This window comes from Sorangium sp. So ce1504 (assembly GCF_051521635.1).
GTDB classification, from domain to species: domain Bacteria; phylum Myxococcota_A; class Polyangia; order Polyangiales; family Polyangiaceae; genus Sorangium; species Sorangium cellulosum_B.
Genome location: NZ_CP150365.1, coordinates 4,905,412 through 5,020,754, shown reverse-complemented (window position 1 = coordinate 5,020,754; position 115,343 = coordinate 4,905,412). Strand labels below are relative to the sequence as shown.

The 115,343-nt window shown below is 70.6% G+C and carries 85 protein-coding genes and 1 pseudogene (2 of these 86 only partly in view); 43 read left to right on the top strand and 43 right to left on the bottom strand.

Going from position 1 to position 115,343, the window contains the following annotated elements:
* On the top strand, positions 1–332 hold the end of the coding sequence (locus tag WMF39_RS18850; RefSeq protein WP_437746876.1) for an aliphatic sulfonate ABC transporter substrate-binding protein. 709 nt of this gene lie to the left of the window's left edge; only the last 332 of its 1,041 coding nucleotides appear in the window; the start codon falls outside the window, past its left edge; its stop codon occupies positions 330–332.
* Positions 329–784: a nucleoside deaminase gene (locus WMF39_RS18845; RefSeq protein WP_437746875.1), complete on the top strand. Its 456-nt coding sequence runs from the start codon at positions 329–331 to the stop codon at positions 782–784. The genes WMF39_RS18850 and WMF39_RS18845 overlap by 4 nt, the downstream gene beginning before the upstream one ends.
* A 280-nt stretch (positions 785–1,064) precedes the next feature.
* Here the strand turns inward: WMF39_RS18845 and WMF39_RS18840 are convergent, their stop codons facing one another.
* The 8 genes from WMF39_RS18840 to WMF39_RS18805 all read right to left on the bottom strand — a co-directional run bounded on the left by WMF39_RS18840 (position 1,065) and on the right by WMF39_RS18805 (position 21,664).
* Positions 1,065–3,041, bottom strand: a complete 1,977-nt coding sequence (locus WMF39_RS18840) for a hypothetical protein (RefSeq protein ID WP_437746874.1) — start codon at positions 3,039–3,041, stop codon at positions 1,065–1,067.
* Between the two features lie 29 nt (positions 3,042–3,070).
* Entirely contained in the window at positions 3,071–6,130 is a 3,060-nt protein-coding gene (locus tag WMF39_RS18835; RefSeq protein ID WP_437746873.1) for a DUF6603 domain-containing protein, read from the bottom strand.
* Positions 6,131–6,158: 28 nt separating this feature from the next.
* On the bottom strand, positions 6,159–8,135 hold the full coding sequence (locus WMF39_RS18830; protein WP_437746872.1) for a phage tail protein: 1,977 nt from the start codon (positions 8,133–8,135) through the stop codon (positions 6,159–6,161).
* A 51-nt stretch (positions 8,136–8,186) separates the two neighbouring features.
* The gene (locus WMF39_RS18825) at positions 8,187–9,902 is read right to left on the bottom strand and encodes a phage tail protein (protein WP_437746871.1); all 1,716 of its coding nucleotides are present in this window, start codon (positions 9,900–9,902) and stop codon (positions 8,187–8,189) included.
* 31 nt (positions 9,903–9,933) lie between these two features.
* Positions 9,934–13,890, bottom strand: coding sequence for a hypothetical protein (locus tag WMF39_RS18820; protein ID WP_437746870.1), 3,957 nt, complete (start codon positions 13,888–13,890; stop codon positions 9,934–9,936).
* A 776-nt stretch (positions 13,891–14,666) separates the two neighbouring features.
* Complete coding sequence (locus WMF39_RS18815; RefSeq protein WP_437746869.1) at positions 14,667–18,704, bottom strand: ATP-binding protein; 4,038 nt, start codon at positions 18,702–18,704, stop codon at positions 14,667–14,669.
* A gap of 88 nt (positions 18,705–18,792) precedes the next feature.
* A complete protein-coding gene (locus WMF39_RS18810; protein WP_437746868.1) occupies positions 18,793–20,358 on the bottom strand; it encodes a carboxylesterase/lipase family protein in 1,566 nt (521 codons plus the stop codon).
* A gap of 115 nt (positions 20,359–20,473) precedes the next feature.
* Positions 20,474–21,664, bottom strand: coding sequence for a lipase family protein (locus WMF39_RS18805; RefSeq protein WP_437746867.1), 1,191 nt, complete (start codon positions 21,662–21,664; stop codon positions 20,474–20,476).
* Between the two features lie 1,071 nt (positions 21,665–22,735).
* Here WMF39_RS18805 and WMF39_RS18800 point away from each other — a divergent pair.
* Positions 22,736–23,347 (top strand): hypothetical protein, encoded by a 612-nt coding sequence (locus tag WMF39_RS18800; protein ID WP_437746866.1) that lies wholly within the window; start codon positions 22,736–22,738, stop codon positions 23,345–23,347.
* A 175-nt stretch (positions 23,348–23,522) separates the two neighbouring features.
* On the opposite strand, the gene WMF39_RS18795 is transcribed toward WMF39_RS18800, so the two are convergent.
* A complete protein-coding gene (locus WMF39_RS18795) occupies positions 23,523–24,143 on the bottom strand; it encodes a response regulator transcription factor (RefSeq protein WP_437746865.1) in 621 nt (206 codons plus the stop codon).
* 29 nt (positions 24,144–24,172) lie between these two features.
* On the opposite strand from WMF39_RS18795, the gene WMF39_RS18790 reads away from it, so the two are divergent.
* The 4 genes from WMF39_RS18790 to WMF39_RS18775 all read left to right on the top strand — a co-directional run bounded on the left by WMF39_RS18790 (position 24,173) and on the right by WMF39_RS18775 (position 28,893).
* Positions 24,173–25,018 (top strand): response regulator, encoded by an 846-nt coding sequence (locus WMF39_RS18790; RefSeq protein ID WP_437746864.1) that lies wholly within the window; start codon positions 24,173–24,175, stop codon positions 25,016–25,018.
* A gap of 34 nt (positions 25,019–25,052) precedes the next feature.
* On the top strand, positions 25,053–26,348 hold the full coding sequence (locus tag WMF39_RS18785) for a hybrid sensor histidine kinase/response regulator (RefSeq protein WP_437746863.1): 1,296 nt from the start codon (positions 25,053–25,055) through the stop codon (positions 26,346–26,348).
* A 100-nt stretch (positions 26,349–26,448) separates the two neighbouring features.
* The gene (locus tag WMF39_RS18780) at positions 26,449–27,819 is read left to right on the top strand and encodes a hybrid sensor histidine kinase/response regulator (protein ID WP_437746862.1); all 1,371 of its coding nucleotides are present in this window, start codon (positions 26,449–26,451) and stop codon (positions 27,817–27,819) included.
* 192 nt (positions 27,820–28,011) lie between these two features.
* Positions 28,012–28,893: an ABC transporter substrate-binding protein gene (locus WMF39_RS18775; RefSeq protein WP_437746861.1), complete on the top strand. Its 882-nt coding sequence runs from the start codon at positions 28,012–28,014 to the stop codon at positions 28,891–28,893.
* Between the two features lie 70 nt (positions 28,894–28,963).
* Here the strand turns inward: WMF39_RS18775 and WMF39_RS18770 are convergent, their stop codons facing one another.
* Complete coding sequence (locus WMF39_RS18770; protein WP_437746860.1) at positions 28,964–30,595, bottom strand: matrixin family metalloprotease; 1,632 nt, start codon at positions 30,593–30,595, stop codon at positions 28,964–28,966.
* A gap of 995 nt (positions 30,596–31,590) precedes the next feature.
* Here WMF39_RS18770 and WMF39_RS18765 point away from each other — a divergent pair.
* Entirely contained in the window at positions 31,591–33,198 is a 1,608-nt protein-coding gene (locus tag WMF39_RS18765) for an amidohydrolase family protein (protein WP_437746859.1), read from the top strand.
* Here WMF39_RS18765 and WMF39_RS18760 read toward each other — a convergent pair.
* The 4 genes from WMF39_RS18760 to WMF39_RS18745 form a co-directional block, all read right to left on the bottom strand.
* Positions 33,166–34,149, bottom strand: a complete 984-nt coding sequence (locus tag WMF39_RS18760; RefSeq protein ID WP_437746858.1) for an asparaginase — start codon at positions 34,147–34,149, stop codon at positions 33,166–33,168. The genes WMF39_RS18765 and WMF39_RS18760 overlap by 33 nt on opposite strands.
* A 41-nt stretch (positions 34,150–34,190) precedes the next feature.
* Complete coding sequence (locus WMF39_RS18755; RefSeq protein WP_437746857.1) at positions 34,191–39,020, bottom strand: AAA family ATPase; 4,830 nt, start codon at positions 39,018–39,020, stop codon at positions 34,191–34,193.
* Positions 39,021–39,290: 270 nt separating this feature from the next.
* Entirely contained in the window at positions 39,291–40,253 is a 963-nt protein-coding gene (locus WMF39_RS18750) for an SMP-30/gluconolactonase/LRE family protein (protein ID WP_437746856.1), read from the bottom strand.
* A 129-nt stretch (positions 40,254–40,382) separates the two neighbouring features.
* A complete protein-coding gene (locus WMF39_RS18745) occupies positions 40,383–42,005 on the bottom strand; it encodes a DUF1552 domain-containing protein (protein WP_437746855.1) in 1,623 nt (540 codons plus the stop codon).
* Between the two features lie 513 nt (positions 42,006–42,518).
* Here WMF39_RS18745 and WMF39_RS18740 point away from each other — a divergent pair.
* Both WMF39_RS18740 and WMF39_RS18735 read left to right on the top strand, forming a co-directional pair.
* Positions 42,519–45,554: an SNF2-related protein gene (locus WMF39_RS18740; RefSeq protein ID WP_437746854.1), complete on the top strand. Its 3,036-nt coding sequence runs from the start codon at positions 42,519–42,521 to the stop codon at positions 45,552–45,554.
* Positions 45,551–46,474 carry an SWIM zinc finger family protein gene (locus tag WMF39_RS18735; protein ID WP_437746853.1) on the top strand — a complete coding sequence of 308 codons (924 nt, stop codon included), beginning with the start codon at positions 45,551–45,553 and terminating at the stop codon, positions 46,472–46,474. The genes WMF39_RS18740 and WMF39_RS18735 overlap by 4 nt, the downstream gene beginning before the upstream one ends.
* 8 nt (positions 46,475–46,482) lie before the next feature.
* Here WMF39_RS18735 and minE read toward each other — a convergent pair whose 3' ends face one another.
* Positions 46,483–46,797 carry a cell division topological specificity factor MinE gene (minE, locus tag WMF39_RS18730; RefSeq protein ID WP_437746852.1) on the bottom strand — a complete coding sequence of 105 codons (315 nt, stop codon included), beginning with the start codon at positions 46,795–46,797 and terminating at the stop codon, positions 46,483–46,485.
* Positions 46,798–46,809: 12 nt separating this feature from the next.
* Positions 46,810–47,637: a septum site-determining protein MinD gene (minD, locus tag WMF39_RS18725; protein WP_437746851.1), complete on the bottom strand. Its 828-nt coding sequence runs from the start codon at positions 47,635–47,637 to the stop codon at positions 46,810–46,812.
* Between the two features lie 762 nt (positions 47,638–48,399).
* On the opposite strand from minD, the gene WMF39_RS18720 reads away from it, so the two are divergent.
* The 6 genes from WMF39_RS18720 to WMF39_RS18695 all read left to right on the top strand — a co-directional run bounded on the left by WMF39_RS18720 (position 48,400) and on the right by WMF39_RS18695 (position 56,306).
* On the top strand, positions 48,400–49,194 hold the full coding sequence (locus tag WMF39_RS18720) for an NAD(P)/FAD-dependent oxidoreductase (RefSeq protein ID WP_437746850.1): 795 nt from the start codon (positions 48,400–48,402) through the stop codon (positions 49,192–49,194).
* 132 nt (positions 49,195–49,326) lie between these two features.
* On the top strand, positions 49,327–50,964 hold the full coding sequence (locus WMF39_RS18715) for a DUF1592 domain-containing protein (RefSeq protein WP_437746849.1): 1,638 nt from the start codon (positions 49,327–49,329) through the stop codon (positions 50,962–50,964).
* The gene (locus WMF39_RS18710) at positions 50,964–52,406 is read left to right on the top strand and encodes a DUF1552 domain-containing protein (protein ID WP_437746848.1); all 1,443 of its coding nucleotides are present in this window, start codon (positions 50,964–50,966) and stop codon (positions 52,404–52,406) included. The genes WMF39_RS18715 and WMF39_RS18710 overlap by 1 nt, the downstream gene beginning before the upstream one ends.
* Before the next feature lie 370 nt (positions 52,407–52,776).
* Positions 52,777–53,952: a substrate-binding domain-containing protein gene (locus WMF39_RS18705; protein ID WP_437746847.1), complete on the top strand. Its 1,176-nt coding sequence runs from the start codon at positions 52,777–52,779 to the stop codon at positions 53,950–53,952.
* Positions 53,953–54,028: 76 nt separating this feature from the next.
* Complete coding sequence (locus tag WMF39_RS18700) at positions 54,029–54,466, top strand: NADAR family protein (RefSeq protein ID WP_437746846.1); 438 nt, start codon at positions 54,029–54,031, stop codon at positions 54,464–54,466.
* Positions 54,467–54,665: 199 nt separating this feature from the next.
* Positions 54,666–56,306: a hypothetical protein gene (locus WMF39_RS18695; protein ID WP_437746845.1), complete on the top strand. Its 1,641-nt coding sequence runs from the start codon at positions 54,666–54,668 to the stop codon at positions 56,304–56,306.
* An 84-nt stretch (positions 56,307–56,390) separates the two neighbouring features.
* Here WMF39_RS18695 and WMF39_RS18690 read toward each other — a convergent pair whose 3' ends face one another.
* Positions 56,391–57,098, bottom strand: a complete 708-nt coding sequence (locus WMF39_RS18690; RefSeq protein ID WP_437746844.1) for a hypothetical protein — start codon at positions 57,096–57,098, stop codon at positions 56,391–56,393.
* A gap of 109 nt (positions 57,099–57,207) precedes the next feature.
* On the opposite strand from WMF39_RS18690, the gene WMF39_RS18685 reads away from it, so the two are divergent.
* Positions 57,208–58,173 (top strand): DUF4423 domain-containing protein, encoded by a 966-nt coding sequence (locus WMF39_RS18685; protein WP_437746843.1) that lies wholly within the window; start codon positions 57,208–57,210, stop codon positions 58,171–58,173.
* Positions 58,174–58,256: 83 nt separating this feature from the next.
* Here the strand turns inward: WMF39_RS18685 and WMF39_RS18680 are convergent, their stop codons facing one another.
* Positions 58,257–58,928: a cyclase family protein gene (locus WMF39_RS18680; protein WP_437746842.1), complete on the bottom strand. Its 672-nt coding sequence runs from the start codon at positions 58,926–58,928 to the stop codon at positions 58,257–58,259.
* Positions 58,929–59,248: 320 nt separating this feature from the next.
* On the opposite strand from WMF39_RS18680, the gene WMF39_RS18675 reads away from it, so the two are divergent.
* Positions 59,249–60,991, top strand: a complete 1,743-nt coding sequence (locus WMF39_RS18675; protein WP_437747997.1) for an ABC transporter substrate-binding protein — start codon at positions 59,249–59,251, stop codon at positions 60,989–60,991.
* Positions 60,992–60,997: 6 nt separating this feature from the next.
* On the opposite strand, the gene minC is transcribed toward WMF39_RS18675, so the two are convergent.
* The gene (gene minC, locus WMF39_RS18670; RefSeq protein ID WP_437746841.1) at positions 60,998–61,843 is read right to left on the bottom strand and encodes a septum site-determining protein MinC; all 846 of its coding nucleotides are present in this window, start codon (positions 61,841–61,843) and stop codon (positions 60,998–61,000) included.
* A gap of 180 nt (positions 61,844–62,023) precedes the next feature.
* Between minC and WMF39_RS18665 the strand changes: the two genes are divergently transcribed.
* A complete protein-coding gene (locus WMF39_RS18665; RefSeq protein ID WP_437746840.1) occupies positions 62,024–62,812 on the top strand; it encodes a hypothetical protein in 789 nt (262 codons plus the stop codon).
* A gap of 147 nt (positions 62,813–62,959) precedes the next feature.
* Here WMF39_RS18665 and WMF39_RS18660 read toward each other — a convergent pair whose 3' ends face one another.
* Positions 62,960–63,991, bottom strand: a complete 1,032-nt coding sequence (locus tag WMF39_RS18660) for an SDR family NAD(P)-dependent oxidoreductase (RefSeq protein ID WP_437746839.1) — start codon at positions 63,989–63,991, stop codon at positions 62,960–62,962.
* On the bottom strand, positions 63,988–64,677 hold the full coding sequence (locus tag WMF39_RS18655) for a TetR/AcrR family transcriptional regulator (RefSeq protein ID WP_437746838.1): 690 nt from the start codon (positions 64,675–64,677) through the stop codon (positions 63,988–63,990). Before WMF39_RS18655 ends, WMF39_RS18660 begins: the two co-directional genes overlap by 4 nt.
* A 467-nt stretch (positions 64,678–65,144) precedes the next feature.
* Here WMF39_RS18655 and WMF39_RS18650 point away from each other — a divergent pair, with 467 nt between their 5' ends.
* Positions 65,145–65,540 (top strand): four-helix bundle copper-binding protein, encoded by a 396-nt coding sequence (locus WMF39_RS18650; protein WP_437746837.1) that lies wholly within the window; start codon positions 65,145–65,147, stop codon positions 65,538–65,540.
* On the opposite strand, the gene WMF39_RS18645 is transcribed toward WMF39_RS18650, so the two are convergent.
* Positions 65,477–65,926 (bottom strand): hypothetical protein, encoded by a 450-nt coding sequence (locus WMF39_RS18645; RefSeq protein WP_437746836.1) that lies wholly within the window; start codon positions 65,924–65,926, stop codon positions 65,477–65,479. The genes WMF39_RS18650 and WMF39_RS18645 overlap by 64 nt on opposite strands.
* 282 nt (positions 65,927–66,208) lie before the next feature.
* Entirely contained in the window at positions 66,209–66,847 is a 639-nt protein-coding gene (locus tag WMF39_RS18640) for a DUF305 domain-containing protein (protein ID WP_437746835.1), read from the bottom strand.
* Between the two features lie 453 nt (positions 66,848–67,300).
* Here WMF39_RS18640 and WMF39_RS18635 point away from each other — a divergent pair, with 453 nt between their 5' ends.
* The 4 genes from WMF39_RS18635 (at position 67,301) to WMF39_RS18620 (ending at position 72,749) form a co-directional block, all read left to right on the top strand.
* On the top strand, positions 67,301–68,566 hold the full coding sequence (locus WMF39_RS18635; protein WP_437746834.1) for an FG-GAP repeat domain-containing protein: 1,266 nt from the start codon (positions 67,301–67,303) through the stop codon (positions 68,564–68,566).
* Positions 68,567–69,159: 593 nt separating this feature from the next.
* A complete protein-coding gene (locus WMF39_RS18630; protein WP_437746833.1) occupies positions 69,160–69,963 on the top strand; it encodes a hypothetical protein in 804 nt (267 codons plus the stop codon).
* A gap of 448 nt (positions 69,964–70,411) precedes the next feature.
* Positions 70,412–71,449: a cysteine synthase family protein gene (locus WMF39_RS18625; protein ID WP_437746832.1), complete on the top strand. Its 1,038-nt coding sequence runs from the start codon at positions 70,412–70,414 to the stop codon at positions 71,447–71,449.
* Positions 71,436–72,749 carry a hypothetical protein gene (locus WMF39_RS18620; protein WP_437746831.1) on the top strand — a complete coding sequence of 438 codons (1,314 nt, stop codon included), beginning with the start codon at positions 71,436–71,438 and terminating at the stop codon, positions 72,747–72,749. The genes WMF39_RS18625 and WMF39_RS18620 overlap by 14 nt, the downstream gene beginning before the upstream one ends.
* Positions 72,750–72,850: 101 nt before the next feature.
* On the opposite strand, the gene WMF39_RS18615 is transcribed toward WMF39_RS18620, so the two are convergent.
* The 6 genes and pseudogenes from WMF39_RS18615 to WMF39_RS18590 all read right to left on the bottom strand — a co-directional run bounded on the left by WMF39_RS18615 (position 72,851) and on the right by WMF39_RS18590 (position 78,144).
* On the bottom strand, positions 72,851–74,065 hold the full coding sequence (locus WMF39_RS18615; protein ID WP_437746830.1) for an aminotransferase class V-fold PLP-dependent enzyme: 1,215 nt from the start codon (positions 74,063–74,065) through the stop codon (positions 72,851–72,853).
* Between the two features lie 359 nt (positions 74,066–74,424).
* Positions 74,425–75,054, bottom strand: coding sequence for a substrate binding domain-containing protein (locus tag WMF39_RS18610; protein ID WP_437747996.1), 630 nt, complete (start codon positions 75,052–75,054; stop codon positions 74,425–74,427).
* 87 nt (positions 75,055–75,141) lie between these two features.
* Positions 75,142–75,246: pseudogene (locus WMF39_RS18605) on the bottom strand (LysR family transcriptional regulator); the annotation flags it as partial.
* Between the two features lie 84 nt (positions 75,247–75,330).
* Positions 75,331–76,698 (bottom strand): multicopper oxidase family protein, encoded by a 1,368-nt coding sequence (locus WMF39_RS18600; RefSeq protein WP_437746829.1) that lies wholly within the window; start codon positions 76,696–76,698, stop codon positions 75,331–75,333.
* A gap of 32 nt (positions 76,699–76,730) precedes the next feature.
* A complete protein-coding gene (locus WMF39_RS18595) occupies positions 76,731–77,207 on the bottom strand; it encodes a hypothetical protein (protein WP_437746828.1) in 477 nt (158 codons plus the stop codon).
* Positions 77,208–77,457: 250 nt separating this feature from the next.
* Positions 77,458–78,144, bottom strand: coding sequence for a TetR/AcrR family transcriptional regulator (locus WMF39_RS18590; protein WP_437746827.1), 687 nt, complete (start codon positions 78,142–78,144; stop codon positions 77,458–77,460).
* Between the two features lie 30 nt (positions 78,145–78,174).
* On the opposite strand from WMF39_RS18590, the gene WMF39_RS18585 reads away from it, so the two are divergent.
* Entirely contained in the window at positions 78,175–79,077 is a 903-nt protein-coding gene (locus WMF39_RS18585; RefSeq protein WP_437746826.1) for a sterol desaturase family protein, read from the top strand.
* Between the two features lie 17 nt (positions 79,078–79,094).
* On the opposite strand, the gene WMF39_RS18580 is transcribed toward WMF39_RS18585, so the two are convergent.
* From WMF39_RS18580 to WMF39_RS18570, 3 genes are all read right to left on the bottom strand, one after another.
* A complete protein-coding gene (locus tag WMF39_RS18580; RefSeq protein ID WP_437746825.1) occupies positions 79,095–81,344 on the bottom strand; it encodes a copper-transporting P-type ATPase in 2,250 nt (749 codons plus the stop codon).
* Between the two features lie 200 nt (positions 81,345–81,544).
* Positions 81,545–82,960: a sigma-54-dependent transcriptional regulator gene (locus WMF39_RS18575; RefSeq protein ID WP_437746824.1), complete on the bottom strand. Its 1,416-nt coding sequence runs from the start codon at positions 82,958–82,960 to the stop codon at positions 81,545–81,547.
* A complete protein-coding gene (locus WMF39_RS18570) occupies positions 82,957–84,453 on the bottom strand; it encodes a sensor histidine kinase (protein ID WP_437746823.1) in 1,497 nt (498 codons plus the stop codon). The genes WMF39_RS18575 and WMF39_RS18570 overlap by 4 nt, the downstream gene beginning before the upstream one ends.
* Positions 84,454–84,926: 473 nt before the next feature.
* Between WMF39_RS18570 and WMF39_RS18565 the strand changes: the two genes are divergently transcribed.
* The 5 genes from WMF39_RS18565 to WMF39_RS18545 are packed head-to-tail and all read left to right on the top strand — an operon-like array spanning position 84,927 to position 92,052.
* Positions 84,927–85,643: a hypothetical protein gene (locus WMF39_RS18565; RefSeq protein WP_437746822.1), complete on the top strand. Its 717-nt coding sequence runs from the start codon at positions 84,927–84,929 to the stop codon at positions 85,641–85,643.
* A gap of 1 nt (position 85,644) precedes the next feature.
* Positions 85,645–86,949 (top strand): TolC family protein, encoded by a 1,305-nt coding sequence (locus WMF39_RS18560; protein ID WP_437746821.1) that lies wholly within the window; start codon positions 85,645–85,647, stop codon positions 86,947–86,949.
* Positions 86,946–87,590 carry a hypothetical protein gene (locus WMF39_RS18555; protein WP_437746820.1) on the top strand — a complete coding sequence of 215 codons (645 nt, stop codon included), beginning with the start codon at positions 86,946–86,948 and terminating at the stop codon, positions 87,588–87,590. The genes WMF39_RS18560 and WMF39_RS18555 overlap by 4 nt, the downstream gene beginning before the upstream one ends.
* Positions 87,587–88,765 (top strand): efflux RND transporter periplasmic adaptor subunit, encoded by a 1,179-nt coding sequence (locus WMF39_RS18550; protein ID WP_437746819.1) that lies wholly within the window; start codon positions 87,587–87,589, stop codon positions 88,763–88,765. Before WMF39_RS18555 ends, WMF39_RS18550 begins: the two co-directional genes overlap by 4 nt.
* Before the next feature lie 8 nt (positions 88,766–88,773).
* A complete protein-coding gene (locus WMF39_RS18545; protein WP_437746818.1) occupies positions 88,774–92,052 on the top strand; it encodes an efflux RND transporter permease subunit in 3,279 nt (1,092 codons plus the stop codon).
* On the opposite strand, the gene WMF39_RS18540 is transcribed toward WMF39_RS18545, so the two are convergent.
* The 4 genes from WMF39_RS18540 to WMF39_RS18525 all read right to left on the bottom strand — a co-directional run bounded on the left by WMF39_RS18540 (position 91,946) and on the right by WMF39_RS18525 (position 95,288).
* On the bottom strand, positions 91,946–92,266 hold the full coding sequence (locus WMF39_RS18540; protein WP_437746817.1) for an STAS domain-containing protein: 321 nt from the start codon (positions 92,264–92,266) through the stop codon (positions 91,946–91,948). The two genes, WMF39_RS18545 and WMF39_RS18540, sit on opposite strands and share 107 nt — an antisense overlap.
* 177 nt (positions 92,267–92,443) lie before the next feature.
* Positions 92,444–93,016 (bottom strand): hypothetical protein, encoded by a 573-nt coding sequence (locus tag WMF39_RS18535; protein ID WP_437746816.1) that lies wholly within the window; start codon positions 93,014–93,016, stop codon positions 92,444–92,446.
* Between the two features lie 2 nt (positions 93,017–93,018).
* A complete protein-coding gene (locus WMF39_RS18530) occupies positions 93,019–94,368 on the bottom strand; it encodes a hypothetical protein (RefSeq protein WP_437747995.1) in 1,350 nt (449 codons plus the stop codon).
* A gap of 5 nt (positions 94,369–94,373) precedes the next feature.
* The gene (locus tag WMF39_RS18525; protein ID WP_437746815.1) at positions 94,374–95,288 is read right to left on the bottom strand and encodes a hypothetical protein; all 915 of its coding nucleotides are present in this window, start codon (positions 95,286–95,288) and stop codon (positions 94,374–94,376) included.
* Between the two features lie 159 nt (positions 95,289–95,447).
* On the opposite strand from WMF39_RS18525, the gene WMF39_RS18520 reads away from it, so the two are divergent.
* Entirely contained in the window at positions 95,448–96,299 is an 852-nt protein-coding gene (locus WMF39_RS18520) for a DUF350 domain-containing protein (protein ID WP_437746814.1), read from the top strand.
* The gene (locus WMF39_RS18515; RefSeq protein WP_437746813.1) at positions 96,296–97,540 is read left to right on the top strand and encodes a glutathionylspermidine synthase family protein; all 1,245 of its coding nucleotides are present in this window, start codon (positions 96,296–96,298) and stop codon (positions 97,538–97,540) included. The genes WMF39_RS18520 and WMF39_RS18515 overlap by 4 nt, the downstream gene beginning before the upstream one ends.
* 33 nt (positions 97,541–97,573) lie before the next feature.
* Here the strand turns inward: WMF39_RS18515 and WMF39_RS18510 are convergent, their stop codons facing one another.
* Positions 97,574–98,143, bottom strand: coding sequence for an SgcJ/EcaC family oxidoreductase (locus WMF39_RS18510; protein ID WP_437746812.1), 570 nt, complete (start codon positions 98,141–98,143; stop codon positions 97,574–97,576).
* A 353-nt stretch (positions 98,144–98,496) separates the two neighbouring features.
* Here WMF39_RS18510 and WMF39_RS18505 point away from each other — a divergent pair, with 353 nt between their 5' ends.
* The gene (locus WMF39_RS18505; protein ID WP_437746811.1) at positions 98,497–99,237 is read left to right on the top strand and encodes a hypothetical protein; all 741 of its coding nucleotides are present in this window, start codon (positions 98,497–98,499) and stop codon (positions 99,235–99,237) included.
* On the opposite strand, the gene WMF39_RS18500 is transcribed toward WMF39_RS18505, so the two are convergent.
* Positions 99,238–100,902 (bottom strand): NTP transferase domain-containing protein, encoded by a 1,665-nt coding sequence (locus WMF39_RS18500; protein WP_437746810.1) that lies wholly within the window; start codon positions 100,900–100,902, stop codon positions 99,238–99,240.
* Positions 100,903–101,133: 231 nt separating this feature from the next.
* On the opposite strand from WMF39_RS18500, the gene WMF39_RS18495 reads away from it, so the two are divergent.
* From WMF39_RS18495 to WMF39_RS18480, 4 genes are read left to right on the top strand one after another with little or no spacing between them, the layout of a single operon-like run.
* Positions 101,134–101,595, top strand: coding sequence for a (2Fe-2S)-binding protein (locus tag WMF39_RS18495; RefSeq protein ID WP_437746809.1), 462 nt, complete (start codon positions 101,134–101,136; stop codon positions 101,593–101,595).
* Complete coding sequence (locus WMF39_RS18490) at positions 101,592–103,727, top strand: molybdopterin cofactor-binding domain-containing protein (protein ID WP_437746808.1); 2,136 nt, start codon at positions 101,592–101,594, stop codon at positions 103,725–103,727. The genes WMF39_RS18495 and WMF39_RS18490 overlap by 4 nt, the downstream gene beginning before the upstream one ends.
* 9 nt (positions 103,728–103,736) lie before the next feature.
* The gene (locus WMF39_RS18485) at positions 103,737–104,330 is read left to right on the top strand and encodes a hypothetical protein (RefSeq protein WP_437746807.1); all 594 of its coding nucleotides are present in this window, start codon (positions 103,737–103,739) and stop codon (positions 104,328–104,330) included.
* Between the two features lie 52 nt (positions 104,331–104,382).
* Entirely contained in the window at positions 104,383–105,156 is a 774-nt protein-coding gene (locus tag WMF39_RS18480; RefSeq protein ID WP_437746806.1) for a hypothetical protein, read from the top strand.
* 128 nt (positions 105,157–105,284) lie between these two features.
* On the opposite strand, the gene WMF39_RS18475 is transcribed toward WMF39_RS18480, so the two are convergent.
* Entirely contained in the window at positions 105,285–105,920 is a 636-nt protein-coding gene (locus tag WMF39_RS18475) for a hypothetical protein (protein WP_437746805.1), read from the bottom strand.
* A 192-nt stretch (positions 105,921–106,112) separates the two neighbouring features.
* The gene (locus WMF39_RS18470) at positions 106,113–106,877 is read right to left on the bottom strand and encodes a zinc-dependent peptidase (RefSeq protein WP_437746804.1); all 765 of its coding nucleotides are present in this window, start codon (positions 106,875–106,877) and stop codon (positions 106,113–106,115) included.
* Positions 106,878–107,211: 334 nt separating this feature from the next.
* On the opposite strand from WMF39_RS18470, the gene WMF39_RS18465 reads away from it, so the two are divergent.
* From WMF39_RS18465 to WMF39_RS18450, 4 genes are all read left to right on the top strand, one after another.
* Positions 107,212–108,252 carry an AraC family transcriptional regulator gene (locus WMF39_RS18465; protein WP_437746803.1) on the top strand — a complete coding sequence of 347 codons (1,041 nt, stop codon included), beginning with the start codon at positions 107,212–107,214 and terminating at the stop codon, positions 108,250–108,252.
* Between the two features lie 243 nt (positions 108,253–108,495).
* Complete coding sequence (locus WMF39_RS18460) at positions 108,496–109,146, top strand: DUF47 domain-containing protein (protein WP_437746802.1); 651 nt, start codon at positions 108,496–108,498, stop codon at positions 109,144–109,146.
* A 10-nt stretch (positions 109,147–109,156) separates the two neighbouring features.
* The gene (locus WMF39_RS18455) at positions 109,157–110,167 is read left to right on the top strand and encodes an anion permease (RefSeq protein WP_437746801.1); all 1,011 of its coding nucleotides are present in this window, start codon (positions 109,157–109,159) and stop codon (positions 110,165–110,167) included.
* Between the two features lie 73 nt (positions 110,168–110,240).
* Positions 110,241–110,825 (top strand): hypothetical protein, encoded by a 585-nt coding sequence (locus tag WMF39_RS18450; RefSeq protein WP_437746800.1) that lies wholly within the window; start codon positions 110,241–110,243, stop codon positions 110,823–110,825.
* A gap of 16 nt (positions 110,826–110,841) precedes the next feature.
* Here WMF39_RS18450 and WMF39_RS18445 read toward each other — a convergent pair whose 3' ends face one another.
* The gene (locus WMF39_RS18445) at positions 110,842–111,795 is read right to left on the bottom strand and encodes a hypothetical protein (RefSeq protein ID WP_437746799.1); all 954 of its coding nucleotides are present in this window, start codon (positions 111,793–111,795) and stop codon (positions 110,842–110,844) included.
* A 43-nt stretch (positions 111,796–111,838) separates the two neighbouring features.
* Positions 111,839–112,828: a cupin domain-containing protein gene (locus WMF39_RS18440; RefSeq protein WP_437746798.1), complete on the bottom strand. Its 990-nt coding sequence runs from the start codon at positions 112,826–112,828 to the stop codon at positions 111,839–111,841.
* A gap of 259 nt (positions 112,829–113,087) precedes the next feature.
* On the opposite strand from WMF39_RS18440, the gene WMF39_RS18435 reads away from it, so the two are divergent.
* The gene (locus WMF39_RS18435; RefSeq protein ID WP_437746797.1) at positions 113,088–113,501 is read left to right on the top strand and encodes a DUF4345 domain-containing protein; all 414 of its coding nucleotides are present in this window, start codon (positions 113,088–113,090) and stop codon (positions 113,499–113,501) included.
* 92 nt (positions 113,502–113,593) lie between these two features.
* Here the strand turns inward: WMF39_RS18435 and WMF39_RS18430 are convergent, their stop codons facing one another.
* Positions 113,594–114,724, bottom strand: coding sequence for a hypothetical protein (locus WMF39_RS18430; protein WP_437746796.1), 1,131 nt, complete (start codon positions 114,722–114,724; stop codon positions 113,594–113,596).
* A gap of 398 nt (positions 114,725–115,122) precedes the next feature.
* Between WMF39_RS18430 and WMF39_RS18425 the strand changes: the two genes are divergently transcribed.
* On the top strand, positions 115,123–115,343 hold the beginning of the coding sequence (locus WMF39_RS18425) for a phytanoyl-CoA dioxygenase family protein (protein ID WP_437746795.1). It continues 586 nt past the right edge of the window; only the first 221 of its 807 coding nucleotides appear in the window; its start codon is at positions 115,123–115,125; its stop codon lies beyond the right edge, outside the window.

Sequence of the window (115,343 nt, the reverse complement as noted above, 5' to 3'; positions counted from 1 at the left end):
TGCGCCGATCGCGGCTCGCCGAGTCCGGTGACGCCTGCTCGAGGTTCATCGGCGCCATCGATCAGGGGGTGCGCGTCCTGCGCAGCGAGCCCGACAAGGCGATTCCCATCGTCGGCAAGTACTTGAGCGCTCCGCCCGAGGACGTGAAGGGCATGCTGAGCGGCGACAAGATCTACGACCTGGCCGACAACAAGCAGCTCTTCGGCACGGCGGAGAAGGCCGGCCCCGTGTACGCCTCGATGAAGGCGGTTGTCGACTTCGCGGTCGAGTCCAAGCTCGTCAAGAAGGCGCCGGCGCCCGAGTCGCTGCTCGACCCGAGGCTCGTCCGATGAGCCGCGACGAGGCGCGCATGGCGCGCGCGCTGGAGCTCGCGCGCGGCGCGCAGCGCGCGGGCGAGCCGCCGTTCGGCGCCCTGGTGGCCGCCCCCGACGGCACCGTCGTGGCCGAGGCGACCGACGAGGTGAACGCCCAGCGCGACTTCACGTGGCACGCCGAGGTCGGCGCCGTCCGCCGCGCCTGCGCGGCCGCCGGGCCGGACCTCACCGGCTACACGCTGTACACCACCGTGGAGCCCTGCCCGATGTGCTTCACCGCGGCCTGGCTCGCCCGGGTGAGCCGCGTCGTCTTCGGCTGCACGATGCAGGAGGTCACGGCGGCGACCGGGGGCGCGCAGCGCGAGCTGGCCGTCCCCGCGCGGTGGATGAACGAGAGCTCCGGCGCGCCCGTCGATCTCGTCGGCGGCGTGCTCGCCGATCGGTGCCTCGCGCTCTTCAACCCGGCGTGACGCGCTCGCCGACGTCGAGTCCCGGCGAGTGGACGCGAGGCTCGCGTGGCGGGTCGACACGACCGGGTTGACGACCCGACCCACGTTGGATGCGCTCCGGGCGCTGAGGTCCACGCGACTGGTCCGCCTTGCCAGTGGCGGCGATCGCGGTGAGCGCGGGCAGCGCGACCGACCAGACGGCGCTCGTGGCGCGCTGCGCGCTGCAGATCCGCGCGCAGCTCGCGGGCGCGCGTTGCCGGAGACGGTGCTGGGCATCCCGGGGGACCTCCAGCGCAGACGCTCAGCCCTCGGAGAGGAACCGCACCTTCTGCACCCCCTCGATCATCTGCAGCGCGAACTGCGCCGCGGTGAAGGAATCCCACCCGAGCTTCTCCTTCATCTGCGCCGCGAGCGCCGGGATGTCGAGTATCCCCTTGCGCTCATCACTCCAGGGGACGCGCTCGATCAACAGCTCCTCCTCGCCGGTCCCGTCGCGGGTCCGCAGGTTCTTGCTGTACGGGTCCGCCGGGTCATCTCTCGCGTCGAGCCCGAAGTGCATGGCCTCCGGCTTCTGGTGCACATCCAGCGTCTTGATCTCTCCCTCGAACAGGCAGATGAGCACATCGTCGGCGAGCCGGTCGAACCGCAACAGCTTCAGCGTATCCCCGCGGTCGGGGATGAAGCCGGCGTCGTCCACCCGCTCGGGGTAGCCCTCCACGAGCAGATCGGGCCAGCCCGAGACCACGCTCGAGCGTATCAAGAACCCGGTCACCGCGGGCCCGCCCTGCCGCAGGGCCATGCGCGCGCGCAGGCGGCGGTCGTGCACCACGTCTGCCTCCGTCACCCGGCCCACGCTGAGCGCGCCGTCCGTCAGGCAGTCGACCCACACCGGGTCGAGCCAGAAGAAGCGCAGCGACTCCGCGGGCAAGAGCCGCTCCTCTGGCACCAGGTAGGAGAAGGGCAGCCCGACCAGGCGCGTGAGGCCCTGGAACCACTCCGCCACGCGCTGCGGCTTCGCGCTCGACACCTCCGCCCGCTGCCGCCCGCGCGGCAGGCGCCTCACCGAGCGCTGCCGCAGCGTATGCTCCTGATGCGCGGTCTGCCGCTTCCAGTTGAACAGCTCGAGCGCCACGCGGGTGTTGTCCAGCGTCAAGAGCCGGCCGAGCTCCCACGCGGCCGCATAGGACACGTCGAGCAGGCCCGAGTCCGGGTGGTAGCGCAAGAGCTGGTCAGCACACTGCACGTCCTCCAGGGAGACCGTGTCCGGGTTCGGGCCGGGCAGCAGGGGCCCGCGATAGAACGAGACCGTCCTGTTGCCCTGACGCATCCGGTGCACCACCGGGACGTGGCCCTGCTCGATCCAGGCCGCTGCCTCGGTCGTCATCTCCTCCATGACCGGCGCCCGGAGCACGCCCGGCTCCCTGTCGAGCTTCTCGAGCAAGGCGCTGAAGCTCTGCGCCGGATCCACGCAGTGGAACGTCCAGCGCGCGAGGCTCACCAGCCGGATCAGGTCCGTCGGGCCGGCCTCCTGGAAATCGAAGGTGAAATCAAAGGTTCCATCGGCCTTGTAGCGCCTCTCCACCGACACCAGGTGGACGGTGCTCTTGCCCCCTGGCTCGGGCAGCCGCTTGCAGAGCACCGTCGCCTCGGCCTCGCTCTCCACGGCGTTGTTCTGCGTCACGCGCTGCCGCGCGTGCGCGAGCCAGGCGAGCTCCGCGGCGCTCGGCAACAGCGGCTCGAGGATCCTCCGCGGCACGTCGATCACGGTGACCAGATCGTCGTCCTGCTGGCCGTGCTCCTTCAGCAGCTCAGGGAAGTACGCCGTTTCCGGCTGCGTGGCGAGCAGCTCACGCACCGTGATGCTCTTCGGCTCGGGCTCCTTCTCCCCTTCGCCGAAGTCGGACGCGCGGAGCAGGAGCAGCACGAGCCACGAGAGGTTCTCGTCCTTTCCCTCCTGCCCCGGGAAGCGCTCCCAGGGCAACGTGCTGCGCCGGAGGGTGATGTGCGGCAGCACATTGGCGTGCTCACCCACGCTGTCGGGAGGAGGGAACACGGCGGCGATGTCCGTCGGGCTGAGCGGGCCGAAGCGCTCTCCGGTGACCTCGAAGGTGAGGCGCTGCGGGAACTCCTCCTGGATTGTCTCCTGGGGGTTGCTGGCGGGCGCGCCCCTGAGGGTCTGCTTGACCTCGACCTCGTACGTCCCGCTCTCCAGCGCGGGCTGCTGGAACTCCAGGAACTCGATCTGCGCACCCGGGCTCGGAATGTTGAGAAGCTGCATGGGGGTATACCTCGCTGTTCCTTGGGGCTTCATGCGCTCGCCTGCGCGCTCTCGCCGGCTTCCTTCACCTGCGGCGGGATCACGAAGGCTGCCGCGATCTCCTCGGTGAGGACCACATCCTCGGCCGGGTCGAAGCCCAGCGACGAGAGCAGCGCGTCCCGCTGCGTGTTCCTGAGGATCGTCGTCCGGATGGTCTCGCGTCGCCCGGCGTCCTCGTCCCCGCTCTCGTGGAACGCGGGCAACGTCCCGAAGGCGTAGCCGCCGGCGGCTTCTTCCACCTCGAACTGCAGCCGCGCGACCGGCAGCCTGTCGGTGATACCGCCCTTCGGCGGCACCGCGGGCCTCACCTGCAGGCCGGAGAGGGCGCCCTCCACGAAGGAGCGCCCGTTGACGTCGGGGAAGCGCAGCCGGTCGCCCACGATCTGCGGCTCCCCCCACATCGCGCTGGGCACCCTTCGGAGCACGGGGGTGAAAGTGAACTTGTCCGGCTCCACGTCCGTCCTGCTCCGCTGGATGGTGACGTGGAAGTCGATCGAGAGGTCCGCTGACCTCACGGCCACGGGGGCCACGCCGAACGCCTGGTTGCCCCCACCCGTCACCGGCGTGTCGGGCGAGCCCGGGTGGAAGGCCTGCTTGCTCGGGATCACCGAGCCGATCGACAGGGCGAACTCCTTCGGGTTGACCACCCACAAGGGCTCGCCGTCCCTGGGCTTGATCTGCCGCATCAGCCCCTCGGCGACGGCGACGCTGCAGACGTCTTCGCTCGCGGGCAGGAACGAGGTGCGGAAATCATCCCAGAGGATGGGTCTGGGCGCGGGCCCGGACTGATTGCCGAACTTGACCTTGACCGAGAAGAGGAAGAAATCGAGCTTGGCGTAGCCGCCGAACTCCGGGCCCCATACCTTCAGGCTCGCGCCCATGCTGCCCGAGAGGCAGCCGAGCCCGGCCTTGAAGTGCTGGTAGAGGCTCGCCTCGTAGGCGAACGGCTTCCAGCAGATGAGGAAGTCGGCGCCGATGGTGAAGGACGCCCAGGCGCTGCCGGCGCTGAAGCTGGCCTCGAGCCGCCCGCCCGCCATGGCCGCGTGGGCGCACAGCGCGAAATAGGCCTCTCCCCGGACGGAGATGTTGCCATCCACCCGCCAGTCGAAGCCGATCCGCGGCACGACGGGGTAGTGGCCGGGCACCTTGAAGCTCGGGTGATACCCGCCCAGCGTGACCACGAAGTCGCCGGCGCGGTCGCCCGCGAACCACGTCGAGAAGGCGAACCCTCCGGTGAGCCGACACGACCTGCCCAGCAAATACGAGGCGGGCGTGAGCTGCCCGCGCACCGTCACCAGCCCCTCGGACGGGGCGAAGCGCGCGAGCAGCGCCATCTCCAGGAAGACGAGCGGGTTGTCCGTCTTGAAGGGCACCTGCAGCCGGGCGAGGCCCAGGAGGTCGAGCTCGAAGGTCTTCCCGAGCATCACCGTCATCAGGGCGAACCCATCGAGCAGCTTGAACGAGGTGAACTTGACGCCGAGCGCCAGGAAGCCCTGGTCCGGCGCGACCTGGATATAGCGGACGAGCTGCGAGAGCTGCCCCGACACGACCTCGCCGGGGCTGTCCGTGCTCGGGTCGCCGGAGCCGCCCACCGCCTGCGCCACCAGGGGGAAGCTCGTGACCTCTTCCAGGGTAGGCGACGTGAGCGAGCGGTTGTACCCGAAGCCCGCCGACAGCCCGGTGACGAAGAAGAACGGCGGGCCGCCGAGCGGATAGCTGAGCGTGGCATACAGGAACAAGGACGGCTGGCCGTCGACGTAGGCATAGGCGCCGATGGCCCCGAGGCCGATCGTCTGGCCCTTCACGCCGAGCTGGAGCGCGGCCATGCCGGCGTACTCCTCGCATCCACCGCGCGTGCTGCGCAGGAACGCGCCCGTGACCCGCAGGGCGTCGTTCTCGTACTCGAGCCCGAACCCGTCGGCGCGGAGCTCCACCTCGCCGCTGGGGACCGGGAGGCGCACGGACACCCCGTCGAGGATGAGCCGGAGATCACCCACGGAGAGCACGATCTCGGGGACGAAGTGGATGCCGCCGGCCTTGTAGGTGAGGCCGAGCTTCTCGATGTACACCGGGCCCACGGCGCGCTGCACGGCGAGCCAGGCACCGTTCAGCCCGAGGGTGAGCGGGCTGTCGTCCCCCGAGCTCCGGGCGACCTGCCGCGTCGAGCGCGCCTCGAAGGGGTTCTGGGATCGGGTGCGCTGGATCGGCGTGTACCAGGTGCGCGTCAGCTCCCCGAGGGCGAGGTAGCTGACGAGGTGGGCCCCGCGCCCGAGCCCCTGCTGGCCAGCGCTGGACGGCCGGATCTTGAGCGGCGAGTCCAGCTCCGTCAGCGCGCCGTTGATGACCTTGAGCTCCGCATGCGAGAACTCGTGGGACGCGACGAGCAGCTCCACCGTAAAGGCGGCGGACGTCTGCTCCTCCTTGAAGTAGAGGCCCACGAGCGGCAGCTCGCCCAGGTTGACCCCGGCGTTGAAGCCCACGCCCACGATGAGCCGCTTGCCGAAGCCGCTGCCGACGCGCCCGGAGAGGACCAGGAGGAGGTTCTGCCGGAGGGGGATCGGGAGCTCCTCCGGGATCAGCACACCGAGGGCGGGCGCGACGCCGCCGAGCAGCGCGTGGAGGGGCAGGGACTGCTCCTCGGTGAAGTTGCACTGGGCGACGAGCGTGTCTCCCAGCTTGCGGTTGATGATCCCCTGGAAGGTCAGGTGGGTGAGCCCGCTGTCCGGGATGGGGACCTCGACCTTGGCCCCGAACTCGGTGGCGCGCTTTCCGCCGCTCACCGGATCCGGCGCCACGCTGATGCTCAGCCCGATGCCCAGGTGCTGGGCCTCGCCCTCGTTGTCCTCGCCGACCTTGACCCCGAACTCCACGGAGAGCTCGTACTTGTTCTTCGAGGGGTTGAACGCGAACGTCGCGTTCCGCAGCGGCAAGGTCTCGTTGAGGTCGATGAGGAACTGGGGGACGAAGTCGGCGGCAAAGGTGTTGTCCAGCACGTTGAGGAGCACCCCCATGCTGGTGAGCGTGTTCGGATCGAGCTCGATGGTTCCCATGGCTTATGTGCCCTCGCGCCGGCTGGGGTCAATGCTTGATGATGTAATTGAGGACCAGGTACGGCTGCATGTTGTTGTGGGGCTGCCCTCCGCCAGCCCTGTTGATCGAGATGCCCGTCGTGGCCGTTTCAGTCACCGGGGTTTTCTTGTTGGTGAGGCACGAGTAATAGGGCCCCCAATGTTCGTCTGGGTCCTTGTCCTGGTATGCAGTTATGTCATGCTGATGCCCGGGATCGTCCACTCCATGTGTGTGGGACGGCATCTCCGCCTCGGTCAGGGTGACCCTGGCCTCACCCCCGGTCTTCCCCAGCGAGTAGTCCGCGCCGGCCCCCACCGGCACCCGCGTTTGCAGGTTGGGCACCGTGAAGTCGGTCGTGTTGGATGGGTCGTACGTGGTGCCGATGGCCGCGAACAGCTCCGGGTAGGTCGTGCGCGACACCGTTTGCCCGTGGCACAGCAGCCATCCCTCGGGGGCCTCGGCGCCGGCGTAGGCGACGATGGTGCCCACCGGGACCAGGAAGCCGGTCTTGTCCTTGACGCGGCCCTCCGGGGTGATGAGCGCCGAGTCCTGGAGAGAACCGCCCTTCTGGGTACGGATCCGTAGCCCGAGGTCGCCGCTGCTCGTGCGGTTGTCCGCCTCGATCACGGCCGCCGGTGCCTGCTCGGCCGGGGGGCTCTTCAGGGAGAGCTTACCAGAAGGATGCAAGTCACCCGTGCTGGTGAGCTCCAGCAGAACGTCCGTCTCGTCTTTCTTGAAGAACTGCGCTGCGACGTCCTCTGAGCTCCCGTCCACATCGGACCGGAAGACGAGTGTTCCGACGTTCTGGACTTCCTTGCTGTGGAGCAGCAGATCTCCATCCAGGGAGAGCCCGGTGCCCGGTAGGCCGCGCCTGATCCCGACGTTGCCGCGGTGGTCGTGCGTCGCGTCGACCCGGCGGCCGAACACCAGCGGCGCCTTCTCGATCGGGCAGACGATCTCCCCGTCCCAGTAGTCGGGCACCGCGCTGTAGCGGAGCACGAGGTGCGTCGGCCCGTCCGGGTGGCTCGTCACGAGCTTGCTCAGCGAGAGCTCGAGGAACGCCTGGGGCGCGAGCTCCACGCCCTCCCTCGTGGGCGTGAACGTCCACTCCATCAGGGTGCCGTCGGCGCTCGGCTCGGGCCCGGAGCGCGCAAAGCCGTCGAGCTCCCCGGGCAGCACGTCCTCGACCTGATCCGCCGTGCCCAGCGCCCACGGATGCGTGTCCGTCGGTCCGACGGGCAGCGCCACCACGAGCTTCGAGGAGAGACCTGGCTCGTTCGCGTCGTAGTGGAAGCGCACGGCCCCGCCCGTGAGCCCCTCCCGGGCGGCGTTGGCCAGGCGAAGGAGCAGCGAGCTCTCCTGATCATTGACGTTGAGCACGCGGTTGTCCCCCACGAAGCCCACCCGCAGCGGGATGTGCGGGTTGCCGACCCGGCTCCGCACCCCGAGCTCGAGCTTCGCCTCGAGCTCGTACTCCGAGGGCGGCTTCCCGGCGGGAGCGATGATGCCCATCGGGCCCCTGAACAGCGGGTCGGTGACGGGCGCCTTCCAGGAGAGGCCCAAGGTGACCTCCGCGCCCGCCTCGGGCGTCGGGGACACGCCCTGCAGCGCCAGCGTCAGGTGCTCTCTCGGGCCGATCGTGACATCCTCGCTGACCCACGCCACGTACAGGTACGCGCCGTCGCCGGTGTCGTCGCGAAGGACGGACCAGTCCCCTCCCACCACGTCGATCGTCCGATCGTCCAGGATCCCCGGCGCGAACCGCAGCTTGAAGTGATATTTGCTCTTGCTCGGCTTCGGCTCCTTCCGCAGGGTGATCGTCTCTTTCTCCTCGGCCAGGATGTTGACGACCTGGAGCATGAGCGGCTGGCTCGCGCCGGGGTTCTCGCGGAGGAGCACGTTCCGCAGGCGCTCCCCGGAGGGGGTGAACAGATCGTAGGTGGTCTCGAACGCGAAAGGCTTCTTCTTCGGTGTCTCATCCGACATGGTCGTTCCCTGTTCCTTCCAGAGGGCTCGTGCGCCTCGCGCCGGCTTCACTCAGTACTTGATGATGGAGTTCGCGGCCACGTCGGGCGGCCCGGGGACGCAGAACTCATCGTCCGCGGGAGATGTCGATCCGTTGTACTTGGTGCCGATGACCTCGAACAGGTCGCTGTATTCAGGGGCAGCGCGCTTGTACGCGCCCCGATCACACAGCAGCCACCCCTCGGGAGCGGCATCGCCGGCGTAGGCGACGATGGTGCCCACCGGGACCAGGAAGCCGGACTTGTCCTTGACCCGGCCTTCCGGCGTGAGGCGCAGCGCAATCTGGTGATCACCGTTCTTCTGGGTGCCGATCAGCAGACCGACGTCCTTGTCGCCACCGGTCAGCTTCGCCAGGATCACGGCGTTCTCGGCCTGATCCTGGGCGAGGGGGGGCCGCAGGACGAGCGTGCCACTGGGGTGCAATTCGCCGGTCTTGGTCACTTTCAGCGCGGGCTCGCGAGCTCCCCACGGATGGTAGAAATGCGCCACATCTCCAAGTGTGTTGTTGTCGACGTCGGCCCGGAAGATGAGCGTCCCCGTGTTCTGGATCTCCTTGCCGTCCGGCATCCACAGATGTCCGTCCAGGGAGAGCCCGGCGTCCGGTGAGCTGCGCCCGATCCCGACGTTGCCGCGGTGATCGTGCGTCGCATCGACCTTGTGGCCGAACACGAGCGGCGCCTTCTCGATGGGGCAGACGAGCTCCCCGTCCCAGTAGCCGGGCACGGCGCTGTAACGGAGCACGAGGTGCGTCGGCCCGTCCGGGTGGCTCGTCACGAGCTTGCTCAGCGAGAGCTCGAGGAACGCCTGGGGCGCGAGGTCCACGTCGCTCGTGGGCGTGAACGTCCACTCCTGCAGCGTCCCGTCCGCGCTCGCCGCGGGCCCGGACATCGTCCAGCTCTCGACGGCCCCGAGCTGCACCTTCGTGATCTGCTCCGTCGTGCCCAGCGCCCACGGGTGCGTCTCCTGCGGTCCCACGGGCAGCGCCACGACGAGCTTCGAGGAGAGCTCCGCCGTCGCGCCCTTGTGGAAGCGCACCGTCGCCGCCGCGCTCCCCGCCGGGGTGGTGTTGGCCAGGCGGAGGAACAGCGTGTTCTCCTGGTCCTTCACGTTGAGCACGCGGTTGGTCCCCACGAAGCCGGCCCGCAGCGGGATGTCCGGCTTGCCGCGCCGGCTCCGCACCCCGAGATCGAGCGTCGCGGAGAGCTCGTAGTCCGAGCCCGCCCCCTCGCCGGCAGGGTTCGTGATGCACAACGCGCCGATGTATTCCGATTTGACGACGGGCTCGCTCCAGGAGAGGCCCAGCGTGATCGGCAGGCCTGCCCCGGGCGCCGCGGACACGCCCTCCAGCGCCAGCATCAAGCGCTCGCCAGGACCGATGGTGACGTCCTCGCTGATCCAGGACACGTACAGGCTCGCGGCGCCATCGTCGCCGTCCACGCGCTCGACGGACCAGCTCGCCCCCACCGCGCTGATCGCCTGGCTCACCAGGACCCCGGGGGCGAACTGCAGCCTGAAGTGGTGCTCGCGCTCGCTCGCCTCCGGCAGCGTTCGCAGGGTGATCGTCTCGTTCTCCTGGACCAGCGCGTTTTCGATCCCGAGCACGAGCGGCTGGCCCACGCCGAGGTTCTCGCGGAGGAGCACGTCCCGCACGCGCGCCCCCGTGGGGGTGAACAGCTCGTAGGTGATCTCGAACGCGAACGGCTTCTTCTTCGGTGTCTCGTCTGACATGGTCCTTGCCTGTTCCTTTCCGGGGGAAAACTCAGTTGTCCTGGCCCGCCGAGCGCCGGAGCATCAGCCAGCCCTCGCGCACCTCCTGCGGGGCGGAGAACGCGGCGCGGGGGTTCACCGGCGCGAGCGCGCTCGTCTCGGCCCAGTCGCCGGTCGGCTCCTGCGTCGTCCACGACCACGTGTGCCCCGCTTCCTCGGGCACGGGCAGCCGGAGCGCCCCCCGATCGGTCAAGATCGGCGCCGTCAAGAAGCTCACCTCCATGGCCGCGAGGGCCTTGCTGTAGTGCTCCGGCGAGAGGCGGAGCTGCTCGCTCGGGAGCACCCCTGTCGTGGCGTGCACCTGACCGCGCGGGTCGAGCAGCATCGTCACATGCTGCGCCGGATCCGCGGCCGTCCGGAGCATGTACATGGATCCATCGTTGTTGCCGTAGGTGCGGATGAGGGCGTGGCCGACGTCGCGCTCCTGCGGCGAATAGAACACGCCATCTCCGTACGTGTAGCTCCGTTGCCCGGCGGGCTCCTCGCGGAAGTAGCCCACCAGGCCATCGTCGAGCTGGCTGAACTCCCCGAGGCGCACGGGGATCTTCAGCGCCTCGATCCCGCGGCTCGTGTCCTCGTCGTCGACGAGCGTGGTCGGATCGAGGGCAGGAGGCCCCTTGAGCTCCAGCGTCAGCGCGGCCCGCACCACCGCCACCGGCCGGGCCATGAGCAGCGCCCGGCTGGGGTTCTCGGCGTACGCCTCGGGGTCGATCGTCTCCAGCGCTGTCCGCTGCGTGGAGAGGAAGCGCTTCAAGAACTCCGCGTCCTGCTGGAGGACGTGCTCCACCACCCGCTGGAGGTGAACGTTGTAGAGCTGCGGCATGCCGCGCGCGCCCATCCGCACCCGGCCGCCGCTCCCGGGTGCCGTGCGCCAGGTGTTGGTGCGGTCGATGCTGCCCAGCGCGCGCCCTGCCTTGTCGTACACCGCGAGCGCGCCGTCCAGGTTGTTCACCAGCAGGAAGCCGCACACCGGGTTCGTCTCCGGGTGATCGTTCGTGCGCTGGGCGACGGCCGAGTCCGCGGGCAGCCACTCGAAGCGCAGGCGGGCCGGCTGCGAGAGGCGGGGCGAGAGCAGGACCTGGTGATAGACACCCGCGGGCGGCGTCTGATCGACGGTGGTGATGACGTCGATGTCGCCCGGCGTCTCGATGTCCACCACCTCCTTGACCTGCCCGAAGGTGTCCACCAGCCAGAGGCCCGTGATCGACATGGCGCCCGAGCGCAGCGCGTTGAAGCGGTCCAGCGTGAGCGGCCGCCGCTGGAAGCCGCCGCCCATGGCGTTGCGCACGGTGTCGGCATAGAAAGCGTCCCAGTCGTCCGGGTCCTCGATCGGGGCCAGGGGGTCGCTGATCTTGAGCTGCATCACGGGCTCACGGAGGAGCAGCACGTCGTTGAAATTGCCGAGCGCCTGCGCCAGGCACGGCGTCTTCTGGAGCTCTCCGTAGGCCCACAGCGCGGTGAACACGGGGTCTTCGGTGCCAGGCTCTGGCGTGCTCTGGGACAGGTACCAGGCCTGGATCTCCGCGAAGTGCGCCGCGAGGTAGCCTTGGTTCTGCTCCTCTGCGGGGACGCCGTGCGCCGCGAAGTACGCCGGCAAGAGCTCGTGCTGGAGGTAGAGGCTGATCCGCTCCTCGACCTCCCGGCTCGCCGACGGCGTGAGCAGGCTGATGCCGCTGTAGATGTTGTCGTCCGCGGCGAAGCTGCTCTCGTGCCCCGGCCTGAGCGCCTGGTCGACGGCCTGCGTCTCCAGCGTGTAGTGCTCGAGCAGCTGACCCGGGTCGTAATCGCCGTTGCCCTCACGGCCCGAGGGCGCGAACTTGAAGTACCAGTGCATCGTGAAGGGGCTCCACGGCGGCTCCTTCCAGGTGCTCCCCACCTCCGGGCCGAGCCCGGCGAGGTGGCTCGCCAGGGCCGTGACCGTGGCCTCCGGCAGCGCCTGCAGGTCGAGCGCGGCGTCGAGGAAGCTGCACGCGAGCAGATCGCCGTCCGCGGCGCTGCCCGCGCGGTCCTGCGCGAGGTCGTTCCGGGCCGCCTCGCCCGTGAGGAGCAGCACGGGGTTCGCGGCCTCCCAGTAGGGCGTCGCGGGCATCCGGCGGAGGACGTACGGCGCGGCCGCGCCCGCGGGGGTCGCGTTGTACGCGCTGATGGCGTCCTGCAGCGCCATGAGGGCGCTGGCGAGCTTGCCAGCGAGCGAGTCGTCCGAGGCGGGGATCTCCAGGGAGAGCCCCTCGGCGAGGGCGCGCACCGTGTAGGTGATCCCTTCGTTGTGGATCTCCCATCGCTCGTCCGGCGTCACCACCTTGACCTCGTGTGACTCGGACAGCGTGAGTTCGCAGCAATTGCGGAACTCAATGACCCACGTCCAGTTCGACTGGTCGTCCTCGTCCTCCAGGTTGAAGGGCTCGCCCCAGCCCAAGACCTCGACGTACGTGTCGTACTGGCCGCACTGGCGCGAGACGATCTCGAACGAGATGGGCTCGGCGCGGGCGCGGAAGACGAGGGACGGCTCCTGCTCCAGGTGCAGCCGGCCTGTCCTGGTGAGCTGATGGCGTACGGGGACGACGTGAGCCTGGAAGAAGGGTTCTTCGATCACCTCTTCCTGGTTCGCGGCGATATGCCAGCGGGCGTACATGCGCTGGCGGAGGGCCTCGATCTCCTCGAGGCCGCGCTGGTGCGCCTCCTCGGCCAGGTTGAGCGCCTCGAGCAGCTCCGCCCACGCCGGCGGCGGCGAGGCCGAGGTGCGCCCCGCGCGCCGCTTCAGCGAGGAGAAGAGGTCTGTCGCGGTGTTGGACAGCGGCTGGATGGACCAGCGAATCCCGGCCGACCGGGCGGCGAACCCCCGCTCGTGGCGGGCCTCGAAGAGGCGCGCGTCGAGGTCGAGCTGGTGCCCTTCGATCCGCTCGGTGAGCTGCAGCGCCTCGAGCTGGTCCTCCACGAGCCGGCGCTCTGCCAGCGCCGCGTCGTTGTCGTCCGGGGCGCGGCGGTAGGCCAGAAGGGCGGCCAGGGCCTCGGTCTCGGTCTGCCCCACGGCGAGGGTGGGCCTGGGCAACTCGCGGACGCGATCGCGCGCCGCGCGCGCGCCCGGCGCGAAGGCGAGCCGCGCGTGGAAGAGGGTCGCCTGCGGCAGCGCGCCTCCGGCGTCGAGCGCCCACTGCATCTTCTCTTCGAGCAGCGCCTTGAGCGCCGCCGGGCTGTTCGCCTCGGCGAGCAGCGGGGCCAGGCAGTCGCGCGCCGGGTCGCTGTACCAGCCGATCACGTCGTACCGCAGCCCCTGGGGTGGCGTGCGGGTCGGGAAGTCCGGGTCATGGAAGCCGAAGACGGTGCGGCAGTTGGGGTAGAAGGACGCGAACGAGGCGCGCACCGGATCCAGGGCCGGCACCTCGGTCTCGGAGCCCACGGCCGTGAGCGCGGCGAGGGATTCATGGCCGCCCGCCTCCTGCGCTTTCCTCCACGCGTCGAGCGTCAGGGCCCGCCCGAGGAAGCGGAACCGGTATTGGCGCGCCGGCGCCGGGTCGGGCACGACCATGACGTTGACCGGCGCCTCGGCCTCGCCCCCGATGTCGTCTCCGTGGCCTTCCGGGTGGAGGTAGTCGCTCTCCACCACCCACTGACGCTCGGGTTGGCCGCCGCCGCTGCGCAGGATGAGGAAGCGGCTCGGCACCTCGGGGAAGCGCGTGACGTGTTGTTCTTGCTCGCCCTGGGTCAGGGCGGACGGCAAGAACCAGTGGAGGTGGATTCCCGGGGGGAGCGGCAGGCCCTTCGTGAACGGCGGCGAGAGGATCTTCTCGCTGAGGTTCGGGGTGCCGCCGTTGTAGGTCTGACCTCCGGCGATGAAGGGCAGCTTCCGGTAATCTGCCATCGCCCGGACTACATCCTGCTCGGCGTCGAGGCACATGGCCTGCAGACGGAGAGGAACCCAGAGAAAGCCCTGCGCGCTCTTGCTTGCCATATGCCTGCCCGGCTCCGCGATCCGTGGGATCGGCGTTGATCGTTGGGTGTCCGCTGGTGGGCCCCGTGGACTTCGCGCAGGGCGGCGGCGCCGCGGCGTCCGCGCGTCGTCGAGGGCGCGGAAGGTCTAGAACACGTGCGCCGGGGGCGTCGATTGGACCTTGGTCCCATGGCGGCCCGCCGGGAGCTGGTGTAGCGCGCCGCGCATCGCAACGAAGCCCGCCCGGAGATCCGTGCCGGGCGAGTCGAACGGCTGGGGAAGACCTCGCTTCCCTACTTCAGCAAGAGTGCGGGAGAGCCATTTTTACTGACGCTCTACAGGGTCCAGCGAACGGCAGTCAGGTCACGGTGTCACGTGAGACCCGGCGTCCTGTCGGTCGCACGCTACATCACACTTTAATGCGGTCGCCCTCGCCTGGAGCCGACTCTTGTACTCTGATTTGACGCTCTTTGAGGCTGAGCGGGGAATGAAGGCTTCGCTCTGGCAGGTTCATGGTTCCGTGCTTTTGTGGGCGCATGAGCTCGCGGCGCTGGTACGAGCTCGCGTGCGGACTTGTCCGCGCGCGGAGCCACGTCCTGGAAGCGTGTTTTCAGATGAACAAGCAGACCGGTGCCACCTGCGCGCGATTGCACGGCTGCACCCCTGCCGGAAGCCGGCGACGCGGCAGCGCCGGCTGCTGCGGGCGATAACGCGCGCACCCTCGACGAGGTCGTCGCCGAATAGGCGTCGTCCAGGAACCTTGCAGCCGCATTCGGCCGACCGCTGATCGTCAGGGATCAGGGGCCAGGGTCGCCAGCGCCGGTGATCCGGCTTCCGCCGGCCGGCGCCTGTTCTCCGCGCTCGGCCGCGACCAGCCGCGCGCCGAGCTCGCGGACCCGGAACTCCTCGGCCAGACCGCGCACCTCCCGGATCCACGGCGCGAGCCGCGGATCCTCCGCCTCGAGCGCGGCGAGCCGCTGCAGGAGATCCTGGAGGCGACCCCGCTCGACGAGATCGGCGAGGCGCGCGAGCTCCTCCGGCGAGGGCACCGCGCCGTGCAGCGACGCCCCGTCGCCGGCGGCGCCGGCGCCGCCAGCGACGCCGTCCACGCCGCGTGCGCGCTCGGGCGCCGCGCGCACCCAGGTGAGCGCAAGGCGGCGCTCGAGCTGCTCGAGCAAGGCGCCGAGATCGATCGGCTTCGGAAGGAAGCCGTCGCAGCCGGCGGCCTCGCTGCGCGCGCGCTCGGGCGCCTCCACGCTGGCCGACGTGGCCACGATGGGCAGGCCGGCGAGCCCCGGGATCCGGCGGATCCTGCGCGCCGCCTCGTCGCCGCCGAGATCGGGCATGCGCAGGTCCATCAGCGCGAGGTCCGGCCGGCGCTCCGCCGCGAGCGCGACGGCCGCCTCGCCGCCCGCGGCCTCGACGACCTCGAAGCCGAGCGGCACCAGCACGTCCCGCAGGAAGGCGCGGTTGTCCTCGTGGTCGTCGACCACGAGGATCGCCCGGCGCGCGCCCTCGTAGCCCGTGATCGCCCCGTCCCCACGCCGCTCGCCGGCCGGCGCCGCGCCGGCGAGCACGGGCAGGTCGAGCGCCACGGTGAAGGTGCTGCCCTCGCCGGGCGCGCTCTCCACGTCGATGCGGCCGCCCATCTGGTCGACGATGTGGCGGGTGATCGCGAGCCCGAGGCCCGCGCCCTCCACGCGCGCGCGAAGGTCGCCGGCCTGCTCGAACGGCTCGAAGATGCGGGCGAGATCCGCCGCCGCGATGCCGGGGCCGGTGTCCTCGACGCGGAAGAGCACGCCGCCGGGCGCCTGTCCGTCGCGCGGCGCGACCCGGAAGGTCACCCGCCCCTCGCGGGTGAACTTGATCGCGTTGCCGAGCAGGTTGAGCAGCACTTGCGTGAGCCGCTTCTCGTCGGCGCGCACCCACGCCGGCGTGCCGTCCGCGATCTCGAGCACGAACGCGAGCCCCTTCGCCGCCGCGCGCACCTTGCACAGCTCCGCGACCGTGCGCGCAAGCGACGGCAGGTGGACGTCGCCCGGCGCGAGATCCAGCCGCCCTGCCTCGATGCGGGCGAGGTCGAGGACATCGTCGATCAGGGTGAGCAGGTGCTCGCCCGACCGGCGCACCACGTCGACGCCGGGTCGATCCTCCGGGGCGAGCCGCGCGGAGCGCTGGAGCAGCTGCGCGTAACCGAGGATGCCGTTGAGCGGCGTGCGCAGCTCGTGGCTCATGCTGGCGAGGAAGGTGGTCTTCGCCTGGTTCGCGGCGTCGGCGGCGTCCCTGGCGGCCCTGAGCTCGGCGGTGCGCTGCTCCACGAGCGACTCCAGCTCGCGCGTCCGCCGCCGCAGCGCCCGGAGCCGCAGGCGCATGCCGGCGTAGGCGAGCCCGGAGAGCGCCGCGGCGTAGCCGAGGTACGCCCAGGTCGTGCGCCACGGCGCGGGCCGGACCTGGAAGGCGACGCTCGCCGGGCCGGCGACGTTGCCGGCGTGATCGCGGCCCCACAGCTGGAAGGTGTACCGGCCGGGCGCGAGGTTCGTGTAGCGCGCGCTCGCCTCCGCGGTCCACGCGCTCGGCGCCGCGTCGAAGCCGACGAGCTGGGTGCGGTAGCGCGTGCTGCGCTCGTGGAAGAGGCTCAGCAGCGTGTACGCGAACGAGACGGTGTTCTCGTCCCATGCGAGCGACGCGCCGGGGGAGAGGGCGAGCGCGCCGCCCGCCGCGCGCGCCTCGAGCGCGAGCGGCTTCGGCGCGGCGTTCGGGATCTCCTCGGCCGGATCGAGCACCGCCACGCCGCCGGTCGTGCTCGCCCAGACGCGGCCCCGGCTGTCTACGAGCGAGCCGTTCTGGTTGCACTCGTTGCTCGGCAGCCCGTCGTCGGTGGTGAAGGTGTAGGCGGCGAGCTCGGCGGGATCGTCGGGCGTGGGTGCGCGCGGGGTGAAGCGGGTGACGCCCTGGTCGGTGAAGGCGTAGACCCGGCCCTGCGCGTCCGAGCGCACGCCGTAGACGATGCCGTCCGGCAGCGCCGGCCGGGACGGTTCGTTCAGCGGATCGAGCCACGCCTCCGCGTCGAGGTCGTAGCGCGAGATCCCGCCCTGGGCGCCGATCCAGAGCACCCGCGCGCCGCGCGTGTCCCTGAGCTCGGCGAGCGCGCCGATGGCGTCCGAGGCGAGCGGCGCGCTCGCCGCGGTGTAGCTCCGCCACTGCCCGTCTTCGAGCCGCGAGAGCCCCTTCATGGTGCCGAACCAGGTGGAGACCTTCCCGCCCGCGCCCGCGGTCTCGAGGATGCTGGTCACGTGGTCGTCCGCGAGGGGCACCTGCGCCTTCGTGAAGACCTGCCACGCGCCGTCCACATCGAGGCGCGCGGCCCCGCCGACCGTCCCGATCCAGAGCGCGCGCCCGTCGCGGGACTCGGACAGCCACCAGATGCCGTTGTGAGGGAGCGGCGAGCTCTGCATCGTGTACGTGGTGAGCTGCGCGCCGGTCCAGCGGTGGAGCCCGGTGGTGTCGCTGCCGATCCAGACCACCCCGGGCTCGCGCGAAGAGGGCAGGAGGAAGCTCACGAGGTCGCCGAGCTTGCCGGCGAGCTCGGGGGCGTCGAGCGGCGAGAAGCCTTGCCCCGAGGACCGCGCCACGGTGTTGTTCAGGGCCACCCAGAGCTCGGGAGGGCCGCCCTGGGCTCCCGGCGCGCGCACCTCGGCGAGGGACGTGATGCTGCCCGACAGGCCCGCGCTCCGCTGCGTGAACCCGACCCACCCGTCGTGCCGCAGGCGCGCGAGGCCGCCGGCGTTGGTGCCGATCCAGAGCGTACGCCCGCCGTGCGCCTCGGAGGTCGCCGCGAGCGCCATCACGTGGTCGTCCGGCAGGGTCGAGTTCGTCTTCGTGAGCGACGTCCACGTCCCGCCCGTGAGCCGCGCGAGGCCGCCGCCGTACGTGGCGGCCCAGAGCGTGCGCGCGCCCGTGCCGCTCACCGTCTCGGCGAGCGCCCGCACAGGCTGCGCCAGGGCCGGCACGCTCGCCGGGGTGACGCTCTCCCACCGCCCGCCCGCGAGCCGGGCGACGCCTGCGCGCGTGCCTGCCCAGAGCACGCGGCCGCCCGCTTCCCCGGCGGTCTCGAGCAGGCTCACGACCGTGTCGTTGGGCAGCCCCTCCGCGGTCGTGGCAAAGCGGGCGCAGCCGCGGTCGCCGCAGCGGAAGAGGCCCGCGCCCGTGCCGGCCCAGAGCGCCGGCTCCCCGCCGGGGAGCGCCGTCGGGTGCAGCGCGCGCACGTCGGGGTGCTCGAAGCCGGGGCCGAGGTCGATGCGCGTGAACCGCTCGCCGTCGAGCCGGTAGAGGCCGTCCGTCGTCCCGGCGAAGAGCGCGCGCCCTCGGCCCGTGGGCGCCTCGAGGAGCGTCCGGATCGGCCTCTCGGACGCGAGCCCCTCGGCGGCCCCGAAGCGCGTGAAGCGCCCCTCGGCGTAGCGGAGGATCTGGCCGGTCATCATCCCGAACCAGACGGCGCCGTCCTGCCCCGTGGCGACCGCCTGCACCCAGCTCGACCCCCCGCCGGTCGGCAGCGGAAGCGGCGTGAAGCGGCGCCCGTCGTAGGACGCCGCGCCGCCCTGGGTGCCGATCCAGAGGCGGCCGCCGGGCTCGAAGGCGATGGAGTTGATGGTGATCTGGGGGATGCCGTCCTCCGCGTCGAAGACGCGCATCCACGGCACGCCGCGCGCCCGGAGGTCGCCCGCGGCGGGCGCGGGCGCGCCGCCGGCGGCGAGCGCGGGTGACGACGCGACGGCCATGCCGAGCCCGAGCGCGGCGAGCAGGCGCCCACGTGATGAGGGAGACCGGCCAGCCATGTGGCCGCATACTAGGATTTTCGCATAGGACCAAGATCCCCGGTAGCTCGGCAGCCTGGTGAAGGAAGCGCCGCTGGCCGACAGGAGGCTACATCTCTGCCAGCGCCGCCTCGAGCTGCGGGTACATCGCGATGAACGCGTCGAGGCGCATCTTCCTGAAGTCGTTCGCGACCACGATCTGCTCGCCGAGCTTCAGGGTCTTGTCCTGCCGGAGCCCCCCTCCCGTCGTGTGCTTGGGCCACGCGACCTCGCCCGCGGGCGTGCCGTTCTCCGCGAAGGAGAACCAGTATCCGCTGACCTTCTCGGACATCGCCCGATCGGCCGCGGTGAACCTGTCCCTGATCCCCCCGAACGGGAACAGGATCTCGCCGCCGTGCGGGACGCCGAAGGGCTGGTCGGCGCGGTCGATCTCGGGGACGTAGCTGAAGTAGTACCACCGGCTGTCGGCCACGCCGGAGTGTTTGTCCGCGATCCACCGGGCCTGCATGGTGAACAGCATGTCGCGCAGCACCAGGCCCGCGAAGCGGCTCGGGTCCTCGAGGTCCTCGTCGGTCACCTCGGGGTCGCTGCGGTAGAGGCTCTTCAGGTACGCCAGGGCCTTCTCGGCGTCCTCCCCTCCCTTCTCGAGGATGGCCGCCATGATCGCCGCCGGATCCATGTTGAACGCGTCGAGCACGCTCGTCTCATGGCTGTTGCTGCCGATGACGAGCGGCCGGCGCGCCTGCTCGCCGGCCTCGAACGTGGCCCTGATCCCCGTCGGCAGCACCACGTCGCCGTGCACGGGGCTCGGCCCTAGGAACGGCACCTGGCCCCGCGGGTTGTCCGGGGTCGGCATGAACTTCGCGGAGAACTTCTCCGCCGGCACCGCCCGCAGCTCCTCTGCCGTCGCATGCTCGCCGTTCAGCTTGAATAGCCCCCTGGCGATCTTGACCCCGAGCTCGTTCGCCTTCTCCCGGCTCTGCTCCGGGATCGCATAGGGGCTCTGCGCGATGCCCTTGTGAAACAGGGCCGGCTCCCTGTTCCTCGTGAGGGGCGAGGCGAACAGGGCGAGGACGCTCTCGCCCCCCGCCGACTGGCCGAAGATCGTGACGTTGCCAGGATCGCCGCCGAACGCCGCGATGTTGCGCTGCACCCACTCCAGCGCGGCGATCTGATCGAGGATGCCGAAGTTGACCGGCCCCAGGCGACGCTCCTTCTCCAGGCCCGGATGGGCGAAGAACCCGAGGAGGCCCACGCGGTAGTTGAAGGTCACCACCACGGCGCCCTTCCTGGCCAGGGCAGCCCCGCGGAACATCTTGTCGCTGCCGACGCCGATCTTGAAGGCGCCGCCGTGGATCCACACCATCACGGGCTTGAGCGCGCCGGGCTCCACGCCGCTCGTCCAGACGTTCAGGTACAGGCAGTCCTCGCTCTGCGGCCCCACGGAGCCCGCGCCATCCATGGAGGGATACGTGGGCTGGAGGCAGGCCTTGCCGAAGGTGTCGGCCTTGCGGGTCTCCTTCCAGGGCTCGACCGGCTGGGGCTCCTTCCAGCGCAGGGGGCCCACCGGCGGCGCGGCGTAGGGGATGCCCTTGAACACGAGGATTTCGCTCTCGACGACGCCCTGGACCGGGCCCTCTGTCGTGGTGATGACCGGCGTGCTGTTGGTTGTCATGGATTCGTCTCCTTTGGTCTTCTTGATGCTCGTCTGGCGCGCCGGAGCGCGCCCCGGGAAAAGCTGAAGAGAGATGGCGCGATGAGATCGGCGCCCCGCGGCCCGCGCCGCGCGCTCATCGGGGACTGGCTGTCTGCTCCTCCTCGACGTCCTTGAACCGCTCCTCCAGCCACGTGGTCAGGCTCGGGAGGTCCGTGTCCATCAGGCCGAAGTGGAACCCGAGCTCGACGGGATCGTGCGTCGACGAGACCTCCTCGTACTCCTTGTAGGTCACGTTGGCGGGGCCGTTCAGCGCGGCGAGCTGGTGGTGGAGCGTCCTCGTGAAGTCCGCCCGGATGCGGGGATCCTTCGCGCCCTGGGAGATCCGGATGGGGGCGAGGATCCGGAGGGCCGGGTTCATGAGCTCGAGCTGGTCGAAGAACGCCTTCTTGCTGGGGTTCGGGCCTGGGTTCAGCTGCTCGGTCCCCTTGAGCCCGCCCCAGGAGTCCTCCTTGGCCAGCTCGATCCGCGCCTTCTCGTGGATGTGGGGCCACACGCTGTAGGCCTTCACGGTGAGGAGCTCCTCCGGGTTGATGTTCGGGTTGCCGGCGATGGCGCCCGCCAGGAACAGCGCGGTGAAGGCGAAGCCCGGCTGCGCGTAGTTCAGGGTGGTGCCGGCGGCGACGAGGAGGTGGACCCCCGAGGCGGGGGCCATCGCCGCGACGCCACGCAGGTCGAGCTCGGGAGTCCAGATGGGCGCGTGGTACCCGCCGAACAGCGCCGCCTGGCCGCCCTGGGAGTGGCCCACGATCGCGAGCTTCTTCGAGAGCTCCGCCGGGTAGAGCCGCCGCGCGGCGCGCGCGATGTCGAGGATGCCGTGCGCCTCGGACTCGCCGAGCAGGTACGGGTGCAGCCCGCCTGTGCCGAGCCCCTCGTAGTCGGTCATCACCACGGCCCAGCCCCTGTCCAGGAACGCGGTGAGCAGCCCGTGCGGGTGCTCGTTGAAGGGGTGCGCCGGCGACGTGATCGTGTCGCGCGACGGCGCGCACGTGTCCGCGCAGCCGACCGTCCCGTGCGCCCAGCTCACGATCGGATAGCCGCCCTCCGGCGGAGCCTTGTGAGGCAGCGCGATGATGCCGGAGACCGCGATCGCCTTGCCGTGGACGTCTCTGGAGCGGTAGAGCACGAGCTGATTGACCCGCGCCTTGGCGAGCGCCGCCGGGCCCGTGAGCGGCCGCGACCAGATCACCTCGCCGTGCTCGCCTTCGAGCGGCAGATCCGGACGGTAAAATGTGTCGTCGTCGGGGACGGTCACGCTGGACGTCATGGCTTCTCTCTTTGCAAGTGGATTGTTGATGCCTCCGCGCATCGCCGCGAGGCCCGCCGGTTGTAACCCCGGGTCATGGCCCTCGCTATGGGACCTTGGTCCCATGGCCCCCGCAGCCCGCATGGCAAGAAGTAGGACCAAGGTCCCATAGGCAGCGCCGACGCGCTGTTGTAATCCGTCCACCTCGGCTCGCCGCAGGGCTCCGGTCTTCGTTCCGGGAGCGACGCCGGAAGGTTCGACGCCCTGCGAGGCCGATCCCAGGCGCCGACCTCTACGTCATTCACATCGCGTTTTCCTTTTCAAAGGCATCGGAGGACCCGTATGCATAACCGACACCTCGTTCCACTCCTCTTAGGCCTTCTTCTCGGCGTCGCCGCCTGCGATGGCGTTCGAAGCGTCCGTCGTGAACCGATGACGTGCGTCTGAGGCGCCGCCGCCCGGGCCCACGTCGGGAAGAGTGCACAGGGATCGAACCGCATCATGGATGGGTGACGATGAGGAAGGCGCCGAGTTTGGGAGAAGAATTGCAGACGCCCATCGTGGGGAAGGGTCCTGAGACCGAATCCGTATCGTGCTCGACACGAGCCGGGATTCACGCCGTTTGGGTCCGCGGGAGGGCTCTGCGACGCCCAATGCCAGGCCGGTGAAGCTGGGCTCACGCGATGACGCCCCCGAGGTCGGGCGCCGGACCACGAAGGACGCGCTCTTGTTCGATAGTGGGGACACAAGCCTGGAAGGCTACGCTCTAGAACGGCAAACATGCTAAAAAATTGTTTAATCGCTATGCCCCGCGGGACACATAGCGCGCTGCGAGAGCGCGGGCATGGTCGCACCGAGGCAGCCGAGCATCATCTCAACTTGATTTACAGTTTGGGGAGCAATCATCTTGACGCCTCCCAGGAGTGGAACTAAAGAAGGTCACGAGTCGGGCCGCTCGACCGACGTGCGAGGCGAGCCAAGCATCGACTCACCCAGGCGCGTGACGGCGGCACGGATTTGCCCCGTCCGTATTGAAGTACCGCCGGCCGGCGCCGGCGGCTGCGATATCTCTATCCAGGCAGAGAGGTAAGTATGGCAAAAGGTGCACTTGGTTATTCGAGTCAGTTCGACAACGCGAAGATCATCGGTCCGCCGGACAGTGTGCCATTGAAGTTTCCCGGTGACCCGCTGACGGCGCGTGTCTGGGGAGTGGTCGTCAATGGCACAGACAGGGTCGTGCGGCTCTATCCTTACGATGGCTACCCCGACAGGCAATGGGACAGCGACACCGATGTCGTCTATCCGGGCCAGGAAGTACGTGTGAAGCCGTTCCGCAGTTTCTGGTTCGAGCCCGATACCAACCTCGCCTTCACCTACACCGACGCAAAGGGGGTGCGGCAGACCGTGGCAGGTACCCCTCCATCAGGTAGGATCCAGGTGACAGCCGCGCCGGCTCGGCCCCCTTTCGAGAATCGCACCGGCTACACCGTGCGTCTCTACGCACCGTACAGCTACGAGATTCCGACGAGCCAGCAAGAGCAAGAACGGAATCCGAGCTTTGGCAGGGGCTCGGGAGAGGCCTGGTGGGACATTGCGCCTGGAGGGTCCTACACCTCGAATTTTCCCGTAGCCAGCTTCGAATTCCTTCGCGTGGACCTACAGGTTTCTGGTCAGGTTGTCGAAGCGATCAAAGTCGAGCGGTAGCCGTAAGCCGAACAGCGCCCTCACGCGTGTCAACCGTTTCATGAGCGCCTGTTCCTGCCGCGACAGCTCCACCGGCGGCGTCGCCGGCCGAGAGGCGCTCCTGCGCCGCGTCCAGCAGCCGGCGTTCCTCCATGAACGCGTCCTCCCGCTCGCCGGCCGGCGGCGCCGCGCGAGATCAGGGATCAGGGCCCTCGAGCCGGTCCACGAGCCGCACGAGCTCCGCCACCGACGCCACGCCGAGCTTCTCCATCACCCGACCGCGATGCACCTTGATCGTCTTCTCCGCCGCGCCGAGCTCCTCGGCGATCTGCTTGTTCATGAGGCCCCGCGCCACGCGCAGGCAGACCTCGCGCTCGCGCTGGGTGAGCGCATCGAAGCGCGTCCGGAGCGACTGCTGCTCACCCCGCGCCGCGCGCACCGCGGCGTCGCGAGCGATGGCGCGCTCGACGGCCGCGAGCAGGACGGTGTCGTCGCAGGGCTTGGTGAGGAAGTCGATCGCGCCCGTCTTCATCGCCCGCACCGAGCTCGACACGTCGCCGTGGCCGGTCAGGAACACGATCGGGAGGAGACATCCCCGGCGCACCAGCGCTTCCTGCAGCTCCAGCCCGCTCAAGCCAGGCATGCGCAGATCGACCACCACGCAGCCCGGCCGCTCCGAGGGCGCGCCCTCCAGGAACGCGGCGGGCGACGCGTGCGCCTCCACCGCATAGCCCGCCGCGCGCAGCAGCCGGTCCATGGCGCGCAGCACCGAGGCATCATCGTCCACCACAAACACCGTGGGTTCGGTCGCGATCATGGCAGCGATCGTATCCCATGCACGGTCCCATGAGGGCGTCCGCGGCAGGCGGGCATGACGCAGGCGAAGAGCATGACGCCTCCGACGGCGCGCTGTCCTCTGCTCCCGCCAAGGCCCTGGACCGCCCCGCGCTCCTCTTGCTCGTGGACGACGACCCCGGCAGCATCGGGCTGCTCTCGGAAGCCCTCGCGGGTCAGCCACTCTCCATCGCGGTGGCGATCGATGGAGAGATGGCGCTCCGGCAGGTCCGATGCGAGGTGCCGGATCTCGTCCTGCTCGACGCGGTGATGCCGGGCCTGGACGGGTTCGAGGTCTGCCGGCGCCTGAAGGCGGAGCCGGCGACGCGCGAGGTCCCGATCCTCTTGATGACCCTGCTCGCCGACACGGCGAGCAGGGAGCGCGGGCTCGGGCTGGGCGCGGTCGATTGCGTGACCAAGCCGTTCGTCCGTGAGGAGCTCGTGGCCCGCGTGCGGACGCAGCTCTTGATGCGCGCAGCAACGAGCGCGCTCTCCGCCGCGGAGAGCGCGCTCTCAGAGAAGAACGACGAGCTCACGCGCGCCCGGGCCTCGATGGATCTCGCGGCCTCGCTCGCGCACGAGCTGAACCAGCCGCTCACCGCCGTCCTGAGCAACGCGCAAGCGGCGCAGCGGCTGCTCTCGCGCACCCCGTCGAATCTCGCCGAGGTGCGCGCCGCGCTCGAGGATATCGTGGCGGACGATCGCCGCGCCGGGATGCTCGTCCATCGGATGCGCACGATGCTCCGCAGGCGTCACGTCAGCGCGGCTGCGCTGGACGTCTGCGAGCTCGTCCGCGAGGTGATCCCAAGCCGGCGGGGACGTCAACAGCGGACAGGCGGACGGCACCGAGCCGCTTGACGCGCCGCGCGTCGCGCACTCCCCTGTTCTGACCATGGCGCCGGCCCGCCCCGCGCTCGTCCTGCTCGTGGACGACGACCCCGCCAGCCTGAAGCTCCTCTCGGAAGCCCTCGCGGGCCTGCCGCTCACCCTGGCGGTGGCGACCGACGGGGACATGGCGCTGCGGCAGATCCGGCGCGAGCTGCCCGATCTCGTCCTGCTCGACGCCTTGATGCCGGGCCTCGACGGCTTCGAGGTCTGCCGCCGGTTGAAGGCGGCCCCGGAGACGTGTGACGTGCCGGTCCTCTTCATGACCGTGCTCGCGGACACGGCGAGCCGGGTGCGCGGCCTGGAGCTCGGCGCGGTCGATTACGTGACCAAGCCGTTCGTCCGCGAGGAGCTCGTGGCCCGCGTGCGGACGCAGTTGTCGATCCGCGCGGCGGCCAGCGAGCTCTCCGCGGCGGTGCGGGCGCTCTCGGAGAAGAACGAGGAGCTCGCGTGCGCCCGGGCGTCGCTGGAGATCGAGGTGGCGCGGCGGACGGAGGAGCTGCGCGCGCAGAGCCGGCGCCTCGAGCGCGAGCTCGAGCTGAACCGAGCCGCCGAGCTCAAGGTGCAGAGGGCCCACGACCAGCTCGCGCACCTGAACCGGGTCTCGGCCGTGAGCGAGCTCGCGGCCTCGCTCGCGCACGAGCTGAACCAGCCGCTCGCCGCCATCCTGAGCAACGCGCAGGCCGCGGAGCGGCTGCTCGCGCAGACCCCGCCGGGCATCGCCGACGCGCGCGCGGCGCTCGACGATATCGTGGCGGACGATCGCCGGGCCGGGCAGGTCATCCAGCGGATCCGCGCGATGCTCCGCAAGGGCGAGCTCAGCGTGGCCGCGATGGACCTGAGCGAGCTCGCCCGCGAGGTGGTCCGGCTCGTGGCCAGCGCCGCGCTCCTCGCGGGCACGACCGTGCGGCTCGATCTCGCGTCGGGCCTGCCCCACGTGCATGGTGACGGGATCCAGGTCCAGCAGGTGCTGCTGAACCTGCTCGTCAACGCGCTCGACGCGGTCTCCCGCCGTCCCCCCGAAGCGCGCCTCGTGGTGGTGCGCACCCGCCCGGCCGACGGAAGGCACGTCGAGCTGTCCGTCGCGGACTCCGGCGATGGCGTCGCGCCCGAGGATCTCGAGCGCATCTTCGAGCCCTTCGTCACGTCGAAGCCCCACGGGCTCGGCGTGGGCCTCGCCATCAGCCGCTCGATCATCGAGGCGCACGGTGGGCGGCTGTGGGCGGAGTGCAGGCCCGGCGAGGGGGCGACGTTCCGCTGCGCGCTCCCGGCCTGGGATCAGGGCGCGCGCCCCGCGGGGTAGTCCTGAGCCTGAGGGGAGCGGGACGTCTCGCTGTGGGACCATGGTCCCATTGCAGGCGGCGGGGGCTGCTGTCACAGATCCAACGAGGCTCGGTTCCGCCATGGCAGCACGACCATCCCACGCTCAGATCGGTGAGCGGAGCGACGGCGGCGGCGCGATGGATGCGCCCGCGAACCCGCTGGCCTCCGGCGCCAGGCTGGCGGCGGCCCGCCCCGCGCTCGTCCTGCTCGTGGCCGACGACCCCGGCAGCCTCGAGCTGCTCTCGGAGGCCCTCGCGGGCCAGCCGTTCGACATCGCGGTGGCCGGCGACGGGGAGGCGGCGCTCGCGCAGATCCGGGGCGAGGTGCCTGATCTGGTCCTGCTCGACGCGGAGATGCCGGGCCTGGATGGCCTCGAGGTCTGCCGCCGGCTGAAGGCGGATCCGGCGACGCACGAGATCCCCGTCCTCGTCATGACCGCGCTTGCAGATACGGCGAGCCGGGCGCGCGGGCTGGAGCTCGGCGCGGTCGATTGCGTGACCAGGCCGTACCTGCGCGAGGAGCTCGTGGCCCGCGTGCGGACGCAGCTCGCCCTGCGCGCGGCGGCGCGGGCGCTCTCGGCGATGGGCGAGGAGATCGCGCGGGTCCAGTCCTCGCTGGAGAGCGAGGTGACGCGGCGGACCGAGGCGCTGCGCGCGGAGTGCCGGCGCCTCGAGCGCAAGCTCGAGCTGAACCGGGCCGCCGAGCTCGAGGCGCAACGGGCCCAGGACGAGCTCGCGCACCTCAACCGGGTGTCGGCGATGAGCGCGCTCGCGGCCTCGCTCGCGCACGAGCTGAACCAGCCGCTCGCGGCCATCCTGAGCAACGCGCAGGCGGCGCTGCGGCTGCTCGCGCAGACCCCGCCCGACATTGCCGAGACGCGCGCCGCGCTCGACGATATCGTGGCGGACGACCGGCGCGCCGCGAAGGTCATCCAGCGGATGCACGCGGTGCTCCGCGAGGGCGAGCTCAGCGTGGCCGCGCTGGACCTGAGCGAGCTCGCCCGCGAGGTGATCCGGCTCGTGGCCAGCGCCGCGCGCCGCGCGGGCGCGACCGTGCGGCTCGAGCTCGCGCCGGGCTTGCCGCGCGCCCGGGGGGACGGGGCCCAGCTCCAGCAGGTGCTCCTGCACCTGCTCGTCAACGCGCTCGACGCGGTGTCCCGCCGCCCGCCCGGCGCGCGCGTCGTGGTGGTGCGGGCGCAGTCGGGCGGAGCGGGCTGCCTGGAGCTCTCCGTGGCGGACTCCGGCGAGGGCATCCCGCCCGAGGACATCGAGCGGGTCTTCGAGCCGTTCTTCACGTCGAAGGCGCAGGGGCTCGGCGTGGGCCTCGCCATCAGCCGCTCGATCATCGAGGCGCACGGAGGCCGCCTGTGGGCGGAGTGCAGGCCCGGCGAGGGGGCGACGTTCCGCTGCTTGCTGCCGGCCTGGGACGAGGACGCGCCTCCCGCAGGGTGAGCCCGGCGGGCCGCGTCGGCGCCCTGGCGACGGCGGGCCGGGAGTTCAAACACCCCCGGCCCGCCGGACGTGACCACGACCTACCTTTCCAGCGTCACCACGGCGCGTGGTCGGGCGCGGCTCCTCACGGGAGCGCCACGATCCAGTCGTTCCACACGACGCGGGTCGCCTGGCAACAGCGAGACGGACGTCGTGGCCATCGCCCTCGTCGACAGCTCGAACGGCGCGGACGCCGTGGTGGCCAAGGGGAACATCGCGTGCATGGCCGATCTCAAGGGCAAGACGGTCGCCCTCACGCTGGGCGAGGTCAACCACATGCTGTTCCTGTTCGGCCTCGAGAAGACCGGGGTCAGCCCGGCCGACGTGAAGATCACGAGCATGAGCGCCGACGACGCCGGCGCCGCGTTCGTCGCCGGGAAGGTCGACGCCGCGGTCACCTGGGAGCCCTGGATCACCAAGGCGACCAAGAACGGCGGTCACGTGATCTTCAGCAGCGCCAGCGTGCCCGACACGATCACGAACTCGGTGGCCGTGCACAGATCGAAGCTCGCCTCGGGGAGCGACGCCTACGGGAAGTTCATCGCCGCCATCGATCAGGGGGTCCGGACGCTGCGGAGCGAGCCCGAGAAGGCTTATCCCATCATCGGAAAGTACTTGAATGCTTCGCCCGAGGACGTGAAGGGCATGCTGGGCGGCGACAAGATCTACGACCTCGCCGACAACAAGCAGCTCTTCGGCACGGCGGAGAAGGCGGGCCCGGCGTTCGCCTCGATGAAGTCCGTCGTCGACTTCACCGTCCGCCGCGCCTGCGCGGCCGCCGGGCCGGACCTCACCGGCTACACGCTGTACACCACCGTGGAGCCCTGCCCGATGTGCTTCACCGCGGCCTGGCTCGCCCGGGTGAGCCGCGTCGTCTTCGGCTGCACGATGCAGGAGGTCACGGCGGCGACCGGGGGCGCGCAGCGCGAGCTGGCCGTCCCCGCGCGGTGGATGAACGAGAGCTCCGGCGCGCCCGTCGATCTCGTCGGCGGCGTCCTCGCCGATCGGTGCCTCGCGCTCTTCAGCCCGGCGTGACGCGCTCGCCGGCCCTCCGCCGGGAACGCTGGTAGCGTGTGTCAGGATGGGCAGGGGGACAGGGGCCGGGCTACGGCTTACCCACGAAGTTCCACGTCGAGATGCCGTCGAAAGCCCAGATGTCTTCGGCGTTGGGCGCCGTGGCGAACAATCTGAACTGGCCGTACAGACGTGCCGCTGCGTCGCCCACCTGGAGCCAGCCCGCGGCGGGTCCGCTGGACAAATAGCGGTAGATTGCGCCGGAGTTGGGCGCGAGGGCATAGAGCGCCACCCCCGCTCCTGCGTGCCACTGCCTGCCGGGGCCTCCGATCGTCGTCCACGTCGTCCCGGAGCCGCTGTACTTTTGCAGCGACTGCCGGTCCTGCGTCAAACCGTACATCGCCGTTTGGGAGCCGATCAGATCCGCGAACGTACCGCCGACGTCGGTCCACGACGTCCCGGAGCCGTTGTATCGAAAGACATCGTTCTGGTTGGGGGTCAGGCCGAAGAGATCGCTGCCCGCCGTCGCGAACTTGGCGCCGGGATCGCCGATCTTCGACCAGGTGTTGGTGCCATCGAAGTATCTGAAAACCTCGCCGTTGGTGTTGGTCGCGCACACGAAGCCGCCGCACAGGAAGATCTGGTTCGACGACCCCCCGACCGTCGTCCACGTCGTCCCGGAACCGCTGTACTTGATCACGTTGCCGAAGTTCGACTGCAGCGCGTAGACGTCGTTCCCGTGGGTGAGGAACGCCTGGACGGGTCCGCTGACCTTCGTCCATGTCGATCCGCTCTTCTTGTAGATGTCACCAGTGGATTGCTTGCGGGCATAGACGACACCCATGCCCGTGCTATCGACGTTCGTAGGCGCCTCGTAGAGCGCCTGCGCTCCCTCGATGTCGCGCTGTGTCAGGAAAAAATTCCCGGTCGTATTGGTGCTGCCGTCGCAATGCAGATAGTGCATGATGGAGAGCGAATCGTACCCGGTCACCAGCTGCGAAGTTGACGTGGGATCCTCGCACCACGAGCCGGGCACATGGATGTGCTCGTGGTCGAACCCGAGCACGTGTCCCAGCTCGTGCATGATGACGCCGATGGGCACGCGCGGGTTCGTGGACCAGTCGGGATCCCAGGTGAGCGCGAGTTCGCGTTCGTTGCGCGGCCAGTCCGGATAGAACGCAGAGCCGTCGAGCCGCGCAGGTGAGGTGACGTTGAACTTCACGTTGTTGTTGGCGTTGGTGCAGTTCGTGTCCTCGGCGACCACGTGGACGAAGCGGACGTTGGCGGCGTTCTCCCACCCCGCGGCCGCCTGGTGCATGGCGTCCACGACCCTGTTGTAGTCGGCGCCGAACGCGGACGGCGATATGCAATAGGTCAGGTTCAGCCGGTCGGCCCGGCTCCAGATGTTGTTGGAGCTGCCGATCCGAGTGACGGTCAGGGCGCCGGAGGGGGAGTAATGATCCTCGTAGAACTTCCGGATCCTCTCCTCGCTGCGGAGCGGTATGTCGCCCTCTGCGACCCAGAACCCCTCCGACGGCGCCCAGACCAGCGTCTTGCGGAACTCTTCGTACGACACGAGCGGGCGCGGCCCCGCCGTCGCGACGACTTCGTCCGGGACCGTGTCCCCCTCCTCCGCCTCCGCGGCGTAGCAGCCAGCGAGCGAGAGGCATGTGAGCAGCAGACCAACAGCAATCTCAGGACGTGAGCGCGCGGTGAGCGGCATGGTTCGAAGCTCCAAGGAATGATGGGTCACGGATGCGTCGCGCTCGCCGCCGGCGATCCGGCTGGTCGAGCCTCGACGTCGATGGACGAAGCGCCGTCTCCGGCGGCGCTCGGCGTCCGGGTGTCCGTAGAGCAACGGCCATACCACCGCGTGATTCGACGCCTCTCTTGCCTGGCAGGGCACCAGAAGGCGACTTCGACGCACGGAACATGCGACGATCCCGGCCGAGGCGCGCTCTCGACCGGCTGCACACGCACCGGCACGCCCGCGGCACGACCGGTTGCGCATGGGACATGTCACGGCTTCAGCGCGTGACATGTCACGGCTTCAGCGCGTGACATGTCACGCTCCAGCCGGCCCGCGTCCCGCACGCGAATGTGCTCGAGCAGGAACCGCGGGGAGCCTGCACATGACATGTGCGAGCATCCCCGCGAGCGACGTCAAGTGCTGGGCGAGCGACTTCGCTGGCAAGCTCGGCATCGGCAGCATGGCCGCCATCGGCGCCAGTGCCGGCGAGATGGCCCGTCTTTGTCCTGGCCTCACCTCCGGCAGCGCGACGGCGGCGGACGCGCTCGGCGCGGCACACAACCGCGGGGTATGGTGGAGGCGCCCCTCGCGGCGCTCGGGCCCGAGGCGCGGCGGCAACTGCGGGCGGCGAGCATCGTCGGAGAGGTCGCCTGGGTGCGCGGCTTGCCCGCGCACGGCTGGGGGAAGATCCCTGCGCGGCTCGGCGCCTGCCCTCGTAGGGCTCCAGCGCGGGCGAACAGCGTCGGTCCCGTCGGAGTGTTGCTGAGGAAGCAGCCGCGCTGAATCGGTGCTCGATTCCGAGCAACGCGCGGGCAGTGCGCGCCGGAGAGACGCCGAGATCAGCGGGCAAGGAGCGACATCGGGGCAACGACGTCAGGGCACGCAGGTTGCAGAGTGCCGCGCGCCAGCACGGCCATCGATCTCACACCGGCGACATCGGCGCGCCCAACCCCTTTCCGGAGTCTTTCATGACTGACCGTATCGCTCGTCTCAAGGCCTCGCCCTCCGTGGCTGTCAAGGAGAAGCTCGATTACCCCGTCATCGACACGGACATCCACACCAACGATTACTCGCCGGCGCTGGAGGATTTCGTCGCCACGTACGGAGGCGCCAAGCTCGTCGACGACCTGCGCAAGGCGCTGAGCTCCCGCCGCCGCAACGCCGAGAACAGCAGCGGCAAGGACTGGTACAGCCAGACACCCGAGGAGCGGCAGCACTACCGCACCGTCAGGTCGCCGTGGTGGGCGCGGGTGACGCGCAACACGCTGGACGTGGCCACGTACCACCTGCCGGAGCTGCTCGCCGAGCGCCTGGAGGAGCAAGGGTCCGACTTCTCGGTCCTGTTCCCGAACAACACCCTCGCGCCGCTCGCCGTGAAGGACCCGGGCGCGCGGCAGGCGCTCCAGCGCGCGATCAACCACTACCACGCGGAGCTGTTTCGCAAGTACAGCGACCGCCTCACCCCGGTCGCCGGCATCCCGCTGAACACGCCCGAGGAGGGGATCGAAGAGCTGGAGTTCGCCGTCAAGAAGCTGGGGCTCAAGGCGATCAACATCGCCGGCGGCGTGCGCCGCCCCATCAAGGCGATCGCGGAGAAGTACCCGCCGGCGCACCACCCGGAGATCGCGAAGTACGCGACGTACATCGACTTCTACGGCATCGACAGCGAGTACAACTACGATCCTTTCTGGGCGAAGGTGGTCGAGCTCGGCGTGCCTGTCCTCACCCACTACGGGAGCCAGGGCTGGACAGGGCGCTCGTCGATCAGCAACTACATGAACAACCACGTCGGCCACTTCGCCGACGGCTCGGAGGCGTTCGCCAAGGCGCTGTTCTTCGGCGGCGTCACCCGCCGCTTCCCCGGGCTGCGCATCGGCATGCTCGAGGGCGGGGCGGACTGGGGCGCGCGGGTCTACATCCACCTGGTCGACAGGTTCCAGAAGCGCGGCCCGGAGGGCCTCGAGCACTACGACCCCGCGGCGACCGACCGCGCCCTCTTCACCGAGCTCTTCCGGCGCTACGGCGCGGATCTCGCAAAGCTCGCAAACGGGCGCTCCATCGAGGGCGAGCAGCTGATCGCCGACACGCTGGGCGCCGGGTACACGAGCGACGCCCGCCAGCCCGCGCCGGAGTACCGCAACGACTTCGCGGCCGCGGGCATCGAGAAGATCGAGGACATCCGCGACCGCTGGGTGAACAACTTCTTCTTCGGATCCGAGTCGGACGACCGCACCATCGCGTCTGCGTTCAACGCCAAGGCGAACCCGCTCGGCGTGAAGATCAACGCAATCTACTCCTCCGACGTCGGCCACTGGGACGTCCCCGACCTGACCGAGGCGCTTGCGGAGAGCTTTCGCCTCGTGGAGGAGGGCGTCCTCAGCGCCGAGGACTTCAAGGCGTATGTGTTCGAGAACCCGTACAAGCTCTACACCGAGGCCAACGCGAGCTTCTTCAAGGGCACGCGGGTCGAGGAGAAGCTGAAGCGGAAGGCGGGCGCCGGCGACGAGCGGCGCGGCCCGCAACCGGGCGCGAAGAGCGAGGGTCTACCCGGCAAGCCGGTCGAAATACGCGCGTAGCGCCGCTCCGTCGAGCCCCGCCCCGAGCGCGAACATCAGCGCGAGCCTCGCCTTGGGCCCCGAGAGCGCGCCCGCGGCGATCACCCCGAGATCCCGGAGCCGCCGCCCGCCGCCGGGCGCGCCGTACGTCGGCGTGACCCGCCCGCCGGGGCAGCGCGAGCTCAGCACCACCGGCGTGCCCGCCTGCACCAGCGCGCCGATCGCCCCCTCCCAGCTCCCGCAGACGTTCCCCGCGCCCGAGCCCTCGATCACCACCCCGCGCGCCCCGGCCTCGAGGATCGCGCGCAGGAGGAGATCGTCCATTCCTGACGCCATCTTGACGAGGTAGACCCGCGGCTCGGGCGGCGCGAGCGGCAGCGTCGGCGTCCTCGCGGGGCGCGCGTGGACGCGGACGCCCTCGCCGTCGACCCAGCCGAGCGGCCCCACGCCCGGCGAGGCGAACGTGCCGAGCGCGGTCGTGTGGGTCTTCATCACGCACCGGGCCGCGTGGAGCTCGTCGTTCAGCGCGACGAGCACGCCGAGCCCCCGCGCCGAGGGCTCCACCGCGATCCGCGCGGCCGAGACGAGGTTGCGGGGGCCATCGGTCCCCGCGGTGCTCGCGTCCCGCATCGCGCCGGTGAGCACCACCGGCGTGTCCCCGTCGAGCAGCAGATCCAGCGCGAACGCCGTCTCCTCGAGGGTGTCCGTGCCGTGGGTGACGACGACGCCGGTCACCTCGGGGTCGCCCTGAAGATCGCGCACGGCGCGCGCGAGCGCCGCGATCCTGTCCGGGCCGAGGTTCCAGCTGCTCTCGAGGCAGAACTCGGTGACCGCGATCTCCGCGATGCGACCGAGCGCGGGCACGTCGGCGACGAGCTCCTCCGCGCGGACGGCGGGCACGGCGGCGCCCGTCTTCGGGTCGACGCGGCTCGCGATGGTGCCGCCGGTGGTGACGAGGTGAACACGAGGCATGGGGTGGCTCCGTGGCTGGACGTGGCTCCGTGGCTGGGAGATCAGCCCCGCGATCCGACGGAGCGCAAGCCCGACCGATAGCAGCGCGCGAGCGCCGCCTGGACGTCGCGCACCGTACAGACGCCTGACAGATCCACGCCGAGCGACACGAGCGACGTCGCCACCCGCGGCGGGACGCCGGCCAGGATGGCCTCGGCGCCGAGGAGACCGGCCGCGCGGACGAGGCGCACGAGGTGGCTGGCGGTGCTCGTGTCCATCCTCGAGACGCCGGTGACGTCGAGGATCACGTGGGCGGCGTTCCCTGCGGAGATCGCGGACAGGACGCGATCCATGATGGATTCCGCGCGCGCGTCGTCGACGCCCCCGATGAGCGGAGCCATGAGCACCCGGTCGCCGAGCTTGATGAGCGGCGTGGACAGCTCGTCCGCGAGCTGGGAGAGCAGCAGCTTGCTGCGCTCGAGCTCGTCGTTCCTCTCGCGCAGCTCGGCGGTGCGCTCCTCGACCTTGCGCTCGAGCGTCGCATAAAGCAGCGCGTTGTTGATCGACAGCGCTGCCTGCGCCCCGAGGAGGCTCGTGACGTGCAGCCGATCCGGGGTGAACGCGCCGGTCGTGAGGTTGTTCTCGAGGTACACGAGCCCGACGAGCTCGCCCCGGTCGAGGAGCGGCGCGCAGAGGAGCGAGCGCGGGCCGGCGGCCGCGCCGAACGTGCCGGCGAAGCGCGGATCCGCGGCGGCGTCGTCCACGACCAGCGGCTCGCGGGTGCGCTCCACGTAGCTCGCCACCGCGGCGGAGTACCCGAGGGCCGGATCGCCCTCGCCGACCCGGAGCGACGCGGCCACCGCGAGCTCGCCCCCCCGCGGCAAGAGGAGCAGGCCGCGCTCCGCCCCGGTGTTCTCGAGGAGCACCCGCATGAGCTGATCGAGCAGGCGATCGAGGACGATCTCGCTCCCGATGGCGCGGGCCGCCTTCAGGATGGAGCCGACGTCGAGCTTCGGCGACAGCGGCTCCGTGGTGACGTTGCCCGCCGTCGCCGGGCCCGGCGCGGCGCTCGGGGGCACGACGCTCGTCGAGCGCCGCCGCAGCAACGACGCGTACGTCGCCTGGAGCTGCTGGACCTTGGCGCGCGCGCCCCAGCGGCGATATCCGTGGAGCGCCTCGATGAGGTACGGCTGCGCGAGCCGCGCCTTGCCCAGCGCGAGGAGGTGCCGCCCCGCGAGCTCGCAGGCGAGCGCCCCCTCCGGGATCTGCCCGCTCGCCCCGGCCCTCTCGATGCTCCGGTCATACAGATCGAGCGCCGCCCAGTGCTCCCCGGAGAGCCGCAAGCGCTCCGCCTCGACGAGGTCGTGACGGTGGCCAAAGCTCTCGGCGGCGTTCGCGGCCCAGGCGCCGAGCTGCCCCTGGCTTTCCGCGACGCGCTCGAGCCACGCGGGCCGCTCCGCCGCGTCCGCCGCCTCGGCCCTGCGCAGAAAGGCGAGCGAAGCATACGTGTTCGCCGTGACGACCGGCAGGAAGCCGGTGATGAACGGGGCGAGCTCGGTCGCGCGCTCCGCGTGGCGACAGGCATCTTCCTGGGCGTCCAGGAGATAGCAGAGGACGAGCTTGTAGATATGATAGTAGGCGAGCGCCATGTGGTTCTGGCCGATCTGCGCCAGATACGCTCGCTCCGAGAAGCCGTCTCCGTCGAAGGAGGCGACGCACCCGTCGGGCCTCCCGAGCGCCGCGACGAGCCGGGCGAAGACGACGAACGCGCCGAACGCATGGCGATTGTTCGTCTTCTGCACGAAGGCGAGCGCCCGCTCCGCCTCCTCCTGGACGTCAGTGAGCCGGGCGCCGCTCTCGTAGGTCGCGCCCAGCGTGCTGAAGAACGTGTAGCCCGCCATCTGGACGTTCCCGCTCTCGAGCAGCGAGGAGAACGCCTGCCGCGCCACGGGCAACGCGTCCGAGAGGGGGCGAGACCAGTGGCTCGTGAACAGCGCGTAGATATGGGCGCAATTGCCTTGATCCAGCCCATCGGAGAGCCGCGCGGCGAGATCCATCCCGAAGCGCGCCGACAGATCCCCGTTGCGGTAGTCGTTCCGCAGGAGATAGTACATGAGCGTCGTCGTCGCGATCGGGAAGCCGAGGCCGCGGCATGGGCCCGCGTCGAGGACGATGTTCCACGCCAGGAGGCCGAGGACGCCGTTGTACAGCGGGTCCACGAAGAAGCCGGTCGGGCACATGGCTCCGCAGATCGTCGCCGCCTTGCGGATGCGCTCGTCCTCCACGGCCGGTGCGTCGAGCAGCGCCTGGAGATCGCGGCCCCGGAGCCGCTCCTCGAGCCGCCCGAGATCCCGCTCGAGCTCCGCGGCGGTGACCGACTCGGGCAGATCGAACCCGAGCGCGCCGAGGATCGTCCGCCCGGCGACGAGCGCGTCGACGTACCGGCCCTGCATCGTCCGCTGCATGATGTGCAGGTAGTAGGCGTCCGCGAGGGCGACCGGCGAGGGCTCGCGCGCGAGCAGAAGCGAGAAGATCGCGTCGGCGCGCTCGAAGCGCGCCGTCAGGAACTCCGCCTCCATCAGCGCGCGGTGCAGCGCGGAGGCGAGCTCCGGGAGCGCCGTCCAGGCGTCCGCGGGGAGCAGCGCGGCGCCGCTCGATAGAAAGACGCGCGCCTGCTCCGGGGCGCCGGCGTGCAAGGCGCGCTGCCCGGCGGCGAGCTCGATCCGCGCGACGAGGAGGCGCTCCTCGGGAGCGTCGATGAGGTCGATCGCCCGTCCGAGGTGGTCGGCGGCGTCGAAGCTCGCCGGTTCACCCCTGTCACCCCGCGTGTCTGCGAGCAGCAGCCGCCCGAGCCTGAGGTGCCACCTTCGCTGCTCCTCCTCGGCGAGCAGGCAGCGGGCGGCCTGCTGGATGCGGTCGTGGGCGAAGCGCACCTCGCCCGAGCCTGCGCGCAGGAGCCCCTCGCGCTCCGCGGCGCAGAGCGCCTCGTCGATCTCGGCGGCGGAGCACGACAGCGCCGCCCCGAGGAGCGGCAGCGGCGCCCGATCCCCGACGCACGCCGCGACGGCCAGGACCTCGCGCGCTCGGGCGGGGAGCTCCGCGAGCTTGCGGGCCAGGAGCTCGAGCACGCTCTCCGTCACGGCGAGCCGATCGAGCGCCGCCGCCTCCCACGTCCACCCGCCGCCGCTGGACGAGAAGCGGATGCACCCCGCGCTCATGAGGTCCCGGAGCGCGCAGCGCACATGGAACGGGTTGCCCTGGGTCCTCCGGTGGAGCTCCGCGGCGAGCTGCTCGACGTCGGCGCCGGCCGCCCACGGCGCGAAGGTGTCGGCGAGGAGCGCGCGGACGTGCGCGGGGTCGAGGTCGCGGAGCGCCACGGTCCGTACCGGGACGCCGCGCCGCTCGAGGTCGTCCAGGGCGACGCGGAGCGGGTGGGATGCATCGACCTCGTTGTCGCGGTAGGCGCAGAGCAGCATGAGCCCCGGCGGTCGGTCCTCGCCGAGCACGTGCTTCAGCAGCCCGAGCGACGCGGCGTCGATCCACTGGAGATCATCCAGGAACAGGACGAGCGGCCGATCGGGGCTGAGCAGCGCCCCTAGCAGGCGGGAGAAGAGGAGGTTGAAGCGGTTCTGGGCCTCCTGACCGGACAGCACCGGCGCGCCCTTCGGCTCCCCGAGCAGCGGCGCGAGGCCTGGCATCACGGCGAGCAGCACCTGCCCCAGATCCCCCACCGCGGCCCGCGCGGCCTCCTGCGTTCGCGCGTACTCCTGCGCGGGCAGGCCGAGAGCGCGCGCGGAGATCGCCGCCATGGCCCGGACGAAGATGCCGTAGGGCGTGGCGCGCGCGTACTGCTCGCACTTGCCCGTGACCAGCGCGCCGCCGGCCGCCGTGACCTCCTCGCGCAGCTGCTCCACGAGCGCGGTCTTTCCGATGCCGGAGTGGCCGGCGATCAGCACGACCTCGGCCGAGGCAGCGCTCTGTTCGAAGGCGGCGCGGAGCGCCGAGAGCTCCTCGTCGCGCCCGTACAGCCGCGGCGGGGCGCTCAGCGCGAGCGCGGGATCGGCGCGGCGCAGCGGGAACGGCGCGATCGCGGAGCACGCCTCGAGCTGCTCCAGGCAGCGGCTCAGATCGTGAACGACGCCCTCGGCCGACTGGTACCGCGCGTCCGGATCCTTCTCGATCAGCGCCATCACGAGCTCGCTGAGCGGCGCTGGCAAGGAGGGATCGCGCTGCGCAGGCGGCGGCGGGCGCTCGGCGAGGTGTCGGTGGATGAGATCGAGCGGATCCTCCGACACGAAGGGCGGCTCACCCACGAACAGCTCGTAGAGCAGGATGCCGAGCGAGTAGAGATCCGCGCGGTGATCGAGCCTGTGCCTGGTGCGCCCGGATTGCTCGGGGGCCATGTACTCCAGCGTCCCGCCCGGCTCGACGAGGCTGCCTTCGAGCGCCGCGCCGCGCACGCCCAGGCCGAGATCGATGACGCAGATCTGCCGGGTGTCCGGCGCGACGAGGACGTTTGCGCCGCTCAGATCCCGGTGGATGATGCCTGCCTCGTGCAGCCCGGCCAGCGCGCGCGCGATCGACGCCGCGATCTCGACGCGCTCGCGGAGCGCCGGGCGGCGCTCGGCGACGAAGCGCCTGAGCGTGAGGCCGTCGAAGAGCTCCAGGTACAGGACCGGCTTGCCATCGACGATACCGCGCCCGTACACCCTGCGGATCCCGGGCACGGAGAGCCCGCGCAGGAGCTCGAACTCGTTGTCGAGCGCCGCCTCCTGGCGCTCGGTGACGACCTCGCCGGCCGGCTGCTTGACCGCCACCTGCGCGCCGAAGGGGGTGCCGCTCGCAGCGTGCACCGTGAAGCCTGCCCCCAGATGAAGGACCGTTGATTCCATGTCAGATCCCCCGGCAGAACGCCCGCGCGGCGCGAACTTCCGTGTTCGCGGGAGCAGTCGTGTGCAGCGACATCGCACATCCGGTCGCTTCCTGGCGGATGCTTCCAGCGTCGCACCGGCGTCACGCCTGGAGCAAGATATTTCTAGGCGCGGTGGCGGCCTGCGACTGAGCCCCTCGGCTCGGCCGCGGCGCGCTGCCCCTCCGCGGGAACCCGGTGGTGGGCGACGAGGTCTACTCACCCACAGAGAGAGCCTTTTGCATGAACCCGATCACCGCATGTGCGCGAGCGGGAGCCCCGCGACGGGCGCGCGGAACGTGAGGAGGTGGGGCATCGCCAGCGACCCCATGTAGCACGTGCGGAGATCGGGGCCGCCGAACGCGATGCTCGTGGGCAGCTGCAGCGTGTTTCCCGCGCATGCGCCGAGATCGGCCGGCTCGATGGTGCCGTTCCTCTGCTTCAGGGTCATCGTCTCGAGGACCGCAGGGCGCGGATCCTCGAAGACGGTCTGGTAGCTGCCGTCGGGGAAGATCACCCCGAGGCCGTTGCGACAGACGGCCACCACCCAGATGTTGCCCTCGGCGTCGAAGGCGAAGCCATCCATGTACCCGCCGATGCCGAGGCTATCGGGCCCGAACTGCTCGGGATCGCCGAGGCTGCCGTCGTCGCGCACCGGGAACCGGAGGAGGCGGCCGGGGACGGTCTCGACGGCGTACAGGAACCGCTCGGCGGCGTCGAGGCGCACCTCGTTCGTCAAGCTGAGGCCGTCGGCCACGATGCGGGCGCCCTTCTCGTCGACGAGCACGATGTACCCGTCGCGGATGTTGCCCACGACCGCGGACCACCACGGGAGGTGCCGTGTCGTGACGGAGATCCAGAGGCGATCCCGCGAGTCGATGAAGCAGAAGTTCACGGCGCCGAGCGGCTCGCCGTCGATGGAGTCGAGGAGGACCTCGGACCGGCCGTCGCGGTGGAGCTTGTGGATCTTGCCGCCGGACATGCTGGCGACGATGAGGTTGCCCTGCCGATCCATCGCCATCCCGTTCGGCTCGGGCACCTCCGGGCCGAGGGTCGCCTGCCTGCCATCGGGCTCGATGCGCGTCGCGATGCCGCGAGCGTCCGAGGTCCAGAGCGTGCCGCCGGGCTCGACGATCACACACTCCGGCCGGACAAGGCCTTGCCCGACGTACTCGATCCGAGACAGCTCGATGGTGAAACCCCTGACAGATGACATCCAACGACCTCCCGGCACGACGCCGCGCCGCGCCCGCTCGACGCGCGCGAGCATAACACCCCCCTCGCCGGCGGGGACATCTCGATCAGGCGCGTCGCGCCGGGCCGACAGGCTCGGGAACGAGACCGCTCAGGAGTTCGCCTTGAGCGCGGTGAACTCGCCTGGATCGTGGATGGTGGGGGGATTGACCCCGCCGCCGATGAAGTCTTCCGTCCGGTCGTACATGCCGAAGTGGGTCACCGGCCCCGAACCGCCCCGTGCCGGGAAACCATCCGCGCCCGCCTTGACCCCGAGGGCGTTCATCAAGCTGCAGAAGTACTTGTTGATCGGCGCGTTGGCGAGCGACGGATCGGTCCCCGTCTCTTGGGAGATCGCGTCGACCTCGTTCGAAGTGCCGTCGGCACACGTGATCTCGCTGTTGCCGGTCGTGAGATCGGGCGAGCCGTCATCGACGTTCACGGCCCAGCCGGTCTTGAAATAGCCGCCGGCGCTGCCGGCCTGGACGATCGGCAGGTTGTTGAGGTTGCGGGCGCAGCCGTCCGACACGTCCTGGAACCAGACGGCCGCGCAGCTGTCGAGGAGCGTCCCGTCGCCCTCCTCGATGCGGTTCAGCTGCTCGACGAGGTGGGCGAACTTCCTCGCATAGTAGTCGTCGATCGTGAGGAGCATGTCGATCGCACCGGGGACGCAGGTGCCCGTCATGCCCGCGTTGTCCAGGCGACGCGAGAGACTGGCGCTCTCGCGCGTCACGCCGAGCCCCTTGAAGACGTAGTTCCCCGGGTATTTCAGGAAGATGACGGGGTTCGCGTTGCACGCCGCCGCGAGCACGGCGAGGTTCGAACAGAGGTCCGCTGCGTCCAGAGTGTCCGAGATTCGCCGCGTCAGCCTGTCGTCGCCGCTCGGGGTCGTGCTCCACAGATTGATGTTTTCTTGCGTCGCGCCGAGCGCCGTGGCGAGGGACGTGTCGCACTGCGCGGAAGCCACCACGTTCCCTGTCGAGTTGATGAGCTCCTTCCAGGATGCGAGCTTCTGCTTGTCGGCACGGCTCATGTCGAACCGCTCGAGCCTCTGCAGATCATCCTTCACGATGTCGAGGACGCTCTTGCCGCGCATCGCCGCGTAGGTGTCCGGAGACGTCGGCTTCCCCGGCTCGAAGATGCCCGTGAGGCTGCTGAAGACCTGCGACGCGTTGAGGCCCCTGAACGGTGTCTCGGCGGCGGAGTAGGAGATCGCCGACTGAGGGTTTTCATTCTGACCAGCCGTGTTCAAGAGCAACGGAGTCCCTTGCGGGCTGAGCTGTCGTGCGATCACGTGGTCCAGCGAGGGACCGGTCGGCTTGGCGTTGAACTTCGTCTCGGAGTCGAAGCTGAACGGGTCGTCGCTGTTGGGAGTGACCGGGTGGCAGGTGAAGTACGACCCGACCACCTGCGTGTGAGGATCGTTCCCCTGCCCCCGCTCCAGCGTCGCCGTCCACTCGTTCATCGCGCGGATGCCTCGGGGCATGAGGAGCTTGTCGACGTGAGGCGCCAGGTGCTTGAGCGTCGTCGACTGGAGGTCCGCGGCGGTGAGCGGGCCGTGCGACTTCTTCGGGAACCACCTCGTCGTGATGCAGCCATAGGGCGTGAACATCACGATCAGCCGCTTCGGTGGCGTGGCCGGCTGCGCCATCACGGAGCGGTCGAGGATCGAGCCGAGGAACGGCGCCGCGACGCAAGCTCCGCCCAGCCCCCGGAGGAAAATTCTTCGGTTCATGCGCTTTGACATGGTCGTACTTTTCCTGCTTCAATGGACACAAACGCCCGGCTGCCACTCGGAACGCCCTCGGATGCCCGAGTTTGCCACGGCTCCATCCCCCATAATCTCCGCGGGTCCGTGAACGTATTTGGAATTCGCGCGGCCGGGCGCGTTGGTCGAGCGGAAGATGCCCCGCGGACCACGTGGCGGCCTGCCTCTCGCGCGGCGCCCGGGCGGCCCAGGCGCCCCTGCGCGCGTTCGGCGTCAACCGGCCGCTCGAGCTCGTCAAGCTCCCAGCGCAGCACGCCGCAAAGCCCATTCCCTCGAGCCACGACCTTTTTCCATGAGATGTTCTCCAACCCTCCCGATCAGAGGTTTCAAACAAATTCTGGCAATTCGCAGCCATGACACGCAATGGGCCACACCCGTGATTCAGCGGGAGCGCTCCCGTCCGGCCCATCGCTTTTTTGGCTCATGACGCGTGAAGCCCCCTTTTCGCCGTCGCCGGCTGTGCAATGGATCTGCGCGTCGATGCCGCTCGTCTTTCTGCCAGGCGATCTCCGCTTCTTTCTCTGGGACGACACGGCCGTGGATCAGCTCGCGGCCCGGTCGCTCGGCGCGACGACCCCGGCGGAGGCGGTCGTCGTCTCCGAGGCGGGCCGCGCCGTGAAGAGGGCTGGGCAGGCCGCGCCGCTCCTCGACGGCCTGTCCGCGCTTGCCAGCATGGCCCAGGACGACCTCGGGCGAGCGCCGCCGTCCGTCGCCGCGTGGAGCCTGGCGAGCAAGCTCGCGCTGGATCTCGTGGTGCGGGAGCGGGTCGTGCCCCGCGTGGTGCCGGCCGGCGCCACGCGGGAACGCACGGAGGCCCGCTGGGCGGTGTCGCTCGCCGCCCCGGAGGACGCCGCGCGCGTCGCGGCGCTCGCCCGCGCCATGCCGCCGGCCGCGCACGCGGTGCCGGCGGGCACGCAGCAAGCCAGCGGCGACGGCGGGCACCCCCGCGGGCCACGCGCCGCGGAGGTCTGGTCCGCGGAGGCCCTGCTGCGCGCCTTCCTGGACGCCGCGGCCGACGCGCTCGCGCGCGGCGGCGCCACGGATCGCCCGGCGCGCGCGCCGCGTCCGGCGCACGCCCCGTGGGAGCGCCGGCTGGTGCTCGCCCTGACGGGCCCGCGGCGCGCCTTCGCCGCGGAAGGGCTCGCCGAGCGCGCGCTCGTGGCCGATCTCGACGCGTGGGTCCGGCCCGCGCTCGGCGCGTGCGACGCGCTGCGCGCCTGCTTCCGGCTGGAGCTGCCCCAGGGCGACCGCGGCTTCGTGCTCCGCTTCCTGCTGCAGGCGACCGACGATCCCAGCCTGCTCGTGCCCGCCGCCGACGTGTGGAAGACCCAGGGACGCACGCTGAAGGCGCTCGGGCGCGCGTTCTCCGGCGCCGAGGAGGTCCTCCTCGGCGCGCTCGGCGCCGCCGCGCGGCGCTTCGCGCCGATCGCCCGGGCCCTCGGCGAGGCGCGGCCGGAGCGCGTGGACCTCGATCCCGCGGAGGCGTGGGACTTCCTCGCGCAGGCCGCGCCGGCGCTGGGCGAGGCCGGGTTCGGCGTGGTCGTCCCGGGCGAGCTCCTGGCCTCGGGGCAGCGCCGCCTGCGCCTCCGCATGCGCGTCGGCGCGGCGCGCCGCACCGCGGGCGTCGTCGCGGGCAGCGCCGGGCTCGGCCTCGACGAGGCGCTCGATTTCGCGTGGGAGGCGGCGCTCGGCGACGAGGCGCTCTCCGCGCGCGAGCTCGCCGCCCTCGCGCGGCAGAAATCGCCGCTCGTCCGGCACCGCGGGGCCTGGGTGGTCGTGGTCCCCGAGGAGCTCGCCGAGATAGCGCGGCGCCTCGAGGCCGGCGGCGGCCGCATCTCGGCGCGCGAGGCGCTGGAGGGCGCGCTCGCGGGCGAGACCCGCGTCGACGGCCTGGCCGTCCCCGTGGTCGCCGAGGGCGCGCTCGCGCGCGTGATGGAGCGGCTCCGCTCGGGCGCCGAGCGCGCCGCCCCGCCGCCCGCGGGGTTCGTGGGGACGCTGCGCCCGTACCAGGCGCGCGGCGTCGCCTGGCTGCAGACGATGGCGAGCCTCGGCCTGGGCGCCTGCCTGGCCGACGACATGGGCCTCGGCAAGACCGTCCAGCTGCTGGCGTTCCTCGTCGGCCGGCAGGCGGCGGCGCCCGAGGACGCGCGCCCGACGCTGCTCGTCGCCCCGACGTCGGTCGTCGGCAACTGGGAGCGGGAAGCGGCGCGGTTCGCCCCTGCCCTGCCCCTCGTGGGGCACTACGGCGAAGGGCGCGCCCGCTCGGCCGAGGAGCTCGCGTCGCGGACGTCCGGCGCGAGCGAGCGGCCTGCCGAGGGCGGCGACGGCGGCGCGCGCCGCGCGGGCGGCGGGCTCGTCCTGACCACGTACGGCCTGCTCCGCCGCGACGCCGCGGCGCTCGCCGGCGTGGACTGGGCCGCGGTCGTGCTGGACGAGGCGCAGAACATCAAGAACGCCTCGTCGCGCACCGCCCGCGCCGCGCGCGCGCTCCGCGCCCCGCACCGCGTCGCGCTGACCGGAACGCCCGTCGAGAACCGCCTCGCCGAGCTCTGGTCGATCCTCGAGTTCGCGAACCCCGGTCTGCTCGGCCCGCTCGAGGCGTTCCGCCGCGCCTACGCGGTGCCCATCGAGCGCTACGGCGACCGGAAGGCCGCAGAGCGGCTCCGGCGCGTCGCCGGACCGTTTTTGCTGCGACGCGTCAAAAGCGATCCCGCCGTGCTTCAGGACCTTCCGCCGAAGGACGAGGCCAGGGTCTTCTGCACGCTCACGCGCGAGCAGGTGACGCTCTACCAGGCGGCGCTCGACGAGGCGATGCGCCGCATCGAGGAGGCCGAGGGCATCGAGCGGCGCGGGCTCGTGCTCTCGCTGCTGACGGTGCTCAAGCAGATCTGCAACCACCCGGCGCAGTGCCTCGGGGAGGCGGGGCCGCTCGCGGGCCGGTCCGGCAAGCTCGCGCGGCTCACCGAGATGCTCGAGGAGGCGCTCGCGGCGGGCGATCGCGCGCTCGTGTTCACGCAGTTCCGCGAGATGGGCGACCGGCTGGTCCGGCACCTCGCGCCTTCGCTCGACACGGAGGTCCTCTTCCTGCACGGCGGCACGCCGAGGCTCGCGCGCGACGAGATGGTGCGGCGGTTCCAGGACGATCCGCGGGGGCCGCGCGTGTTCGTCCTCTCGCTGAAGGCCGGCGGCGCGGGGCTCAACCTGACGGCGGCGAGCCACGTGTTCCACTTCGATCGCTGGTGGAACCCCGCGGTCGAGGACCAGGCGACGGACCGCGCGCACCGGATCGGGCAGCGGCGCGCGGTGCAGGTCCACAAGCTCGTCTGCGCGGGCACCGTGGAGGAGAAGGTCGACCGGATGCTGGAGCAGAAGCGCGATCTGGCGGCGCAGGTGGTGGGCCAGGGCGAGGCGTGGATCACCGAGCTCGACGACGCGGCGCTGCGCGAGCTGTTCGCGCTGTCGAGGGACGCCGTGACCGGCGCGGGCGAGCTGGACGATCGCGAGGAGCCGGAATGAGCCCGCCGGCGCGCTGGGCGCCGTTCCCCCGGGAGGCCGGGCCGAAGCCGCCGCCGCCGGCGCGAGGCATCCGGATGAAGCGGGCCGGCACGACCTGGTGGGGCAAGCGCTGGGTGGAGGCGCTGGAGCGGATGGCGCCCGACGACGCGGGCCGCCTCGCGCGCGGGCGCACGTACGCGCGCACGGGGAGGACCCACGATCTCACGGTGAAGCCCGGCCTCGTGACCGCGCGCGTGACCGGCTCGCAGCCGAGGCCGTACAAGGTGATCCTCACGCTCGCGCGGCTCGACGACGCCACCTGGGCGAAGGCGATCGCCGCCATGGCAAAGCGGGCGAGCTTCGCGGCGGAGCTCCTCGCGGGCCAGATGCCGGAGGACATCGAGTCCGCGTTCCAGAGCGCCGGGACGAGCTTGTTCCCGGAGCGGCCGGAGGACCTCACCACGGCCTGCTCGTGCCCCGACATGGCGAACCCCTGCAAGCACGTCGCGGCGACGCACTACGTGCTCGGGGAGGCGTTCGACAAGGACCCCTTCCTGCTGTTCGAGCTGCGCGGGCGCACGCGCGAGCAGGTGATCGAGGCGATCCGGGCCGCGCGGGGCGCCCCCGCGCGCGCCAAGCGGGCGGGCGCCGGCAAAGGCGCCCCCTGCGCCGGAGACGCGCCGGCGATCGCGACGGTGACGCCCGGCAAGATGGCGGCGAAGGACTACGACGCCTGGCGCGAGGCGCCGCCGGCGCTCGACGTGGCGCTGGAGCCGCCCGCGGCGCACGCGGCGCTCCTGTCCCAGCTCGGCGCGCCGCCGGGCTGGACCGAGGAGCGCTCTCCGGCGGATCTCTTCGGACCGCTCCTCCGGGCGGCGTCCGAGCGGGCGCGGGAGATCGCGATGGCGGAGGGTGCGCCGCGGGGGCGAGGGCGCGGCTGAGCCGCGCTTCAGCAGTTCCGCGCGGCGGGGGCCACCGCCCGGGACGCGGCGGCGCGCACGGCCGCCCGCTCCGACTCGGAGAGCACGACGTTCAGCTCGAGCACGTCGCAATCGCCGCTCCGCTCCACGTTCACGCTCACCTGGTCCAGGTCGATCCTCTCGTACTTCGAGATCACCTGGAGCAGCTCCTGCTTGAGCCGCGGCAGGTAGTCCGGCTCGCCCGTCGGGCGCACGCGCTCGCGCGCCACGATGATCTGCAGACGCTCCTTCGCCACGGTCGCCGACTTCGGCTGCGACTTACGGAAATAATCCATGATCGACATGGCAGAGCTCCCTCAGACGGTCGCCGCCTGGCCGCCAAAAATCCGGCTGAAGAACCCCTTCTTGGCCGGCTCCAGGAAGCGGTGGGGGCGCTCCGCGCCAAGGAAGCGCTGGACCACGTCGAGGTAGGCCTGCGCCGCGTCGCTCGTCGGATCGAGCACCACGGGCGTCCCGGCGTTCGACGCCTGGAGCACCGCCGGCGACTCCGGGATCACGCCGAGCAGCGGGATGCCGAGGAGCTCCAGCACGTCCTGGTGCGCCAGCATCTCGCCCTTGGCGACGCGCGCCGGCGCGTACCGCGTGAGCAGGAGGTGCGTCTTCACCGCCTCCTCGCCGAGCTCCGCCCTGCGGGTCTTCGCGTCCAGGAGACCGAGCACGCGATCCGAGTCCCGCACCGAGGAGACCTCGGGGTTCGTCACCACGATCGCCTCGTCCGCGAAATACATCGCCATCTGGGCGCCCCACTCGATCCCCGCCGGCGAGTCGCAGAAGATGTACTCGAAGCCCGCGCCGCGCAGCTCGTCGAGGATGCGCCCGACGCCGTCCAGCGTGAGGGCGTCCTTGTCCCGCGTCTGCGACGCGGGGAGCACGTACAGCGAATCGAGCCTCTTGTCGCGGATCACCGCCTGACGGAGCGTCGCCTCTCCGCGGATCACGTTGACGAGATCGTAGACCACGCGCCGCTCGCACCCCATCACGAGATCGAGGTTGCGGAGCCCCACGTCGAAGTCGATGGCGATCGTCTTGCAACCGACGGCCGCGAGGCCGGACGCGAGGTTTGCGGTCGTGGTGGTCTTGCCGACTCCGCCTTTGCCCGAGGTGACGACGACTACCTTTGACACCAGAAACCTCCTTAAGATGGTTCGAGAGACGTGGCCTGTCCCACGGCCGAGCCCGCGCGGATGCCCGCCTGCCGGCGTTGAGTGGGCGGCGTCGACGTGATGGGAGCTCGGCGCCCACCCGATTCCATTGAGGCCGGGGACGCGCTCGACTGGGTACGTCATCGCGAACCGAACGAACAACTTTTTCGCGACGAAACTTGCAGCGTAACCCGGCCGGCGATCTGGAGCCAAGTTACCTACATGTAGGTGCGTCCTGCCGGTGGCGGGTGCACGCCGGGCTCGCGACGATTTTCCCGGTGAATCGCCTGCTACAGGTGAATCTGCCGCTGAAGTAGAGGAAGCTCGGCCGCCATCGCCTGGCGCTCCGTGTCCGTGCCCTCGCCAGCGCTGCGCGCGCCCGTCCGGTGGCCGCGAGCGGGCTCCTGGTCCTCCGGGGCAAGTGCGGGCTTGCCCAACCGTGACCCAGGCAAGCGGGGGAGACAGCGGGTGAGATCGTGCGCCCGCGCGACCGGCCGGACGACGCCATGGATACAGACATACGCCCCTCGCACGGAGGCGGACGAAGGCGCAGAGGCGTCGATCTTCATCTGGATCCAGAAGACTCGCTTGTCGGTCAGCTCGCGTCGAACAAGGCTGACACCTGGAGCGCGACGACATGAACGGTGCGACATAGAATTGGTCGGCCGTGCTCGGATTCGAGCGCGCCGGTCTGGCGATCTCGATCGAGATCGCATCCCCAGCTCCCCGGAGGTCCGGAGGAGCGTGCCGCAGGGGCGCCATCTCCATGTCCTGCTCGGCGCTGGCCTCAACGCCATCGCCGACATGTTCCCGGGGATCGTGGAGGAGATGGTCGCAGACGGCGCGCTCCTCCGAGATTTCGGCGAGGACTGCGCCTGGTACCATTACGGCGCCTGGAAGGTGCAGTTCGCGAGCGGCGTCCCGCTTATCCAGTGTAGCCGCGCATTCCTCGAGCACTACATTCGCCAGCGTGTCCGCTCATTCCCGAACGTTGAGATCGTGGATGAAACGACTGCGTCCGGCCTGCGCGTGAGCGCGGACCGCGCCCGGGTCACCGGTGTGTACGTCGAGCGCTCGGGGCGAGGGCCCTACGAGCTCAGCGCGGAGCTTGTCGCGGACGCCAGCGGGCGTGGCTCGCGGGCACTACAGTGGCTGGAGGCCGCCGGCTACGCGCGGCCACCAGAGAGCAAGGTCCAGATCGACGTCGCCTATGTGTCGCGGATCTACAAGCCTCCCGAGCGTTACCGGCACAGGCCATTGCTCCTTCTCATCTATCCGCGCCCGCCGAGGCAGAAGCGAACGGGCTTCATGTGCAGCATCGAAGGGGATCGGTGGATCGTGTCCTTGAACGGCTATTTCGGCGAGCACCCGCCGCTCGATCTCGCGGCGGCGCCGAAGGGGAAGCTACCCTCCGGAAGCTCGACGCTGCAGCTCGGCCTCGCCCGGAGGGGCAAAGCACGCCGTATGTCAGGCACAGAGACCGCTCGGTTTCTCGATCCATCGCGTTCCACGCGCCTGGCGATGAGCCGCCCGCGGTAAAGCGCGGCACATTCCTCCGTGACATGTCACGCCGCGAACTGTGACATGTCACGGTACAACCTGTAGTTCGCAGGCGCGCCGGGAGAGCACGAGGGGTTGCAGCCGGGAGCGCTTGCGCGCATAAAATGAACCATGGGTCGATCACTTGGTTATCATTCTTACGGGATCATGCTGGCGATGGCGCTGGCAGGGGTCGCCGGCTGCACGGGAGACGTAGGAGATCCCGACGCTGCCGGGTCGGGCGGAGGCGGCGTCACGCTGCCCGATGGGACGGAGAGCGTGAGCCTCCTCCCAGCGCGCATCCGCCGGCTCACCAACGCCGAGTATGCCGCCTCGGTGCGCGCGCTGACGGGGACCACCACCAACCCGAGCGAGGGCTTCGCGCCGGATTCGCGGCAAGACGGCTTCACGGTCAACGACGCGCAGCGCGTCGATCCGGTGCTGGCGAAGCAGCTCGCCGCCGCGGCGGAGGCGCTCGCTGCCGAGGTGAAGGGCAAGGTCGCGGAGCTCGCCCCCTGCGCCGATCCGGGGACGCTCGCGGAGAGCTGCGCCAGGACGTTCATCACGTCGTTCGGCGGGCGCGCCTACCGCCGCCCGCTCGACGCGGCGGAGGCCGACGCGCTGCTCGCGGTCTATCAGATCGGCGCGAAGGGCGCGACCTACGCGGACGGCATCGAGCTCGTCGCGCGCGCGGTCCTGCAGTCCCCGGGCTTTCTCTACCTGACGGAGATCGGCGATGGATCCGGCGGAGACGCGCTGGCGCTGACTCCCCATGAGCTGGCGAGCTCCCTCTCCTACCTCATCACCGCTGGCCCGCCCGATGATGCGCTGATGGAGGCCGCCGTCGCGGGCGCGCTGTCGACCCCCGAGGGCCGCGAGGCCGAGGTGCGCCGGCTGCTCCAGACGTCGGCGGCGCGGGACCGCATCGTGCGTGTCGTCCGCGAGTGGCTCGGCGTCGACAGGATCGCGATGACGGCGAAGGACTCGAACGTCTACGAGCAGTTCGCCGGCGCCAGGGCGTCGATGGAGCGCGAGACGGAGGACTTCGTGACGGAGGTCCTGATGAACTCCACCGGGACGGTCGGCGAGCTCCTGGGCGCCGACTGGAGCATCGTCGATGAGCCGCTCTCGAAGGTGTACGGCGTCACCGGCACAGGGCGCGTGTCGCTCTCCGATCGGCGGGGGATCCTCAACCAGGGCGCGTTCCTCTCCGTGTATGCGCACGCCACGGAGACCGCGCCCGTGCTGCGCGGGGTGACCGTCCTGCGCCGCGTCGCCTGCGTCAACCTGCGGTCGCCCACCGAGCTGAACATCAACGTCGTCCCGCCGGTGCCCGATCCGAGCAAGACGACGCGGCAGCGCTTCGAGATCCACTCCACTGACGCGGCGTGCAAGGGGTGCCACAACAGCATCGATCCGATCGGGTTCTCGTTCGAGCGGTTCGACGGCATGGGCATGCTCCGCGCGAGCGACAACGACCAACCGGTCGACAGCGCGGTCACCGTCGCGATCGGCGCCGACTTCGACGGCGCGTACGCCGACAGCAACGCCCTCGCGCAGGCCCTGTCCACGAGCCCGACGGTGCGCTCGTGCTTCGCCCGCAACGTGCTCCGCGCCTCGGTGGGCCGCAGCGGCGAGGCCGCAGCGGAGAGCGAGGAGGCGTTCTTGAAGGCATGGCAGGCCGTCCCCGAAGCAGAGCAGGGCAAGCTCGTCGAAACGCTGATCACCTACGTCAAGAGCAGTCTCTTCAGCCATCGGAGGCCCCAGTGATGCGCCGGTCGACCCGCCGTACCTTCCTTCGCGCCGTGGGGGCGAGCCTCGCGACGCTTCCTTTCGTCAACATGCTCGCGGACTCCGTCGCCCGGGCGGGCGGCGAAGAGCTGCCGCTCAAGCTCGTCGCCGTCTATCACCCCCACGGCATCGCCGCCGAGTACTGGGCCATGCGCGACGGAGACACGGAGACGAGCTTCGACATCGCCTACGAGAACTGCTCTCTCCAGCCGTTCGATGACCCGGCGACCTACGGGCGGAGCTTCAAGGACAGGATCCTCGTCGTCGAGGGCATCGATCACCTGTCGAACGCCAACGGGCACGACTCGGCCGGCACGATGCTGACGGGCAGCCGCATCGACGGGAAGAAGCCGCTCAACCTCTCGCTCGACCAGTACCTCGCCGTGGAGAAGGGCCTCGGCGCGGACACGCGCATCACGAGCGTCGCGCTCGGCGTGGGCATGGACGGGACCGAGGCCGGGCAGACGCTGTCCTTCGGCGCGGGCGGCGCGCCGCTGCCGAAGATCATCCACCCGGTGGAGGCGTTCAACCTGCTGTTCGCGGGCCTCGTCGTGGGCGACGACCCCGAGGCCCAGGCCCGCGCGGCCCGGCAGCGCGAGCTCGGCCAGAGCGTCATCGACTTCGTGCGCGGCGATATCAACCGCCTGCGCACGCGGCTCGCGCCCGCCGAGCAGCAGAAGCTCGACCAGCACCTGACGTCGCTCCGCGAGCTGGAGAAGCAGTACGCAGCGCCCTCGGCCGGCGGGCCGTCGTGCGTCGTGCCGCCGCTGCCCGACGCGTCGAAGTTCCCGTCGGTGAAGCAGTACAACGGGGGCGAGCCCTACTTCGACGCCATCACCGACGCGCACGTCGACCTCCTGGCGCAGGCGCTCGCCTGCGGCGTCACGCGCTTCGCCACGCTGTTCATGAACGACCTGTCCTACGCCAACAACCCGCTCGGGTTGCCGACGGACAACCACGGCTCGGTCGCGCACACGTACGACGCCTCGCCGGTCGGCAACAACGGTCGCCCCGGCGCTGGCAAGCCCGAAACCTGGGTGCCGCTCGCGAAGTTCAACCGGTACAGCTACTCGAAGATCGCGCGCCTCATGCAGCGGCTCGACGAGCTCGGCGCCCTCGACAGCACGCTGATCTACGCGTCGAGCGACATGGGGAACCCCGCCCTGCACAGCACGCGCAACGTGCCGACGCTGCTGGCGGGCGGGGCGAACGGGAAGTTCAGGATGGGCCGGCGCATCAAGCTCAAGGCGGATTGCCCTGCCGACGCGCCGTGGTGCGGCGAGGCCGACGCCACGTTCACGCCCGTCACGAACAGCCGGGTCCTCGTGTCGATCGCCCAGGCGTTCGGCGTCGAGATCGAGTCGTTCGGCTCCCAGCCCGACCCGGCGCTCACCACGGGCGCGCTCAGCGAGCTCACGTAGGCATTCTCCACCTCCTTCCGCGACGGGCGGCGACCTGGCAGAGACGCGCCGTCGGCGGAGGCGAGGTGTGTAATCGTGCTTCCACGGCGGCCCTGCGCGTGGTGCCTTCGGCCGCGATCTCCCACCTCGCCTTCACGCCGCTCCTCATCGGCGATTTTCCGTGCCTATTGACAGTCACTTCGTCGACGTCGTATCTCAAAATTGCAAACATGGGTTTCAGGATGCGCACGACGTTGCAATGCGCCCGTCGAACCGACATGGTGCTCGTCTATCGTAGATGTCGGCGGCGCTGTAGGGAGACCAGGACGCTTGTGGGACTCGCGTCCCAGATCTCGGCATCGTGCTCGCCGACCGCCGAGGAGGGAATGTCATGAAGATGACAGGACGACGCTGGATGACGGCCCTCGGGCTCATGCTGATGACGGCGGCGTGCGCGGCAGAGGACGCCCCCCAGTCGGACAAACCGACCGAGGAGATCGCGCTGATCAAGCGAGGCCGGACTCCGGTCACCGAGTTCACGCCAACGGAGCTCGAGGCGAGGATCGACGACCTCGTCAAGGCGATCAACCAGAGTGGGCTCGAGCCGATTCAGATGGTGGTCCTGCTGAAGCACCTCTCCACCTTCTTCGAGCCGATCGCCACCGGCGCGAACCGAGCCATGGGGGAGCTCGAGGCCGTGGGGAACGTGCTCGGCCCCAGCACGCAGATGACGACGGACGACGGCACGGCGTCACAGAACCTCCAGAATCAACAGATCGCGAACGCGATAGAGGATGGCGTCCAGGGCCTCGGCATATCGCCCTACGACGTCCTCAACGAGGCCTCCGTCAAGGAAGCCGTGGAGGAGGGGCTCCACGTGGTGACGTTCGACACCGACCTGAAGGACTCGGGGCGCACGCTCTACGTCGGGGCCATCCAGAAGGAAGCCGGCGCCAAGGCGGCGCAGGCCCTCCTCGATCGCGAGATCGGAGGCTTGCCCCCCCCGCCAGGGACAATCGTGGTCCACGGCGACGCGTCAACGCAGTGGTACGACGGGTCCCAGCGAACGTTCGGCGTCCTGGATGCGCTCGGGAAGACCGGTTACACGGCGCAGGTGGTCCAGGCCGTCTTCATCAACGGTCAGGAAGGCTATGACGTCGATCAGCTGAAGACCCAGATCCTGAACGCGAACCCGCCCGTCGTGGGCATGATCGGCGTGTTCAACATCTCGTATCGGTGCGTGATGGCCGCAGAAGCCGTCGACAGGCTGGACATCCCCATCGTCACGTTCGATTTCGATCCGAAGACCGTCGAATACATGCAGAAGAAGCGCATCAAGGCGACGATCGTCCAGCGGCAGTACTACGAGGGGTACCTCGTGCCCTACATTCTCTATGGCATCCAGCACATCGGCCTCGAAGCGACGAAGCAGATCCTCCGTCCGCTGATGGTCGACGAGAACGGGATGGTCGACGAGCACCGGGTCAACATCGGCGTCGACGTGGTTCCCGCGGATAAGTTCCAGGCCTACAACGACTTCCTCGACCAGATCGGCTCGATCCAGTAGCGGCGCCGTGGATGGCGGCGGGCTCGCGGCGAGGTTCCACCCCGGCGCCGCGGGGGCCGTGGGGTAGACTGGGCTCATGACCGTCATCCGCTTCTATCGCTCCGGCGACGCTCACGGGTTCTTCTCCAACTTCTCGCGCCACCCGGTCACGCTCAAAGGCAAGGTGTGGCCCACGAGCGAGCACTACTTCCAGGCCCAGAAGTTCCCCGGCACCGAGCACGAGGAGGTGATCCGCAACGCCTCCGGCCCCGGCGAGGCGGCCCGCATGGGCCGGCAGCGGAGCCGCCCGCTGCGCCGCGACTGGGAGCAGGTGAAAGACGACGTCATGCGCGAGGTGGTGCTGGCGAAGTTCACCCAGCACGAGGATCTCCGGCGCGCCCTGCTCGACACCGGGGATGCGGAGCTGGTCGAGCACACCGCGAACGACGCCTACTGGGCCGACGGCGGCGACGGGAGCGGGCGGAACATGCTGGGCATCATCCTGATGGAGGTCCGCGCGCAGCTGCGCCGCTGACGCGTCAGAGCGGCTCTCTCTCCCCGGACGGCCCTGGATCGCTGGCGATGGGCAGGGCGCGCGTGGCGACCGGGGCATGCGCTTCCCGGCCGCTCAGGCGCTTTGACGGAGACGCCTGAGCCGGTCGGGTGTACCACAGCGCACGTCCATGAGGAGAACCCGCCTGTCCATGCGCCCAGCGTTTCCCAGACTTCTCACCATGGCCGGGCTGGTCGCGCTCGCGTCCTGCGGAGGGCCCCCCGCGGCGACGCCGCCGCGCTCGGCCGCGGCCCCGGCGCTCGCGGGGACGGCGCCGCCGGGCGGCCCCGAGATGCCGCGAAGCGTGGAGTCGCTCGTCGACGTCATCCCCGGCGATGCGGTGCTGGTGGCGAGCGTCCCGCAGGCCGGCGCGCTCCTCGCCGGCGTTGCGCCGGCCATCCGGGAGGAGCTCCTCGCGGCGGTCCTGGCGCGCCAGCCCGGCCTGAACCCTGAGCTCGCCCGAGATCTGATGGCGTCGTTCGACGGCGCCACGGTGTTCGTCGGGGGCGAGGCGGCTCCACGCGAATCCCTGGGGGCGATCGTCGAGAACGGCTGCGTGGCGGCGCGGTTCCGCGACGGAGCCCCGGTCGAGCGGCTGCTGAAGGAGCTGCCGCGCGAGGCCGGCGAGGGCAGGTTCGCGCTCCGAGGCGACGAGGACGACGTGATCGCCCACGGCGCGTGGCTCGCCGAGGCGCGGGTCGCCCTCGTCTGCGCCCGGCCAGAGCCGCTCTCGAGGGCCCTGCGCGTCGCGGGGCAGCGCGAGCCGTCGTTCAAGACGTCCGCGCTCTTCCAGGCCAAGCGCGCGAAGGATCCCTGGCTCGCGATCGACCTCCACCGGCTGCAAGGCGGCGGCGCGACCGGCCCCGAGCCCGGCTCGCGGCTCTTCATCGCCGTTCCCATCCACCAGGACGCGCCCGGGCTCCACGTGGAGCTCGCGCTTTTTGGACCGGAAGTTCCCGCGCTCGGCACGGTGCTCGCGGCGACGGACCATGCCGCCGTGGCGAAGCTGCCCCAGGGGGCGCTTGTGACGTTCGGGCTGTCCCTTCAGCGGTCGCCGGGAAAGACGGTGAGCGATGTCCTCGGCGCCTTCGACGGGTTCGCCGGCGAGCCCACCGCGGCGGCGGCCGCGGCCGCGCTCGCCGAGGTAGGGCTCGAGCTCGGCGATGTGGACAGGGCGCTCGGCGGCGAGGCCGCGGTCGGGATCTACCGCGATCCGAAGCACAAGCTCGGCCTCGCAGGCGCCAGGCGCGCCGAGGCGCTCAGGCACAGCGCCGTGCTGATCGCGCTGGCGACCGCGGATGAGGCAGCGCAAAAGAAGGTGTTCGGCGCGGTCGCCGCGCACATGAAGCGGACATCGAAGAAGCTCAGGGCCAAGCCTGGGTCGCTCGCGCAAGATCTCGATGACGGCAACGAGCTGAGGGCCGAGACCCGGCCTGGGTTCATCCTGATCGGCGCGGGCGACCGGCGCTACCTCGCCCAGGTCGCCGCGCGCTTCGGGAAGGACAAGGAATCGCTGGCCGCGACCCCGTCGTTCGCCGAGGCCCGGGCGCTCGCGAAGGGCGCCTCGCATCTGCAGCTGTACATCGACCGTCAGGCGTTCGCGGGCCTGCTCGAAGGCCCTGTGGCGGCGAGCTTCGGCGCGCTCGGCGCATCACCGACGCTGGTCTCGCTCGCGCTCGCGCCGAGCGACCGCGGGCTGGATCTCACGCTGAGCGGCCATGGCGGGGTCGAGATCCTCGGCGCGAGCGCCGCGCTCGCCGTCGCCGGCGTCAGGCGTTACATCAACGCCACGAAGGCAGCGGCGGCGGACGAGCTGGAGTAACGCGCCGGGGTCCTCACCTGCTGCACATCCTCAGGGACAGCCATGCTCCACCGCAGATGGCTGCCCGCGACCGTGGCTTCGCGCTCAGAACTCTGCCACGTCGAACAGCTCCGTGTAGTCCGAGTAGACCGAGCCTTCCGGTCTGCCGCCGATCGGGTAGCCGTCGCCCCTCCCGCCGATCGAGCCGTCGATCGCGCCGGGGCTCAGCTTGCCGTACAGGAAGACCCTGACCTCCCGGAACTCCGCGGGATCGATCCCGGTGACCTCGTACGAGCCCTGGAGCGCGGCGAGGTCGAACCAGTGCACGAAGTCGGCAACGTCGGGCTGATAGGCGCGGAGCTTGACCACGAGCGACTCGTCGAACACCCCGTCCTCGGTCGAGAAGCGCAGTGGAACATCCACCTGGACGTAATCGGAGCAAGGCGAGGTGTGCAGCGCCTCGCTGCCGCTCGATTCGCCCAGATCGGGCTCCGTGGATCGCACGAGACGCGCGGCGACGAGCTCGCCCACGGAGAATGTCGCTGTCGCGCTTTCATCTCCCCTCCACATGAGCGGGACAGAGCGCTCGCCGGAGACGGCGGAGGCGACGTCCCGCGCCGAGAAGCCCAGCGGCGAGACGTCGTCGGCGCCGATGTCCTCCGCCTCCTCATCGCACCCCCGGAAGACCCCCCCGATCTGGCCGCCCTGTGGCCTGTTGTCCGATGGACCTCGATCTACTTCGTCGACGCAGCCGAAGAGCCCGACGCTCGTCGCCGCCACAATCACCCAAGAAAGCCAACGCTGCTCGCGCATGTTCACGACCTCCTGCGGCGTACCTTGCGTTCGCAGTCGGCGCGACGCCAGGTCAGCTTCGCACATTCCATAGGGCAAACTGGCCTCCACATGTGCGAATCTGCGGTATGTGGACCATGAATCCCTTGCAAAAGAGCTGATCCGCGCCCTGCGCGGCCGGCGCTCGCAGCTGGCCTTCAGCCGCCGGCTCGGCTTCCGCACCAACGTCGTCTACACGTGGGAGTCCGGAAGGCGCTGGCCGACCGCGGCCACCTTCCTCGTCGCCGCGCGGCGCGCGGGGGTCGACGTCGCGGCGGCGGTGAGGCGCTTCTTCCCGTCGCTGCCCGCGTGGCTCGCGCGCGCCGATCCAGCGTCGGCCGAGGGCGTCGCGGCGCTCCTCTCGGAGATGCGCTCCATGTCGCCCATCGTCGACGTGGCGCGGCGCGCGGGCAGGAGCCGCTACGCGGTCGCGCGCTGGCTCTCGGGCGAGGCCGAGCCGCGGCTGCCCGACTTCCTGCGGATGGTCGAGGCCTGCTCGCTGCGCCTGCTCGATTTCGTGGCGCTCTTCGCCGACCCGGCGGCGCTCTCGGCGGCGAGCGCGGCGTGGCGCACGCTCGAGGCCCAGCGCCGCGCCGTCTACGAGGAGCCGCTGCTCCCCGCCGTCCTGCTCGCGCTGGAGCTGCCGGCCTACCGGGCGCTGCCGCGCCACGAGCCGGGGTGGATCGCGCGGCGGCTCGGGTTCCCCGTCGAGGACGAGGCGCGCTGCCTGGATCGGCTCGCGGAGGCCGGCCAGATCCGGAGGAGCCGCGGGCGGTGGATCGTCGCGCCGATCCGGACGGTGGACACGCGCCCGGATCCGGACGCGGAGCACCGGCTCAAGTGCTTCTGGGCCGGCGTCGGGCTGGCGCGGCTCACGCGCAAGGCCGAGGGGCGCTTCTCGTTCAACGTCTTCACGGTCTCCGCGGCCGATCTCGAGAAGCTCTCCGAGCTCCACGTGAGCTATTTCCAGAACATGCGCGCCGTGATCGCGGAGTCGCGGCCGCCCGAGCGCGTCGTCGCCGTGAACCTGCAGCTCTTCCCGCTCGACGGAGGCTGAGCCGGCTGCGGACACCGCGGCGCCGCGCCGCCGCCCCGGGAAGCCCGCGACTCACCGAGCTTCCACCGAGCGGCCTGCGCGGCTCATACGATGGCGAACGCCCGGACCGGGAACGTGCCGAAGGCGCGGACCTTCACCGGGACGGCGAAGAGGCGGGCTCCGGCGGCGGGGAGCTGATCGAGCCCGGTCATGTGCTCGCAGATCGGGATGTCCGCTCCGAGCAGGAGGGAGTGGACTGGCCGCGCGGGATCGGCCGTGTCGTCGATATTGTAGGTGTCGACGCCCACGAACACGGCGCCTGCGCCGGCCAGGAGCCGCGCCGCGTCCCGCGTGAGGTACGGGTGTCCTTCGAAATAGCGGTCTGTGCGCCAGTGAGCGCTCCAGCCCGTGCGCACGAGGACGGCCTTCCCGGCGAGATCGAGCCCGTCGAAGGCGTCGGCGTCGATCGCGCTGCCGGACCGGCCCCGCGCCTCGACCACCACGCTCTCCAGATCGGCCAGCGATTCGAGCGGCAAGCCGGCGAGATCCTTGCCGTTCGCATAGCGATGAAACGGGCTGTCCACGTAGGTGCCCGTGTTGGCGACCATGTCGATTCGGCCGATGTGGAACTCGACGCCTTCCGCGTAAACGCCGCGGGACTGCTCGCGCGAGAGGAAATCGCAGACGACGGGCGCCGGCACGCCCTTGTACGTCGTCATGCCGTGCTCGACGGTGTGGCTCAGGTCGACGAAGGTTCGCGAGACGGGGGTGGTCACGGTCGGCTCCTTGGAAGGGGCTCCGCGCGGCGGAGCCTCCTGTGCGCCCGGTCGGGGCCCCGAGCCGCCGCCAGTTTCGCGGGAGGGCGCGAGGAGATCCAGAAATCGCGAGCGAGCGGGTCAAGTTGACATGTGCTCACATGCGCCGATAGAGTGCGAGCGCGGCGATACCTGGCCCGATGGTTCACGGGGGCGAGCGTCGTGCATGGGTGCCTCGGCGGGGGCCGGGCGTCGTCGCTGGAGTGGTCACGGGAACGGAGCGTCGCGGGGGGGTCGAGATCGCCCGCGTGGAGAGGTGGATGTCTGGGATGAGTCGAACCATGCCGCGCCGCGCGTTCGTCCTGTCGGCGCTGCTGCTGTCCACCTGCGCCGCGGCGGGCTGTCGTTCGAAGAATGGCAGCGAGAACCCGTCCGCCGATCCGGAGCGGGCGGCGGCGCCTGGGGGGTCGGCGCAGGAGGCGGCGGCCGCCTCCGCGCAGCAGCCCCCGCCGAAGCGGGCCGCGGTGGTCACGATCGCGAGGGAGCAGCAGGCCACCTGGGTGCGCAACTTCAACCCCCTGCTCCCCGAGGGGAGCGCGCGCTTCCCGACGGTCGCCGGCATCTACGAGCCGATGCTCGTCTACAACACGATGCGGAGCGATTACACGCCGTGGCTCGCGACGAGCTACGCGTGGAGCGACGCGAACAAGAAGCTCACCTTCACGACGCGCTCCGGCGTCAAGTGGTCGGACGGACAGGCGTTCACGGCGAGGGACGTCGCGTTCACGTTCGCGCTCCTCAAGAAGCACGCGGCGCTCGATCTCGCCGGGGTGTGGAGGTTCCTCGGCGCCGTGACGGCGATCGACGACACCACCGTCGAGTTCACGCTGCGGCGGCCCTATGTCCCCGGGCTCAGCTACATCGGCCACCAGCCGATCGTTCCGGAGCACGTGTGGAAGGACGTCGTCGATCCGGTCGCGTTCGCGAACGAGAACCCCGTGGCGACAGGGCCCTTCACCGAGGTGAAGGTCTTCCAGAACCAGGTGTACGAGCTCGGCAAGAACCCGCGCTACTGGCAGGAGGGCAAGCCGGCGGTCGACGGGCTGCGCTTCCCGGCGTATCCGAGCAACGACCAGGTCACCCTGGCGCTCGTCAACGGCGAGATCGACTGGGCGGGCGCGTTCGTGCCGGACATCGAGCGGGTCTTCGTCGCCAAGGATCCGGCCAATCATCATTACTGGTTCCCGCTCGTCGGGGGCACCGCCACGCTGTACCCGAACGCCACGAAGAAGCCGTTCGACGACGTGCGCGTGCGCAAGGCCATCAGCATGGCGATCGACCGCGACCAGATCGTCAAGCTCGCCGCGGACAACTATACCCATGGCGCGGACGCGACGGGGCTGGACGACTCCTACGAGCGGTTTCGCAGCGAGAAGGCGGTGGAGGCCGGCGACTGGGTGAAGTTCGATCCGCAGCGGGCGAACCAGATCCTCGACGAGGCGGGCTATCCGAGGGGCGCGGACGGGATCCGGACGAGGCTCGGCAAGCCGATGCACTTCGAGATCAACGTCGTCAGCGGCTGGTCCGACTGGGTCCGCGCGGTCCAGATCATCACGCAGAACCTGGAGAGCGTGGGCATCGCCGCGTCGATGAAGACCTACGACTTCAGCGCGTTTTACGCGGCGCTGCAGAAGGGCCTGTTCGATCTGTCGATGGGCTGGACCAGCGTCGAGCCAACGCCGTACAATTTCTACCGCGATCTGATGAGCGCAGATCTCGTGAAGCCGCTCGGCGAGGTGGCGCCGCGCAACTGGCACCGTTTCGGCGCCAGGGAGGCCGACGTGCTGTTCCACGCGTTCGAGTCCGCGACGGCCCCTGCCGATCAGAAGCGCATCCTGGACGGGCTGCAGATGATCTTCGTCCAGGCCGCTCCGGTGATCCCGCTCTTCAACAACCCGTCGTGGGGCGAATACAGCACGAAGCGGTTCACCGGCTTCCCGACGATGGAGAACCCGTACGCGAAGCTGACGCCGAACAACCCGCCGGAGTACCTCCTCGTCCTGACCGAGCTCCGGCCGCGATGACGCCCCCTATAGCCGCGTGACCACGAGCCCGTCGTTCTGCACGGAGATGCGGGCGGGCTTGCCGCGGTGCTCGTCGGGGATCTCGTCGGCCATGAGGTAGCGGCCGGCGATGGAGACGAACTCCGCCTCTAGGCTCATGCAGAAGATGCTCGCGTCCGCGTTGTTGTGGGCGCCGGCCATGGCGCGGCCGCGGAGCGGCGCATAGACATGGATGTTGTCGTTCGCGATGAGCTCCGCGCCCGAGCTGACCGGCGAGAGGACCACGAGGTCGCCGTGCGGCACGTAGATGACCTGCCCGCTGCGCACCGGCTGCCGCACGGTGAGCCCCGCCGGCGGCGGCTCCCCGGCCGCGTCCGGCGGCGGCGCGGCGTCCCTGGGGCGCCGGGCGGGCCCCGCCGCGCCGCGCTCCGTCGCGGCGGCCCCTGGCGCGCCGCGGTCCGGCGCGGGCCCTACCGCCACGGGCCCCGGCGTCGGGGTGCTCCCCTCGGCTGGCCCAGCCTGGCGCGACGAGCGCGTGAGCGGCGTCCGCAGCACGCCGAGGCCGGCGGCGACGGCCCACTCGCGCTGGGCGTCCGTCGGGTTGCGCACGGCGATGGGCACGAGGTTGTGCTTCCTCAGCAGCCCCGCGAGGGAGCCGAGGTCGACGGGCTCGTCGCCGAGCTCCGCGAGGTCGAGCAGGATCGGCAGGTGCAGGAAGAAGTGCGGCATCTGCGAGATGTGGTCGGCGAGCTGACGCGCGACCGCCGAAACATCCGCCGTCTTGAGACAGAGCATCGTGATGGCGGGCATCGTGCCCTTGAGCGCAAACGCCTGCTGCTCCTGCCGCTTCTCCCCTCGCCTGCCCGACACCATCGCTGTCCTCGCTCGCAAAAAGGTGCTCCCCGCGGCGGCACTCTAACCCGGATCTGGGGGCTCGCGCGGGAAAAACCGCTGGGGTTCCGGGCCTCGCCGCGCGGCCGGCGCGTCGCTGCCTGCGGCCGGCGCGCCGCTGCTTGGCTGGCCGCCTCGCGCGGTGCTAACGGTGGTTTGGCCATGCCGACCGCGCGCCGCGCCTCCGTACTGCGGCTCGATCCCCCTCCCGCCTCGTCCTCCACCTCTCCCTCTCCCGCGTCCCCGCGCGCGACGCCCCGACCGGTCGACGCGCTCGATCGCCACTTCGCGCTCGAGGTCCCGCGCGTGTTCTCCGAGGCGGAGCGCGCCGCGCTCGTCGCCGGGGTCCGCGCGGCCCGCGCCGAGTGGACTGCCGACTTCGGACGCGAGCAGTTCTCGCTCGGGCGCGCCTTCTACACGCACCTGGAGCAGGGGCGCTCCCGGGTCTATTTCGCCGACGCGGCGGCCTCCGACGCCCGCGTCGAGCGCCACCTCCCCGGGCTCCAGCGCCGGATGCGCGAGCTCGTCGCTGCGCTCACCGGCGGGCTCGCGCAGCCCCGGCGCGGCTTCTGCGGGCCAGGCGTCCACATCTTCCCCGCGGGGGAGAAGGTCGCGCGTGAAGGCGGCGTCGTGCACTTCGACACGGAGGGGCTCTCCGACTACCACCTTGCCCGCCGGCTCCGCGCGATCACCGTCGTCGTGATGCTGGAGCTCCCCGACGCGGACGGGGGGCTCAAGCTGTGGGATGTCCTCTACGATGGGCGAGACGACCCCGGCGACGAGGCGCTCTCCGCGCGGAGCCTCGTCGCCGGCTACAGCCCTGGCGGAGCGCTGGTCATCGACAGCTACCGCCTGCACCAGATACAGCCGTTCCCGGGCGACCGCGACCGCATCTCCGCGACGGTGCACGCGGCCGAGATCGACAGCGGCCGCTGGGAGACGTGGTTTTAGAGCGACAGGCGGGTTGATACTGCCTGAAAGGACCAGAATTTCGAACCGCCAAGCGCGCCCCCACTCATGAGGACAGACTCTTGGCGTCCCTGGCGGTGCATTTCTCGGTGGAGAGGCTGGAGCGCCGAAGCGCCGGTGGCGCGGCGCTCAGTCGCTCGCTCGCCCCGACGCCCCGAACGCGTGCCGCAAGTGCGGCCCGATGCGCCGGGTGATGACGAGATCGACCAGGGGCGGGGCGAACGCCTGCAGCAGCAGCAAGATCCGCGTGGACGCGCCCATCACGGCCCTCGTCCTCCTCGCGAGCAGGGCGGCCAGCACGAAGTCGGCGACCTTCTCCGGCGGCGCGAGCGTGCTCCCCGCGCGGCGCCAGAGATCTGCAAAGGGGCGCTCGGCGGCTGTGTCCGCCGGCGCCGGGCCGACATAACAGAGGCGCTCGGCCCGCCCCTCGACGGCAAGCTCGCGGTTCACCGCGCTGCAGAAGCCCGCCAGCCCGGCCCGCGCGGCCACGTCGACCGAGTAATACGGCAGCGCGAGGGTCCCGTCACCGAAGCCACCGAAGAGGGCGATCACGCCCCCTGGGCGCAAGCGCGGCAGGAAGGCGCGCGCCACATGGATCGGCCCCGCGAGATCGACGGCCAGCTCCGCTTCGATCTCCTGGTCGGTGTGCGTGTCGAGCCCCTTGCGCACGTCGACGCCGGTCGCGCACACCACGTGGTCGACCGGCCCCACGCGCGCCGCCACGTCGCGCAGCTGCGGCGCCGCGAGCGCGGCCGTGTGGTGGGCCGCGCCGTACGTCTCCGCGAGCCGAGCGAGGCGCGCGCCGTCGCGCGCGACGAGGACGACCTCCGCGCCCTCCCTCACCAGGGCGCGCACGACAGCCTCGCCCAGCCCGCCCGTGGCCCCGACCACCGCGACCCGCTTGTCGCGGAAGCTCCGGCCGGTATTGACCTTCGGAGGCCGAAAGCGCGCGAGCGCCTCGGCGCCGAGGACCAGCCCCGCCCCCCAGAACATGACCTCGCCGGCCCCGATGAGCCCGGCGGCGAGGGCGGCGCGCCCCCCGACCGAGAGCGGGAGGAAGGGCACGACAAGGAACGCCGAGAACCAGACCGGAAACGAGCCGATCACCGCGCCCCAGGCGAGCGCGCGCAGGACCGCCTTGCAGCGAGAGGACGGCGTCACGGAGCGCTCCCCTCGGTCAGCTGCTGCAGGCGGCGGATGACCTCGATCCGTCGCTCGGGTGGCAGCGGGTCCAGCCCGAGCAGCTCCGCCATCCAGAGGCCGTCGACGGCGAGCCGGACGACCAGCGCGTCGATGGGACAGATGCCGTCGCGCGCGAGCCGCTCCGCCCACGCACGGTAGCGCTCGCGCAGCGGCTCCAGCAGGTGGGGCGCGAGCGCGACGGCCGCGAGCAGCGCGGCGCTTGTCCGGTCGGGCACGTCGCCCTCGACGGTGGCGTGCAGGTAGGCGCGCGCGAAAGAGCCCGGTTTGCCGTCCTCGAGCTGCGCGAGCCGGCGGTCGAAGCCGGCGACGAGCACCTCCACAAGGCCCCCGACGAGCGCCTCCTTCGAAGCGAAGTGATAGAGCAGCCCACCCTTGCTCACCCCGGCCTCGGCCGCGACGGCATCGAAGGTCATGGCGTCGCTGCCGTCACGGCGAACGACGACGGCGGCGGCGGCAAGGATGCGGTCGCGCTGGCTGATCCGCGGCATGTCGTTACTGTACCGTCCAGACGGTTCAGTTTCAAGGGGCAGCACGGCACGCGACCGCGCGAGCGCGGGACCGATGGGGTTTCCAGCAAGCCACGCCGTTGGCTCCCCTGCCCGCGCGGCATCGCGCGGCCGTGCCTTGGCGGCGCGCTGCGACACACGGCGCCTCGTCGGAACCGGTAAGCCCGACAAGCCTCTCCGCGCGACGCACGGCACCTCGTCGGAACCGGTCAGCCTGACAAGCCCCTCCTCTCCAACTGGTGCGAGCCGCGTGCTCTCGCCAGCGCACCGGCCGCGGATGGCGACAGCCTGGTCGGCCGGATAGATGAAAGTGACCGTGCAGGTCACATCGATCCCATCGCCCCCCTCGAATCCCATCCGCCCAGATCTGTTCCAAGCATCGCCCTGTGAGCAGCCCAGACGCATGGGCGAGCAGAATGACACGACGCACGCGCGGCGTCGGCGCTGGTTCAGCCGCCATCCGAGCCGCGAATGCGGAGCGCTCTGACATGACGAGCCTGGTGAATTCGACAAGTCTCTCGCCCTGCCAGTCGGGCTCGTCCTGTGCGCGCGCGAGGCGAGCTCACGAGGCATCGAGAAGCATCATCGGAACAAGGGAGGGACACATGGCCCACAAGGGTTTCACTCTGAGCACGGCTTTCGTGAACACGGCCAGCCACGCCCAGAGCTGCGAGTCGATCTGCGTCCAGTCAATCCAGCACTGCCTCCATATGGGAGGCTCGCACGCGGAGCCTTCCCACATTCAGCTCCTGCAGGATTGCGCCAAGATCTGCGAGACGACCGCGACGTTCCTGATGCGCGGCTCGCCGCAACACAACCAGGTCACGGCCGCGTGCGCGAGCGTCTGCGAGCTCTGCGCCCAGAGCTGTGACAAGTTCACGGGTGACGCGCAGATGAAGGCCTGCGCCGACGAGTGCCGTCGCTGCGCCGCCGCGTGTCAGCAGGTCGCGCAGATGCGGCCGGGCGGGGCAGCCGGCGCGGGGCACCAGAGCGTGCCCTGAGACCGGCCAGGGCGCCGCGCGGGGCGGCGCTGACGGACCGCGAGCTCCGCCGCGGCGCTGTTCTCCTGCTGCTCCACCGCCCGGCGCGTCAGGTCGAGCTTCCCGGGCCAGGGGACCATCTGCGAGAGCTCGTACCGGATCATGGGCATCTCCTCGCCCATCGGGACCCGATCGAGCATCACGCTGACCGTGGGATCGGGCCACGCCCCCGCCGCCGCGGCCTCGTCCTGGAACGCGCGCCGCCGCAGCGCGCCCGCGCGCAGCGATGGGTTCCGGGCGAGTACGTCGGCGACGATCGCCGTCAGCTCGGCTTCCTCCGCCTGCGCGGCCTGCGCGCCGCCGAGCGACGCCAGCGCGAGCATGGCGGCGAGCAGTCTCGACTTCATGCCGGGGCCCACAGCACACGTCGTGCCGCGCGCTCACCGCCTGTCGCCGCCGGCGATCCCGCCAGCGCGCCGGCGCAGGGCTTGCGCGACGCGCGCAGATGGCGCCCCTCGCCCGGCAGCCGGTGTCGGGCTCAGCGGGCGGTTGTGACCGATCCAGTCACTTCACCATGTTTGATGTGGCCGTACCTGCTGCTCCTCGTCGAGGCTCGCCTCGGCCGGGCGCCACCCCTGCGATGCCGAAGGCGCCGCCGGCGCCGGCTCGCCGGAAGGCAGGCGCGGCCGTTACTCTTCCGGATACCACGCCGCTCGCCACGCCTTCATCTGGTCGATCTCCCTCTGCTGTGCCTCGATGATGCCGGCGGCGAGCGTCCTGATCTCGGCGTGCTCGGCCTTCTGCTGGGCCATCTCGGCGGCGTCGATCGCCATCTCGTGGTGCGGGATCATGGCGTCGATGAACGCCCTGTCGAACGGCTCCGCCGTCTTCAGCTCCTCGCTCTCCCTCGCCATGTCCATCGTGGCGTCGTGCTCCATGCCGGGGAGCATGGGCATCTCGTTCATGGGCGGCGTCTCGCCGCTCCCATACCACTGCTCGCGCCAGCTCTTCAGCTGGCTGATTTCCTGGTTCTGGGCGGAGACGATCTCGTCGGCCATCGCCTTGAGCTCCGCGTGCTCGGCCCGCTCCTGGGCCGTCATGGCCATCATCACGGCGCCCTCGTGATGGGGCGTCATCATGTCGATGAACTGCCGATCGAACGGGGCCGAGGCCGCTTCCCCACCGCCCGTCGTATGACCGTCATGCTCGTCCGAGGACGACTTGCCGCACGCGTTCACGAGGACAGAGGCTCCCGCGAGGACGAGCGCGGCGAGCAGGCGGTCTGGACGTGAGCTCTGCCTTCGCCCCTCGAGCGCGCCTCGGTGCAACGGACACGACAACGAAGCGCGGCGCTCACGGGCCGTGGCACACCCCCCGTCGGGCTCGATCGGTCGTGAATGCAGACTCGGAATCATGGCATCCTCCGGTGTCAGTGGACCTGACCGCCGATGCGAAAGCGGTGCCGCCCTTTCCCCCTCGGGAAGGGCGTCCCATCGGCCAGCTCATGCCCACGCAGAGCGTCCTCGAGCGGTCAAGATGCCGCAGGTGTGGCGTGTTTGTTCGCGTGCTCGTACAACCGCTAGATTGAACCCACGTTGTCTCCCATGGGCGAGCCTCTGCCCTTCCAGGAGGGATTGTTGACACATCCCACGGGTCGCACCCGAGCCTTGCGGGCCCTGGCAGGCCCCTCGGAGCGAAGAAGTCTGGACGAGAGCCGTCCGTGCGCCGGCATGCGCCTTGCCATGCAACTTGGTTGATCGACTTGGCATCCCAACGTGCTGATGGGCTATCGCTCGGGCCAGGTCGCCATGCACCCACGGTGCTCGTGGCACGCACATCTCCATGAGATTTGCCGCCGACGGGGAGGACGTGGCGCCCGACTCGTGCCATCGGGACGGTCTTGGGCTCACGTGCTCAACCCCGCAGAGGGGTCCCGGCAGCGGACACTGGGTGCCGCTGTCTCCGAACGAGCCGGCCTACGCTGCTTGGTAAAACTCATGATGCTCGCGGGTGCGCTCGCGGCGATCCGTCCCCCGGTCTCTCGTGCGGGTAACGACCTGGACCGCGATACGGCCGGACGCGCTCTCCCGTCGCCTGGCGTGGCGGGGCAGAGGGCGAGCGACGGAGCCTGGCGGGTCTTACAAGGCGACTTCAATGGCGACGGTATGACCGACGTGCTCTGGGTCGATACCACAAGCGGCTCACTGGCCGTATGGCTGATGAACGGGACCCAGGTCTTCTGGCCCGGGCCGGAGCTGCCGGGGCTGAGCGGCAGCGGCTGGCGACCCATCAAGCCAGGTGACATGAACGGTGACGGCCTGCGGGATGTGATCTGGAACAACTCCGACAGGGGCTCGCTGGCCGTGTGGCTGATGAACGGGACCCAGGTCCTCCGGCCCGTGCCGGAGCTCCCGGGGCCGAGCGGCGACGGCTGGAACGCCATCTCCGTGGCGGACTTCAACCGCGATGGCCTGCCGGACGTGCCCTGGTACAACTCCGGGAGGAACTCGATATCCGTCTGGCTGATGAATGGAACTCAGGTCCTCTGGCCTGGGCCGGAGCTCCACGGGCCGAGCGGCGGCGGCTGGAAGGCTACCGCGACTGGAGACCTCAACTCCGACGGCACGCCGGACGTGCTCTGGCTCAACTCCGGCGAGAGCTCCATCGCCGTGTGGCTGATGGACGGGACCCGGCTCCTCGCTCCGGGGCCGGAGCTCCACGGGCCGAGCGGCGGCGGCTGGAAGGCTACCGTCGCTGGGGACTTCAACTTCGACCGCATGGCGGACGTGCTCTGGAGCAACCCCGGCGAGAGCGCCATGGTCGTGTGGCTGATGAACGGGACCCAGGTCCTCGCTCCGGGGCCGGAGATCCCGGGGCCGAGCGGCAGCGGCTGGAGCCCCGCTACGTCCGGGGACTTCAACTTCGACGGTATGCTGGACGTGCTCTGGTATAACCCCGAGAAACACGCGATCGCCGTGTGGCTGATGGCGGGCTCTCAGGTCCTCTTGCCAGGGCCCGAGATCCCGGGGCCGGGTGATCGCCCGTAGGGTTGGCCGCGGATTACGCGCGTGCGCCGCTTTCGCCAACATCCTCGAGCACGTCGCGCGGCATGATGGGCGAGGTCCACGTGGCGAGCCGATCCCGGCCGACCCTCGATGGATCGGAGTGGCCTCCGGAGCGTGGCATCCCTGATGCATCCCGCGAGCTTTTCATGATTCCGTAGTTTCCCCAGCCCACCCTCGAGCTCGGCCCGCTGCACATCTGATCGGACGCGCGAGGACCTCGGCCAGCCTCGGCATTCGCCGCGGTGCGCGCTGCGGCCGTCCCGGTGACCCCTGCGGTCACCGCGCCGTGACCCCACAGGTCACAACTCAGGAGCGCCGAGCGGCGCTCCGATCGACGAAAACTGATGCCGTATGACGATCGCCTGTGACCGTGGAAGGCACAACGAGGCGGCCGCTTCGCTCCTCCATCGGGGCGATCGAACCTGGCACGGGGACTTCCATCCTCCCGGCGGCCTTGAAGCCCTGGTATGGCGCTCGCGTAGTCCTTGCGCAATCATGGGGTTTTGGCCCGGCTCGGCCCGAGCAAGGAGCTCACCATGTTCATCCCTCCATCTATTCAAGGTTCTCTCCTCCTGTTGTCCGCCTCCTCCGTCCTCGCGGCGGGCTGCGTCGCCGACCCGTCGTCCGATGCGGGCGAGCCCGTCGATGATACTTACCAGAGCTTCGATGAATGGAAGGCCAGCCTCCCGCGCGATCCGAACGACGGCGCTTATCTCGTCGACGGCGACATCGGCGTTCACGACGACGTGACCCTGAAGGAGCTCTTCGCCGTGCGCCAGCAGCCGGGGGCGCTCATCGTCAACAAGCGCAGCGACGGGAGCGATGACCGCTGGAGCGACGAGCAGAAGATGAACCTGACGTATTGCGTCTCTCCGCGCTTCGGCGACGATTATGACGCGGTGGTCGCCGCGACGCGGTCGGCCGAGTCCAGCTGGGCGAGCGCCGCCGCCGTGCGCTTCGTCTACCAGCCCGACCAGGACGAGGCCTGCGAGTCCGAGGAGCATCCCGTGCTGTTCGAGGTCGTCCCCGCCAGCGGCACCACGTACAACGGGCGAGCTTTCCTTCCCAGCATGGTCGCGCGGGGGTATCACCAGGTCTTCATCGATCTGGAGAACATCGCTCGCTCCGCCTCGAAGACCCTGACCGGGGTCCTCCGGCACGAGCTCGGGCACGTCCTCGGCTTCCGGCACGAGCACGCCCGGCCGGAGGGCAACGGCGCCTGCACCGAGCGTCCCGGCTGGCGGGCGCTCACGCCTTATGATCCGGCGTCGGTGATGCACTACAACGCGGAGAGCCGGTGCGAGGGCACCAACGGGGGAGACTACGTGCTGACCTGGCTCGACATGGCAGGGGCGGCGAAGCTGTATGGCGAGCCTTGATGAGCTCCTCCGCAACGGGTGGCCGCGGGCGGCCGGTCTCCACGTTGCGCCGCCCGCGGCGCGAAGGATGTAACCGATAGGGTTACAATTCATATGACCGATGCGGTTACCCGCAGAGATCGAGGACCGAAACTCGCGGGCAAATTCGCTGAAACGGCCTGGCATGCGCGTTGCGTTCACGGCTGCACGACCGAATAGAGCAGCAGGGGACTGGATGAGAGGCAGCAAGCGAATGGACAAGACGAACATGCATCACGGCCGTGCCTTGATCCCGACCGCCCGTAACAAGAGGACGCGAGCGCCGTCGATGGCGGCGCCGGCGTTCGAGCGCGCTGAGCCCAGGCCACCGGGCATCGCGCGCGAGGTGAGGAGGCAGGGCACGCGAGCGCATGCCTTCGCGCTTCGCGAGCGCAGGCTTCGCGAGCGCAGACCGCGGCTCGCCCGCGACGTGAGCGAGGCCATCGGCCATGTCCCGTTCGTCCGCCTGAACCGCATGGGGGAGGTATGCGAGCGACACGACCTGTTCCTCAAGCTGGAGTCGTGCAACCCCGGCGGTAGCATCAAGGAGAAGAACGCCGCGTACCTCATCAAGGAAGCTGAAGCGAGAGGGCTGTTGCGTCGCGGCGGAACGATCGTCGAGTCGAGCTCGGGCAATTTCGGCATCGGTCTCGCCATGGTCGGGGCGGCCCGGGGCTACCGCGTGATCATCGTCGTTGATGCCAAGACCGCCCCGCCCATGCGGCGTATGCTGGAGGCCTACGGCGCGGAGCTCATGGACGTACCGCTCTCTGCAATGGATGCGCACGGTTCCATGCAGGTGGCTCGCATGAGGAAGGCGGCCGAGCTCGCCATGGAGATCCCCGGCGCGTGGTACCCTTGCCAGCACCTCAATCCTTCGAACCCTGAGGCTCATGCGCTCTACACGGCGCCCGAGATCGAGGAGGCCTTCAGCGGCCCGCCGGATGTGATCGTGCTGGGCATCAGCACGGCCGGCCAGCTCGCTGGGGTCGCGAAGTTCTTCCAGCGCTGGTACGCTGGCACCAAGCTCGTCGGCGTCGACGTGGCCGGCTCCGCCATCCTCGGAACGCCGCGCCATCCGTACAAGATGACCGGGCTGGGCCTCTCCTTCGTTCCACCCAACTTCACTCCGGTGGCGCTGGATGCCGCGTATTCTATTTCAGACCAGATGGCCTTCTCCGTCTGTCACGCGCTGGCCAAGAAGGAGGGCCTGCTCCTGGGAGCGTCGACCGGCGCGATCGTGGCCGCTGGCCTGGCCTACGCAGCGCCCTTCATGCGGCGCCAAGAGGTCGTGATCATCAACCCTGACCGCGGCGATCGATATCTGGAGACCGTCTACAACCGGGAATGGCTCGCCGCGCAGGGCATCGAGATCCTGGAGGACGATGTCCTCATGGCGGCGATCCGGAGGCTCGAACCGGCGTCCCGCGAGAAGATGATGGAGAACGCGCAGCATGAGCGAGCCTGAGGCGACGGAGATGACGGTTCGGTCGCTCTGGGCGCAGTTCCTCCCGCTGTCGCTGAGCGAGGTGACGATGGCGGCCGGCGAACCGCTCATCACGACGACGCTCGCCCACCTGCCGGAGGCCCAGGTGAACCTGGCAGCTGCCGGTGTGGCGAAGTCGCTCGCAGTGTTCTTCGAGAGTCCGATCATCATGCTCCTGCACGCCTCGAACGCGCTGTCGGCTGCCGTGGCGTCCCGGAGGGCGCTCTTTCGCTTCATGATGATCGCCCTAGCGGTCCTGACGGGCTGCCTCTTGCTGTTGGCGTCGCCGCCCTCCTTCGCGTTCTTGGGGCGGCATGTCTTGCGCCTCGACGGCGCAATCGGCGAACGTGCGCAGGTCGTCCTGCTCCTCTTGATCCTCTGGCCGGCCGCGATCGGGTGGCGGCGCTATTTCCAAGGCCAGCTCATCCGCGCCGGCCACGCCAGGCAGGTGGGCCGGGCGGGCCTGGCGAGGCTCGCCGTCGTCGCCGCCGTGCTCGCGGTCGGGTTCGCGACCGGCATGCCAGGCGCCTGGCTCGCGGGCACAGCGCTCATCCTGGGCGTGATCTCCGAGGCGCTGCTCGTGACGGTAGCGGCCAGGAAGCTCGGCACAGCTCACGCGCCGCAAACCGCAGACGCGCGCGACCTCCCGACGGATGTCGCCGGCGTCTGGCGGTTCTACTGGCCGCTCGCCAACTCCATGCTCGTGGTCTGGGGCGGACGCGCGATCCTCGTAGCGCTCGTGGCACGCGCCGAAGATGCGTCCGTCGCGCTGGCTGCCTGGCCCGCCGCGTGGGGCTTCGTGCTCTTGATCGCGAACACGACGCGCATGGTCCAGCAAGTCATCATCCGCAACCGCGCCCAGGCGTCGGACGGCCTCCTGGTTCGGTTTGCGCTGAGCGTCGGAGTACCCTGTACACTGCTTCTGCTCGGCGTCGCGGTGACGTCGCCTGGGCGGCTCTTGCTGAGCGCCTTCCTCGGACATGACTCGTCCCTTCTGGCAGGAGGTTTGCCCGTCGTCCTCCTTTGCTCCATCGTGCCGATGGTCATCTCACTTCAAAACGCGGTTCAGGGGTTCCTGATCAGCGAAGGTCGCACGAGCCGGGTCAATGTTGCGACATGGCTCGGAACAACCGTCCTCCTGGGCGCTGCTGCCTCGGGGATCCGAGCAAAGATGCCCGGCGCCACGGCGGCCGCGGTGGCCATGCTCGCGGCCCTCGCCGCCGAAGTCCTGTGGCTGAGTCTCGGGCTGCGCCAGCGTGCCGAGCGGGCTCCAGCGCGCTGACCGGGAGGCTCTCTTGCCCCCATGCCTCGGGCGAACCCGCCCGCCGGCGTTCCCGATGCTGCGTGGTCCGTTCTTCGCGGTGCGCGCTTCCGGGGTCTCTGTCAGCTTCGAAACCGATGGGCGACATCCACCAGAGCTCTCGCCAAACGGTCGACGTCATCGACCGAGGTATACAAGGCGGGGGTCACCCGCACGCAGTCACCTTTCGCGAGCCCGCCGCGGCGCACCGTGAAGATCCGGTGCGCGTCCATCAGATAATCGGCGATCGCCACGTTGTCGGCCTCCGAGGTTCGCCCGGCTATCCGGAACGACGTGATCGCCCCGTACATCTCCGGCTCGTCCGGGGTCAGCACCTCGACGTTACCGATCTGTCTCACCCGGCTGACCCAGCAATCCCGCAGGTAGCGTAGCCGGGCCTGCTTCGCCGCAGCGCCCAGCGCGAGATGACAGTCCAACGCGACCGGCAGGGTAAGGAAGGGGGCGATGTCGAGCGTGCCCGAGTGAACCCGGGAGCGCACGTCGTCTGCCGGGTGGAGCTCGTCGGCGAGGAAGCGGTCGATGTCGGCGGTCCGACCCTTGCGGATATAGAGGAAACCGACGCCGAGCGGTGCATTGATCCACTTGTGCAACGAGAACCCAGCAAAATCCGCGTTCAGGTCGCCGATCGTGAAGTCCAGCTGACCCCAGGAGTGGGCCGCGTCGACGATCACGTCCACGCCGGCGTCCCTGGCCATGGCGACGACCTCGCGCACGGGCACAACGAGGCCGGTGCGATTGTTGATATGAGTGAGCAGAAGCAGCTTGACCCGTGGGTGCTCGTGCAGCGCCCTGGCGTAGGTGTCGAGGACGGCCTGCCTGGTCGGCGGTTCCGGGATCGAGATGGTCACGACGTCCACGCCGCGCCGATCGCGCAGCCAGTTGAAGGCGTACTGGCAGCTGTAGTAGTCGACGTCGGCGTACATGACAGCGTCCCCGGGGCGCAGCCGGTTATAGCCCCCGATGAGGTTCTGCAGCGCCTCGGTGCCGCCCCGGGTGAGCGCAATCTCCTCCTTCGATACGCCCGCCACAGCGGCAAGCCGCTCGCGGACCCGTTCCTCCTCGCCCTTGTAGGTGGTACGCAGCAGGTACGAGCTCGAGTCGTTGAGCCGCCTGGTGTTGCGCAGGTACTCACGGTACACCGGCTCAGGCATGATTCCATAGTAACCGTTTTCTAGGTTGGTGAAGTCTGGACTCACCTGGTACTGGCGAGCGATCCTGCGCCAGAACCGCTCGTCCCGCGCCAGCGCCATCGGGTCGCTCCCCGCCGGTGCGGCCACGGGGGTAGGGTCTCCCGCCTCGGGATAAGCTGCCCGGCATGCTCCAAGGGCAGCGGCGACCGTGGCGATTTCAGCAAACAAGCGACGCCTGGATAGGGTCATCCAGTTCCTCCATCAAATCCGGCATGGCTACGTGTCCACCCGTCAACTGGCGAGTTCGCCCCTCTATCGCGCACGTCCTCGTGTGCCTGGCGAGGTCATCAGGCATGGAGGCACCAGGTCCCACGGCCGCCGGTATACCCGGCACCTCCTGGCGAGATCGTTAGCTGATCATCTTGGGACCGACCACCGTGAAGTATCCGCTCGGCGACCCCCTCAGGCCAGTGGACGGGCGCTCGCGTCGGGCTGCGCCAGGCGTCTCACGAACGGGGTGATCCGAGCAGCGTGGAGGCGAAGTCCAGGAAGACCCGCACCCTTGGGATGACGTGCCGCGGGCTCTGGTAGAGCGCGTGGATCGGACGCTCGTCCACGGCGAACTCATCGAGCACGGTGACCAGCGCCCCTGACGCGAGCTCGGGCGCGATCATGAAGTCGAAGACCCAGGCGAGCCCGGCGCCAGCCACGGCCAGCGCCTTGAGCGCGTCGCCGTCGTTAACGCTGAGAGAGCCAGTGGGCTCGAACCGGAGCGCCCCGCTCTCTGCACGGAAACGCCATGGCACGACACGGCTCTCGCGGACGAACGCGAGGCAACGGTGCCGCTGGAGGTCCTCCGGCGTCGCCGGCGGCCCGCTCCGGCGCAGGTACTCCGGTGAGGCGCACACGAGCATCCGCGTGACGCCGAGCCTCCGCGCCACGACCTGGGCGTCCCGGAGATGCCCGATCCGCAGGCTGACGTCGATCCCCTCCGCTGCCGGGTCGATCACCGCGTCCCGTCGCCGGAGATCGAGCTCGATGCGTGGATGCTGTGCCAGAAAGCCTGGCAGCGCGGGCACGAGCACGAGCCTCCCGAGGACCGCGGGCGCCTCGACGCAGAGGCGTCCCTCGGGGATCCCGCGGGCGTGCGCGATCGACTGCTTCGCGGCCTCCAGCTCCTCGAGGATGCGCTGGCACCGCTCGAGGAAGGCGCGGCCTTCGTCGCTCAGCCGGAGCGCGCGCGTGGTCCGGTGGAACAGACGGACGCCGAGCTCGCCCTCGAGCTGCGCGATGCGCCGGCTCGCCGCCGAGGCGGTGATGTGCAGCGTCCGCGCCGCGCCCCCGCTCGCGCGTGAAGTCCATCATGATCGACCGAGGCGACCGAGACCGCCTCGGCGAAGGTGAGCGGGTCCTCAGGGCCCGACGTGGATCTCGCCCATCATGCCGCGCTCGGTGTGCTCGAGGATGTGACAGTGATACATCCACATGCCCGGCTCATCGAAGCGCGTCACGATGCGCACGGTGGACCGCTGCGGCAGGATCACGGTGTCCTTGTTGGCGAGCTCCTCGTCGGCCACCGGCACATCGTCCCTGGCCAGGACCTGGAAGAAGAAGCCGTGCAGGTGGAACGGGTGGTCCATCTCCGCGTCGTTCTTCAGGTCATAGACATGGACCGATCCCTTCTGGACGTCGATCGGCGGCACGTCCGGAAACGCCTTGCCGTCGATCGTGAACGTCAGCTTGCCATCGACATACCCCTCGTCGAACGTGATCGTCGCCTCCGCCGGCCCGCCCGGCAGCCGCTCGATGGCGGGGCCCGTCTCGGGGAGCGTGCGCCCGGACAGCCCGGGCCCCTCGCCGATCCGCACCCTGGCGAGCGGCATGGGCTCCGCCAGTCCGGTGTGGTGCCCGCGCTCGTAGGGCTCGTTCATCAGGGTGAGCTCCGTTCCCGGCTCGCCGTCGGCGATTAACAGCACGTCGTAGCGCTCGCCGGGAGAGACCAGGAGCCTCTCGGCATCGTACGGCTTCGGGATCAGCCCGCCGTCGGTGCCGATGACGCGGAATGTGTGGCCCGGGAGCGCCAGGTTGAAGAAGCGCCCGTTCGCCACGTTGACGATCCGGAGACGCGTGAGCCCGCCCGGTTGCACATCGAGCGCTGGCATCACGTGGCCGTTGACGAGCACGACATTGCCCTCGCGGCCCATCATGATCGTGTCGTCGTCGAGCTCTTCATTGAAGGTACCGTCCTTGTTCAGGGACACGTCCCCGAGCACGGCGATCTTCTCGACATCGGCCTCCGGCTCGTTCGGTCCACGCACCCGGATGAGGCCGAAGAGCCCCTTCTGGATCTGCTCCGGCTCCATCACGTGCGGGTGGAACCAGTAAAACCCCGCGTCCCGCAGCGTGAACTGGTACGTGAACGTCTCGCCTGGCGCGATCGGCTCCTGCACGGCCATCACGCCGTCCATCTCGTTGGGCACCCGGATGCCGTGCCAGTGGATCGTCGTCTCTTCCGGCAGGCTGTTCTTGAAGTGGACGATCAGCGTGTCGCCCACGTTCGCCTCGATGAGGGGCCCGGGGACCGCACCGTTGTAGGACCAGACCGTGGTGGTCGTGCCCTCCAGGTAGGTCTTCTCTGCCTCCTTGGCCTCGAGGTCGACCTCGACGATCCTGGGATCGGGGTTCCTGTCGGGCGCGGCGGCGGGCTCGCCCCAGGCATCGGGGGCGGGCGGCTCCTCTACCCGATCGGCGGCGCACCCGGCCGCGAGCAGCGACAGCAAGGCGACGCCCGAAAGAGCACGCGAAAGCCGTATCAATGTTCGCTCTCCTCGTCGGTGGGGTTGCCGGACATCTCGTTGGAGTACCCGGAGTAGACCTCGCCCACCTTGCAGCGAAGACGGTACGTGTACTCCATGTCCTCCGTCGCATCGGAGTCCATGTAGGCCTTCTTCGATCCTGCGACGGTGAAGGCGACGGCGTAGTCGTGCATCGGGTCCTTGCGCTCGGCCTCGATCTGATCGCACTCCGGCTGCGGCACCCACTCGACGTGAAGCACGTCCAGCATCGGCATCACGAACGACAGCACCGGCGCGTCGGGCGCCGTCGCCGGAGGCCCGCCGCCGCTCCCGCCTCCCTCTCCAGTACCGCCGTGCCCCCCCGTGCCGCTCGCTGCTCCCGCACCGCCGCCCCCTCCCGTGGCGCCGGCGGAAGAGCTCCCCGTCTCCGAGCCTCCGCAGGCGGCGAGGGCGAGGCCGACGGCGGCGAGGCCGATGAGTCGAGAGTAAGCCATGACGGTGTCTCCTTGCTGGTTCCTGGTATCCCCTGAATGTAACCTATTTGGTCACAGCGGCGAGGTGCAGCGGGACGCCGCCGCTTGTTCTAGGCACCAGCGGGCCAGGCGTGACGCGCGGACACGTTTTTTTCGCCCGTGTCGCCCAGAGGCGGATGCCCGCTACGCTCTTCGATCCGTCCGCTGACCGGCAAGGCGAACAGGTTTGCTCTCCGTAGCTTCCGCCTGGACGTGCTGGCGCGGCTGCGCCTCACTCCCTCCGCGTCCGTCCGCTCGCCGCGGCCCGCTCGTCCGCGAGGACCCGCTGCAGCAGCGCCGTGCTCTCCTCCGCCATCCGCTCCGGTGAGCACGGCATTCCCTTGTGGACCCAGCTCGTCATCAGCCGCACCAGCGCCGCCGCCGCCGCCTCGCAGCGGAGCATGAACAGGGCGCCCTCCTCCGGCGCCATCCGCGGAGCGTACAGGCGGCAGATGCTGCCCTGAAGGATGTCCTCCAGGGAGCGCGTCAGCACCCGCTCGCTCTTCTCTGCGGACAGGAGCTTGCGCACCAGCTCGTGCATCTCGGCGAGGTGGCGGTAAAACGGCAGGAAGTCGAACGGACGTCCCGCATCCCGCAGGGACAGCGCCCGCAGGTGCTCGTGTCCGAACAGCAGCAGCTGCTCCTTGTTCTCGTAGTGCGAGTAGAACGTGGACCGCCCGACGTTGGCTCGATCGATGATGTCCTGGATAGACACCTCGTCATAGCCCTTCTCCAGGATCAGCGAGACCAGGGCGTCCGAGAGCAGCTTCCGGCTCTTCTGCACGCGCCGATCCTGCACGCGCCGATCCTGCACGCGCCGATCCTGCACGCGCCGATCCGCGATCTTGCCGGCGGCCCGCGTCCTGTCGCCGCCCCTGTCCCTGTCCTCGTTTCCGGACTTTTTCGAGCTCTTGTTCACTAACGTTCAATCCGCGGTCCGTGTCGCTAGGTGGAAGAGGCGCCCGACCTCAGCATCCATCCCATGCGAGGAACGCTGATCTGGATGACGAGCCGCCTGCTGTACCCGCTGCTGCTGGCGGTGACCTTGTACATCATCTACGCCGCCGTGACGCAGGGCTGGGACCTGAGCCGCGCCCTGTGGGGCTACCTCCTCGGCCTGACCGTCTTTCTCATCACCGTCGAGCGCCTGCTGCCGCTGTCGCCGGACTGGGGCATGACCCGCCAGAGCTTCTGGCGCGACCTCAAGTACCTGCTGGCCTCGGGCGTCACCATCGCGGTGGTGCGGACCGGCTTCGGCACCCTGGCCCTGTGGCTCAGCGAGCGGCATCAGGGCCCGCTCGCCAGCGCCTCCGTGCTCCTCAGCGTGGGGGTCTTCCTTGTGGTCTTCGAGCTGCTGCAGTACTGGTTCCATCGCCTCAGCCACGAAGGCAACGGAGCCCTGGGGCGCTTCTTGTGGAAGGTCCACCTGGCGCATCACCTTCCGGATCGCGTGTACGTGGTGATGCACGGCGTGTTTCACCCTCTCAACGCGCTCATCTCGGCGGTGCTGATCCAGTCGACCCTGCTGATCTTGGGGCTGTCGCCGCAGGCCGTCTTCGCGGCGATGTTGCTCATCGATCTGCAGACGATGATTTCGCACTTCAACGTCGACATCCGCGCCGGATTCCTGAATTACGTGTTCATCGGCACCGAGCTGCACCGCTATCATCACAGCGCCGACATCGACGAGGCCCGGAACTTCGGGACCGTACTTCCGCTGTGGGATCTGGTCTTCGGGACGTTCGTGTACCGGCCGGACGCGGCCCCGCGCCGCCTGGGCGTCGACCGCTCCGCGGGCTATCCGCCGTCGCAGCAGTTCTGGCAGGTGCTGGCCCTGCCGTTCCGACGCTGACCTATTCGCGCCTTCGATCAGAGCTCGACCCGGCGGAGCCGGAGGGCATTGCCGATGACCGACACCGAGCTCAGGCTCATCGCTGCGCTGGCGAGCATCGGGCTGAGCAGCACCCCGAGGACCGGGTAAAGAACGCCCGCCGCGACCGGCACGCCGAGCGCGTTGTAGACGAACGCAAAGAACAGGTTCTGTCGGATGTTGCGCATCGTCGCCCGGCTGAGCTTCCGCGCGCGCAGCAGCCCGCGGAGGTCGCCGCGCACGAGCGTGATCCCGGCGCTCTCGATGGCGACGTCGGTCCCGGTGCCCATGGCGACGCCGACGTGCGCCTGCGCGAGCGCGGGCGCGTCGTTGATACCGTCGCCCGTCATCGCCACGATGCGGCCTTCGGCCTGGAGGCGCTTCACGACCGCGGCCTTCTGATCGGGCAACACCTCGGCCTCGACGTGCTCGATGCCGAGCTTCCGGGCGACCGCCTCCGCCGTCGTGCGGCTGTCGCCGGTGAGCATGATCAGGCGGATGCCCTCGTCGCGGAGGAGACGGACGGCCTCGCTGGTCGAGGCGCGCACCGGGTCGGCCACGCCGACGATGCCGGCCGCCTTGCCATCCACCGCCACGAGCATCGCCGTCTGGCCTTCTTGCCGGCGCTCCTCGGCTCGACGCGGGAGATCATCCGGCGGGATACCGAGCTCCTCGAAGAGCTTGAGGTTCCCGAGCGCGACCGAGCGCCCGGCCACCATGCCCACCACGCCCTTGCCCGTGATCGACCGGAACCCCTCTGCCGGCAGGAGCTCGAGCTCCTGCTCGAGGGCCCCGGCGACGATCGCGCTCGCGAGCGGGTGCTCGCTCCCGCGCTCGAGGCTCGCCGCGAGCCTGAGGATCTCGTTCGGCGGGAGGTCGCCCAGCGTCGCGACCGAGGCGAGCTTCGGCTTGCCCTCGGTGAGCGTGCCGGTCTTGTCGACGACGAGGGTGTCGACCTTCTCGAAGGTCTCGAGCGCCTCGGCGTTCTTGATCAGGATACCGGCCGTCGCGCCCCGCCCCGTCCCGACCATGATCGAGATGGGCGTGGCGAGGCCGAGCGCGCATGGGCACGCGATGATGAGCACAGCCACGGCGTTGACGAGCGCGTGGGAGAGCCTGGGCTCCGGCCCGACGAGCAGCCAGACCACGAAGGTCAGCGCCGCGATCGCGATCACGGCGGGCACGAAGTACGCGGCGACGGCATCCGCGAGGCGCTGGATGGGGGCGCGGCTGCGCTGGGCCTCGCCCACCATCTGGACGATCCGGGCGAGCAGGGTGTCGCGCCCGACGCGATCGGCCCGCATCACGAAGCCGCCCGTGCCGTTGACGGTGCCGCCGACCACACGGGCGCCGGGCGTCTTCTCGACCGGAATGGGCTCGCCCGTGACCATCGACTCGTCGACCGCGCTGCTCCCCTCGAGGACCTCGCCGTCGACCGGCACCTTCTCCCCCGGCCGCACGCGCAGCCGGTCGCCTGGCTGCACGAGCTCGAGAGAGACGTCCTCTTCGTGGGCGTCCGCGCCGATACGCCTGGCGGTCTTGGGGGCGAGGCCGAGGAGCGCCCTGAGCGCGCTGCTCGTCCGGCTGCGGGCGCGGAGCTCGAGGACCTGGCCGAGCAGCACGAGCGAGATGATGACGCTGGCGGCCTCGAAATAGACCGGGACCACGCCGCCGTGGCGGACCGAGTGGGGGAAGACGCCGGGCGTCAGCGTGGCCACGACGCTGTACGCGTAGGCGGCGCCCGTGCCGATGGCGATCAGGGTGAACATGTTGAGGTGCCGAGTCCTGATCGAGGCCCAGCCGCGCTCGAAGAACGGAGCGCCACACCAGAGCACCACGGGCGTGGCGAGGGCGAGCTCGATCCAGACGAGCCATCGGTCGAGGAGGTGCTGCACCGGCTGGCCCGGGATCATCTCGGACATCCCCAGCACGAGGACAACGAGGCTCAGCGGGACGCTGATCCAGAAGCGCCGGGACATGTCCGCGAGCTCCGGGTTCGGCGCGTCCTCGAGCGTCACCGTGCGCGGCTCGAGGGCCATCCCGCAGATCGGGCAGGAGCCCGGCTCCGTGCGGACGACCTCGGGGTGCATCGGGCAGACGTACTCGACGCGCGTCGCCTGGGCCGGATCGAGCGGCTTAAGGGCCATCCCGCAGACCGGATCCTTCATCTGCTCTCGGTCCAGGTCGGCAGGAGCAGGGCGGCCGTGCTCGTGAAGGTGGCCGTGATCGTGGTGATGCCCGTGGTTCATGTCGTCTCCCTCCTCGCCGACGAGCGCGGTTCGGGTTTCTTACATCCCAAGCACCCCGCGGGCGCCGCTTGTCGCTTCGCGCGGCCGCCCGGCGCTCCCGCAGCAGACGGTGCGCAATGACCCGCGATGGCGGGCGAGCAGGACCATGGTTTCCGGCGTTCGAGGCGCCGGCTCGCCCATGTTCCGCGGTGAATGCCCGCTCAGTTCTTCGATCCGTCCGTGCCCCGGCGCTCCTCGCGGAAGTCGTCGGCGGAGAGGCCGCAGCGGCGGAGGAGCCGGTAGAAGCTCTCCCGCTCGACGCCCGCGTGGGCGGCGGCCTTCAGCACGTCGCCGCGAAAGCGGCGCATCACGGCCTCCAGGTAGCGCCGGTTCATCTCCTCGCGCGACGCGTCGACCGCCTCCCGATACGAGAGCTGAGCGAGGTCCACGTCGCTCGAGCTCGTGAGCCGGAGCGGGCTCGCCCCCTGCACCTCGGACGGCAGCGACTCGAGGCGGATCTCGCTCGTCGTCTCGATGACCAGCGCCCGCTCGACGGCGCTCTTGAGCTCGCGCACGTTGCCAGGCCACCGGTACATCTGGAGCGCGCTCATCGCCGCCGCCGAGAACCCGGTCGCGGACGAGCGCGACTGCGGCGCTCGCTCGGCGAGAAACCGCTGCGCCAGGTGCGGGATGTCCTCCGCGCGCTCGCGCAGCGGGGGCAGCTCGACGACGCAGACGTTGAGCCGGAACCACAGGTCCTCGCGGAGGGCGCCCGTCTTGACCATGGCCCGGAGGTCGCGGTGCGTCGCGCTGATGAGCCGCACGTCCACCTTGCGCTCGCGCGACTCGCCGATGCGCCGCACCGCCCGCTCCTCGATCACCCGCGTGAGCTTCGCCTGGACCGTCGGCCTGAGCTCGCCGATCTCGTCGAGGAACAGCGTGCTCCCGTGCGCCTCCTCGAAGAGCCCCGCCCGGTCCGTGGCCGCGCCCGTGAACGAGCCGCGCGCGTGCCCGAACAGCTCGCTCTCGATGAGCGAACGGGGGATGGCCGCGCAGTTGACGGCGATGGGGCGGTGCGACGCGCGGGACGAGTGCTCATGGATGGCGCGCGCCACGAGCTCCTTCCCGGTGCCTGTCTCGCCCAGGATGAGCACGCTCGCGTCCGTCGGCGCCACGCGCTCGATGAGCTGGTAGAGCGCCCGCATCGCGGGCGAACGCCCCGTCATGCCCGCAAAGCCCTGGGCATCCGGCGCTTCCTGCTCGCCCTTCAGCACCGCGGCCTGCGCCGTGGCCCGCTCGACCAGCGCGCGCAGCTCGTCCGGGTCGAACGGCTTCGTCACGTAATCGTAGGCGCCCTCGCGCATGGCCTGGACCGCGGTCGGGACCGACGCATAAGCGGTCATCAGGATGAAGGGCACTCCGGGCCAGCGCGCGCGCACTGCCCGGAGCACCTCCAGCCCGTCCCCGTCGTTCATGCGCAGATCGCAGACGACGGTTGTGACCGGCTCGGTTTCAAGGATCTGGAGCGCCGTTCGCACGCCCCGCGCCGTCAGGACCTTGGCGCTCTTGCCGAGCACCTTGGAGAGCAGCGCCAGCATGTTCGCCTTGTCGTCGACGACGAGCACTGTCGGCTTCATGCGCGCTCCTGGCTCTCCCTTGCTTCCTCGATGAGGACGCCCGGCAAGTCGATCACGAACTGGGACCCGCCTCCCGGCCTGGGCTCCGCCCGGATGGTCCCGCCGTGCGCGGTCACCAGACCATAGCAGACCGCGAGGCCGAGGCCGGTGCCGTCGCGGCGGGTCGTGAAGAACGGCTCGAAGAGCCGCTCGCGCGCCGCCTCGGGAATACCGGCTCCCCGGTCCAGGACCTCGATCCGGTAGCCATCGTCCTGCCGCCTTCCGCGCACGAGGATATCGTCACCTTCCGAGGTTCCAGAGGTCGCCTCGCGCGCGTTGGTCACGAGGTTGACGATGACCTGCCGGATGCGGAGCGGATCCACGTTGATGAAGAATCGCTCGGCGTCCACGAGCGGGACTTGGTCGCGCCGCCCCGGCCCGCCGTCGCAGTGCGAGGCCGCGTCCCTGAGGAGCTCTTCGGCCTGCACGGGGCGCGGCGAGAGGATCGGAGAGCGCGCGTACATGAGCAGCTCCTCCGCGATCCGCTGGCAGGCCGCCGCTTCCTCGTCGAGGATCGAGAGCTCCTCGCGGAGCTCGGGCTTCTCCGCCTCCTTCGCCATCGTCTTCACGTAACCGCGGATCACGGCGATGGGGTTGTTGATCTCGTGCGCGACGCCGGCGGCGACGCGGCCGACCGCCGCCAGCCGCTCCGAGGCGACCAGCTCGGCTTCGGTGCGCGACAGCGCGTCCAGCATGCGGTTGAACGCGTCGGCGACCGCCGCGAGCTCCACGGCCGCCACCGGCTCGACGCGGGCGCTGCGATCTCCAGCGGTGACGCGCCCGGCGACGCGCTCGAGCGAGGCGAGCGGGGTGGAGAAAGAGCGCCAGAGCTTGCGCCCGGCGATCAAGGCGAGCGCCGCGGCGAGCGCGCAGACGGCCGTCGCGAGGATCAAAGCGAACCGGATGAACTGCTCAGCCCGGCGCTCGGCGGCCATGGCGCGCTCGTCGAAGTGACGCGCCAGGCTGTCCGCATGTTGCGTCATCCGGTCGACGAGCGCGTTCGCGCGGTCGTGCGCGTGGTGAACCTCGTGCGAGTCCTGCCGATCGATGGCGGGGAGGATGGTCATGGAGAAGAGCTGGCTGAGCTCGCGGCTCGTCTTCTCGATGTCGTCGAGCTTCGTGGCCGCCTCGGCGTCGAGGCCGGGGCGTAGCTCGGCGAGCTTCGCGCCGAGCTCGCTCACCCAGGCGTCGTGGTGCGCGACGTGGGAGCGGTCGCGCAGGATGATCGTGTGGGCCTCGTGGATGTACTGCTCGCGCGCGGTGACGCTGAGGAGCGCAGCCCGGCGGGAGGCCACCTCGAAGTCGTGGGCCTCCAGGATCGCGCGACGGGACGCGAGGCCCGTGAGCACGGTGGCGACGCCGCTCACGGCGACCAGGGCGACGAGGAGGCTGATGACCAGGAGCAGCCGGCGGCGGAGTCGATACGGGCGCTGTGGAGCGGGAGGCGGAGCCATGGAGGGGCGCATCCTCGCAAGCTGCGTACCGGGGCCGCAATCGAGCGCTGACGGGCGCGCTGAGCCGCCGATCAGGACCGGCCGACGCGGTCCCCGCCCCGGCGGGGGGTAGTTTGTGACTGAATCGGCCACTGGATCGTGACCGTCGAGGTCACCACGGGGACCGGGCGCCGCGCAGAAGCCCGGAATTCCGGGCCGCGACCGCTTGGCGCGCTGATTGCTGAGGACCCCGCTCGCCAGGGCAAGCACCTCGGCTCCAGGAAAGCACGATGCGCCAAATCCTTCTCTCTCTGCTCGTCTCGATCCCGCTTGTGGCCTGCTCCACGAAGGAGACACCTGGCCACCACCACGAAAGCACCGCCTCGACACAAGCTCCCGCCGCGGCGCCGCCCCCCACGAATGCGCCCCACGACCACGCCGCGAGCACCCGCCCCCACGCGGATCACAACGCTCGTCACGGAGGCCTGGTCACCATGGAGGGCGACAACCACGTCGAGGTCGTGGTCGGGGCCGACGGCGCCATCGACCTCTACGTCAGCGACGCGGTCCGGACGCCGATCCCGCCGAAGGACGTCTCCGGCACCATCACGATCGAGCCCAAGGGCAAGGGCGAGAAGCAGACCCTGACGCTCGCGCCGAATGAGGCGAAGGGCTCGCTCTCGGCCAAGGGCCCGGCGCCGAACAACGCGGATTACACCTGGGATCTGAAGGTCCGCGGCGCGCCGATGAAGATGACGCTCACGGTGCCGGCCAGCGGAACGGCGGCCTTCGCCGACGCGCCCGCCGACCATCCGGCCGGCGACCACGCGCACGGCTCGCCGCATGGCGGCGTCGTCCAGTCGCTCGCAGGGGGTCATGTCGAGGTGAAGCTCGAGAAGACCGGCGACATCACGGTCTGGATGCTGGATTCGGCCGAGAAGCCTCGCTCCGCGAAGGGCGTCACGGCGAGCCTCCGGCCCGTCGTCGCAGGGGCGAAGGAGACCCAGCTCGCCTACGACGAGAAGGCCGATGTGCTGCGGGGCAAGATCGATCCGGTCAAGCAGGACCACGTGGACGGGGTGCTCAGCATCACGCCGGCCGGAGGAACCGCGACCTCGCTCCGGTTCGCGTTCCATCTCGAAGGCCATGCGGGGCACGACGGCCAGAAGGGGCACGACCACGCGGGGCACGACCACCACGCGGGGCACTGAGATGACGACCCGGCGGCCGCACCGGACCCGATGCGCGATGTTCGCGGCCCTCGCTGCAACGCTGACGCTCGTGCCCGCGTCGGGCGCCCGCGGCGAAACGCTGACGTGGGCCCAGGTGAAGGCGCGCGCCGCCGCGCGGTCCCCCGCGGCGGTGGAGGCGAAGCAGGGCGCGCGCGCTGCACGCGCGGAGGCGGCCGGCGCGGGGCGCTGGCCCCGCACGAACCCCGTGCTCACGGGGGGCGTCGATCTCGGCGCACCGTTCGGACACCCGGAGGACCGGACCTTCTCGGTCGGCATCGAGCAAGGGCTCGACGTCGTCGGGGTCGCGGCCACAGCGGCGCGCGCCGGCCAGCAGAAGGTCGCCGTCGCGGAGCTGGAGGGGGTGGTGCTGAAGCTCGACGGGCTCGCCGAGGCGGCCGAGGCGTTCATCGAGCTCGAGCGAGCGCAGCGCGTGCTCGCCGTCTGGACCGAGCTCGACCGGGTCTTCGAGCGCATTGCCGCTGGCACCGCGGCGGCCTCCCGCGCCGGTGAGCGGTCGGATCTCGACGCGATCCTGGCCAGCGCCGAGAGCGCCGGTGCGACGACCGAGCTCGCCGGCGCGAAGGCCGAGCTCGCGCGCGCGCAGGCGCGGCTCGGGGTGCTCATCGCCGCTGCGGAGCCCTCGTCCCTCCGCGTCGCGGAGGCGCCGGTCCGGCCGCCAGACGCCCGTGGCCGCGACGTGCTCGTGGCCGCCGCGCTCCGCCGCCGGCCCGAGGTCGGGCTCTGGCGGGCCCGGATGGGAGAGGCCGAGGCACGGCGCGCGTTCGCCGCACGTGCCGCGCTCCCGGAGCCCACGCTGGGCCTCGGGGTCGAGGTGGGGCGAGAAGAGCGCGATGCCGCCCTGGCCAGCCCGGACGGGGCGACCGGCGTCCGGCACGAGCGCACGCAGCTTCAGATCACGCTGTCCGTGCCGCTGCCGTTCTTCGACCGGAACCAGGCCGAGCGAGCCCGCGCGCTCGCCGACGCGAGCTCCGCCAGCGAGCAGGGCGCGATCGCCGCCCGGCAGATCAGCGCAGCGGTCACTCGCGCGAGGTCCGCGGTCGACGCGAGCTGGGCGGCCCTCGCGCGGTGGCAGGCCATCGCTCCCCGGCTCGACGAGGCGCAGGCGATGGTCGAGAGGGGCTACGCAGCAGGGCAGATCGATCTGTTCGACACCCTCGCCCGCGCCGAGCGCGTCGCCCGCGCGCGCGTCCAGATCCTCGAGGCGCGCGCCGCCTACCTGAAAGCCCGCGCGGAGCTGTCCCGCGCGCTCGGAGAAGAACCATGATGCACAAGAAGCACCTCGCCTGTGCCGTGGCGCTCGCGATGGTTGCGTCGGCCCCGCGTGCCTCCGCGCACGGCGGCGAGGATCATGCGGCGCCCGCCGCGCCGACCGCCGCGAGCACCGGGACAGAGCACGTCGTGTCCGGGGAAACGGCGGTGTTCTCGGTCGTCATCAAGTACCCGGCGAAGAAGGCAGAAGGACCGTTGCCCGCGCGCCTCTACGTCGCTCGGGCCGACTCCAGCGCGCCGGTCGAAGGCGCGCGTGTCCGCCTCGAGCTGAAGGGAGGGCTGACGTTCGCCGCGGACGCGGGGAAGACGGCAGCCGCCGGCGTTTATGAGGTCGCGTTCCCCGCTGCCCCGGAAGGAGCAACCGCCAACGGGGTCGTATCGGTCGAGGCCGGGGACGCCTTCGACCTCGTGCTCGTCGGGGACCTGCGCTTCGGCGCCATCGCGCCCGCCGCCGCGCCGACCGGGATGACGCCGGGCCGGGAGTTGCCCTTCGGCGGCCTGGCGGCGGCCGCGGGAGCGCTGGCCGTGCTCAGCGGCGGGATCGGGTATGCGCTCGGGCGTCGCTCGAGGCGGAAGCCGCCTGCCGCTACCCGTCGCCCCGAGGATCCCTCCGCGCTCCCGCAGGGGGCCTCGTGAGCCGCGCCCGATCCCTGTCCATCACCGCCGCGCTCGCCATCGCCTCGGCCCTCGCGGTCACGGGCCTCGGGGAGCGCGCCGACGCGCACGGCGGCGAGGACCACAGCGTGCCCGCAAAGCCCGCAGCCAGCGCCGCGGCGGACCCGAACGTGGCCCGGGTGCCGATCGAGACCCAGTTCCTGCTCGGGCTGCGCACCGAGCGCGCGAAGCGCGGCGCGCTGGCCACGAGCCTCGGGCGGATCGGCACCGTGGTCGCGCGCCCCGCGGGCGAGCTGGCCGTCGTGGCCACGACGTCCGGCCGGCTCTTCCCGCCCGAGGGCGGGTTCCTCCGGCTCGGCGACGACGTGAAGAAGGGGCAGCTCCTCGCGACGCTCCGGCCGAGCCTGGGCGGCGCGGAGAGCGCGCAGCTCGGGCTGTCGCGCAGCGACGCCGCGTCCCGGGTCGCCGCCGCCGAGGCGCGACTCGGCCTGGCCGAACGCGAGCTCGCACGACGCCGCGAGCTCAAGGGGATCGTCGCCGAGAAGGACATCCAGGCCGCCGAGGCCGAGGTGGAAATCGCCAGGGCCGAGGTCGCGCGCGCCCGGGCGGACGTCGGGGTGCTCGCGAGCGGGGCGGGCGCGCAGCGGCTCAGCGCGACGATCGACGGGACGGTGGTCTCCGGCCGCGTGAGCCCGGGCGCCCAGGTCGCGGAGGGGACCGAGCTCTGGCGCGTCGTCGATCTGGCGACGCTCTGGGTCGACGTGCGCATCCCGGAGGCGGACGCAGCGCGCCTGGCGGGCGATCGCGCGGAGGTGACGCTCGTCACGGGTCCCGCAGCGCGCTTCGAGGCCAGACGCCTCGCCGTCGCGTCGCTGGTCGACCCGGCGACCCGCTCCGTCCAGGCGCTCTTCGAGTTCGACAACAAAGACCGGCGCGCGCGCGTCGGCGCGCTCGTCAACATCAGCATGGCGGGGAGCGCGCCCGTCGAGAGCGTCGTGGTCCCGGGTTCGGCGCTGCTCGATCGCAGCGGCACGCCCACGGTCGTCGTGAAGACCGGCCCCGAGACGTTCGAGCTGCGCGCGGTCGCGATCGGGCCGAAGTCCGCCGGCGCGATCGGGATCACGGCGGGCGTGACGGCGGGAGAGCGCGTGGTCGTCGACGGCGCCATGGCCGTCCTCCTCGCCGCCGGGGGCTAGCAGGAACCATGTTCGAAACCCTGATCCGCTTCTCCCTCAGGAACCGCCTCTTCGTCATCGCCGCGGCGGCGCTGGTGCTCGTCTACGGGACGTACTCGCTGCTGAAGCTCCCGATCGACGTCTTTCCTGATCTGAATCGGCCGACGGTCACCCTCATGACCGAGGCTCCCGGGCTGGCGCCCGAGGAGGTGGAGACGCTGGTCACGGTGCCCCTCGAGCGGGTGATGAACGGCGCGCCCGGGGTCGAGCGCGTCCGCTCTACCTCGGGCGTCGGCCTGAGCGTCGTGTACGTCGAGTTCGACTGGTCCACGGACATCTACCGCGACCGACAGCTCGTCGCCGAGCGCCTTGCCACGGTGACGGAGCAGCTCCCGAAGGGCGTCACGCCGCAGATGGGGCCCGTCGCCTCGATCATGGGGGAGATCCTGCTGATCGGGGTGCAGGGCGATGGGGTCTCGCCCATGACCCTCCGGACCCAGGCCGACTGGGTGATCCGGCCGCGGCTGCTCACGATCCCGGGGGTCGCGCAGGTGATCCCCATCGGCGGCGAGGTCCGCCAGATCCAGGTCACCGTCGACCCGGCCAAGCTCGCGGCCGCGGCGGTGTCGCTCGACGAGATCTCGCGCGCCCTGACCGGCGCGAACGCCAACGCCACCGGCGGTTACGTCGACCGGCGGGGGCTGGAGTTCCTCGTGCGGACGCTCGGCCGCGCCCGGACCGAAGCGGACATCGCCGCGACCGTCATCGCCATGCGGAACGGGACGCCGGTGACCCTGGCGCAGGTCGCCACGGTGCAAGAGGCCGCGCGCATCAAGCGTGGCGACGGGTCGATCGACGGCAAGCCCGCCGTGATCCTCTCGGTGCAGAAGCAGCCGGGCGCCGACACCGTCGCGCTCACCGGCAGCATCGACAAGGCCGTGGCCGAGCTGCAGAGGTCGATGCCCGCGGGCGTCACCATCAACCCGCACCTCTTCCGGCAGGCGACCTTCATCCAGGGCGCGGTCCACAACGTGGTCGAGGCGCTGCGCGACGGCGCGATCCTGGTCACGATCGTCCTCTTCCTGTTCCTGCTCAACTTCCGGACGACCGCGATCACGCTGACCGCCATCCCGCTCTCGTTCATCGCGAGCGCGCTCGTGTTCCGGGCCTTCGACCTGTCGGTCAACACGATGACGCTGGGCGGTCTCGCGGTGGCGATCGGCGAGCTCGTCGACGACGCCATCGTGGACGTGGAGAACGTGTTCCGGCGCCTTCGAGAGAACAGGGCGCTCGCCTCGCCGCGGCCGGCGATGGACGTCATCCGCGACGCGTCGAGCGAGGTCCGGAGCTCCATCGTCTTCGCGACGATCCTGGTGGTCCTGGTCTTCGTCCCCCTGTTCGCCATGAGCGGCATCGAGGGGCGGCTCTTCGCTCCGCTCGGGGTCGCCTACATCGTGTCGATCCTTGCATCGCTGGTTGTATCCCTGACGGTCACTCCCGCGCTCTGCTCGTATCTCTTGCCGTCCATGAAGCGCATGAGCCACGAGGAAGGCTGGCTGGTGCGCAAGCTCAAGGCCGCGGACCGGCGCGTGCTCGCGGCGTCGCTGCGGCACCCCGGGGCCGTGATGGCGGCGGCAGGCGCGCTGGTCCTCGCCGCCGCGGCGACGGTGCCGTTCCTGGGCGGCGAGTTCCTCCCGCCGTTCAACGAGGGGACGCTCACAGTGAACGTCATCGCCAGGCCGGGCACGTCGCTCGCCGAGTCGAGTCGCCTCGGCACGCTCGCCGAGCAGCTGATCCACGAGGTCCCCGAGGTCGTGTCGACCGGGCGGCGGACCGGCCGGGCGGAGCTCGACGAACACGCGGAGGGGGTCCACTATTCGGAGATCGACGTCGATCTCCGGGCGTCCGAGCGCGAGCGCGAGGTGATCCTCGGCGACATCCGCGGCCAGCTCGACAAGATCCCCGGCGTGGCGGTCAACGTGGGCCAGCCGATCTCGCACCGGCTCGACCACCTGCTCTCGGGCGTCCGTGCGCAGGTGGCCGTGAAGATCTTCGGCGAGGATCTCGGCGAGCTGCGGCGCCTCGGCAAGGCGGCGCGCGACGCGATGCAGGGCGTCGCCGGGGTGAAGGACCTGCAGATCGAGCAGCAGGTGCTCATCCCGCAGATCGCCATCAAGGTGAACCGAGAGCGCGCGGCGCAGCTCGGGGTCAACGCGGGTCAGCTCTCGGAGATGCTCGAGCTCGCCCTCGCGGGCGGTACCGTCACACAGCTTCTGGAGGGGCAGCGGACCATCGATGTGGTGCTGCGGTACCCGCCGGAGCTCCGCGAGGACACGGGCGCCTTGCGGCGCACGCTCGTCGATACGCCCAGCGGCGCGAAGGTGCCGCTGTCCGACCTCGCCGACGTGACGGAGAGCATGGGGCCGAACCAGATCAGCCGCGACGACACGCAGCGGCGCATCGTGGTCTCGGCCAACGTGGCGGGGCGCGACCTGGAGCAAGTCGTGAGCAATATCCAGCGCGCCGTGGACGCGATCCCGAAGCCGCCGGGCTACTACGCGACGTACGGCGGGCAGTTCGAGAGCCAGCGCTCGGCGTCGCGGCTGATCGGATGGCTCTCGCTCGCGAGCCTCGCCGGGATGCTGGTGGTCCTGTACTCGCAGTTCCGCTCGTGGACCGTGGCCCTCCAGATCCTCTTGAACATCCCGCTCGCTCTGGTCGGCTCGGTGCTCGCCGTCGTTCTGACCGGCGGGGTCCTGTCCGTCGCGACCCTCGTCGGGTTCATCACGCTATGCGGCATCGCCTCGCGCAACGGCATCATGATGATCTCGCACTACATCCACCTCATGAAGGAAGAGGGCGAGTCGTTCGGTGAGGCGATGATCGTCCGGGGTTCGCTGGAACGCCTCGTTCCGGTGCTGATGACCGCGCTCACCGCCGCCCTGGCGCTCGTGCCCATCGCGCTGTCCAAGGGTCAGCCGGGCAAAGAGATCCTGCAGCCCGTCGCGGTCGTGATCCTCGGCGGCCTGCTCTCGTCGACGCTGCTCGACATCGTCGTCACGCCGGCGGTGTTCCTGAAGTTCGGCCGCAGCTCCGCTGAGCGTCTGGCGAGCGCCCGGGACAGCACGGGCGGCGCCCAGGCCGACCTGGCCGGTGCCCGGGCGCAGTCCGGCGCATGCCGCGGTGCCCGAGGGCGGCCCCTCAGCGCCCGGCCGCCCGGCGTGCCCGCAGCGCGTGGTCGATGCCGCTCTCGAGGGTGCTGCGGACGACGGCGACGCCGTGGAGGCTCTCCTCGATGGCGGCGATGACCCGGGCCATCTGCGGCTGGACGCCGGTGAGCACCACCTCGGCGCCGAGCAGGCGCACGGCCTTGGCGATCTGGACCAGCCCCTGGGCGACCTCGTCCCCGGCGCCGGTGACGTCGAGGATCGCCGTACGGGCCCCGCGCTGGACCACGCCGTCGAGGAGGGTCTCGAGCACCTGGCGGGCGCGATCCTTGTCAAAGTCGCCGACGAGGGGCATGGCCAGCACGCCTTCGGCGATGGGGATGTGTAGCCGGTTGGCGCCGATGGACGCGCCGTCCGCGCGACGGACGACGATGCCGATGGGGAAGTGCTCGAATATCTCGCGATACGGAAGGCGAAACCAGAGATCCGGGTCGACGCTCCCGCGCTCCCTTTCGAGCAGTGCTACACAGTGTCACACGATCTTCCGCAGGTAGTGGAACTTGGGATCCGTCAGATCGTCGGCCGTCAGCGCCCAGCCCTCGTCCCGCGGGATCAGGTAGATGACATCCGACTTCACGCTGGCGAAGCTCACGTGGCCGAGGTTCTGGAGGATGTGGCCAAACACGTCGCGGCGCCACAGGCGGTCCTTGGGGATGTCGCAGACCGTGCGGAGCATCCGATCCGTGGGTGAGCCCTGGATCAGCAGGAACGCCATCGTGAAGGTCAGGTAGCGGGGCTGGCCGCGGTACGGGTCCGGCGTCCCCGACGGCCCCTTGCGCGCGCCCTCCTCCGTGATCATGCCGCGGGACCACATGCCGTAATCGTTGAGCGCCCGGGAGTCGTCGTCGAAGTAGTCCCAGCACCCCTTCTCGAGGGCGTGCAGGTTGGACAGCAGCGCCATCTGCGCGCGGCGGTACTGGTACCACTTGTATTGCAGGCTCATCTTCTCGAACTGGACCTGGACGGCCTCGTGCAGCGTGCGCTGCAGCGTGCTCCCGGGGTCCATGCGCGCACACACCTCCATCGCGAAGATCGAGTGCTCCACGGTCAGCCTCCGTATCCGCCCGAAGCCCGGTTCCACGAGCCGCTCCGGCTGAGGGCCGCGCCGAGGATCACGCCGGTGCCGAGCGCCACGACGACTGGCACCGTCCCGAAGCCGTCCGGGCTCGGCGACACCCCGCTCGACGCGGTGCCGCTCGAGAACGGCGTCGCGCGCTGCGTCGGCACGTACAATTTGCCGGGCCTCGGCGCGCTCGGCTCGACGGGCGCCGGGCGAGGGGGCGGCCCCCACGGATAGTCGATCCAGAACCAGCCGTGCGACGCGGCGCGGCCGCCATAGTAGTAGGGAGGCCAGTCCTCGGTGTCGTTCGCGGGCTTCGGCTCCGCCGGATCGGCGGCAAAGACGCTCGCGGCCATCAACCCGACATCGAGCCGGCGCGACCGGAACGCAACGAGGTCGTCGTTGAGGTCGTCGGACTCGGTCGTGTCCCTCTCCGTGGGCACCACGACCAGCACATGGCGAACCCCTCGGTCCCAGAGCGCCTCGGCGGACGGCAGCCTCGCGACATGCCGGTTGTCGAACTGCGTCGCGTCGTCCGAATAGGGCGAGAGCCGCTGTCGATCGAGGACGAACATCGTCGCGCGGGGGCCGGGATGAGACCGGGCGAAGAGCGGCTGGTAGTACGCCGCCGAGGCGAGCGTCAGGTGCGCCTTGACGACGCCCCGCGGATGCGGCCAGTTGTCGAACGTGAACACCGGGTCGAACGCCTCCGCCGCACCGGCGGCGAAGGCCACCGACTCGGGGCCGTCGAGATCCACGATGACCGCGATGTCGCGGCGGAGGCCGCTGTCCGTCCGGGCGGCGAGGAGCAGCGACGCGAGCGCCTTGCCGCTCCGGTAGGCGCGGTCCATCGCCGCAGTGAAGATCGGCCGGAGCACATCGCCGAGCGGCGTGATGGGCGCCGGATCCCCCCCGGCGACGAGCGTGGGCACCGCCGACGGCGACTCGAACAGCGCGGGCACGTAGTAAGCGCGCGCGCCCTCGTCCGCCGGCCTGAGGTCGGTGGACATCCTCGCGAGCGCGGCCCGGTCGAACGGCTTCTTCGACTCACCGTCGAACGTCACGCTCTCCTGCGCGGCGCCGAAGCTCCAGCCGAACGTCCGCTGCATGTCGAGCGCGCGTTTCCGCTGCACCGCGGTCTCATCGTCCGAGCACCCGTCCGCGGCCACGGCGATCGCGGCCGCCACGCCGACGAGCCCGACAGCGCCGAGCGCGGCCAGGATCGCGTTCCGCCGCGACGCGTCCTTCGGCGCGTCGGCCAGACCCTTGTGCCACCAGCGCGCCCCGACGATCCCGGGCTTGTCGAGCACCTCGGCGCGCTCGAACGGCTCGTCCATCTGGCTCACGCTGCGGCCTCCCCGGCGCCCTGCGGCGCGCGCTCGGCCTGCGCCGGCGGCGCGGGCGGCGCGACACCGGCCGCCCTGGCGTGGTCGCGCCGGAGCGCCTCGATGAACTCCGGCGTGAAGGTGCCGTCGATGCGCACCGAGTACCTGAAGTACGGGTCCGCCTCGACGCCGTGGTAATCGTGATCGTTGAACCAGTAGGCCCGGCCGGCGACCGCCGTCTTCCGCCGCGCCCGCTCGTCCCACAGGAACAGGCGCTTGTTGCCCGCGGGACAGAGCGTGATGAAGTGGTCGGGCTCGCTGTCCGGCGCCCTCCCCTCCCCGTCGTGGTGCACCGTGCCGTGATCGTTGGCCTCGAGACCCATGATGTTGCAGCGCCCTATCGACGCGAACGGCAGGCGCTTCACGTAGGCGATCGTCCTCGGGAAGAACGACCGCGCCAGGCGGGTGAAGTCCTTGCCTTCACTCCGGCTCTTGTCGCTCCAATAGCGGTTCGGGATGAGCTCGACATAGACCTTCCAGGGGAAGTACACCCCATGGCGGAACTTGAGCCACAGCATCTGCCGTCGGGAGAGCGGGATCTCGCGCTCCTCGCCGAACTCGAGCGCGGCGCGCGCGGTGCTTTCGATCGACGAAGGGTCGTCCGAGAGGCGCTGGAACGTGGCGAACTCCTCGTCGCCGAGGCCGCGGATCACCTCGCCGTAGTCGGCGAACGCCTCGCCGAGGCGCGACGGCGGCATGATGCCCATCGCGCGGTGGCTGCCGCCGGTGTAATCGATCGGCACCTGCGTGAGCCCGAGGCAGATCTCCTCGTGGATCTCGTCGAGCGGGGCGAGGTCGAGGTACGGCTCGAGATCGATATAGGGTCGCGCGAAGATGCCCTGGATGCCGGAGTCACAAGGAGGTTCGACCATGGGTCCGCCGCCGGAGCCGGGGCGTCACAGCCCGGCAGGCCTACCCATATCACAAAGCCCGGGGCGCCCCGCAAACCCCGAAGCCCGCCTGCGCCTCGCGGCGGCGTGACGCGAGGCTTGGGCTTGTGAGGGCGCGGCGCGTTCTGTAGCGTGCGTCCCATGGATCTGTCCTACGTCATGGGGTTCGGGCTGGGCACCACGCTCGCTCTGCTCGCCCTGCTGCGCATCGGGCAGAGGGTCTTCTCACCCACGCACACGGTCGCCCGCGATCTCACGGAGAGCAACGCCGCCCGCCGGCTGCTCACGGTGGGCCAGGTCCTCGCGGTGTTCCTCGTCGCCGCAAACGCCGTGAAGAACTGCCTCGAGGGGGAGGGCTTCGCGCGCGACCTCCTCTGGGTGAGCGCGTTCGCCGTCGTGGGCCTGCTCCTCGTGCTCGCGACCGGCCAGCTCGGGATCCGCCTTCTGCTCAGGGCGCGGCTCCCGGCCGAGATCGAGCGCGGCAACGCGGCCGCGGGGCTCGCGGCGGGCGCGCACTACGTGGCGACCGGGCTCATCACCTCGCGCGCGATCGCGGGCAAGGATCTCGGCGATCTCGCGATCTCCCTCGGCTTCTTCGTCCTCGCGCAGATCACGCTGCACGTGTTCATCTCGCTCTTCCGGGCGCTCACCACGTACGATGACGCCGAGCAGATCCAGGGAGAGAACCTCGCCGCCGCGCTGAGCTACGCCGGCGCCTCGATCGCCGTGGCGATCATCATCGCGCGGGCGCTGGAGGGCGACTTCGAGGGTCTCTTCATCTCGCTGAAGGGCTATGGCGGGGTGCTGCTCTATCTGTTCGCCCTCTACCCTGTGCGGCAGCTCCTCGTGCAGAGCGTGCTGCTCGGCGCGCCGCTCGCGCTGCGCGGCGGCCGCCTCGACGCGGGCATCGCGGCCGACCGCAACGAGGGGCTCGGCGCGCTCGAGGCGACGACCTACCTCGCGACCTCGATCGCCATCGCGCGCCTCCTATGACCTCCGCTGACCGCGCCTACGACGCCTTCGCCGCGAAGATCGTCGACACGGGCATCATCACCGACCCCTGGTTCGACGGGGCCCCGCGCTTCCGCGAGGAGCCGGTGTTCGTCACCGCCGCCGAGCAGCGCGCCCTGTACCGCGCCGCCGAGGAGGTCGCGGCGGTCTACAACGAGCTTTGCCTGATCGTCGCGGACGAGCCGTCGCTGCTCGACGACTTCTTCTGTCTGACGCCCTGTCAGAAGGCGATGTGGCTCTCGTCACAGCCGCTGTGGCACGGCATCGCGCGCGCCGACGTCTTCCTGACGGACGAGGGCCCGGCGATCGCCGAGCTGAACTGCGACACGCCGACGGGCGAGGCGGAGGCGGTCGTGCTGAGCGCGCTCGCTGCGCCGGATCACCCGGGCGCGCGCGACCCCAACGGCGAGCTCGGCGCCCGGTTCTGCGCGATGGTGGACGAGGTCGCCCGCGCGCTCCTCGGCGAGGCCGCGACGCGGCGCCTCGGCTTCGTTTATCCGACGGAGTTCACCGAGGACCTCTCGGTCATCCGCCTCTACCAGCGCTGGCTCACGGAGCGCGGGTATTCCGTGCTCCTCGGCTCGCCGTACAACCTCGGCCACGACGATCGCGGCCTGTCGCTCTTCGACGTCCCCTTCTCGGTCCTCTTGCGCCATTACAAGACGGACTGGTGGGGAGAGCGCTCGAGCGTGTGGACCGACGAGCAGATCCCCGACGCCGAGCCGCTCGCCGGCCCGCTCGGCGCCGTGCTGTCCGCCTCGGCCGACGGGCGCGCCGCGATCCTGAACCCGCTCGGCGCCGTGCTGCCGCAGAACAAGCGCTCGATGGCGTTCATGTGGGAGCACCTCCATCGCTTCTCGCCGCACGCGCAGTCGGTGATCCAGCGTCACGTCCCGGTGACGTCGCGGCTGGAGACGGTGCACCCCGAGCTGCTCCTCGCGCAGCGCGAGGAGTGGGTCCTGAAGAGCGATTACGGCGCCGAGGGAGAAGAGGTGATCCTCGGGCGCCACACCCCCGACGAGGTCTGGCGCGCGTCCCTGGCCAAGGCCCGGGAGGGGCGGTGGATCGCGCAGCGGTACTTCTCCGCCCTGGAGAACGCGCGGCGCGAATCGGTCAACTACGGCATCTACCTGATCGCCGGCGAGGCGTGCGGCATCTACGCGCGCGTCCAGGCCGGGATGACGGACGTGGCCGCGCTGAGCGCGCCGGCGCTTGTGCGGTAGGCGCGTTCGCCGGGCGGACACGCCCGCGGGCGGCTACTGGGCGGGTCGGGCCGGGGCATCCATGGCGCGCACAGCGCGGAATGCGTCGGCCGTTGCCTGCGTGTTCTGCGTCGTCACGATCTGGAGCCGGTCCCCCGCGCGCCGCGCCACGTGCACCAGGATACCCTGCATGTCGGGCACGGGCTGGCCATCCGGGGTGACGACGCCCGTCAGCTCCCATGCCCAGCGGACGACCGCGAGATCCGGCGCGACGAAGCGTGTCTCGACACGCACGCTGGCGAGGCGGCTCTTTGCAAAGACGCTCTTGTGAATGCCGACGTGATTCGCCCGGATCTCCTCCCGCCCATGCCACCACATCCCGAAGATGTTCACGAAATCGGCGTCCTCCGCTTGAAGCGCGGCGAACGCACCCATGTCGTGCCGGTTCCAGGCGTCGTTGAAGGCGGCGACGAGCTGCTCCCCCAGCGCCGCCTGCTCGCGGGCGTCGGGCGCCACCGCCGCAATGGCCGGCGCTGGCGCCGCCGGCGCGACGGGCGGGGGCGTCGCGGGGGCGCACGCGAGGACCAGGAGCGGCAGCGCAGCCAGGGCGAGGGCTCTATGCATGCGACGCCACTTACTGCGAACCGGCGCGGGACGTCAACCGGCGCGCTCGATCCTGGCCGCGGGTCAACCCGCTGTCCTCGCGGGCGGTAGAGCTGCCTCGATCACGTGGAACAGGCGTTGACCCGCTCGCACCGTCATCGAGGATCAGCGCTCGGCCGGATCGCCCCGGTTGCCAGCGGAGCCGCGGATAGGTACGTTTGGTTGTCCGCTGGGTCCGCTCCGCGCACTGCCCAGGATGCCTAAGGAACCCGCCCCAGGTTGGCATTCCCACGACCGGGGCGCGACGACCCGGCGACCCAGGTTGACGGATGAGGAGAGAGATGCATCGATTTGTCTTCAGAACGTGCGGATACATGGCCACGATATGCTTGCTCACGCTCGTGGCTTGCGGTGACGACGAGGCCCCCGACGACACGTCGACATCGGGGAGCGGGGGCGCCGGCGCTTCAGGCTCGGCGGCCTCGACAGGCTCGGGCGGCACGGGCGGGTCAGGTGAGGGAGGCGCGGGCGGCGGCGCGACGGGCTGTCCCGAGCTCGTTGGCCGCGTCCCCATGCCGGAGCTCGGGCCGTGGATGTATGGGCCTCACCCCGGACCGTGCGCCCAGACGGACACGGAGACGGACACGGGACAGGCGATATCGTTCGTTTACGAGTACGATGGCCAGCGTCTCGTCGGAGCGGTCGAGACGCTGGGCAGCGAAACCCACACACACACCTTCGACTACGAGGGCGAGCGCATGGTCCGCATGACCCGGACCGGCGCGGCCGACACCCGTGTCCTCGAAATCGACTACAACGACGACGCGCGGGCGATCACCTATGGTAACGACGACTACTTCGTTCGATACGATCGCGACGACCAGGGGCGCCCCGCTCAGCTGACGTTCGACCGCTTTTCGGATGATCTGCCGACCATCACGACGGAGATCGTCTACGAGGGTTGTCGTCTCCTCCGCCGGGAGCAGGGGGTGAGCCCGCTCGACGGCGCGCCCAGCCCATCGATCCCGGCCTTCGCCTACGTCTTCGACGGCGATCTGCTGGTCGAGCGCCTCGGGGACACGCTGCACACCGTTTACGACTACAGCTGCTGGTGATCAGCTCGGCGGGTTCGCCGGCGCGTGGCCGCCGAGCGCGCGCACGTCGTCGGCCGTATCGACGTCGATCGCCCCGCCCGCCCAGTCGATCGCCGCGACGTCCTCGACGCGCAGCAGGCGGCCGGCGCCCTGGTCGCCCTGGAGGCGCGAGAGCGCGTCCCAGCGAGATCGGTCGAACACCGCCGGCGCGCCCGCGACGCCGCTGAACCGCGACGCGGCGATCGGCGCGCCCGCGAGCCAGGCGTCCCGCAGCGCGGTGAGGTGCTCGACCGTGAGTAGGGGCTGGTCCGCGAGCGCGATCAGGAGCGCGTCGGCCTTCGAGGCCTCCGCCCACCAGACCGCGGCGCGGACCGAGGAGGCGATGCCCTCTTCCCAGCCATCGTTCGCGATGTGCGCGACCTCCAGATCGCCGAGAGCGCGCGCGACCGCGCCGGCATTGGCGCCGAGCACGACGCCGACCGGCCCGGAACGCGCCTCGACGCACGTGGCCGCCACGCGCCGGACGAGCGGCGCGCCGTCGAGCTCGACGAGCTGCTTGGGGCGACCGAGGCGACGTGAGCCGCCGGCGGCGAGCACGACCAGCGCCACGCGCGCGTGCAGAGGCCGGGCGCGGGCGCGGAGCTTCCCCCCCTGCGCCCGGCGCGCGACGGCCTGGAGCTCGCCCACGATCGAGAGCGCGATCTGCTCGGGCGTCTCGGCGCCGAGATCGAGGCCGATCGGCGCGTGGATCCGCGGATCGTCGCCGGGGTGGCCGATCTCGGCGAGGAGATCGCGCGTGCGGCGCGCGGGCCCGAGCACGCCGATGTAGCGAGCGCGCGACGCGAGGGCGACGGCGAGCGCGTCGCGATCCGGCGTGACCTGATGGTGCATGATCACGACGTACGGCTCGGCCGCGGCGTCGATGAGCGCGCGGAGGCGATCCGCCGCGCCGCCGGTCGAGACGACGCGATCCGCGGCGCGGAACCGGGACGCCTGGCGGATCGTGGGACCGGCGACCGTGACCCGGAACCCGACCGACGTCGCGAGCGTGACGATGGACACCGCGTCGTGCCCACCCCCGAGCACGAAGAGCTGCGGCGACGGCGCGATCTTCTCGACGAGCACGGAGATCCCCAGCCCGTCGAGCTCCACGACGCCGGCCGGCCCCCGCGCCGCGGCCTCGATCGCGGAGCGCGCGGCCGGATCGGTCACCGGATGCGCGAGCGCGCACGGCGGACCGAACGCGAGGCGCGCGCCGACCCGGACCGCGCCGGCCGTCGAGCGGATCACCGTGGCCAGCGTGCCGGCGGTCTCCTCCGCGAAGCAGGCGGCGGCGAACGCGAGCGCGTCGTGGGTCGCTCCGGCGGCGACGTGCTCGAGCAGGACATCGACGACGCCGTTGCAGCCGAGCCCCACCCCCCACGTCTCTCCGTCTTCGGTGGTCGAGTCGTAAGTGACCACCACGGCGCCATCGCGGCACCGGTGCTCTCCGCGGAGCATCACGTCGCCCTCGAGGCAGCCGCCGCTCACACACCCGGATACCCAGCGATCGCCGGCGACCAGCATCCGCGCGCCCGGACGCCGGTACGACGACCCCGACACCCGCACGACCGTCGCGAGGAGAAACGGTGACCGCTCTGCCACCAATGTCGCCGCTTCGCGCACGATCCGCTCGAGCTCGTTCATGCGCTCGGCATCATTCACCCTTCGTGACGCGCCCGCCAGGGTGTTCGTCGTCGCTGGTGACGCTGGTGACGCAGGTGACTACCGATCACCCTCCTCACCGCTCGGTCGGTCGCGGTCGGGGGTGCGAGCGTGACAGAGCGCCGGCGAGCCGCGGGCCGATGTTGAAGAAATGATAAGAACATGTGCAGTCGCTTGACGGCGCGTCAGCCCAAAAGTATGAGCTGAACGGCCATGAAGCTCGATGTCAACGGCGTTGTTCGTGACGTGGATGCCAGTCCGGAGATGCCCCTGCTCTGGGTGCTCCGTGATCTGCTGGGATTGACCGGCACAAAATACGGCTGTGGCATGGCCCAGTGCGGCGCCTGCACGGTCCACCTCGACGGCAAACCCGCGCGATCGTGCGTCCTGCCGGTGTCCAGCGTCGGGGCGCGCAAGGTGACGACGATCGAGGGCCTGTCGCCCGACGGGTCGCACGCGGTGCAGCAGGCGTGGGCGCAGGCCGACGTCGTCCAGTGCGGCTACTGCCAGTCCGGGCAGATCATGACCGCGGTCGCCTTGCTCGAACAGAAGCCCGATCCGAGCGACGCCGACATCGATGCCGCGCTGTCCGGCAACGTGTGTCGCTGCGGGACGTACGTTCGTGTACGCGAAGCGGTGATTCTCGCGTCGAGGCTCAAGCGAGGTGGCAAGTGACCGTCTCCCGGCGTGACTTCTTGCAAGCGGCCGCGGGCTCGGCGGCCGGGCTCCTGATCAGCTTCTACGTCCCGCAGGGGGTCCGCGCCGCGCCGAAGGCGGCGCAGCCGCCGCCGCTCTCGCCGAACGCGTTCGTCCGCGTCGGCACCGACGAGTCCGTGACCGTGGTGCTCGCGCACTCCGAGATGGGCCAGGGCATCTGGACCGGGCTCGCGATGCTGATCGCCGAGGAGCTCGAGTGCGACTGGTCGAAGGTGCGGTCGGAGCACGCGCCGGCCGCGCCGGTCTACGGCCATCCGGTGTTGCAGTTCCAGATGACCGGGGGGTCGTCGACGACGAACAGCGAGTTCGAGCGGTACCGCACCGTCGGCGCGATGGCGAGGGACATGCTGCTGCGCGCGGCGGCCGCCCGGTGGAAGGTCTCGCCCGCGGCGTGCACCGCCGCGAACGGCGTCGTCACCCACGGCAAGGACAAGCTGACCTATGGCCAGCTCGCCGAGGAGGCGATGAAACTGGCCCCGCCGGCGAAGGTGAAGCTGAAGGACCCCAAGGACTGGAAGCTGATCGGCACCCTCGTGCGCCGCATCGACACGCCGGAAAAAGTCACGGGCAAGGCGCAGTTCGGGCTCGACGTGCACTTCCCCGGGCTCCGCACCGCCGTGGTGCTGCGCCCGCCGGCGTTCGGCGCCAAGCTCGTCAAGTTCGACCCGGCCGACGCCCTCAAGGTGCCCGGCGTCGAGAAGGTCGTCCCCACCGCAAACGGCGTCGCCGTCGTCGCCGCGCATTTCTGGGCCGCCAAGCTCGGGCGCGACGCGCTCCGCGCCGAGTGGGCGCAGCCCGAGGGAGGCGGGGCCGACAGCGCCAAGCTGCTCGCCGAGTTCCACGCGAAGGCGCGGACGCCCGGCGCCGTCGCCGCCAACGTCGGCAAGGTGGAAGAGGCGCTCGCCGCCGCCAAATCCCGGCTCGAGGCGGAGTACGACGTGCCCTACCTGGCGCACGCGCCGATGGAGCCGCTCAACTGCACGGTCAAGATCGACGGCGATCGCTGCGAGATCTGGACCGGCACGCAGTTCCAGACCGGCGACCAGATGGCCGCGGCGAAGATCCTCGGCACGACGCCCGACAAGGTCCAGATCCACACGACGTTCCTCGGCGGCGGCTTCGGGCGGCGCGCCAGCCCCGTGGCGGATTTCGTCGGGGAGGCCGTGATCGTCGCGAAGGCCGCCGGCGTGCCGGTGAAGGTCGTGTGGACGCGCGAGGACGACATGCGCGGCGGCTTTTACCGCCCCGCCTACGTCCACCGGATCCAGGTCGGCGTCGACGCGCGCGGCCTGCCGTCGGCGTGGGATCACGTGGTCGTGGGCCAGTCGATCGTCGCCGGCACGCCGCTCGAGTCGTTCGTCACGAGGAACGGCGTCGACTCCACCTCGGTGGAAGGGATCGCCGAGTCGCCCTATATCGAGCGGACGCCCGCGCTCCGCGTGTCGCTGCACTCGCCGAGGACGCCGGTCACCGTGCTGTGGTGGCGCTCGGTCGGCAACACCCACACGGCCTTCGCGGTGGAGAGCATGGTGGACGAGCTGGCGCACGCCGCAGGGCAGGATCCGCTCGCGTACCGCCTCGAGCTGCTCAAGGACAAGCCGCGGCACGCGAACGCGCTGAAGGTCGCCGCCGAGAAGGCCGGCTGGGGCACCGCGCCCGCGCCGGGACGGGCGCGGGGGCTCGCGATGCACGAGTCGTTCGGATCCATCATCGCCGAGGTGGCCGAGGTCTCGATCGAGAAGGGGCGCATCCGCGTCCACTCGGTCACCTGCAGCGTCGATTGCGGTACGGCGGTGAACCCGCTCGGCATCGAGGCGCAGATCCAGGGCAGCGTCGCCTTCGGCCTCACGGCCGCGCTCTACGGCAAGATCAACATCGCCGAGGGGAAGGTCCAGGAGAGCAACTTCCACGACTATCCCATGCTCCGGATGTTCGACATGCCGCGCATCGCCGTCCATCTCATCCCGAGCAAGGCCAAGATGGGCGGCATCGGGGAGCCCGCCACCGCGCCGATCGCGCCTGCCGTGGCGAACGCAGTGTTCGCGCTGACCAAGCAGCGGCTGCGCTCCCTTCCGTTTCGCCTCGCCTAGGAACTGACCATGATCCGATCCTCTCTTGTCCTCGCCTCTCTCCTCGCCGCGTGCGGGGGACAGACGCCCGGGGTCTCGCCCGCGCCCTCGCCGTCGCCGGTCAGCCGCGAGACCGCCCTCGCCGCGTTCGAGACCGTGCGCGGCGTCCTCCAGCACCCGCGCTGCCAGAACTGTCACCCCGCCGGCGACGTGCCGCTCCAGGGCGATGAGGGCCGCCTGCACACGCAGTTCGTGCTCCGCGGACCCACGGGCCACGGTATGCCAGGCGCGGAGTGCACGACGTGCCACGGGCCGACCAACCCGCCGAACAGCTTTGGCATGCACGTGCCGCCGGGCGTCTCGAAGGGCTGGCACATGCCGCCGCCCGAGATGCCGATGGTGTTCGTCGGTGTCGCCCCGGGCGCCCTGTGCGAGCAGATCAAGGATCCGAAGCGCAATGGCGGCAAGGACATGACGGCGTTGCGCGTCCACCTCGAGGATCCCCTCGTGACCTGGGGCTGGAATCCTGGCGCTGGCCGCACGCCCATTCCGACGCCGTACGCCGAGTTCGTCGCTGCATGGGAGACCTGGGCCCGCGCCGGCGCGCCCTGCCCTGGTGGATGATCGACGGTCACGCGCTTCGCCGTCGGGCAGCGCCTGCTCTATGATGCGGCGCATGGGGTCGTCTCCCGCTTCGACATCGGGTCCGTGTCGGAGCGCCGGCGGCGCGTGGCCGGCTCTCCTGCGGCTCCTCCTGCTCGCCGCGCTCGGCGGATGCAGCGTCGAGGAGCGCCGCTTCGTCGACCGGGGCGGTGGCGGCGGCGCTGGCGGAACGGATGGCGCGGGCGAGACGAGCAGCAACGCCACATCGAGCAGCGACGCCACGTCGACCAGCGACGCCGCCTCGAGCACCGGTTCCGGCGGCAGCTGCACGGGGCCATCGGACTGCCCTGCCCCGCCAGAGCCCTGCCAGGTCCCGGCGTGCGTCGCCGGAAAGTGCGGCACGGCGCCGCTGCCGGAAGGGACCGAGATCGCGCCAAAGACGGGCGACTGCCAGCGCCTCCTCTGCGATGGGCGCGGCGCGCAGGTCGCCGTCGCCGCCGATGAGCCGGAGGATGATCACAACCCGTGCACGTCGGACACCTGCGTGGGGACGACGCCCAAGCACGCGCCGCAGCCAGGGTCCTGCCCCACGGGACGCTGCGACGACGCGGGCAACTGCGTGCCGACCGAGTGCTCGCGGGACGCCGAGTGCGGCACCTCGACGGAATGCATCCGATTCACCTGCAATGACGGCCTCTGCGCGGCGCAGCCCGCGCCAGCAGGCAGCTTGTGCAACTCCCTGCAAGATCAGTGCGACGGCGCCGGCAGGTGCATCGACTGCGTGAACAGCGGCGGGTGCGGCGAATGCTGCACCTGCTCCGCAGCTGGCGTGTGCGTCCCGGCATAAGGCGCTCCTGAAGGCCGCGCCCCGGCCCAGATCAGCGTCGGCGGCGGCGCCTGTCTCGGTCCATCCTCGGCGGCCGGAGGACACGCGCTGAGCCTTGGCCCTGACGCCTCTGCCGACGAGAGCGGGCGTCAGTCGACGCTGACGCTGGTCACGGCGGTCCAGTCGTTGCGGCCGTCGGCCGAGACGAAGTGGAAGCGGAGCGTGTCCTCGTGGCGAGCGGTCGAGACGACGGCCGCGCAGGCGCCGACGAAGTCGTCCTCGCGGCAGGTGTCGCGGAGATCGCCGCCGTCGTCGAGCACACCGACGCGGACCGGGGCCGCGTTCTCCCGCAGGTACGGGGCAGCGATGAGCTCGGCCGGGGCCAGCGGTGCGGGGACGGGCGCGTCGAGGTCCCAGAGGCGAAGGTGCTTTGCGTCGGTGAGGTGGGCGTAGAGCCGCTCGACTTCCTTGCCGGCGTCCTCCTCGACGGCGAGGGCGAGAAGCAGGACGCGGTCGTCCTCGCGGGCGCGAGCGCGGGCCTTGAACGAGAGCGGCGCGCGCAGCGTGACGACGGCGGGGAAGCGGCCCTCCGGCGGACGGAAGCGGACCAGGGTGCGGCCCAGCGGACGAGGAAGCGTGAGCCCCGCCGGACCGCTCGGGTCATGGGGAAAGAGGAGGTACGCGGCGAGGAGGAGGACAGGCTCTGGCGCGCCGCGGAGGAGGCCGTCGTGGCCGGAGGCGAGCTCGAGGGCGGTGATGTCGAGGCGAAGGCGGAACGAGCGCACGCGCCTCGCGTGCGGCGCGGCGACCGCAGGCGACGCGGGAGACGCCGTGCGAGGAGCGGAGGACGCGCCGCCCTTGCGAGACCTGCCTTTGCGCTTTCGGGCCATCGGGGGAGCCGGGAGATACCACGACCGGCGGCGCTCGGGCGATCGGCCCGCGCGCGGCGACGGCGGCGCCGACGGCGGGCGGCGCCGCTACCGGCCGGCCGTGTCCTGGCAGTAGAACGCCTTCAGCTGCTCGTAGAGCTCCGGGTGCTTCGCCCTGAGCTTCCGTGGCTTCTCGAAGAAGGCCTCGGTGACGACGGCGAAGAACTCGGCCGGGTTCGTCGCGCCGTACGGGTCGATGACCGTGCGCTTGAGGCTCGCCTCGTCGCGGAGGAGGCGCTCGTACTCGCGGCCGAGGATGCGCGCCCACGCCGCGTACATCGAGCGCTCGGGCAGCTCGGGCGCGCCGTCGGCGGGGCCTTCCTCCTGGTCGAGCTGGTGCGCGAACTCGTGGAGCACGAGGTTGTGACCGTCGCTCATGTCCGCCGCGCCCGCGAGCACGCCGTCCCACGCGAGCACGACCGACCCCCGCGACCACGACTCTCCGAGCCGCGCGTGATCGCCCTCGACGACGACGCCTCCCTCCCGCACCTCCCGGCCGCGGGCCACGTAGGTGCTCGGGTAAACGAGGACGACCTCGAGCTCAGGGTAGTAGTCGGTCTCGCGGTGCAAGAGGAGGAGGCACGCCTGCGCCGCCACCGTGACCCGGATCTCGTCGGTGATCTCCAGGCCGCCGCACCCCTCGAACGGCTTCTCGTCCAGAAAGACCTGGATATGCCCGAGGAGCTCCTGCTGGTCCTCGGCCGCAAGGCGGCCGAAGCAGGGCACGTTCCGGTCGAGGATCTCGCGCCACGCGGGCGGAAAGGGCTCACGGCGGACGGCGTCGCGCCTCCGCTTCCTGAGAAAGGCCAGCATCGACGACCACCTTACCCGCTCGCGTGGCGCTGTCGGAAGGGCGGTGAGCGGTATTCGCGGAGTGCTCATGCCGCAACACCGGATCGCCACTGACTGCCGCCATGGGAGCAATCCGAGCCCGCTCACCTTCATGGGTGATCGTCGCCGCCGGCCGGTTCAGGCGCTGGGAGCTATCGACGCGAGCGTCGAGCCGGACAGAGCGCAAGCTACGGCCGGCCGTGGCGTTCGGACGCGGAGGCGCTCGGCCCCCCCTGGGCCGGCCGCTCTCCGTGCGAGCCTGCCCGGAACGCCGCTTGACGCCGCCGCCCCTCGCAGAAACCCTGGCTCCTCCTCCGTGACCCCGCGCCCCGCGACCCAGCCGGCCACGGTCTTCGCGCAGGCGCTCGGCATCGCGGTCGTGACCGCCTCGCAGCGCGACGGCATCGCGCCGGCCGAGGTGTGTGCGCGGGTCGGCGTCGACCCCGCGGTGCTCGGCCGCCCCGACGCGCGGGTGACGCACGACGAGCTCTGCCGCGCGTGGGCCGCGTTCTCGGCTGCGGACGAGTCGTTCGGCCTGCGCGCCGCGGTGCTCGTCGACGCCGCGCCTCAGTCGCTCGTCGAGTACACGTTCGCGAGCGCGGGCGACGTGCGCGGCGCGGTGCGGGCGTTCCTGCGCTTCCAGCGGCTCATCCACGACGCCGCCGCGCACACGTTCGAGGAGGGGCCGGCCCACGTGACGTTCCGCTTCGCGCTCGCGCCCGGCCACACGGCCCCGAGCGCGGTGTGGGACTACCTCGCGGCGACCACCGTCCTGCGCTTCCGGCGCGCCGCGACGCCGCCCCGCGAGCCCACGGTCGTCCGCCTCGTGCGCCCGCCGCCCGCGGACGGCGCGCTCGCGCGCAGCGTCTTCCGCGCGCCCATCCGCTACGGCGAGCCGCGCGCCGAGGTCGAGTACCCAAGGGCGCTCCTCGACGCGCGGATGAGCACCACCGACCCGATGCTCTACGCGCTCCTCGCCCAGCAGCTCGAGCGCGCGCTCGGCCTGCCCGCGGGCGAGCACCGCGTGCTGCCGCGCGCCGAGGAGGACGTGCTCGCGCGCGTGCGGCGCGAGCTGCGCACGGCGATCCCGCAGGGCGAGGCCACGCTCGACCACGTCGCGCGCGCCGTCGGCCAGAGCGCGCGCAGCCTCCAGCGCCGGCTGTCCGAGCGCGGGACGAGCTTCCAGGCGATCGTCGACGAAGCGCGGCGCGCGATGGCCGAGGAGCTCCTCGCGGCGCACCGCGCGACCGTGACCGAGGCGGCGTTCGCGGTCGGGTTCACCGACGTCGCCGCGTTCACCCGCGCGTTCAAGCGCTGGAACGGCGTGCCGCCCGGCGCGTGGTCCCGCCGCCGCTGAGTTGCTCCGGCGTGGGCGCGGCGTCGAGCGACCCCCGGCGGCGCAGGCCCCGGACCACCGCGACCGCCGACGTTCCCCTCGAGACGCCCGTGACCACGGACACGAGGGTAAATTTTTCCTACCCCTCTACACAACGCTTCGATAAGACCTTACACAGCCGCGGCGGCGGCTGCCCGGCGCGAAGCGCCCGCATCGAGCGTCACGTGCTCGTGCTAGGATGCGCCCGCCCGCCAAGAAAGGTCCATGATGTGGCTCGATCGGGTCATCAAATCGCTCTTACCTCGTGAAGAGCACTTCTTCGACTTGCTCGAGCGGGGCGCCGACTGCGCGCTGCAGAGCGCCAACGTCCTCTCGGAGTGCTGCAGCGCCCGGAGCGCCAGCGAGAGGCAAGCCCTGGTCTCGCGGATCACCGACGTCGAGCACGCCGCCGACGCGGTGATCCGCGACGTCTACGACGCTCTCAACAAGACGTTTGTCACGCCGCTCGATCGCTCCGACATCTACGCCCTGGCGACCGACCTCGAGAACGTCTCGGATCGCGTCCACTCCACGATGATGCGGGTCGTGGTCCACGCCATGGAGGATCTCCCGCCGGCGAGCCAGGAGCTCGCCGCCAAGATCCTGGAAGGATGTAGCGAGATCAACAGCGCCGTCAAGCTGCTCCGTGGGATGAAGCGGGTGTCGGAGATATACCGGCATTGCAAGGCCATCGCCAAGCTCGAGCACGACGGCGATCAGATATTCCGCTCGGCGATCGTCGAGCTCTTCAACACCGAGAAGGACGCCATCCACCTCATCAAGCACAAGGAGTTCCTCGAGGGGCTCGAGAACACGCTCGACGCCTGCGATGACGTCGCCAACGCGCTGGAGGCGCTGGTGATCAAGAACGCCTGAGGGGCGCGCCATGAACACTCTCCTCGTCACGCTGACCCTCGTGATCGTGGTCGCGCTCGTCTTCGACTACATCAACGGCTTCCACGACACGGCCAACGCCATCGCCACGGTGGTGAGCACCGGAGTCCTCCCCATCCGCACCGCCGTGCTGCTCGCGGCGCTGTTCAACTTCGGGGGCGCGCTCACCGGCACGGCGGTGGCGAGCACCATCGGGAAAGGGCTCATCGTCCCTTCGGCGGTGACCCAGGTGGTGGTGCTCAGCGCCCTCGTCGGCGCGATCTTCTGGAACCTCTTCACCTGGTATTTCGGTATCCCATCGTCGTCGTCTCACGCCCTCGTGGGCGGGCTCGTGGGCGCGGGCGCCGGGCGTGCGGGCACCGCGGCCGTGCAGGGGGCGGGGCTCTTGAAGGTGGTCAAGAGCCTGATCATCAGCCCCGTCGTGGGCTTCGCGATCTCCTTCCTCGGGATGATCGCCATCTTCTGGATCGTCCGGCGCACCCGGCCGGCGGTGGTCAATCGGCGCTTCCGGATCTTGCAGATGGTCTCCGCGGGCTTCATGGCGCTCTCGCACGGGAGCAACGACGCCCAGAAGACCATGGGCATCATCACCATGGCGCTGGTCGCGTACGGCGCGATCCCCGCGGGCCACGGCGACTTCCATGTGCCGCTCTGGGTGGTCTTCGCCTGCGCGACGGCCATGGCCCTCGGCACGGCGGCGGGCGGGGTGCGGATCATCAAGACCATGGGCACCAAGATCATCGACCTCAAGCCGATTCATGGCTTCGCGGCCGAGACCAGCGCGGCGGCGACCATCTTGACCTCATCGTTCCTGGGGATGCCGGTGTCGACGACACACGTGATCACCGGCTGCATCATGGGCGCAGGCGCGAGCCAGCGGGTGAGCGCGGTGCGCTGGGGCGTGACCACGCGCATCCTCTGGGCGTGGGTGCTCACGATCCCGGTGAGCGCCGTCGTGGCCTGGGCCTGCTATCTCGGGCTCTCGTCGATCCTCGGCGGTTGAGCGTCGCCGCGCCGCCATCGCTGACCGCTGACCGCTGACCGCTGACCGCCGACCGCTTCCCAAGGAGGCCTCCGTGCACCGTCGCCATGCGCTCTGGATCCTGATGCTCTGCCTGGCTCCCCTGCTCGCCGCGTGCGGGCACCCCTGGAAGACCATGCGTGAAGCCGTGCCGAACCCGTTTTACGGCCAGGGGCGCTTCGGGGTCGTCCCGATCGTCTTCTACGGCCTCCAGGTCGGCGACGGCTCCGAGGCCGAGTGGATGGCGGAGAAGGACGCCGAGCAGCAGCAGAGCTGGCAGGAGGACAAGGCGGCGATGAACGAGGAGTTCACGGAGGCGCTGATCGCGACGGCGGCGTCGGAGGGCGTCGCCATCGTCAGGGCGAGGAGCGCAGCCGACGCGCCGTTCTTCCTCCGCGCGAACGTGACGTTCTACGAGCCCGGCATCTTCGCGGTCGTGCTCAACAAGAACACGCGCCTCAAGGCGAAGGTGCAGCTCACCGATCCGGCCGGGGGCGTGTTCGACGAGTTCTTGATCGACACCGCGGTGCCAGCCTCGTTGACCAACCCATCGAGCGGAGGGCGCGCGCGGACCGCGGCGAGCCAGCTCGGGAAGCTCGCCGCGAGGTACATCATCCATCGCGTCCAGGGCGAGGACTGAGCGCCGCGGGGCGCGGTCAGCGCGCGATCTGCGCGAGCGTCGCCTCGGCCGACGGCGCGGCGAGCCCCAGCTCCGTCGCTCCGTAGCGCGCGAGCGCCCGGCGGTCTGCCGGCGAGAGCGGCTGCGCGCGGACCGCCTTCGCCGCCGCGGCGGCGCCCTCACCGCAGGACGCCGGCACGCTCGATCCGTAGCGCAGCGCCCGGTGCGTCCGGATCATCGCGAGCACGTCGAGCGACGCGCCCGCGTAGTGCGCCACCTGATCGAGCAGGAACGTCGCCAGGGGCCGCGGCACGGGCACGCTGTCGAGCGCGTCGGTCAGGCGGAGCTCGTAGACGACACGCTGCTTCGACGGCAGGAACGTGGTCCGGTCGAACGTCGCGTCGCACGACAGGAAGATCTGCGACGTCGGGACCAGCACGCGGACGGACGGGGCCACGTCCCACGCGGCGATCGTGTGGTTCCACGTCGGCCAGAAGAGCCCGACCCCGCGGACGTCGAGCCGGCGCGCGAGCCCGGCGAAGAGCGCCGAGAGCTCGTCGCACTCCGCCGTCGCCGAGGGCCCGGCCGACGACGCGAGCGGAGGGCTCTGCCTCCACGCGGCCCAGATGTGCCAGGCGGTCGGGTTGCGATCGGTGATGCTCCAGCGCAGCCGGAACGGACCGCCGTCGCGCGTCATCTCGAAGAGCGTCCGGACGCGCACGTAGTCGCGGACCCGCCCGGCGCCGCACTCGAGCCCGTGCTCCGCGCAGAAGCGCTCGGCGTCGGGGCGCCGCGCGTCGGCGGCGCACGCGTCGATGCGCTCGCCGAGGCGAGCGGCGAAGTCGCGCATCGGCAGCGCGTCCGGGAGCGCCTGGCTCTCGGTGGCGGCGCAGGTCTCGGCGCGCGCGGGGGCAGCGGGCGCGGTCAGCGCCGCGGCCAGCGCGAGCGCGAGCAGGGAATGCGGTCCGGGGGGCGAGCGGCGGTTCGGCATCCCCCTTCATCGCGCGGCGGCGGCAGAGTGTGACCGGATGCGGTCACGGCCGGGCGCCCGCCCTCGGCGCGTGCTCCGCCGTCGCGGCGCCGCGGCGCACGCTGCCCGGCGGCACGCCGAACGCCCGTTTGAACGCCCTGCAGAACGCCGCCTCGGACCCGTAGCCGACGCGCCGCGCGATGTCCGAGAGGGGCTCCGACGTCTGCTGGAGGTGCGCGCGGGCGAGCTGCATCCGCGACTCGGCCAGGTAATGCATCGCGGGCTCGCCGACCAGCTCGGTGAACCGCGCCGCGAACGCCGAGCGGGACATGCGCGCCTCGCGGGCGAGCGACACGAGGCTCCACGGGCGCTCCGGCGAGCGGTGCATCGCGGACAGCGCGCGCCCCACGTGCTCGTCCCGCATGGCGGCGAGCCAGCCGCGGCCCGCTTCGGGCGACGAGCCGAGCCACGACCGGATGGCCTGGACGACGAGGACATCGGCGAGCCGGGTCATGATCGTCTCCCCGCCCGGGCGGAGGGTGAGGGCCTCACGGGAGATGAGGCGCAGGGTGCTGTGGATCCAGCCGGTGTCCTCGTCGTCCCACGCGTCGATGTGCAAGACCCGGGGGAGCTGCGCGACGAGGCGCCGGGCGACGACGTGATCGAAGCGCATCGCGGCGTACGTGACGTGCGTGACCTCGCCGCCTCCGCCGTGGCGCATGATCTCGTATCGTTCGCTGATCTGCTCGACAGGGATCTCGAACAGCGGCGCCGTGCGCGCGCGGGCGCTGCTGCGAAAGCGGTGCGGCGTACCGTGCGGGATCAGCGTGAGGCTTCCCTGCTGGAGGCGCATCGGCGGCGCCCCGTCGACCTCGAGCCAGCAGTGCCCCGCGGTGATCACCTGGAGCGTCATCAACCCTTCCAGCGAGGGCACGTCGATGCCCCACGGCGCGGAGAGCTCGGCGCGACAGTAGAGGGTGCCCGTCAGCCGCAACAGGTGCAGCGACTCTCCGAGCGGGTCCGGGGCAGGAACGACGCTGCGAGGGCTCGCCACGCGCCACAGCGTGCCCGAGCTTCGACCATACGTCCATCGCTCTTGGACGAACAGCAAACAATGAAAGACTTCCGATGATTGATCGTCCCTTCAGAACGCCGCACGTTGGATGCACCATCCAGCAAGGAGCACCATGCCCAATCGTGCACGCCCCATCCTCGTCATCGGCTCGACAGGTACGACCGGTCGGCGGACCGCGCCCGGCGTCGCGACGATCCCCGTCGCGAGGTGAACAGCGAACCTGCAGGCCCCGCGGCTCGTGACGGCGACGCTGTTCGTCGCCGGCCTGGTGCTCCTCGGGATCGGCGGCGCGTCGCTCGTCGCGCCCGTCGCCTTCCATGCGAGCAGCGGGATCTCGCTCGGCGAGAGCCGCAGCCTGCTCAGCGAGGCACGGGCCGCAGGTGGCTCCCTCCTGGGCGCCGGCGCGGTGATCCTGCTCGGCGCCTTCGTCTCACGGCTGGCGTTCACCGCGAGCGTGCTCGGCGCGGTGATGTACGTCTCCTACGGCCTCTCACGCCTGCTCGGCATGGCCGTGGACGGGATGCCGGCGCAGGAGCTCGTGCTGGCGACCGCCGTGGAGCTGATTCTCGGCCTCCTGTGTGTCGCGGCGCTCGTCGCGCATCGCCGGCACGCGGGCGGCCCGACGCAGGTCGAGGCGCCCCGACGTGGTTGAGGTGGCCCGACCCAGGTTGGGGCAGCCTCGACCCGGGTCGGGCCCCCGGCGCCGCTAGGCGGGCGGCGTCCGCCGGGCGCGACCGGCCGCCCTCACTCGATGGTCGACGCCGTGACCATGATCGGCGTGTCATCGTGATTCGAGATCTGCGGATAGGTCGGGTACCACGACCCGCCGATGTTGTTGGTGATCACCGACCGATCGATGACGATGTTTCCGGAGTGATCGTTGCTCACGAAGAAAATGGCGCTCCCGTGGGCGTTCACCTCGTTTCGCTCGATCCGGGTCCCGCAGAGCGTGAGCGTCATCGTGGTGCCGTCGTTGTAGATGGCCCCGCCGCTGCCGCCGCCCGGCGTCCCGGCCATCGCGGGGTTGCCGCCGTTGCCGAGCGCGCGGTTGTGGGAGAACAGGCTGTTGATGACCGTCCAGGAGACGCCGATGCTGCTGATGCCGCCGCCGTTCGCGCACTCGTTCCCGTAGCCTTCGGCGCCGCCGAAGGTGCTGTTCACCACGTGGAGCGGCAGGCCGTTGTACTGCATGAACGCCCGGATCCCGGCGCCGCCGATGTCGGGGCCGGTCGGATCACACGTGTTGTTGAAGAAGCGTGAGTTGACGACCTTCAGGCGCCCGCCTTGCGCGAAGATGGCTCCGCCGCCCTCGTCGTCATCGTTCGTCGAGTTGCCCCCGAAGAAGGTGAGGTTCTGGACCGTCAGGCGCGGGTGGTCCTGGTTGTCGCAGTTCGGCGTCGTCCAGACCTGCGCCTCGTCGCAGGTGTTCATGTAGAGGATCCGCCGCTGCCCGCCGCCGCTCAAGGTCACGAGCCCGCCGCCGTCGATCACGATCTCGGGACCAGTATCGTTGAAGATCTTCGCCGTCTCCTCGAGGGTGATGGTGATCGGCTCCGGGCCGCAGTCGAATGTGATGATGCCGCCGGCTGCGACGGCGCTGACGACAGCCTCCGAGGTGCAGCTCTCCGGCGTCCCGTCGCCGATCACCGTCGTCGGTGACGACGTGTCGGCGGCCTGAGCCTCGGCCGGAACAGCGCAGCTCCCCTCCGGGTTGCCTGCCGCGGGGCCATCGCCCTCATGCACCGGAGGCTCCGGGGTCGAGCCGCCCGAGCCCGGGCCGGCTCCCGAGGAGCTCGTCGCTCCGGCGCCACCCGTGCCTGTCCCCCCGCCACCCCCATGCTGGTCGTCCCCGCAGGCCACAACCACGGTCGCCATCGACAAGCACAAGATCAGTCCCAGCGATCGCCGCATCACGCCCTCCTCGATCCGAAAGGTCTTGCTCAGCGGCGTGGACACCTCTCGGGCCGCTCGCTCCTCGCGTGGCCAGTCGCCAGCATCATCGCAGAGTACCTCCGTCATGCGGCGGTCCGCTCATCGATCCCACGGCGACCGAAGAGCCCATGGCACACCCGCGACACGGATGTCCCGAGATCACCCTGTGCAGATCCCCTGAGGGCGGCCGCAAACCGAGGCGGAAGCCATGGAGCTCCGCCGCACGGCAAGCGATGTGCAGCCCGAGCCCCTGCCCTCGATCCAGGCGCCGAGGCCGCCTGTGCGCGGCCCACGACGCCAGGCGAGCCCGACCTGGCCCGCTTGCCCCCTCTGGCGCGGCCATGCAGACTGGTCCGCGCGCCATGTTCGAGCTGAACGATCAACAGATCGAGCGCTTCATCGCCGATGGATTCGTCAGGATCGACGCCGCGTTCCCGCGGGTCCTCGCCGACGAGGGCCGCGCCATCCTGTGGCGTGACACCGGGATGGCTCCGCACGATCCGAAGACCTGGACGAAGCCCGTCGTCCGACTCGGGCTGTACGGCCAGCGGCCGTTCGCCGA

Bases quoted from the DNA above. Each gene is read 5' to 3' on its own strand.
- WMF39_RS18845 (WP_437746875.1), top strand. From the start codon at position 329: ATGAGCCGCGACGAGGCGCGCATGGCGCGCGCGCTGGAGCTCGCGCGC.
- WMF39_RS18840 (WP_437746874.1), bottom strand. From the start codon at position 3,041: ATGCAGCTTCTCAACATTCCGAGCCCGGGTGCGCAGATCGAGTTCCTG.
- WMF39_RS18835 (WP_437746873.1), bottom strand. From the start codon at position 6,130: ATGGGAACCATCGAGCTCGATCCGAACACGCTCACCAGCATGGGGGTG.
- WMF39_RS18830 (WP_437746872.1), bottom strand. From the start codon at position 8,135: ATGTCGGATGAGACACCGAAGAAGAAGCCTTTCGCGTTCGAGACCACC.
- WMF39_RS18825 (WP_437746871.1), bottom strand. From the start codon at position 9,902: ATGTCAGACGAGACACCGAAGAAGAAGCCGTTCGCGTTCGAGATCACC.
- WMF39_RS18820 (WP_437746870.1), bottom strand. From the start codon at position 13,890: ATGGCAAGCAAGAGCGCGCAGGGCTTTCTCTGGGTTCCTCTCCGTCTG.
- WMF39_RS18815 (WP_437746869.1), bottom strand. From the start codon at position 18,704: ATGGCTGGCCGGTCTCCCTCATCACGTGGGCGCCTGCTCGCCGCGCTC.
- WMF39_RS18810 (WP_437746868.1), bottom strand. From the start codon at position 20,358: ATGACAACCAACAGCACGCCGGTCATCACCACGACAGAGGGCCCGGTC.
- WMF39_RS18805 (WP_437746867.1), bottom strand. From the start codon at position 21,664: ATGACGTCCAGCGTGACCGTCCCCGACGACGACACATTTTACCGTCCG.
- WMF39_RS18800 (WP_437746866.1), top strand. From the start codon at position 22,736: ATGGCAAAAGGTGCACTTGGTTATTCGAGTCAGTTCGACAACGCGAAG.
- WMF39_RS18795 (WP_437746865.1), bottom strand. From the start codon at position 24,143: ATGATCGCGACCGAACCCACGGTGTTTGTGGTGGACGATGATGCCTCG.
- WMF39_RS18790 (WP_437746864.1), top strand. From the start codon at position 24,173: ATGAGGGCGTCCGCGGCAGGCGGGCATGACGCAGGCGAAGAGCATGAC.
- WMF39_RS18785 (WP_437746863.1), top strand. From the start codon at position 25,053: ATGGCGCCGGCCCGCCCCGCGCTCGTCCTGCTCGTGGACGACGACCCC.
- WMF39_RS18780 (WP_437746862.1), top strand. From the start codon at position 26,449: ATGGCAGCACGACCATCCCACGCTCAGATCGGTGAGCGGAGCGACGGC.
- WMF39_RS18770 (WP_437746860.1), bottom strand. From the start codon at position 30,595: ATGCCGCTCACCGCGCGCTCACGTCCTGAGATTGCTGTTGGTCTGCTG.
- WMF39_RS18765 (WP_437746859.1), top strand. From the start codon at position 31,591: ATGACTGACCGTATCGCTCGTCTCAAGGCCTCGCCCTCCGTGGCTGTC.
- WMF39_RS18760 (WP_437746858.1), bottom strand. From the start codon at position 34,149: ATGCCTCGTGTTCACCTCGTCACCACCGGCGGCACCATCGCGAGCCGC.
- WMF39_RS18755 (WP_437746857.1), bottom strand. From the start codon at position 39,020: ATGGAATCAACGGTCCTTCATCTGGGGGCAGGCTTCACGGTGCACGCT.
- WMF39_RS18750 (WP_437746856.1), bottom strand. From the start codon at position 40,253: ATGTCATCTGTCAGGGGTTTCACCATCGAGCTGTCTCGGATCGAGTAC.
- WMF39_RS18745 (WP_437746855.1), bottom strand. From the start codon at position 42,005: ATGAACCGAAGAATTTTCCTCCGGGGGCTGGGCGGAGCTTGCGTCGCG.
- WMF39_RS18740 (WP_437746854.1), top strand. From the start codon at position 42,519: ATGCCGCTCGTCTTTCTGCCAGGCGATCTCCGCTTCTTTCTCTGGGAC.
- WMF39_RS18735 (WP_437746853.1), top strand. From the start codon at position 45,551: ATGAGCCCGCCGGCGCGCTGGGCGCCGTTCCCCCGGGAGGCCGGGCCG.
- minE (WP_437746852.1), bottom strand. From the start codon at position 46,797: ATGTCGATCATGGATTATTTCCGTAAGTCGCAGCCGAAGTCGGCGACC.
- WMF39_RS18715 (WP_437746849.1), top strand. From the start codon at position 49,327: ATGGGTCGATCACTTGGTTATCATTCTTACGGGATCATGCTGGCGATG.
- WMF39_RS18710 (WP_437746848.1), top strand. From the start codon at position 50,964: ATGCGCCGGTCGACCCGCCGTACCTTCCTTCGCGCCGTGGGGGCGAGC.
- WMF39_RS18705 (WP_437746847.1), top strand. From the start codon at position 52,777: ATGAAGATGACAGGACGACGCTGGATGACGGCCCTCGGGCTCATGCTG.
- WMF39_RS18700 (WP_437746846.1), top strand. From the start codon at position 54,029: ATGACCGTCATCCGCTTCTATCGCTCCGGCGACGCTCACGGGTTCTTC.
- WMF39_RS18695 (WP_437746845.1), top strand. From the start codon at position 54,666: ATGGCCGGGCTGGTCGCGCTCGCGTCCTGCGGAGGGCCCCCCGCGGCG.
- WMF39_RS18690 (WP_437746844.1), bottom strand. From the start codon at position 57,098: ATGCGCGAGCAGCGTTGGCTTTCTTGGGTGATTGTGGCGGCGACGAGC.
- WMF39_RS18675 (WP_437747997.1), top strand. From the start codon at position 59,249: ATGCCGCGCCGCGCGTTCGTCCTGTCGGCGCTGCTGCTGTCCACCTGC.
- minC (WP_437746841.1), bottom strand. From the start codon at position 61,843: ATGGTGTCGGGCAGGCGAGGGGAGAAGCGGCAGGAGCAGCAGGCGTTT.
- WMF39_RS18665 (WP_437746840.1), top strand. From the start codon at position 62,024: ATGCCGACCGCGCGCCGCGCCTCCGTACTGCGGCTCGATCCCCCTCCC.
- WMF39_RS18650 (WP_437746837.1), top strand. From the start codon at position 65,145: ATGGCCCACAAGGGTTTCACTCTGAGCACGGCTTTCGTGAACACGGCC.
- WMF39_RS18645 (WP_437746836.1), bottom strand. From the start codon at position 65,926: ATGAAGTCGAGACTGCTCGCCGCCATGCTCGCGCTGGCGTCGCTCGGC.
- WMF39_RS18635 (WP_437746834.1), top strand. From the start codon at position 67,301: ATGGGCTATCGCTCGGGCCAGGTCGCCATGCACCCACGGTGCTCGTGG.
- WMF39_RS18620 (WP_437746831.1), top strand. From the start codon at position 71,436: ATGAGCGAGCCTGAGGCGACGGAGATGACGGTTCGGTCGCTCTGGGCG.
- WMF39_RS18595 (WP_437746828.1), bottom strand. From the start codon at position 77,207: ATGGCTTACTCTCGACTCATCGGCCTCGCCGCCGTCGGCCTCGCCCTC.
- WMF39_RS18580 (WP_437746825.1), bottom strand. From the start codon at position 81,344: ATGAACCACGGGCATCACCACGATCACGGCCACCTTCACGAGCACGGC.
- WMF39_RS18575 (WP_437746824.1), bottom strand. From the start codon at position 82,960: ATGAAGCCGACAGTGCTCGTCGTCGACGACAAGGCGAACATGCTGGCG.
- WMF39_RS18570 (WP_437746823.1), bottom strand. From the start codon at position 84,453: ATGGCTCCGCCTCCCGCTCCACAGCGCCCGTATCGACTCCGCCGCCGG.
- WMF39_RS18565 (WP_437746822.1), top strand. From the start codon at position 84,927: ATGGAGGGCGACAACCACGTCGAGGTCGTGGTCGGGGCCGACGGCGCC.
- WMF39_RS18560 (WP_437746821.1), top strand. From the start codon at position 85,645: ATGACGACCCGGCGGCCGCACCGGACCCGATGCGCGATGTTCGCGGCC.
- WMF39_RS18555 (WP_437746820.1), top strand. From the start codon at position 86,946: ATGATGCACAAGAAGCACCTCGCCTGTGCCGTGGCGCTCGCGATGGTT.
- WMF39_RS18545 (WP_437746818.1), top strand. From the start codon at position 88,774: ATGTTCGAAACCCTGATCCGCTTCTCCCTCAGGAACCGCCTCTTCGTC.
- WMF39_RS18540 (WP_437746817.1), bottom strand. From the start codon at position 92,266: ATGCCCCTCGTCGGCGACTTTGACAAGGATCGCGCCCGCCAGGTGCTC.
- WMF39_RS18530 (WP_437747995.1), bottom strand. From the start codon at position 94,368: ATGGACGAGCCGTTCGAGCGCGCCGAGGTGCTCGACAAGCCCGGGATC.
- WMF39_RS18525 (WP_437746815.1), bottom strand. From the start codon at position 95,288: ATGGTCGAACCTCCTTGTGACTCCGGCATCCAGGGCATCTTCGCGCGA.
- WMF39_RS18520 (WP_437746814.1), top strand. From the start codon at position 95,448: ATGGATCTGTCCTACGTCATGGGGTTCGGGCTGGGCACCACGCTCGCT.
- WMF39_RS18515 (WP_437746813.1), top strand. From the start codon at position 96,296: ATGACCTCCGCTGACCGCGCCTACGACGCCTTCGCCGCGAAGATCGTC.
- WMF39_RS18510 (WP_437746812.1), bottom strand. From the start codon at position 98,143: ATGCATAGAGCCCTCGCCCTGGCTGCGCTGCCGCTCCTGGTCCTCGCG.
- WMF39_RS18505 (WP_437746811.1), top strand. From the start codon at position 98,497: ATGGCCACGATATGCTTGCTCACGCTCGTGGCTTGCGGTGACGACGAG.
- WMF39_RS18500 (WP_437746810.1), bottom strand. From the start codon at position 100,902: ATGAACGAGCTCGAGCGGATCGTGCGCGAAGCGGCGACATTGGTGGCA.
- WMF39_RS18495 (WP_437746809.1), top strand. From the start codon at position 101,134: ATGAAGCTCGATGTCAACGGCGTTGTTCGTGACGTGGATGCCAGTCCG.
- WMF39_RS18485 (WP_437746807.1), top strand. From the start codon at position 103,737: ATGATCCGATCCTCTCTTGTCCTCGCCTCTCTCCTCGCCGCGTGCGGG.
- WMF39_RS18480 (WP_437746806.1), top strand. From the start codon at position 104,383: ATGGGGTCGTCTCCCGCTTCGACATCGGGTCCGTGTCGGAGCGCCGGC.
- WMF39_RS18470 (WP_437746804.1), bottom strand. From the start codon at position 106,877: ATGCTGGCCTTTCTCAGGAAGCGGAGGCGCGACGCCGTCCGCCGTGAG.
- WMF39_RS18460 (WP_437746802.1), top strand. From the start codon at position 108,496: ATGATGTGGCTCGATCGGGTCATCAAATCGCTCTTACCTCGTGAAGAG.
- WMF39_RS18455 (WP_437746801.1), top strand. From the start codon at position 109,157: ATGAACACTCTCCTCGTCACGCTGACCCTCGTGATCGTGGTCGCGCTC.
- WMF39_RS18445 (WP_437746799.1), bottom strand. From the start codon at position 111,795: ATGCCGAACCGCCGCTCGCCCCCCGGACCGCATTCCCTGCTCGCGCTC.
- WMF39_RS18430 (WP_437746796.1), bottom strand. From the start codon at position 114,724: ATGGCGACCGTGGTTGTGGCCTGCGGGGACGACCAGCATGGGGGTGGC.